General features: G+C 65.8%; 116 protein-coding genes and 1 pseudogene (2 of these 117 running past the window's edge). 50 read left to right on the forward strand and 67 right to left on the reverse strand.

What is annotated here, in order from left to right; translation table 11 throughout:
- Positions 1-1,310: the 3' end of a phosphoribosylformylglycinamidine synthase gene (purL, locus tag KW832_RS08550; protein ID WP_218299541.1), read on the forward strand. It extends 2,698 nt beyond the left edge of the window; 1,310 of the gene's 4,008 nt are visible here — the last part of the coding sequence; the start codon falls outside the window, past its left edge; the stop codon is at positions 1,308-1,310.
- A gap of 193 nt (positions 1,311-1,503) precedes the next feature.
- Here purL and KW832_RS08555 read toward each other — a convergent pair whose 3' ends face one another.
- A complete protein-coding gene (locus KW832_RS08555) occupies positions 1,504-2,187 on the reverse strand; it encodes a methyltransferase (protein ID WP_218299542.1) in 684 nt (227 codons plus the stop codon).
- A 277-nt stretch (positions 2,188-2,464) separates the two neighbouring features.
- Between KW832_RS08555 and KW832_RS08560 the strand changes: the two genes are divergently transcribed.
- The 5 genes from KW832_RS08560 (at position 2,465) to KW832_RS08580 (ending at position 7,699) form a co-directional block, all read left to right on the forward strand.
- Positions 2,465-3,451, forward strand: coding sequence for a DUF808 domain-containing protein (locus KW832_RS08560; protein ID WP_218299543.1), 987 nt, complete (start codon positions 2,465-2,467; stop codon positions 3,449-3,451).
- A 130-nt stretch (positions 3,452-3,581) separates the two neighbouring features.
- Complete coding sequence (locus tag KW832_RS08565) at positions 3,582-4,172, forward strand: OmpW family protein (protein ID WP_055393808.1); 591 nt, start codon at positions 3,582-3,584, stop codon at positions 4,170-4,172.
- Positions 4,173-4,576: 404 nt separating this feature from the next.
- Positions 4,577-5,494 (forward strand): L-histidine N(alpha)-methyltransferase, encoded by a 918-nt coding sequence (gene egtD, locus KW832_RS08570; RefSeq protein WP_218299544.1) that lies wholly within the window; start codon positions 4,577-4,579, stop codon positions 5,492-5,494.
- Positions 5,495-5,512: 18 nt separating this feature from the next.
- Entirely contained in the window at positions 5,513-6,703 is a 1,191-nt protein-coding gene (gene egtB / locus KW832_RS08575; RefSeq protein WP_370628652.1) for an ergothioneine biosynthesis protein EgtB, read from the forward strand.
- A 153-nt stretch (positions 6,704-6,856) separates the two neighbouring features.
- On the forward strand, positions 6,857-7,699 hold the full coding sequence (locus tag KW832_RS08580; protein WP_055393814.1) for an SPFH domain-containing protein: 843 nt from the start codon (positions 6,857-6,859) through the stop codon (positions 7,697-7,699).
- A 142-nt stretch (positions 7,700-7,841) separates the two neighbouring features.
- Here KW832_RS08580 and KW832_RS08585 read toward each other — a convergent pair whose 3' ends face one another.
- From KW832_RS08585 to KW832_RS08670, 18 genes and pseudogenes are all read right to left on the reverse strand, one after another.
- Positions 7,842-9,125 (reverse strand): O-acetylhomoserine aminocarboxypropyltransferase/cysteine synthase family protein, encoded by a 1,284-nt coding sequence (locus KW832_RS08585; RefSeq protein ID WP_218299546.1) that lies wholly within the window; start codon positions 9,123-9,125, stop codon positions 7,842-7,844.
- A gap of 282 nt (positions 9,126-9,407) precedes the next feature.
- Positions 9,408-10,205: a Crp/Fnr family transcriptional regulator gene (locus tag KW832_RS08590; RefSeq protein WP_142146785.1), complete on the reverse strand. Its 798-nt coding sequence runs from the start codon at positions 10,203-10,205 to the stop codon at positions 9,408-9,410.
- A 95-nt stretch (positions 10,206-10,300) separates the two neighbouring features.
- A complete protein-coding gene (locus KW832_RS08595; RefSeq protein WP_218299547.1) occupies positions 10,301-12,193 on the reverse strand; it encodes a nitric oxide reductase activation protein NorD in 1,893 nt (630 codons plus the stop codon).
- A 794-nt stretch (positions 12,194-12,987) separates the two neighbouring features.
- Positions 12,988-13,356 (reverse strand): annotated as a pseudogene (locus KW832_RS25890) (4Fe-4S binding protein); the annotation flags it as partial.
- Entirely contained in the window at positions 13,289-14,098 is an 810-nt protein-coding gene (locus KW832_RS08605; RefSeq protein ID WP_142146773.1) for a CbbQ/NirQ/NorQ/GpvN family protein, read from the reverse strand. The gene KW832_RS08605 and the pseudogene KW832_RS25890, both read right to left, overlap by 68 nt.
- A 21-nt stretch (positions 14,099-14,119) precedes the next feature.
- On the reverse strand, positions 14,120-15,556 hold the full coding sequence (locus KW832_RS08610) for a cbb3-type cytochrome c oxidase subunit I (protein WP_218299548.1): 1,437 nt from the start codon (positions 15,554-15,556) through the stop codon (positions 14,120-14,122).
- Between the two features lie 15 nt (positions 15,557-15,571).
- A complete protein-coding gene (locus tag KW832_RS08615) occupies positions 15,572-16,006 on the reverse strand; it encodes a cytochrome c (protein ID WP_142146769.1) in 435 nt (144 codons plus the stop codon).
- A 193-nt stretch (positions 16,007-16,199) separates the two neighbouring features.
- Positions 16,200-16,472, reverse strand: a complete 273-nt coding sequence (locus KW832_RS08620; protein WP_218299549.1) for a cytochrome C oxidase subunit IV family protein — start codon at positions 16,470-16,472, stop codon at positions 16,200-16,202.
- A gap of 7 nt (positions 16,473-16,479) precedes the next feature.
- A complete protein-coding gene (locus tag KW832_RS08625) occupies positions 16,480-17,082 on the reverse strand; it encodes a cytochrome c oxidase subunit 3 family protein (protein WP_255577581.1) in 603 nt (200 codons plus the stop codon).
- Complete coding sequence (locus tag KW832_RS08630; RefSeq protein ID WP_218299550.1) at positions 17,079-18,770, reverse strand: nitrite reductase; 1,692 nt, start codon at positions 18,768-18,770, stop codon at positions 17,079-17,081. Before KW832_RS08630 ends, KW832_RS08625 begins: the two co-directional genes overlap by 4 nt.
- Positions 18,763-20,079, reverse strand: a complete 1,317-nt coding sequence (gene nirJ, locus KW832_RS08635) for a heme d1 biosynthesis radical SAM protein NirJ (RefSeq protein WP_218299551.1) — start codon at positions 20,077-20,079, stop codon at positions 18,763-18,765. The genes KW832_RS08630 and nirJ overlap by 8 nt, the downstream gene beginning before the upstream one ends.
- Positions 20,066-20,563 (reverse strand): AsnC family transcriptional regulator, encoded by a 498-nt coding sequence (locus tag KW832_RS08640; RefSeq protein ID WP_218299552.1) that lies wholly within the window; start codon positions 20,561-20,563, stop codon positions 20,066-20,068. Before KW832_RS08640 ends, nirJ begins: the two co-directional genes overlap by 14 nt.
- Positions 20,544-21,032, reverse strand: coding sequence for an Lrp/AsnC family transcriptional regulator (locus KW832_RS08645; RefSeq protein WP_218299553.1), 489 nt, complete (start codon positions 21,030-21,032; stop codon positions 20,544-20,546). Before KW832_RS08645 ends, KW832_RS08640 begins: the two co-directional genes overlap by 20 nt.
- A complete protein-coding gene (locus KW832_RS08650; RefSeq protein WP_218299554.1) occupies positions 21,025-22,035 on the reverse strand; it encodes an Lrp/AsnC family transcriptional regulator in 1,011 nt (336 codons plus the stop codon). The genes KW832_RS08645 and KW832_RS08650 overlap by 8 nt, the downstream gene beginning before the upstream one ends.
- Position 22,036: 1 nt before the next feature.
- Positions 22,037-23,230, reverse strand: a complete 1,194-nt coding sequence (locus tag KW832_RS08655; protein ID WP_218299555.1) for a cytochrome D1 domain-containing protein — start codon at positions 23,228-23,230, stop codon at positions 22,037-22,039.
- A 16-nt stretch (positions 23,231-23,246) separates the two neighbouring features.
- Positions 23,247-23,576, reverse strand: coding sequence for a cytochrome c (locus tag KW832_RS08660; RefSeq protein WP_218299556.1), 330 nt, complete (start codon positions 23,574-23,576; stop codon positions 23,247-23,249).
- 10 nt (positions 23,577-23,586) lie between these two features.
- On the reverse strand, positions 23,587-23,910 hold the full coding sequence (locus KW832_RS08665) for a c-type cytochrome (protein ID WP_218299557.1): 324 nt from the start codon (positions 23,908-23,910) through the stop codon (positions 23,587-23,589).
- A gap of 159 nt (positions 23,911-24,069) precedes the next feature.
- Positions 24,070-25,794, reverse strand: a complete 1,725-nt coding sequence (locus tag KW832_RS08670) for a cytochrome D1 domain-containing protein (protein ID WP_370628653.1) — start codon at positions 25,792-25,794, stop codon at positions 24,070-24,072.
- 202 nt (positions 25,795-25,996) lie between these two features.
- Here KW832_RS08670 and cobA point away from each other — a divergent pair, with 202 nt between their 5' ends.
- Positions 25,997-26,833 carry a uroporphyrinogen-III C-methyltransferase gene (gene cobA / locus KW832_RS08675; protein ID WP_218299559.1) on the forward strand — a complete coding sequence of 279 codons (837 nt, stop codon included), beginning with the start codon at positions 25,997-25,999 and terminating at the stop codon, positions 26,831-26,833.
- 79 nt (positions 26,834-26,912) lie between these two features.
- On the opposite strand, the gene KW832_RS08680 is transcribed toward cobA, so the two are convergent.
- The 3 genes from KW832_RS08680 to KW832_RS08690 are packed head-to-tail and all read right to left on the reverse strand — an operon-like array spanning position 26,913 to position 32,728.
- On the reverse strand, positions 26,913-29,582 hold the full coding sequence (locus tag KW832_RS08680; RefSeq protein WP_370628654.1) for a cation-translocating P-type ATPase: 2,670 nt from the start codon (positions 29,580-29,582) through the stop codon (positions 26,913-26,915).
- A 4-nt stretch (positions 29,583-29,586) separates the two neighbouring features.
- Entirely contained in the window at positions 29,587-30,669 is a 1,083-nt protein-coding gene (locus tag KW832_RS08685) for a sodium:calcium antiporter (RefSeq protein WP_238385464.1), read from the reverse strand.
- Between the two features lie 55 nt (positions 30,670-30,724).
- Positions 30,725-32,728 (reverse strand): U32 family peptidase, encoded by a 2,004-nt coding sequence (locus KW832_RS08690; protein WP_218299561.1) that lies wholly within the window; start codon positions 32,726-32,728, stop codon positions 30,725-30,727.
- Between the two features lie 220 nt (positions 32,729-32,948).
- On the opposite strand from KW832_RS08690, the gene KW832_RS08695 reads away from it, so the two are divergent.
- Together KW832_RS08695 and KW832_RS08700 are read left to right on the forward strand one after the other, a co-directional pair.
- Positions 32,949-33,623, forward strand: coding sequence for a hypothetical protein (locus KW832_RS08695; protein ID WP_121419822.1), 675 nt, complete (start codon positions 32,949-32,951; stop codon positions 33,621-33,623).
- Between the two features lie 257 nt (positions 33,624-33,880).
- Complete coding sequence (locus tag KW832_RS08700) at positions 33,881-35,011, forward strand: branched-chain amino acid ABC transporter substrate-binding protein (protein WP_218299772.1); 1,131 nt, start codon at positions 33,881-33,883, stop codon at positions 35,009-35,011.
- 80 nt (positions 35,012-35,091) lie between these two features.
- Here KW832_RS08700 and KW832_RS08705 read toward each other — a convergent pair whose 3' ends face one another.
- Complete coding sequence (locus KW832_RS08705) at positions 35,092-36,096, reverse strand: GlxA family transcriptional regulator (protein WP_218299562.1); 1,005 nt, start codon at positions 36,094-36,096, stop codon at positions 35,092-35,094.
- A 101-nt stretch (positions 36,097-36,197) separates the two neighbouring features.
- On the opposite strand from KW832_RS08705, the gene KW832_RS08710 reads away from it, so the two are divergent.
- The 4 genes from KW832_RS08710 to KW832_RS08725 all read left to right on the forward strand — a co-directional run bounded on the left by KW832_RS08710 (position 36,198) and on the right by KW832_RS08725 (position 39,648).
- A complete protein-coding gene (locus KW832_RS08710) occupies positions 36,198-36,818 on the forward strand; it encodes a LysE family translocator (protein WP_121506701.1) in 621 nt (206 codons plus the stop codon).
- Positions 36,819-36,882: 64 nt separating this feature from the next.
- The gene (locus tag KW832_RS08715) at positions 36,883-37,128 is read left to right on the forward strand and encodes a hypothetical protein (RefSeq protein WP_121506700.1); all 246 of its coding nucleotides are present in this window, start codon (positions 36,883-36,885) and stop codon (positions 37,126-37,128) included.
- Between the two features lie 59 nt (positions 37,129-37,187).
- Entirely contained in the window at positions 37,188-38,579 is a 1,392-nt protein-coding gene (gene tadA / locus KW832_RS08720) for a tRNA adenosine(34) deaminase TadA (RefSeq protein WP_218299563.1), read from the forward strand.
- Positions 38,580-38,664: 85 nt separating this feature from the next.
- Entirely contained in the window at positions 38,665-39,648 is a 984-nt protein-coding gene (locus KW832_RS08725; protein WP_218299564.1) for an LD-carboxypeptidase, read from the forward strand.
- Between the two features lie 66 nt (positions 39,649-39,714).
- On the opposite strand, the gene KW832_RS08730 is transcribed toward KW832_RS08725, so the two are convergent.
- On the reverse strand, positions 39,715-40,068 hold the full coding sequence (locus KW832_RS08730) for a hypothetical protein (RefSeq protein ID WP_121419827.1): 354 nt from the start codon (positions 40,066-40,068) through the stop codon (positions 39,715-39,717).
- A 332-nt stretch (positions 40,069-40,400) separates the two neighbouring features.
- On the opposite strand from KW832_RS08730, the gene KW832_RS08735 reads away from it, so the two are divergent.
- From KW832_RS08735 to KW832_RS08745, 3 genes are all read left to right on the forward strand, one after another.
- A complete protein-coding gene (locus KW832_RS08735; RefSeq protein ID WP_199727006.1) occupies positions 40,401-41,330 on the forward strand; it encodes an adenylate/guanylate cyclase domain-containing protein in 930 nt (309 codons plus the stop codon).
- A gap of 118 nt (positions 41,331-41,448) precedes the next feature.
- The gene (locus KW832_RS08740; protein WP_218299565.1) at positions 41,449-44,013 is read left to right on the forward strand and encodes a penicillin acylase family protein; all 2,565 of its coding nucleotides are present in this window, start codon (positions 41,449-41,451) and stop codon (positions 44,011-44,013) included.
- Positions 44,014-44,036: 23 nt separating this feature from the next.
- Positions 44,037-45,044 carry an asparaginase gene (locus tag KW832_RS08745; protein ID WP_218299566.1) on the forward strand — a complete coding sequence of 336 codons (1,008 nt, stop codon included), beginning with the start codon at positions 44,037-44,039 and terminating at the stop codon, positions 45,042-45,044.
- 70 nt (positions 45,045-45,114) lie between these two features.
- Here the strand turns inward: KW832_RS08745 and KW832_RS08750 are convergent, their stop codons facing one another.
- Positions 45,115-45,741 (reverse strand): hypothetical protein, encoded by a 627-nt coding sequence (locus tag KW832_RS08750; protein WP_218299773.1) that lies wholly within the window; start codon positions 45,739-45,741, stop codon positions 45,115-45,117.
- A 195-nt stretch (positions 45,742-45,936) separates the two neighbouring features.
- Between KW832_RS08750 and KW832_RS08755 the strand changes: the two genes are divergently transcribed.
- The gene (locus KW832_RS08755) at positions 45,937-46,668 is read left to right on the forward strand and encodes a hypothetical protein (RefSeq protein ID WP_055393843.1); all 732 of its coding nucleotides are present in this window, start codon (positions 45,937-45,939) and stop codon (positions 46,666-46,668) included.
- 215 nt (positions 46,669-46,883) lie between these two features.
- Here the strand turns inward: KW832_RS08755 and KW832_RS08760 are convergent, their stop codons facing one another.
- The 5 genes from KW832_RS08760 to KW832_RS08780 form a co-directional block, all read right to left on the reverse strand.
- On the reverse strand, positions 46,884-48,158 hold the full coding sequence (locus KW832_RS08760) for an acyl-CoA dehydrogenase family protein (protein WP_055393845.1): 1,275 nt from the start codon (positions 48,156-48,158) through the stop codon (positions 46,884-46,886).
- Between the two features lie 54 nt (positions 48,159-48,212).
- On the reverse strand, positions 48,213-49,298 hold the full coding sequence (locus KW832_RS08765) for a phosphotransferase (protein WP_218299567.1): 1,086 nt from the start codon (positions 49,296-49,298) through the stop codon (positions 48,213-48,215).
- Between the two features lie 35 nt (positions 49,299-49,333).
- Positions 49,334-50,053 (reverse strand): Crp/Fnr family transcriptional regulator, encoded by a 720-nt coding sequence (locus KW832_RS08770; protein WP_055393849.1) that lies wholly within the window; start codon positions 50,051-50,053, stop codon positions 49,334-49,336.
- Between the two features lie 164 nt (positions 50,054-50,217).
- Positions 50,218-50,997 carry an oxepin-CoA hydrolase, alternative type gene (locus KW832_RS08775; RefSeq protein ID WP_055393851.1) on the reverse strand — a complete coding sequence of 260 codons (780 nt, stop codon included), beginning with the start codon at positions 50,995-50,997 and terminating at the stop codon, positions 50,218-50,220.
- 42 nt (positions 50,998-51,039) lie between these two features.
- A complete protein-coding gene (locus KW832_RS08780) occupies positions 51,040-52,563 on the reverse strand; it encodes a 3-hydroxyacyl-CoA dehydrogenase (RefSeq protein ID WP_121419833.1) in 1,524 nt (507 codons plus the stop codon).
- Between the two features lie 72 nt (positions 52,564-52,635).
- Between KW832_RS08780 and KW832_RS08785 the strand changes: the two genes are divergently transcribed.
- Entirely contained in the window at positions 52,636-54,858 is a 2,223-nt protein-coding gene (locus KW832_RS08785; protein ID WP_370628656.1) for a hypothetical protein, read from the forward strand.
- Positions 54,859-54,947: 89 nt separating this feature from the next.
- Here the strand turns inward: KW832_RS08785 and KW832_RS08790 are convergent, their stop codons facing one another.
- The 4 genes from KW832_RS08790 to thiO form a co-directional block, all read right to left on the reverse strand.
- Complete coding sequence (locus KW832_RS08790) at positions 54,948-55,871, reverse strand: thiamine phosphate synthase (RefSeq protein ID WP_218299775.1); 924 nt, start codon at positions 55,869-55,871, stop codon at positions 54,948-54,950.
- Positions 55,864-56,676 carry a thiazole synthase gene (locus tag KW832_RS08795; protein WP_218299568.1) on the reverse strand — a complete coding sequence of 271 codons (813 nt, stop codon included), beginning with the start codon at positions 56,674-56,676 and terminating at the stop codon, positions 55,864-55,866. The genes KW832_RS08790 and KW832_RS08795 overlap by 8 nt, the downstream gene beginning before the upstream one ends.
- An 84-nt stretch (positions 56,677-56,760) precedes the next feature.
- Positions 56,761-56,958, reverse strand: coding sequence for a sulfur carrier protein ThiS (gene thiS / locus KW832_RS08800; protein ID WP_055393858.1), 198 nt, complete (start codon positions 56,956-56,958; stop codon positions 56,761-56,763).
- Positions 56,955-58,085, reverse strand: a complete 1,131-nt coding sequence (gene thiO / locus KW832_RS08805; protein WP_218299569.1) for a glycine oxidase ThiO — start codon at positions 58,083-58,085, stop codon at positions 56,955-56,957. Before thiO ends, thiS begins: the two co-directional genes overlap by 4 nt.
- 287 nt (positions 58,086-58,372) lie before the next feature.
- Here thiO and thiD point away from each other — a divergent pair, with 287 nt between their 5' ends.
- Entirely contained in the window at positions 58,373-59,221 is an 849-nt protein-coding gene (thiD, locus tag KW832_RS08810) for a bifunctional hydroxymethylpyrimidine kinase/phosphomethylpyrimidine kinase (protein WP_218299570.1), read from the forward strand.
- A gap of 68 nt (positions 59,222-59,289) precedes the next feature.
- Here thiD and KW832_RS08815 read toward each other — a convergent pair whose 3' ends face one another.
- From KW832_RS08815 to KW832_RS08900, 19 genes are all read right to left on the reverse strand, one after another.
- Positions 59,290-60,570 (reverse strand): cytosine permease, encoded by a 1,281-nt coding sequence (locus tag KW832_RS08815; RefSeq protein ID WP_218299571.1) that lies wholly within the window; start codon positions 60,568-60,570, stop codon positions 59,290-59,292.
- A 286-nt stretch (positions 60,571-60,856) separates the two neighbouring features.
- Positions 60,857-61,099 (reverse strand): hypothetical protein, encoded by a 243-nt coding sequence (locus KW832_RS08820; RefSeq protein WP_218299572.1) that lies wholly within the window; start codon positions 61,097-61,099, stop codon positions 60,857-60,859.
- A complete protein-coding gene (locus KW832_RS08825) occupies positions 61,096-61,563 on the reverse strand; it encodes a hypothetical protein (RefSeq protein ID WP_218299573.1) in 468 nt (155 codons plus the stop codon). Before KW832_RS08825 ends, KW832_RS08820 begins: the two co-directional genes overlap by 4 nt.
- Before the next feature lie 10 nt (positions 61,564-61,573).
- A complete protein-coding gene (locus KW832_RS08830; RefSeq protein ID WP_218299574.1) occupies positions 61,574-62,071 on the reverse strand; it encodes a hypothetical protein in 498 nt (165 codons plus the stop codon).
- Entirely contained in the window at positions 62,068-62,274 is a 207-nt protein-coding gene (locus KW832_RS08835; protein WP_218299575.1) for a hypothetical protein, read from the reverse strand. Before KW832_RS08835 ends, KW832_RS08830 begins: the two co-directional genes overlap by 4 nt.
- On the reverse strand, positions 62,271-62,669 hold the full coding sequence (locus tag KW832_RS08840) for an ASCH domain-containing protein (RefSeq protein WP_218299576.1): 399 nt from the start codon (positions 62,667-62,669) through the stop codon (positions 62,271-62,273). Before KW832_RS08840 ends, KW832_RS08835 begins: the two co-directional genes overlap by 4 nt.
- On the reverse strand, positions 62,666-63,082 hold the full coding sequence (locus KW832_RS08845) for a hypothetical protein (protein WP_218299577.1): 417 nt from the start codon (positions 63,080-63,082) through the stop codon (positions 62,666-62,668). The genes KW832_RS08840 and KW832_RS08845 overlap by 4 nt, the downstream gene beginning before the upstream one ends.
- Positions 63,075-65,420, reverse strand: a complete 2,346-nt coding sequence (locus tag KW832_RS08850; RefSeq protein ID WP_218299578.1) for a ParB/RepB/Spo0J family partition protein — start codon at positions 65,418-65,420, stop codon at positions 63,075-63,077. The genes KW832_RS08845 and KW832_RS08850 overlap by 8 nt, the downstream gene beginning before the upstream one ends.
- Complete coding sequence (locus tag KW832_RS08855; RefSeq protein WP_255577585.1) at positions 65,410-66,537, reverse strand: RNA-directed DNA polymerase; 1,128 nt, start codon at positions 66,535-66,537, stop codon at positions 65,410-65,412. The genes KW832_RS08850 and KW832_RS08855 overlap by 11 nt, the downstream gene beginning before the upstream one ends.
- A gap of 251 nt (positions 66,538-66,788) precedes the next feature.
- Positions 66,789-67,151 carry a four helix bundle protein gene (locus tag KW832_RS08860; RefSeq protein WP_218299579.1) on the reverse strand — a complete coding sequence of 121 codons (363 nt, stop codon included), beginning with the start codon at positions 67,149-67,151 and terminating at the stop codon, positions 66,789-66,791.
- Positions 67,152-67,183: 32 nt separating this feature from the next.
- The gene (locus KW832_RS08865; RefSeq protein ID WP_218299580.1) at positions 67,184-67,576 is read right to left on the reverse strand and encodes a DUF1566 domain-containing protein; all 393 of its coding nucleotides are present in this window, start codon (positions 67,574-67,576) and stop codon (positions 67,184-67,186) included.
- Between the two features lie 32 nt (positions 67,577-67,608).
- Entirely contained in the window at positions 67,609-67,992 is a 384-nt protein-coding gene (locus KW832_RS08870; RefSeq protein ID WP_218299581.1) for a hypothetical protein, read from the reverse strand.
- A gap of 11 nt (positions 67,993-68,003) precedes the next feature.
- Entirely contained in the window at positions 68,004-68,375 is a 372-nt protein-coding gene (locus KW832_RS08875; protein ID WP_218299582.1) for a hypothetical protein, read from the reverse strand.
- Entirely contained in the window at positions 68,372-69,052 is a 681-nt protein-coding gene (locus tag KW832_RS08880; RefSeq protein ID WP_218299583.1) for a hypothetical protein, read from the reverse strand. The genes KW832_RS08875 and KW832_RS08880 overlap by 4 nt, the downstream gene beginning before the upstream one ends.
- Entirely contained in the window at positions 69,049-69,372 is a 324-nt protein-coding gene (locus KW832_RS08885; protein WP_218299584.1) for a hypothetical protein, read from the reverse strand. The genes KW832_RS08880 and KW832_RS08885 overlap by 4 nt, the downstream gene beginning before the upstream one ends.
- A gap of 12 nt (positions 69,373-69,384) precedes the next feature.
- Complete coding sequence (locus KW832_RS08890; RefSeq protein ID WP_218299585.1) at positions 69,385-69,534, reverse strand: hypothetical protein; 150 nt, start codon at positions 69,532-69,534, stop codon at positions 69,385-69,387.
- The gene (locus KW832_RS25625; protein WP_255577586.1) at positions 69,534-69,662 is read right to left on the reverse strand and encodes a hypothetical protein; all 129 of its coding nucleotides are present in this window, start codon (positions 69,660-69,662) and stop codon (positions 69,534-69,536) included. Before KW832_RS25625 ends, KW832_RS08890 begins: the two co-directional genes overlap by 1 nt.
- The gene (locus KW832_RS08895) at positions 69,659-70,222 is read right to left on the reverse strand and encodes a hypothetical protein (protein WP_218299586.1); all 564 of its coding nucleotides are present in this window, start codon (positions 70,220-70,222) and stop codon (positions 69,659-69,661) included. The genes KW832_RS25625 and KW832_RS08895 overlap by 4 nt, the downstream gene beginning before the upstream one ends.
- Complete coding sequence (locus KW832_RS08900) at positions 70,219-70,473, reverse strand: hypothetical protein (protein WP_218299587.1); 255 nt, start codon at positions 70,471-70,473, stop codon at positions 70,219-70,221. Before KW832_RS08900 ends, KW832_RS08895 begins: the two co-directional genes overlap by 4 nt.
- Before the next feature lie 324 nt (positions 70,474-70,797).
- Between KW832_RS08900 and KW832_RS08905 the strand changes: the two genes are divergently transcribed.
- Positions 70,798-71,214, forward strand: a complete 417-nt coding sequence (locus KW832_RS08905) for a hypothetical protein (RefSeq protein ID WP_218299588.1) — start codon at positions 70,798-70,800, stop codon at positions 71,212-71,214.
- Positions 71,215-71,257: 43 nt separating this feature from the next.
- On the opposite strand, the gene KW832_RS08910 is transcribed toward KW832_RS08905, so the two are convergent.
- On the reverse strand, positions 71,258-71,641 hold the full coding sequence (locus tag KW832_RS08910; RefSeq protein ID WP_218299589.1) for a helix-turn-helix transcriptional regulator: 384 nt from the start codon (positions 71,639-71,641) through the stop codon (positions 71,258-71,260).
- A 21-nt stretch (positions 71,642-71,662) separates the two neighbouring features.
- On the opposite strand from KW832_RS08910, the gene KW832_RS08915 reads away from it, so the two are divergent.
- Positions 71,663-71,944 (forward strand): helix-turn-helix domain-containing protein, encoded by a 282-nt coding sequence (locus KW832_RS08915; RefSeq protein ID WP_218299590.1) that lies wholly within the window; start codon positions 71,663-71,665, stop codon positions 71,942-71,944.
- A 272-nt stretch (positions 71,945-72,216) separates the two neighbouring features.
- Here KW832_RS08915 and KW832_RS08920 read toward each other — a convergent pair whose 3' ends face one another.
- Positions 72,217-72,438, reverse strand: a complete 222-nt coding sequence (locus tag KW832_RS08920; protein WP_218299591.1) for a hypothetical protein — start codon at positions 72,436-72,438, stop codon at positions 72,217-72,219.
- A 279-nt stretch (positions 72,439-72,717) separates the two neighbouring features.
- Between KW832_RS08920 and KW832_RS08925 the strand changes: the two genes are divergently transcribed.
- The 29 genes from KW832_RS08925 (at position 72,718) to KW832_RS09065 (ending at position 98,242) form a co-directional block, all read left to right on the forward strand.
- Positions 72,718-73,242 carry a phage regulatory CII family protein gene (locus KW832_RS08925; RefSeq protein ID WP_218299592.1) on the forward strand — a complete coding sequence of 175 codons (525 nt, stop codon included), beginning with the start codon at positions 72,718-72,720 and terminating at the stop codon, positions 73,240-73,242.
- Positions 73,239-73,535, forward strand: a complete 297-nt coding sequence (locus tag KW832_RS08930) for a hypothetical protein (protein ID WP_218299593.1) — start codon at positions 73,239-73,241, stop codon at positions 73,533-73,535. The genes KW832_RS08925 and KW832_RS08930 overlap by 4 nt, the downstream gene beginning before the upstream one ends.
- 77 nt (positions 73,536-73,612) lie before the next feature.
- Positions 73,613-76,300, forward strand: a complete 2,688-nt coding sequence (locus KW832_RS08935) for a VapE domain-containing protein (RefSeq protein WP_218299594.1) — start codon at positions 73,613-73,615, stop codon at positions 76,298-76,300.
- A 419-nt stretch (positions 76,301-76,719) separates the two neighbouring features.
- A complete protein-coding gene (locus tag KW832_RS08940; protein WP_218299595.1) occupies positions 76,720-77,049 on the forward strand; it encodes a hypothetical protein in 330 nt (109 codons plus the stop codon).
- The gene (locus KW832_RS08945) at positions 77,036-77,458 is read left to right on the forward strand and encodes a hypothetical protein (RefSeq protein ID WP_218299596.1); all 423 of its coding nucleotides are present in this window, start codon (positions 77,036-77,038) and stop codon (positions 77,456-77,458) included. The genes KW832_RS08940 and KW832_RS08945 overlap by 14 nt, the downstream gene beginning before the upstream one ends.
- A 317-nt stretch (positions 77,459-77,775) precedes the next feature.
- Positions 77,776-78,150, forward strand: a complete 375-nt coding sequence (locus tag KW832_RS08950; RefSeq protein WP_218299597.1) for an HNH endonuclease — start codon at positions 77,776-77,778, stop codon at positions 78,148-78,150.
- A gap of 143 nt (positions 78,151-78,293) precedes the next feature.
- Positions 78,294-78,857 carry a phage terminase small subunit P27 family gene (locus tag KW832_RS08955; RefSeq protein WP_218299598.1) on the forward strand — a complete coding sequence of 188 codons (564 nt, stop codon included), beginning with the start codon at positions 78,294-78,296 and terminating at the stop codon, positions 78,855-78,857.
- Positions 78,854-80,563 (forward strand): terminase large subunit, encoded by a 1,710-nt coding sequence (locus KW832_RS08960; protein ID WP_218299599.1) that lies wholly within the window; start codon positions 78,854-78,856, stop codon positions 80,561-80,563. The genes KW832_RS08955 and KW832_RS08960 overlap by 4 nt, the downstream gene beginning before the upstream one ends.
- On the forward strand, positions 80,560-81,777 hold the full coding sequence (locus tag KW832_RS08965) for a phage portal protein (protein ID WP_218299600.1): 1,218 nt from the start codon (positions 80,560-80,562) through the stop codon (positions 81,775-81,777). The genes KW832_RS08960 and KW832_RS08965 overlap by 4 nt, the downstream gene beginning before the upstream one ends.
- A complete protein-coding gene (locus tag KW832_RS08970; protein WP_218299601.1) occupies positions 81,770-82,402 on the forward strand; it encodes an HK97 family phage prohead protease in 633 nt (210 codons plus the stop codon). Before KW832_RS08965 ends, KW832_RS08970 begins: the two co-directional genes overlap by 8 nt.
- Positions 82,403-82,414: 12 nt before the next feature.
- Positions 82,415-83,770: a phage major capsid protein gene (locus KW832_RS08975; protein WP_218299602.1), complete on the forward strand. Its 1,356-nt coding sequence runs from the start codon at positions 82,415-82,417 to the stop codon at positions 83,768-83,770.
- A gap of 65 nt (positions 83,771-83,835) precedes the next feature.
- A complete protein-coding gene (locus KW832_RS08980; RefSeq protein WP_218299603.1) occupies positions 83,836-84,177 on the forward strand; it encodes a hypothetical protein in 342 nt (113 codons plus the stop codon).
- Positions 84,178-84,243: 66 nt separating this feature from the next.
- Positions 84,244-84,825 (forward strand): hypothetical protein, encoded by a 582-nt coding sequence (locus KW832_RS08985; RefSeq protein ID WP_218299604.1) that lies wholly within the window; start codon positions 84,244-84,246, stop codon positions 84,823-84,825.
- Positions 84,826-84,827: 2 nt separating this feature from the next.
- On the forward strand, positions 84,828-85,145 hold the full coding sequence (locus KW832_RS08990) for a phage head closure protein (RefSeq protein ID WP_218299605.1): 318 nt from the start codon (positions 84,828-84,830) through the stop codon (positions 85,143-85,145).
- On the forward strand, positions 85,142-85,582 hold the full coding sequence (locus KW832_RS08995; RefSeq protein ID WP_218299606.1) for an HK97-gp10 family putative phage morphogenesis protein: 441 nt from the start codon (positions 85,142-85,144) through the stop codon (positions 85,580-85,582). The genes KW832_RS08990 and KW832_RS08995 overlap by 4 nt, the downstream gene beginning before the upstream one ends.
- A complete protein-coding gene (locus KW832_RS09000; RefSeq protein WP_218299607.1) occupies positions 85,579-85,935 on the forward strand; it encodes a DUF3168 domain-containing protein in 357 nt (118 codons plus the stop codon). The genes KW832_RS08995 and KW832_RS09000 overlap by 4 nt, the downstream gene beginning before the upstream one ends.
- A 170-nt stretch (positions 85,936-86,105) precedes the next feature.
- Positions 86,106-86,768 carry a phage tail tube protein gene (locus KW832_RS09005; protein ID WP_218299608.1) on the forward strand — a complete coding sequence of 221 codons (663 nt, stop codon included), beginning with the start codon at positions 86,106-86,108 and terminating at the stop codon, positions 86,766-86,768.
- 120 nt (positions 86,769-86,888) lie between these two features.
- The gene (locus tag KW832_RS09010; RefSeq protein ID WP_218299609.1) at positions 86,889-87,383 is read left to right on the forward strand and encodes a phage tail assembly chaperone; all 495 of its coding nucleotides are present in this window, start codon (positions 86,889-86,891) and stop codon (positions 87,381-87,383) included.
- 47 nt (positions 87,384-87,430) lie between these two features.
- Positions 87,431-87,694, forward strand: a complete 264-nt coding sequence (locus tag KW832_RS09015; protein WP_255577642.1) for a DUF1799 domain-containing protein — start codon at positions 87,431-87,433, stop codon at positions 87,692-87,694.
- A gap of 47 nt (positions 87,695-87,741) precedes the next feature.
- Positions 87,742-92,298: a hypothetical protein gene (locus tag KW832_RS09020; RefSeq protein ID WP_218299610.1), complete on the forward strand. Its 4,557-nt coding sequence runs from the start codon at positions 87,742-87,744 to the stop codon at positions 92,296-92,298.
- 12 nt (positions 92,299-92,310) lie between these two features.
- Entirely contained in the window at positions 92,311-93,216 is a 906-nt protein-coding gene (locus KW832_RS09025) for a carbohydrate-binding protein (RefSeq protein WP_218299611.1), read from the forward strand.
- Positions 93,216-94,904 (forward strand): hypothetical protein, encoded by a 1,689-nt coding sequence (locus KW832_RS09030; RefSeq protein ID WP_218299612.1) that lies wholly within the window; start codon positions 93,216-93,218, stop codon positions 94,902-94,904. Before KW832_RS09025 ends, KW832_RS09030 begins: the two co-directional genes overlap by 1 nt.
- Positions 94,905-94,913: 9 nt before the next feature.
- Positions 94,914-95,420: a hypothetical protein gene (locus tag KW832_RS09035; protein WP_218299613.1), complete on the forward strand. Its 507-nt coding sequence runs from the start codon at positions 94,914-94,916 to the stop codon at positions 95,418-95,420.
- Entirely contained in the window at positions 95,417-95,899 is a 483-nt protein-coding gene (locus tag KW832_RS09040) for a hypothetical protein (protein ID WP_218299614.1), read from the forward strand. Before KW832_RS09035 ends, KW832_RS09040 begins: the two co-directional genes overlap by 4 nt.
- Positions 95,896-96,591, forward strand: a complete 696-nt coding sequence (locus KW832_RS09045; RefSeq protein ID WP_218299615.1) for a hypothetical protein — start codon at positions 95,896-95,898, stop codon at positions 96,589-96,591. The genes KW832_RS09040 and KW832_RS09045 overlap by 4 nt, the downstream gene beginning before the upstream one ends.
- Entirely contained in the window at positions 96,584-96,967 is a 384-nt protein-coding gene (locus tag KW832_RS09050) for a hypothetical protein (protein WP_255577587.1), read from the forward strand. The genes KW832_RS09045 and KW832_RS09050 overlap by 8 nt, the downstream gene beginning before the upstream one ends.
- Complete coding sequence (locus KW832_RS09055; protein ID WP_218299616.1) at positions 96,964-97,248, forward strand: hypothetical protein; 285 nt, start codon at positions 96,964-96,966, stop codon at positions 97,246-97,248. Before KW832_RS09050 ends, KW832_RS09055 begins: the two co-directional genes overlap by 4 nt.
- Positions 97,245-97,703 (forward strand): D-Ala-D-Ala carboxypeptidase family metallohydrolase, encoded by a 459-nt coding sequence (locus KW832_RS09060; protein WP_218299617.1) that lies wholly within the window; start codon positions 97,245-97,247, stop codon positions 97,701-97,703. Before KW832_RS09055 ends, KW832_RS09060 begins: the two co-directional genes overlap by 4 nt.
- Positions 97,700-98,242 carry a hypothetical protein gene (locus tag KW832_RS09065; protein WP_218299618.1) on the forward strand — a complete coding sequence of 181 codons (543 nt, stop codon included), beginning with the start codon at positions 97,700-97,702 and terminating at the stop codon, positions 98,240-98,242. The genes KW832_RS09060 and KW832_RS09065 overlap by 4 nt, the downstream gene beginning before the upstream one ends.
- 188 nt (positions 98,243-98,430) lie before the next feature.
- On the opposite strand, the gene KW832_RS09070 is transcribed toward KW832_RS09065, so the two are convergent.
- The 12 genes from KW832_RS09070 to mnmC form a co-directional block, all read right to left on the reverse strand.
- The gene (locus tag KW832_RS09070; RefSeq protein ID WP_218299619.1) at positions 98,431-100,050 is read right to left on the reverse strand and encodes a recombinase family protein; all 1,620 of its coding nucleotides are present in this window, start codon (positions 100,048-100,050) and stop codon (positions 98,431-98,433) included.
- A gap of 168 nt (positions 100,051-100,218) precedes the next feature.
- A complete protein-coding gene (locus KW832_RS25895) occupies positions 100,219-101,100 on the reverse strand; it encodes a helix-turn-helix domain-containing protein (RefSeq protein WP_218299620.1) in 882 nt (293 codons plus the stop codon).
- A gap of 12 nt (positions 101,101-101,112) precedes the next feature.
- A complete protein-coding gene (locus tag KW832_RS09080; protein WP_176885704.1) occupies positions 101,113-101,472 on the reverse strand; it encodes a nuclear transport factor 2 family protein in 360 nt (119 codons plus the stop codon).
- A 129-nt stretch (positions 101,473-101,601) separates the two neighbouring features.
- Entirely contained in the window at positions 101,602-102,657 is a 1,056-nt protein-coding gene (locus KW832_RS09085; protein ID WP_218299621.1) for an NAD(P)/FAD-dependent oxidoreductase, read from the reverse strand.
- A gap of 124 nt (positions 102,658-102,781) precedes the next feature.
- Positions 102,782-103,111, reverse strand: a complete 330-nt coding sequence (gene fdxA, locus KW832_RS09090) for a ferredoxin FdxA (protein ID WP_055393870.1) — start codon at positions 103,109-103,111, stop codon at positions 102,782-102,784.
- Between the two features lie 114 nt (positions 103,112-103,225).
- Positions 103,226-104,590 carry a sulfate adenylyltransferase subunit 1 gene (locus KW832_RS09095; protein WP_055393872.1) on the reverse strand — a complete coding sequence of 455 codons (1,365 nt, stop codon included), beginning with the start codon at positions 104,588-104,590 and terminating at the stop codon, positions 103,226-103,228.
- On the reverse strand, positions 104,590-105,558 hold the full coding sequence (cysD, locus tag KW832_RS09100; protein ID WP_121419839.1) for a sulfate adenylyltransferase subunit CysD: 969 nt from the start codon (positions 105,556-105,558) through the stop codon (positions 104,590-104,592). Before cysD ends, KW832_RS09095 begins: the two co-directional genes overlap by 1 nt.
- A gap of 19 nt (positions 105,559-105,577) precedes the next feature.
- Positions 105,578-106,201: a phosphoadenosine phosphosulfate reductase family protein gene (locus KW832_RS09105; protein WP_121506681.1), complete on the reverse strand. Its 624-nt coding sequence runs from the start codon at positions 106,199-106,201 to the stop codon at positions 105,578-105,580.
- 25 nt (positions 106,202-106,226) lie between these two features.
- A complete protein-coding gene (locus KW832_RS09110; RefSeq protein ID WP_370460173.1) occupies positions 106,227-106,622 on the reverse strand; it encodes a DUF934 domain-containing protein in 396 nt (131 codons plus the stop codon).
- Between the two features lie 192 nt (positions 106,623-106,814).
- Entirely contained in the window at positions 106,815-108,599 is a 1,785-nt protein-coding gene (locus KW832_RS09115) for a nitrite/sulfite reductase (protein ID WP_218299622.1), read from the reverse strand.
- 29 nt (positions 108,600-108,628) lie between these two features.
- Positions 108,629-109,432 (reverse strand): sulfite exporter TauE/SafE family protein, encoded by an 804-nt coding sequence (locus tag KW832_RS09120; RefSeq protein WP_055393880.1) that lies wholly within the window; start codon positions 109,430-109,432, stop codon positions 108,629-108,631.
- 113 nt (positions 109,433-109,545) lie between these two features.
- Positions 109,546-110,376: the 3' end of an FAD-dependent 5-carboxymethylaminomethyl-2-thiouridine(34) oxidoreductase MnmC gene (gene mnmC / locus KW832_RS09125; RefSeq protein ID WP_218299623.1), read on the reverse strand. It continues 1,140 nt past the right edge of the window; the window shows 831 of its 1,971 coding nt (coding positions 1,141-1,971); its start codon lies off the right edge, out of view; the stop codon is at positions 109,546-109,548.

Raw genomic sequence — 110,376 nt, forward strand, 5'->3', positions numbered from 1 at the left:
TGGCGGCCGCCGCCGAAATGGCGTTTGCGGGCCATGTGGGCGTGGCGCTGAACGTGGATTTGCTGGTCACTGAAGGCGACGGCATCAGCGACAGCCGCATGGACACGGGCGATGCCAAGAACTGGGCAGGCCAGGTGGGGGCTCGCCGCGAAGAGCTCACGCTGAAAGCCCTGTTCAACGAGGAACTGGGTGTGTTGCTGCAGGTGCGTACTGCCGAGCGCAACGACGTGATGCAGACCTTGCGCGAGCATGGCCTGTCCAAGTTCAGCCACTTCGTCGGCAAAACGCGTCCAGCATCGTCCGAGATCGACGCAGGCAAGGGCGAACTGCAGGTCTGGCGCGATGCCAAGGCCGTATTCAGTGCGCCGCTGGCCGACCTGCACCAGGTGTGGGACGCTGTGAGCTGGAAGATTTGCCAGCAGCGCGACAACCCCGCCAATGCCGATGCCGAACACGCCGCAGCGGGCGAGCCCACCGACCCCGGCATGCACGTGCACCTCACGTTCGACGCCACTGACAACGTGGCTGCGCCATACCTGAACCTCGCCAAACCCAAGGTCGCCATCCTGCGCGAGCAGGGTGTGAACTCGCACATCGAGATGGCCTACACGTTCACGGAAGCAGGCTTTGAGGCCTACGACGTGCACATGACCGACCTGCAGACTGGCCGCGTCAAGCTCGAAGACTTCAAGGGTGTGGTTGCCTGCGGCGGCTTCAGCTATGGCGACACGCTGGGTGCGGGCATTGGCTGGGCTCGGTCCATCACCTTCAACCCTGTGCTGGCGGCGCAGTTCCAGGGCTTCTTCGGTCGCACCGACACGTTCGGCCTGGGCGTGTGCAACGGCTGCCAGATGTTTGCCGAGCTGGCCGACATCATCCCCGGCGCACAAGACTGGCCGCGCTTCACCACCAACCAGAGCGAGCGTTTCGAAGCCCGCCTCTCGCTGGTGGAAGTGCTGGAGTCCCCCAGCCTGTTCCTGCAGGGCATGGCTGGCAGCCGCCTGCCGATTGCCGTGGCGCATGGCGAGGGTTATGCCAACTTCAAGTACCGGGGCAACGCCGACAAGGCCATTGCCGCCATGCGCTACGTGGACAACCACGGGCACGCGACGGAGCAGTACCCCTTCAACCCCAATGGCAGCGCAGGCGGCCTGACGGCGGTGACCACGGCCGACGGCCGCTTCACGGCCATGATGCCGCACCCCGAGCGCGTGTTCCGCAACGTGCAGATGAGCTGGACGAGTGAAGACAAGGCGCAGTACAGCGGCTGGATGCGCATTTGGCGCAACGCGCGCAAGTGGGTAGGCTGATCCGGCGCTGATCATCTGCACCGCTGCGGCGGTTGTTGCCAAAAGGCTGGCCCCTCATGGGGTCGGCCTTTTTTCGTGGAGCCAACCCTTGAGGAAGGTGGGCGGTGCGGGTGAAAGGCGGCAAGCCAAGGGCTGCTCCGCAACGAGGGCCTGGGCCCCCCTCGGGTGAGGGTGCTCCCGGCGGCTCAGGGGCTCATCCCATCTTGCGTTGGTAGATCAGCAGGCGGCCCTTGTAGGCCGGGCGGTCTTCCAGGGCCGGGTGGTCGAGGCGCTCCTCCACCACCTCAAACCGGTGCACTGCCATCTGTTTGTGGAAGGTAGAGCGGTTGCCCCGGTTCGGGTCCACGATCCAGATCTGCGCGCCTTGGCCGGCGTGGCGGTCCAGAAACCTGGCCAGCGAGGCGCGGGCGTCGCGTTCATACAGCACATCGCTGCCCATGATGAGATCGAACTGACCTTGTACCGCGCCTGTTCCCGCGGCGGCGTCCGCGCCCCACTGGCCCGTGCGGTATTTGAGGGGCGGCAGGCCGTTGAGCCGCAGGTTTTCCAGCAGAAACGTTGGTGCCAGCGGGTGGCAGTCGCTGGCGGTCACATCCATGCCGCGCCGGTGGCACACCAGGCTTGCCAGGCCCAGGCCACAGCCAATCTCCAGCACGCGCTCGCCGGTTAGCAAAGGGCGGCTGGCCATGCGTTGTGCCAGCTGTGCCCCCGATGGCCAAAGCAGGCCGAACAGGGGCCACGCGGCCGACGATATGCCCAGCGCCTCGGCGGCTCCCAGTGGATCAGAGAACTGTTGCTTGTCGAGCAATGATCGAATGATCAGGTCGGCTGCGCCAGTGATGGCGATGTCTTCGTGTTTGGTGAGGTAGCCGGGCATGGCTTGGGCATGAAGCCCGAATGAGAGCACATGCTCCAGGACCCCAGAGGTGATGGGTGAGGGCGCGAGTATGCGCTTTGTGCGGAGGCGGCATTCGCGCCGCCCATCGCTGGGCGGAGCAAGGGGCGGCACGCCAGGGGGAAACAGGTCGCACAAGGGCCGCCCAGACCGAGGGGTCTGTGCCGCGCGGCGCCGTTGGCCTGGGCGTTGCTATAGTCCGGCGCACGCATGGCGGCATGCCCGCCGATTTTGTACAGACTTATTTCAAGGATTCCCCATGGCCACTGGCAGCCTGCTTGCCCTGTTGGACGATATCGCCACCATCCTCGACGACGTGGCCCTCATGACCAAGGTGGCGGCCAAGAAGAGCGCTGCCATGGCCGATGACGTGTCGGTCATGACCAAGGTGGCCGCGCAGAAGACGGCGGGTGTGCTGGGGGATGACCTGGCACTCAATGCCCAGCAGGTCACCGGGGTGCGGGCCGAGCGCGAAATCCCTGTGGTCTGGGCCGTGGCCAAGGGTTCGATGATCAACAAGGTCATCCTGGTGCCTGCCGCGCTGCTGATCAGCGCGTTTGCGCCCTGGGCGGTCACGCCTTTGTTGATGGTGGGGGGCGCATTTTTGTGTTTTGAGGGCTTTGAAAAAGTGGCTCACAAGCTGTTGCATGCCCAGCACCAGGATGAGGCCGAGCACGAAAGCCATGCCAAGGCCAATGCGAACCCCGCGGTGGACCTGGTAGCCTTTGAAAAGGACAAGATCAAGGGCGCGGTGCGCACCGACTTCATCCTGTCGGCCGAAATCATTGCGATCACGCTGGGCACCGTGGCCAGTGCACCGTTTACGCAGCAGGTGGCCGTGCTGTCGGGCATCGCCATCATCATGACCATCGGTGTGTATGGCCTGGTGGCGGGCATCGTCAAGCTCGATGACCTGGGCCTGTGGCTCAACAACAAGGCCAGCAGCGTGGCCCGTGCCGTGGGGGCAGGCATCCTGCGCGCTGCTCCCTGGCTCATGAAGGGCCTGTCCATTGCTGGCACGGCGGCGATGTTTCTGGTGGGCGGCGGTATCCTGGTGCATGGCGTTCCGGTGCTGCACCATGCTGTAGAGGGCGCAGCTGCCGCAGCAGGCCAATGGCCGACGGGCGGGTTGTGGAAGGTGGTGGTGGAGAATCTGCTCAACGCGGTCGTGGGCATCGTGGCCGGGGGTCTGGTGCTGGCCGGTGTCACGCTGGTGCAGCGCCTGCGCGGCAAGTCCACAGCGTGAGAATGGGTATGTCTTGATCTAGGTCTAAGGGTTAGTACGGGGGTCTTGAGATAGGGCAAGGTCGGCGGGTGGATGCAGCGGTTCAATACATGCACGGGGGTCGTCCCCGTCCAACCGATGCGAAATCACCATGAAAAAAACTCTGCTGGCTGTAGCCGCTCTGTGTGTTCTGTCTTCTGGCGCTGCGCTGGCGCAACAAGCAGAAGGCCCCTGGATGGTCCGCGCGCGCGTTGTCAACCTTGACAGCGCCAACAAGGACAGCACACCGCTGGGCCTGACGGTCAACGACAAGACCATCCCTGAAGTAGACATCACCTACTTCTTCAACAAGAACATCGCCGCTGAGCTGATCCTCACCGTCCCCCAGAAGCACACCCTGCGTGCGGGCGGCGCTGCCATCGGCACGCTCAAGCACCTGCCTCCCACGCTCACTGTGCAATACCACTTTGACGTAGCCGGCTTTAAGCCCTACGTGGGTGCGGGCCTGAACTACACGCGCTTCTCCGGCGTGCACCTGCCCGCTGGTGTGGACATTGACCGCAACAGCTTTGGCCCCGCCTTGCAAGCCGGCGTGGACATTCCGCTGTCCAAGAACCTGTACCTGAATTTCGACGTGAAGAAGGTCTACATCAAGACCGACGTGAGCGCAGGCGGTGCCAAGCTGGGCACCTTCAAGGTGGACCCCGTTCTGGTGGGCGTGGGTCTGGGCTGGCGCTTCTAGTGTGGTGTTGCAGGCTTGACGGCACATTTAAAACCGAAGGATTTTTGGTCAGGGCAAGGCGCAAACCACAGCGATACCCGTAGGTATCGCGAGGATTTGCAACGCAGCCCTGGCCGAAAAGACGCGGTTTTAAGTGCCGGATAGCGTGCAACACCACACGAGGGAGGCTGGGGTCAAGGTTGGCCCTGCATTCCTGGCAGCAAGAGTTCTCCAAGGTTAAAAGGGCTGGCGCCTGCGCCAGCCTTTTTTTTGGGGGGTGCGGAAATGGCCTACACACAGCTGCAGGCGAGGCGACGCACAATGGCGTGAGGGAGCGTGTGGGGCGTGCCGCCGTGTATGCGCCCCAGGTGCCTCTGCTTTTTGACCACCCGGCGGCGCTGCCGCACCCAACGTCTCACTGACCCATGCTCCTGCCTCGCTACTCCGACATCACGCACGGGCTGACCCAGCGGCCCGCACGCATCTCCCCCAAGTATTTTTACGACCAGCACGGCTCGCAGCTGTTTGAGGCCATCACGCGCCTGCCGGAGTACTACCCCACGCGCACCGAGATGGCACTGATGCAGACGCATGCGGACAGCATTGCAGGCATGGTGGGCCCGGGGCGTACCCTCATCGAACTGGGCGCAGGCAACTGCCAGAAGGCCCGCACCCTGTGCCGCCTGGTGCAGCCGGCGTGTTTTGTGGGTGTGGACATTTCAGCGGATTTTCTGGAACAGGCGGTGCAGGGGCTGCGCGACGATTTCCCCGCGCTGGATGCCCGCGCACTGGCGGGCGACATGACCCTGGGGGTGGCACTGCCGGACGACATTCCCCGCACCGGCCGGCTGGTGTTCTACCCGGGCTCTTCCATCGGCAACTTCGATCCCCCGCATGCCCTGGAACTGCTGGGCCACATGCGCGAGCTTGTGGATGACGATGGCGGCCTGCTCATCGGCATCGATCTGCCCAAGGACGTGGCCGTGCTGGAGGCGGCCTACGACGATGCGGCGGGCGTGACGGCCGAGTTCAATCGCAACGTGCTGCGCCACGTGAACCGCCTGATCGGCAGCGACTTTGATGTGGGGCAGTGGCAGCACCGTGCGTTCTTTAACCCCGAGGCGTCGCGCATTGAAATGCACCTGGAGGCGACATCCGATACCGAGGTGTGCTGGCCCGGCGGCGGCCGCAGGTTTGAGCAGGGCGAGCGCATTCACACCGAGAACAGCTACAAATACCCCTTGCCCGTGTTCACCGACATGCTGGCCCGCGCTGGTTTTGCACAGGCCCAGGCGTGGACGGACGAGCGCGGCTGGTTTGCGGTGGTGCACGCGCGTCCCTGATCAGTGGCTGCAATGACCATGGCATCCAACACACTGCAGTCCCGCTACACCGCCGTGCGCGGTCGCTCGGTGGCATTGGCGGCGCCCCTGTCGCCCGAGGACTGCAGCGCGCAGTCCATGCCGGACGCCAGCCCCACCAAATGGCACCTGGCGCACACCACCTGGTTTTTTGAAACCTTCGTGCTCGAAGCGCACGAACCCGGGTTTGCGCCGTTTGCGCCCGCGTTCCGGGTGCTTTTCAACTCTTACTACAACGGTGTGGGGGCCAAGCACCCGCGCCCGCAGAGGGGGCTGCTTACGCGCCCCGCGCTCCATGAGGTGCTGGCCTACCGGGCCGATGTGGATGCCCGCATGGCGCGCCTGTTGTCTACCGTGGCGCACGATGCCGCTTTGTGCGCATTGATCGAACTGGGCTTGCAGCACGAGCAGCAGCACCAGGAGTTGATGCTCACCGACATACAGCACCTGCTGTCGTGCAACCCGCTGTTCCCTGTTTATGCGGCGGCTTGCGATGTGGTGCCACCGCCCGTGGCTGCAACTTTGACGTGGCATTCTTTCGACGGAGGGCTCATCGAAATCGGCCATAAAGGCGAAGGCTTTGCGTTTGACAACGAAGGCCCACGCCATCGCACGTACCTGCACCCTTACGCACTGGCCTCGCGCCTTGTTACCCAGGCTGAATTTGCGGCCTTTGTGGGGGGCGGGGGCTACCAGAACCCCATGCTCTGGCTGGCGGAAGGTTGGGATTGGCGGGCAGCACAGGGTCTGAATCACCCGCTGTATTGGCACCGCGTGGAAGGCGAGTGGTACCGCTTCACGTTGGCCGGCCTGCAGCCGCTGGAGGGCGACCAACCGGTGGTGCATCTGTCGTACTACGAGGCTGATGCCTACGCGCGCTGGGCGGGAGCCCGCCTGCCGACCGAGGCCGAATGGGAGCACGCTGCGGCGCAGGATGCCGACCCCATGGTGCAGCTTTTTGGCGTCGCCTGGCAATGGACACAGTCGAGCTACGCCCCGTACCCCCGCTTTCAGGTGGCGGCAGGTGCCGTGGGCGAATACAACGGCAAGTTCATGGTGAATCAGTACGTGCTGCGGGGCTCGTCCTGCGCTACGCCACCGGGGCATGAGCGGCTGACCTACCGCAACTTCTTCCCGGCCACCGCGCGCTGGCAGTTCACGGGCATCCGGCTGGCGCGCGACCTGGGTTGATACGGGGCTCTGCCGTCCCGAAGGCTGCTGTAGACAGCGGCGAACGACGCGTTTTTGGTGGGGTAGGGCTCTCCTACAATCGCGCTCGCTCGCCCTGCCGGCGCAGCCACGGCGCGCCGTGCCTACCAACCCCTTTTGACCCGTGAGACTCCCATGACCGCTTTGCGAACCTTGTCCCTGTTGTGCCTGAGCGTTGCACTGGGCGCGTGCAGCCAGATCGATACCGGCAATGTGGGTGTGGAGCGCACGCTGGGCAAGGTGGGGCAGGAGGCCCTGCCGCCGGGGCTTTACTTCACGCTGTTCAAGACGGTGGATGAATTCACGGCTAAAGAGGTGAGCTTTTCGCTGGAGAACCTCACCCCCAAGAGCCGTGACAACCTGACCATGCAGGACGTGGACATCGACATCTATTTCAAGACCACGCCGGCCTCCATCCCTACGCTGTTCGTCAAATACCAGGGCGATGTGGTGCAGCACAGACAAGTGGTCAAAGACGGCACGGCGGACCTGCTGGTGGCCTACAGCCGCGTGCAGCGCGAAGCCCGTGAAGCCATCTACAAGGCCATTGCCCAGATGGATGCGACCACCATGCACACCAAGCGCGCAGAGCTGGCAGAAAGCGTGCGCACCACCTTGCAGGCCGAGCTGGACGCCACGGACAAAGGCGCCTTCACTGTCACCGCCGTGAATGTTCGCAACATGCTGACGGACAAGGCCATCGAATCCGCCATCCGCCAGCGCGCCGAGACAGACCAGGCGATCGAGAAAAAGCGCAAGGAGATCGACTTGGCCAAGGCCGAGGCAGAGCGCCTGATCGTGCAGGCCGAAGGCGAGGCAAGGGCCAACCAGATCATCAGCGCATCGCTCACGCCCGCGCTCAAGGAAATCCGGCTGGCCGAGATCCAGCGCGACACCGCCCTGGCCATTGCCAGCAAGCAGGGCAACACGGTGCTGATGGGCGGCGGTGCTGCACCACTGGTCAGCGTGGGCCGGTGAATCAGGGGGGGCAAGCGGTGCTACTGTGGGTTGATTTGCTATTAAAATTATAGCTATTAGCGCTTGCCAGTCAAGCGCTGGAGGCCAACAACACTTGAAATTCTGAGTGACCATGCGCCCACAGCGCATGGCCACCCGCGCATCACACCTTGTCGAGCGCCTGAGCCAGGTCGGCCTGCAGGTCATCGATGTGCTCGATGCCCACCGACAAGCGCACCATGCCCTCGCTCACGCCGGCCTTGGCCAGCTCCTCGGGGTTGAGCTGGCGGTGGGTGGTCGATGCGGGGTGCGTGGCGAGGGACTTCGCATCGCCGATGTTGACCAGGCGTGTGAAGAGTTGCAGCGCATCCAGAAAACGTGCACCGGCCGCACGTGGGTCGGCGTCGCTGTTCTTCACGCCAAAGCTCAGGATGCCCGAGGCTTTGCCGCCTGACTGGCGCTGCACCAGCGCGTGGTCCGGGTGGTCGAGCAGACCGGCGTAGCGCACCCATTCCACCTTGGGATGGCTTTGCAGATACTTGGCAATGGCCAGCGTGTTGTCGCAGATGCGGTCCATGCGCAGCGCCAGGGTTTCGATGCCTTGCAGGATCAGGAAGGCATTGAGCGGCGCCAGCGCCGCGCCGGTATTGCGCAGCGGCACCACGCGCGCACGGCCGATGAAGGCAGCCGGGCCCAGGGCCTCGGTGTAGACCACGCCGTGGTAGCTCACATCGGGCTCGTTCAGGCGCGGGAAGCGGGCCTTGTGCTCGGCCCACGGGAACTTGCCGCTGTCCACAATCGCGCCGCCCACGCTGTTGCCGTGGCCGCCCAGGTACTTGGTGAGCGAGTGCACCACGATGTCGGCGCCATGCTCGATGGGGCGCAGCAGGTAGGGGCTGGGCACCGTGTTGTCTACGATCAGCGGCACGCCGTGGTCGTGCGCCACCTTGGCCAGCGCGGCGATGTCGGTCACATTGCCCAGCGGGTTGCCGATGGACTCGATGAAGATGGCCTTGGTGCGCGCATCGATGTGCTGCGCAAAGCTGGCCGGGTCACGCGGGTCGGCAAAGCGCGTGGTGATGCCTTGCTGCGGCAGCGTGTGGGCAAACAGGTTGTAGGTTCCGCCGTAGAGCGTGCTGGCCGACACGATGTTGTCGCCCGCCTCGGCAATGGTCTGGATGGCATACGTGATGGCCGCCATGCCCGAGGCCACGGCCAGTGCGGCAATGCCGCCTTCCAGTGCCGCGACGCGCTTTTCGAGCACGTCGGTGGTGGGGTTCATGATGCGGGTGTAGATGTTGCCCGGCACCTTCAGATCGAACAGGTCGGCGCCATGCTGGGCGCTGTCAAACGCGTAGGCCACCGTCTGGTAGATGGGCACGGCCACGGCCTTGGTGGTGGGGTCGGGTGCGTAGCCTGCGTGCACGGCCAGGGTTTCGATCTTCATGGTGCAAGGTCCTTCTGAACGGTTGGATGGGACGGGCGGCTGCGCCGCCGCGGGGCCATTCTTGCATCGCTGGGCGTTGCGGCCTTCGAATCGTTGGTGATGAGCTTATGGCGTCGACAACGGCCCGTTGAAAAACGCTCGCGTGCAGCCTTCGACATGCTCAGCGCAGGCTAGTCGATGTGCCGCGCCAAGCGTGGGCAGGTTCCGCCCGAACGGTGGAGAAAGGTGCAAAAAAAAGTCGGCTCAACCCGTGCGGCCAGGCAGGGCCGTCTCGGGCCCGGCTCAGGCAGGCAGCGCCACGGCGGCCTGGGCCGACATGCACCGGCGCGAGCAGGGCTCGGGCCAGGTGTGTGCGGCCAGGCGTGCCGCGTCGGGGATGTGGATGTCGCGCTTGTCCATGCGGATGAGCCCAGCGTCCTCCAGTTCGTGCAGCACGCGCGAGAAGTACTCCGGCGTGAGCGACAGGCGCGAAGCCATGGTGGCCTTGCTCACTGGCAGCGTCACATTCAGGCCGCCGGGCCCCTGCGGCTGGCCGTGGCCCGCGCAGGCCAGCGCGATGCCCGCGGCGTCGCTCGACTCCTCCGGCAGTTCGTGCAGCAGGTAGCTGATCACGCGCTGCATGCCGCTGTGCAGCGTGTAGGTCTGCACGTCATGCACCAGCCCGTGCAGCCGCCGCGAGATGCCAGCCAGCATGCGCATCGCAAAGCGCGGGTCGGCCTCGATCTCGCGTTCCACCGTGCCCTTGTCCACGCTCAGCAGCAAGGTCTCGGCCAGCGCCTGGGCGTTGATGATGTAGGGCTTGCCGGTGAACATCAGCGCCTCGGCAAAGCTGCTGCCAGGGCCTACCAGTTCGATCACCTTCTCCTGTCCGGCGGGCGACAGGGCGAAGAGCTTGACCTGGCCCAACACCGTGACGTGAAACTCCTCGCACGGCGTGCCCACGCGGAAGATGCTGTCCCCGCGCGCAAACCGGCGCAGGCGGCAGCCGCTGGCCAGGCGCGCCAGGTCTTGGGGGGTGGATTCCTGGAACAGCGGCAGGGCCGAGAGGTAGCGGGGAATATCGAACAGCCGGATGTCCATGGCGCGGGCTCGTAGGTCGTGATGTGGGATGCGCCATTAAACAAGGATGCGGCATGAATCTTCATGACCTTGGTCAAAGGTCATGGTGCACTGCGTCATTGCTGGCGCGTGAGCTGGCTGTACACCGCCGCCAGCCGCTGCGCCAGATCGCGCGGGCGGTGCACCAGGGCGTAGCCCTGCTGGCCGAACAGGTAGGGCAGGTAGTCGTGGCCGGCGTCGTCGATGGTCACGGCAAAGGGCGTGAGGCCCTGCGCACGCGCTTCCTGCACCGCGTGGCGCGTGTCCTCCAGCCCATAGCGGCCTTCGTACACGTCCAGGTCGTTGGGCTTGCCGTCGGTCAGAAGCAGCAGAAGGCGCTGGCGCTCGGGCCGCGCGGCCAGGCGCGCCGTGGCGTGCCGGATGGCTGCTCCCATGCGCGTGTAGTAGCCCGGCTTGATGGCGCCCACGCGTGCACGGGCCGCGCCCGTCCAGGCTTCGTCAAAGCCCTTGAGATGCTGGATGCGCACGTTCTGGCGCCGCACCGAGCTGAAGCCCAGCATCTCGAAGGTGTCGCCACCGGCCGCCAGCGCCTCCCCAAAGACATACAGCGCGTCGCGGATCACGTCCACCACGCGCATGGGGCGGCCCGCACCGGCCACGTGCGCGTCGGTGGAAAGCGACAGGTCCGCCAGCAGCAGCGTGGCCAGGCTGCGCTCGGCCCGCACGCGGCGCTGCCACACGGCGGGCGACTCGCTGCGCCAGGCGGCTGCGTCCGCTGCATGGCGCACCCAGGCATCCACATCCAGCTCGTCGCCATCGGCCTGGGCGTGGGCGCGCAAGGGGGCTGCGCGCAGCACCTCCAGGCGGCGGCGCACCTGCCGCACGGTGGTGCGCAGCTGCGCGTTGGGCGTGAACGGTGTGGTCTCGCGCGCCACCCGGCATTGCACGGCGCAGTGCGCGGGGCGCAGCACGCCAGCTTTCCAGTCCCACTCGGGGAGGTGTTCCCCGGGGCCCAGCACCACGTCGTCGGCCGCCGCGCTGGGCAGGTCCAGGTCGAAGCGCACGCGCGCGGCCAGGCGGTTGGCGTTGTCTGGGTCTTCGGCGATGGAGAGCACGTCCATGTCGCGCGCGGCTTCCAGCGCGTTGCCGTCGTCGCTGTCGTCGTCGGCCCGCTGCACCTTGGTGAACTCACCCCACGAGAGAATGGACTCTGCGCGGAAGAACAGCATCAGCGGCGCTGCATGGCGTTCATCGCGCACGCGCTCGGCCTTGCGGCGCGTGCGGTCTTCCGGCGCGGGTGGGACGGCATCGTTGACGGATCGGTCGCCCGGGGATCGCGCCTGGCGGCGCGGCGCATCGGCGGTGCTGATATCGCAGCCCTCCAGCCACAGCCAGACGGGGGCTACGTTGGCGGGCGTGAGACCCTTCGGCCATGCGACGTTTTTCGGGAAGCCATGGTCCCACTCGCCCCGCAGGGCGCGCTGCACCAAGGCCTCGGCTTCGGCAGCAGTGCCGCGCAGGGTGCCGGGCGACGGCCGTAGCGTGAGCTGCGCCTGCCGCAACTGCGCGTAAGTGATGGCCAGGCCGGGGAAGGTGTCCAGCGTGGCCCGCGCTGCCGCCACGTTGTGGCTCAGCCAGCTGTCGCCGTGGTGTGCGGCGACGGTGCCCCATTGCGAGGCCAAAGCGGCCAGCCAGAGGTAGAGCGATCGGTTCAGCGCCCTGTCTGCAAACACCGCCACCGTGGGCGGCAGGGCCAGCAGGTCGCCATGCAACTCCGGCAGGGCCGCGCGCGTGCCGCTGCCCGCCACGCGCTGCGCCCAGCCGCGCGGCCCGCCGTGGCTGCGCGCCGCGGCGGGGCCGATGCGCATGCCTGCCGGGCCGCCCCCGCAGCGCAGCAGCAGGCCCAGCGGCTTGCGCATCTCGTCGAGCGACACGGCGGCCGCGGCGTGGCCAGGCTCGGCCCAGCGGGTGACGAGGCGGTGCCATTGCTGGCCGATCCACTCTTCCATGTCAGTGCTCCGCGGCGTTGGCCGCATGGGGTGCCGCAGGCGTGGCGCAAGGGGGCACGCCCGCGTTGCGGGGGGGCACGTGAGGGCGCGGCCAGGGCCGCGCCGCGCCGGGTCTGCAGCGATTCGCGCAGGGCATCGACGCCGATGCTCCATTGCAGCAGGGGCTCGCGCTGCTGCGCGGCCTGCGATGCCTCGCAGGACTGCACGCACAGCCCGCACTGCACGCACGAAAACTTGCGCCGCTTGAACTGGCGCGGCGGCAGATGCATGGGGCAGGCGCGGTCGCAGGCATTGCCGTGGGGCGCATCGCAACTGCGGCAGTGCGCGGGGGTGGCTGGCTCCAGCCCCGTGGCCGCAGGCTTGGGGCGGGCCGCTGCCTGGCGCCCGGCATCGCGTGCAAAGCCCACCACCCGGCCGTGCGGGTTGGCCATCCACACCAGGCTTTGAAAGAGTCCCACGGCGCAGCCAAAGCGGCAAAACAGGTGCCGCGCCAGCAGAAATTCCGCGCTGAAGACGGCGGTGCCTGCGACGAGGAAACGCAACTGCCCCGGGGTGGACGTGCCCGTCACCAGCCGGCCCCACACATCGGCAGGTGGCAGCAGGTAGGTGAGCAGGGTGATGGCCCACACAAAGCCCATCAGCACGGAGAGCAGCACGAACACCGGCCACCAGCCGTGGCGCGGCGTGAGGCCCTGGCGCGGCGTGGGCTTGCGGTCCCACAGCGACAGACGGCCGCAGGCTTTTTGCAGCACGTGGTTGAGCAACTCCACCAGCGAGAAATGCGGGCACAGCCAGCCGCAGTAGAGGCGCCCATAGCGCCACGCCACGGCCAGAAAGGCGCCGACGAGGGCGATGGCCGGGAGCAGGGCGCGCACAAAGATCCGCCAGGTCATCTCGCCCGGGCCGATCAGCCCCTGGCGGAAGTCGTCGATCCCCAGGCTCCAGCGCTGGCCCAGCACCCACAGCTGGACCTCGGTGATGTCAAAGCGCAGCAGGTTGAGCGCGGGTGCCAGCAGGAACAGCGCGAAGAAGGCGATCTGGAACGTGCGGCGCTGGCGTTGCATGGAGCGTGGGCATGAGGCAGTGGCTGGTCGGTCAGCCGAGGAGTGCTTGCACGACCTCACCCAGCGCCACGGCGGTATCGGCGTCGTCCGTGAGCGCATCCACGATGGCCGCGTGGCACGCGGCCCGCAGCGGAACGCCTGAGACGGCCAGCCGTGCGGCCATCACCAGCAGCCGGGTGCTGGCGGTTTCTTCCAGGTCCTGGTCGGTCAACTGGCGCAGGGCGGTGCCCAGGCGCACCAGCGTGGTTGCCAGCTGGGGGCTTGCGCCCGCTTCGGTGCGCAGGATGGCTTCCTCGACCGCCGGGGCCGGGTATCCCAGGGTCAGCGCGATGAAGCGCTGGCGGGTGCTGGGCTTGAGGCTCTTGAGCAGGCTTTGGTAGCCCGGGTTGTACGAGATCACCAGCATGAACTCGGGCGGTGCGGCCAGTTGTTCGCCAGTGCGCTCGATGGGCAGCACGCGCCGGTCGTCCGCCAGCGGATGTAGCACCACGGTGGTGTCCTTGCGGGCCTCCACCACCTCGTCCAGGTAGCAGATCGCCCCCTGGCGCACGGCGCGAGCCAGCGGGCCGTCGGCCCACACGGTGCCCTCTGCGCCCAGCAGGTGGCGGCCCACCAGGTCGGCGGCGGCCAGGTCGTCATGGCAGCTCACCGTGATGAGGGGCCGCCCCAGGCGGGCGGCCATGTGTTCCACAAAGCGCGTCTTGCCGCAGCCCGTGGGGCCCTTGATGAGCAGCGGCAGGCGCTGGCGCCAGGCATGCTCGAACAGCGCGGCCTCGCCGCCCTGCTCGGCGTAGAAGGGCAGGGCGGCTGCCGCGATGCGGTGCAGTTCACTGTGGTCCATGGCGGCGTTCCTTGCGCGGCCTCAGGCAGTGCCCAGGGCCGAGCGGCGCGGGGAATCCACGCGGCCTTCTTCGGTGACGGGGTCGCCGCCAATGAAGAAGCTGGCGAAGTACAGCAGTTGCCCCAGTAGGAAAATCACGCCGCCCGCAACGCGCACCCAGTAAAAGATGGCCAGCTGGTCCTGCGTGGCCATGAAGCCCATGGCGTTGGTCTCAGGAATGCGCTGCAGCCACACCTGCAAAATGCCCGCGCCGGTGAGTGCCAGCACCATCACGGCCATGCCGATGCTCATGATCCAGAAGCTCCACATCTCCGCCGCCTGGGCCCGCGGGCTGTTGGCAATGCGCCCGCGCAGCGTGGGCATGGCGTAGCTGATGAGCGTGATGACCACGAGCACATACGCGCCATAGAAGGCCAGGTGGCCGTGGGCGGCGGTGATTTGCGAGCCGTGGGTGTAGTAGTTCACGGCGCTCAGCGTGTGGATGAAGCCCCACAGCCCAGCGCCCAGGAAACCCAGCACGGCGGTGCCCACGGCCCACAGCACGGCGGCCTGGTTGGGGTGGTCGCGGCGGCGGCGTTGCACCATGTTGAAGGCGAACACGGTCATCATGAAGAAGGGGATGGGTTCCATGGCGCTGAAGATGCTGCCGATCCAGTGCCAGTAGCCGGGCAGGCCGATGAAGTAGAAGTGGTGGCCGGTGCCCAGGATGCCGGTCATCAGCGCGAAGGCGATGATCACGTAGAGCCATTTGTCGATCACTTCACGGTCCACGCCGGTTGTCTTGACCAGCACGTAGGCCAGCAGCGCGCCCAGGATCAGCTCCCACACGCCTTCCACCCACAGGTGGACCACGAACCACCAGTACATCTTGTCGCGCACCAGGTTGTGCGGGTTCACGAAGCTGAACAGGAACATCAGCGCCAGGCCCCACAGGCCCATCAGCAGCACCAGGGAAATGGCAGTCTTGCGGCCCTTGAGCACCGTCATGCTGATGTTGTAGAGAAAGCCCAGGGCCACAACCACGATGCCCACCTTGGTGGGCAGCGGCTGCTCCAGGAACTCGCGGCCCATGGTCTGCAGCAGGTCGTTGCCCGTCAGCTCCGCCAGCTTGGCGTAGGGCACCGTGAGGTAGCCCACGATGGTGAGCGCGCCCGCCACGAGGAAGACCCAGAACAGCACCTTGGCCAGCAGCGGCGAGTGCAGTTCGGTCTCGGATTCCTCGGGCACCATGTAGTAGGCCGCGCCCATGAAGCCGAACAGCAGCCACACGATGAGCAGGTTGGTGTGCACCATCCGCGCCACGTTGAACGGGATGTAGGGGAAGAACAGGTCGCCCACCACGTATTGCAGCCCCAGCGTGATGCCGAAGATGATCTGCCCGGCGAACAGTGCCATGGCCGTGATGAAGTAGAGCTTAGAGACCGATTGGCTCTGGTATTTGAGTGTTGGAATGTGCATGGTGTCGGTCCCTCTTCAGCCTTCGATGTTGGGTGGCCAGTTCTCGGTGTTGATCTCGCCGGTCCACTTCAGGAACTCGACGAGCTCATCGAGCTGCTGGTCGGTGAGGTTGAACTGCGGCATCTGGCGGCGGTGTGCCACGCCGGTGGGCTGGACCTTCATCCACACCTTGATGAAGTCGCCGCCCCGGCGCTTGTAGACGTTGCCCAGCTCGGGGGCGAAGTACGCGCCCTCGCCCAGCAGGGTGTGGCAACCGATGCAGTTGCGGGTCTCCCAGATCTTCTTGCCTGCCACCACGGCCGGGGTGATGGCCTGGGCGTTGGAGCGTTCGGGGATGCGGCGCTCGCTGTCGAACACAATGGCGGCAAACAGCAGGGCGAAGAACACCGTGCCCCCGTAGAACATGTTGCGGGCCATCTGTTTGGTGAACCCGCTGTGTGATTGGCTCATTCGAAGCCCTCCTTGAAATGGACGGCTATATCCTCCCAATTTGCTCGGCTTTTTTCCTTGAACCGGTTCAAGGAATGCGCAGCTGCCCCCGGCTTTGCTGTGCGGAGTTTTTGAGCAAAAATGGCCCCCAGCGCTTGTGTGGCAAGCGCGGGAAGCTATTGATTTGATAGTGGATGGCGAAGGTGGCGGCGGGCTATCGCGGCCAGAGCGTCGCCGCCAGCACCAGCAGCACCACGGCGGCCAGCCAGCCCAGCAACAGGCGGCGCCACAGCGCGGGGGCGTGGCGCAGCTCCATGTAGTCCAGGATGATGAGGCAGCCTTTGGCCGCCGCCAGGGCCAGCACCAGCACGGCCGCGCCGGTGCCCAGGCCCTGCGCCCCGGCGCGCTCGCCCAGCCAGGTGGTGAGGGCCGTGGCGGCCAGCAGGGCCAGCCAAAGGGCGTCGATGCGGTGGAACAAGCGGGTCATGGCCGCCTTAGCGCAGTACGTAGACCAGCGGAAAAAGCACCATCCACAGCAGGTCCACCATGTGCCAGAAGACCGCGCCGGTCTCCAGCGCGTGGCAACCGTGCGGCCCGTAGGCGCCGCGCCGCGTGGGCCCCCACAGCACCGCAAAGATGATGCAGCCCACGGCCGCATGCAGAAAGTGAAATCCCGTGAGCATCACGTACAGCAGGTAGAACGTGTTCTCGGCCACATCGATGCCCTCGCGCCACTTGTGCGCGTACTCCACGCTCTTGAGCAGCAGAAAGCCGCAGCCGCAGCCGAGCGCGCCCAGCAGCCAGCGCGCGCCCTGGGCAGAGCAGCCGTTGCGCACGGCCTGCACACTGCGCGCCGCACACCAGCTGGCGGACACCAGCAGCACGGTGTTGGCCGCGCCGGTGGACAGGTCCAGCGTGGTCTGGCCGGCCGCGAACAGGCCCGGTTCGCGCAGCCGCGCAAAGGCAAAGGCGGCAAACAGGATGCCGAAGGTGAGCAGTTCGGCCAGCACCAGCAGCCACACCACCAGGTCGCCCACCAGGCGCGGCGATGTCGGCGGGTGGGCCGCCTGCGCCGGGGGCATCGCACTGCTGCTCAATGCGATGTTCCTTCCGATCGCGTGATCTTGTTCCACACGTTGTACTTGCCCACGGGCTTGCTCATGGGCAGGCGCTTGACCTCCTTGAACGTGGCGGCGTCGTACACGACGAGGGCGCCCTGCATCTCCCACACGCTGGCCAGCGCCAGGCGGCCGTCGCGGGTGAACTCGATGTGCGCCAGGGTCTTGCCGGGCTCGCGCACCGTGGCCACCGGCTTAAGCGTGGCCTTGTCCATGATGGTGAGCGTGTCCTTGGCGCTGGTGCTCATCATCGAATCCGTCCAGGCATAGGGCGTGTTCTTATGGCTGCGCATGAAGAAGCCCGGCCCCGGCGTAGGGATGCTGGCCACCGGCTTCCAGGTCTTCATGTCGATCACGTCGATGCTGCCGCCCTGCAGGTTGGGCGAGGCCAGCACTGTAGTGCCCTGCCAGGCGAAGGTGATGCCCGAGCCCAGGTGGGGCATGCCGGCAATCGGCAGGTCGGCGATCTTGCGGCGCACGTCCAGGTTCACCACCTGGGCGGTGGCGAGGGCGGCAGCGGCCTTGCCGTCCGGGGCAGCCGTCTTGGGGCGCGTGGCGCCCAGCACATGGCGGTAGCTCTGGTCGAAGAAGAAGTCGTCCAGCGGCTCATCCAGCGGCGTGCGGCGCACGCCCAGGTAGCCGGGCTTGGCGATGGCCTCGCCCATCTTGTAGTCGTGCACCAAGCCGTCGTGGATGGGGGCGGCGGCTGGGTCGTACGAGATCTCCCAGATCTCCGGGATGTCCTTGAGCGCCACCACGAAGCTCTTGCGCGGCGCGGCGTCGTACACGGCCGAGACGCGCGAGCTGCCCTTGCCGTCCAGCGTGCGCGCGTCGTAGGTGCGCACCAACTGCAGCTCGCTGTCAAACAGAGCCAGCGTGTGGGGCAGGTAATTGGCGGCGATCACCCAGCGCCCATCGCCGCTCACGGCCACGTTGCGCATGTTCAGCCCGGCGCGCACCTCGGCCACAACGCGCAGCCGGTACAGGTCGTACTTGGTGATCCAGCCATCGCGCGAGCCGAAGTACACGTAGCGCCCGTCCGGCGAGAACTTGGGCCCGCCATGCAGGGCGAACCGGCTGGCAAAGCGGGTGATGACTTCCAGGCGGTCGCCATCGAGCAGGCTCACATGATGGTCGCCGCCTTCCACCACCACGAAGAGGTTCATCGGGTCCGCTTGCCACAGCGGCGTGGCGGGCTCGCCCGCTGGCGCGGGATGGAATTCGCGCGAGGCCCGAATGTTGTCCTCCGTCCAGCGCGGCGCGGGCACCATGGGCGTGCGGATGAACGCGCCCAGGGCCTGGATTTCTGCGGACGAGAGCGTCCCGGAAAAGCCGGGCATCTGCGTGGCCGTGCGGCCCTGGGCGATGACGCGCAAGGCCTCGGCGGCGGGCAGGCGCGCCAGGCTTTCGGGGAGCAGGGCCGGGCCCATGGCGCCAGTGCGCTGGGTTCCGTGGCAGCTGGCGCAGTGGGTGGCGAAGAGGCTGGCGGCGCTGGAGGCTGAGCTGCTGTTGATGCTGGCGTTGGCGGCTGTAGTGCTGGGGCTGGTTTGCTGGGCCATGGCCAGGTCCCAGCCCATCCAGCACAGGCCAGCCACCAGGGTGGCACGGACGGCGTCGGCCAGCCAGGCGCGCCAGCGGCGCTGGTGCGAGGCAGGGGTGTCAGGCATGGATTTGCTCCCGGATGGGGATGGTGATGCGTTGGCGCGGGCCGTGCGTGGCGCCCCCCGCAGGGGCTGCTGCGCCAATCTCTTCGTCTTCCAGGTAGCAGCCCGGGTCCTCGGCCCAGGCGTTGCCGGTGAGTTGCTGGGCGCGCACCCGGGTATTGCCGCCGCACAGCGGCAGGTAGCGGCATTGGGCACAGCGGCCTTCCACCGGGCGGGGTTGCTGCTTGAGCCCCGCCATCAGCGGATCGGAGGTGTCGCTCCAGATCGCCGAGAAGGGCCGCTCGCGCACGTTGCCCAGCGTGTGGTGCCACCACATGGTGTCGGGGTGCACCTGGCCCAGGTTGTCGATGTTGGCCACGTTCAGGCCGCTGGCGTTGCCGCCCCAGGCGGCCAGGCGCTCCGCCAGCGCGGGCGCCCATTGCGGGAGGTTCGCCTGCACCCATGTCAGCAAAAAGGGGCCGTCCGCATCGTTGTTGCCCGTCACGTATTCCTCTGGCAGTCCCGCCCGCGCGGCGTCCCAGGCGCGCTCGAACAGCATGGTGAGCGCCGCGCGCGTGGCCTGGAACTGTGCGTCCCTGCCGCGGTGGATGTTGCCCCGGCCCGCGTAGTTGAGGTGCGAGAAGTAGAACTTGTCGATGCGCTCCTCGCGCATCAGCGCCAGCAGCGCGGGCAGGTCGTGCGCGTTCATCGCCGTCATGGTGAAGCGCATGCCCACCTTCACGCCACGGTCGCGCAACAGCTTCAGTGCATTCAGGCTCAGGTCGAACGCGCCCTGCATGCGCCGGAAGCGGTCGTGGGTATCGCGTAGCCCATCCAGGCTGATGCCCACGTAGTTGAAACCCAGGGCGGCGATGCGGTCGGCCAGCGGCGCATCGATGAGCGTGCCGTTGGTCGACAGGCCCGTGTAGAAGCCCATGTCCCGTGCACGCGCGGCAATGTCGAAGAGGTCCGGCCGCATCAGCGGCTCGCCGCCCGAGAGGATGAGCACCGGCACGCCGTACGCGCGCAGGTCGTCCATCACCGTGAACACCTCCTCGCGCGTCAGCTCGCCCGCGTAGTCGTGGTCGGCCGAGAGGGCGTAGCAGTGCTTGCAGGTGAGGTTGCAGCGGCGGATCAGGTTCCAGATCACCACAAGGCCCACCCCCGCCGGGCTTCGCCCAGCCTCCGCAGGAGGGCGATGCCGGCCGCCGCCCGGCAAAGCCGGTTCGGTAGTGTCCTGGCCCGGCGGTTGCCGCCTCCGGGAAGGCATCCGGTATTCGCCGGTCTGTTCGGCTTGCGCGAGTTCGCGCATGTATTGGCTAATCCTGAACATCGTGGGGGCCTTTCAGACGGAATCCCGTCTTCTTGAGGATGGCCGTGGAGTAAAGAATGTCGTGAGCGCGGCACGCCGGGCCCAGCAGCGCGGCCACCACATCGGCCTGGCGCTGCACCTCGCCCTGCGAACGGCCGTGCAGCATGGCGAACAGGTTGTAGGGCCACTCGGGCAGGTGGCGTGTGCGGCGGTAGCAGTGGCTCACACCCGTAAGCTGGGCCACCTGGCGCGCTAGCGCGTCCACCTGGTCGTCCGCCACGTCCCACACGCTCATGCCGTTGGCGGTGAAGCCCAGGCGGTAGTGGTTGGGCACCGCGCCAATACGGCGCACCAGGCCCTCGTCCAGCATGGCCGCAAGCCGGGTGCGCACGCGCTCGCCGTCCACCCCCAGCATGGCGCCCACGGCTTCGTAGGGGCGGGCCACCAGCGGCAGGCCGCTTTGCACGGCGGCGATGAGTGCGCGGTCAAAGGCGTCCAGCGCCATTGCGGTCTCCTTCGGCGGGCAGCAGCGGCAGGCGCAGCTCCACGCGGTATTCATGCTCTTTGGGAAACTGGAACACCGTCAGGCCCGTGGCTTGCTCGATGCGTTGCGCGGCGCAGGCCACGCCCTCGGCCGATTCGGCGGCCAGCACGAACCACATGTTCAGCTGCGGGTGGTCGCGGCGGTAGTTGTGGGCTACCTCGGGCAGGGCGTTCACCAGCGCGGTCACTTCATCGAAGCGTTCCGGGGGCACGGCCAGCGCCGCCAGCATGAACTGCCCACCGGCGCGTTCGATCTGGAACAGCGGGCCAAAGCGGGTGAGCACCCCGCTGGCCAGCAGCTGGCGCAGGCATTCAATGACGTAGTCCTCGCTCCATCCCATGGCTTGCCCGACGGCGGCGAAGGGCCGGTCCACCAGCGGCAAGCCGCCGTGCAGGTAGTCCACCAGTTGCAGCTGATCGTGGCTAAGCATGGCGGGGGGCCTCCTGGGGTGTGGGCTGCGCAGCAGCAAAGCGGCGCGGGCTGCGTTGCGTGAAGCGGCGCAGCGAGAACAGCACCTCGCGCCGGTGCCGCGCCACACCCGCCTGCTGCGCGGCCTGCTCGACCAATGCGAGCACCTCGCTGCGTTCCTGCCCGTGCACCATGCAGTACAGGTTGTAGCCCCAGCGCCCGGCCCGCGCGCGGCGGTAGGCCAGGGTGACGCCGGGCTGGCAGGCCATGCGCTCGCCGCAGGCGTCTACCTCGTCGTCCGGTACGTCGAATACGGTCATGGCGTTGGCGGTGTAGCCCACCTCGTGGTGGCGCACCACCATGCCAAAGCGGCTCAGGGTCCCTTGCGCCAGCCAGCGCGAGAGGGTGCCCAGCACCTCGTCTGTACATTGGCCGAGCGCCCGGGCCCAGGCGTCAAAAGGCCGCTCCACCAGGGGAAGGCCGTGCTCCGCCAGGGCGGCCAATGCGGCCTCTTGCGCCGCCACGGGCGCGGCGGCGGTGCGGGTCATGCCGCCTGCAGCGGCGCTGCGCAGCGCCAGGTCGAACCCCAGATCGATGCGGTAGGGCCGCAGCATGGGCAGGCGCAGCACGGCAATGCCCGTGTCGTGCTCGATCTGCGCCAGCATCTGCTCCAGCGCGGCCGCCGTGGCGGCGGTGGCAACGAACCACAGGTTCAGCGCGTTCTCGCGTTCGTAGTTGTGGCTCACGCCCGGGTGGCGCGAAACGGCCGCGGCCACGGCCTCCAGCTGCTGGGGCGGCACCGCCATCGCGGCCAGCAGCCCGGCTCCGCCCGCGCCGGGCGCAAATACGCCGCCGATGCGGCCCAGCACGCCCGCCGCCTGCAGGCGCTCGCAGGCGGCAATCACCTCGGTTGCCGGGCGGCCCAGGGCCTGCCCCAGCACGTCGAAAGGCATGGGGCACAACGGAAAGCCGCGCTGCCAAGCGTTGAGCAACGGCAGGTCGTGGGCGTGGTCGTGCTGCGCCATCCTAGAACCCCATGCGCTGTGCCCGCGCGGTGAAGAAAATGCCGCTGGGCGCCCGGGCGGGCAACGATGCCTGGGCGGCCAGCGTGGCGGTGTCCAGCACCACCACCTTGTCGTCGTCGCGGCAGCTGATCCACACCGATTCGCCGCGCGGCGTGAACTCCATGTGCATCACGGCCTTGCCCGGCTGCAGCGTTGCGGCCACGCGCTGGGCCACCGTGTCGATGACCTGTACGCGGTGGTAGTCGGGTACGGCAAAGTTCACCCATACCTGGCGGCCATCGGGCCGCGCCATCACGAACACGGGCTGGCCCGCCACCGGGATGCGGCCGACCTCTTCCCACGTCGTGGTGTCCACCACCAGCACCTCGTGGCGGCCGATGGCGGGCAGGTAGGTATGGCGCCCGGCAACAGCCCAGCCGCGCAAGTGGGGCATCTTGAACACGGGCAGAGGCTGTTGGCCACGCCCGTAGCCGGCCAGGATGCGCCGGGCCACGGGCTGGTCGGCCCAGGTGTCCACCAGGGCCAGGCCGTCTTCGCCAAACAGCCCGGCGATGTAGTGGCGGCCGTTGGGCGTGACCAGCGCGTCATAGGGCTGGCGGCCAATGCCGTCGATGCGCGTCACGCGCGGCCGGGTGGGGTCCGTGCAGTCGGCAATGCAGATCGCGTCGGCATCGAACAGGCTGTAGATGAAGCGCCGTCCGGCCAGGTCGGCCAGGCCCACCACGCGCGAGCGCTGGCCGTCGGCCGTGAGGGCTGGGATATCGGCCCGCAGCGTCAGCGTCTCGGCGTCGAACACCTTCACGCCGCCGGGCGTGTAGTTCTGCGCCGCCACCAGCGTGCCGTCGGCGCTGATGGCGCCCCCAATCGAGTTGCCCGCCTGCTGCTCGCGTGCAGTGATGCGCCGCGTCAGCAGGTCGATGCGCGTGAGCGCGCCATCGCGGCCGAACACATAGGCATGGCGGCCATCGCGCGAGAAGACCAGCGAGGCGTGCGACAGGTCGCCCAGGCCGTCGACGCGGGCCAGGACCGACCGGTGCGTGGTGTTCACCAGCAGCACGGAGCCCGTGGCGCGCTCGACGACCAAGCCCAGGTCGCCCGTGCCCATGCGTGCGGGCTCTTGCTGCTGCAACGTGGCGCAGCCGCTGGCCAGCAGCGGAAGTGCCGCCAGGCTGAGGAGAAGTGGGCGTCGTTTCATGGGGCGGGCGCTCCGGTTAGGGGGGGAAGCCCGAGGCCAGCTGCTCGGCGATCCACAGGGCTTCGGCTTCGGTGACAAAGGTGCGCCAGGGCGGCATGGGCGTGCCCGGGCGGCCGTGAAAAATGGTGGCAGCCATGGAAGGGACGGGTTTGTCCGCCAGGGCCGCAGCGGTGAGGGGCGGTCCCAGCCCGCCGGTGAGGTGCATGCCATGGCACGAGCCGCAGTCCTGCCGCACCATGCGCACCAGCTCGCGCTGGCGCTCTGGCGGTGCCGCAGGAGCCTGCGCCATGGCCCCGGCACAGGCCAGGGCGCACAAAGCGGTCAGGGCGGCGGCGCGCAGCGGCATGGCGTGGCGCTCAGGTCCCGAGAATCAACTCGACGGCCGCCTTCAGGTCGGCATCGCCGATCTTCTCCGGCCCGTTGGGCGACATCGGAATCGGCCCGAACACGCCGGAGCCGCCCTTGCGCACCTTGTCAACCAGCTGCGCGGTCGCGTCCTTGCCCTTGTACTTGGCCGCAATGTCCTTGAACGACGGCCCGACTAGCTTCTTGTCCTTGGAATGGCAGGCCATGCACCCGGCCTTGTTCATGGCTTCTTCGGGGGAGGCCGCACTGCCTGCAGTGCTGCAAAGCGCCAGCGCCGCAGCAATGGCCAAGTGCCATGTAAGATGGTTTTTCATCGTTCGCTCCTGTAATGTGGATGGATTGCCCCGCCGCTCAGTACCGTCTCCGATCTGCGCGCCCGCGCGCTCCCAGGCCAGCGCCGCCGGGATCTGGCTTCGCCAGGCCCCTGGCGGCGTCCCCTTGGGGGGAAGGCGCCGCAGGCGACTCAGGGGGCATCAATAGATGTCGTGCTGGGTGTTGTAGACGTTGAAGTGGCCCGTGGGCGTGATTAGGCGCGGGTCCTTGATCACGGCCTTGAGCTTGAGCGTCTTGTCGTCCACGATCACCAGCGCGCTTTCCTTGTTCTTTGCGCTCCACACGGCAAACCACACCTCGTCCCCAGCCTTGTTGAATTCAGGCTGCACCACGCGTTTGGCGCCGTCGTCCTTCAGCCCGGCCCACTCCGCCACGGGCAGGGTCACAAAGCCCTTGTCGAGGTTCTGGATGTCGAAGACCACGACAGACTGCGAGATCTTGGGGTCGGGGTTGAGCGGTGCGTCCGAGTACAGATGCGTGCTCTTGGGGTGGCTCTTGATGAACAGCGCGCCGCCCCCGGGGCCGGTGAGCTTGGCCACTTCCTTGAAGGCGTACTGCTTGTGCTTCTTGGGGTCGGTGCCGATCAGCGAGATGGTGTCGTCGCCTAGGTGGCCGGTGGCCCAGACGGGGCCGAACTTGGGATGCAGCAGGTTGGCGCCACGGCCGGGGTGGGGGATCTTGCCCACTTCGGTGATGGCCGCGAGCTTGCCGTCCTTGGCGTCGATGGCGGCGATCTTGTTGCTGTTGTTGGCGGCCACCATGAAGTAGCGCTTGCTCGAATCCCAGCCCCCGTCGTGCAGGAAGGGCGCGGAGCCGATCTCGGTGACCTTGAGCGCGTCAATGTTGGAGTAATCCACCATCAATGTCTTGCCGGTCTCCTTCACGTTGACCACGAATTCGGGCTTGAAGTGCGATGCCACGATGGAGGCAACGCGCGGTTCGGGGTGGTATTCCTGCGTGCCCACCACCATGCCCCGGGTGCTCACGATCTTCTTGGGTTCCAGCGTGTCGCCGTCCATGATGGTGTACTGCGGCGGCCAGTAGCTGCCCGCGATGGCTAGCTTGTCTTCGTAGCCCTTGAATTTGGAGGTGTCCACCGAGCGGGCTTCCAGACCCACGCGCACTTCGGCGACGTTGTCGGGTTTTTCCATCCACAGGTCGATCATGTTGATCTTGGCGTCGCGGCCGATCACGAACAGGTAGCGACCGGAAGCCGACGTGCGCGAGATGTGCACCGCGTAGCCGGTCTTCACGATGTTGATGATCTGCTTGGTGTCGCCGTCGATCAACGCTACTTCGCCGGTGTCGCGCAGCGTGGTCGAGAAGATGTTCTCGATGTTGTAGTTGTTGAGCTTCTTCTTGGGCCGGTCCTTGGGCTCGACGATGACCTTCCAGGTCTTCTTCATGTCGGCCATGCCGAACTCGGGCGGTGTTGGCGGCTCGTGCTGGATGTAGCGCGCCATCAGGTCAACTTCCTGCTCGTTCATCTCGCCCGACGTGAGCCAGTTGGGCATGCCTGCGGGTGAGCCATACGAGATGAACACCTTCAGGTAGTCCGTGCCCTTGGCGGTGGTGAGGTCAGGGGTGAGCGGCTTGCCGGTGGCGCCCTTGCGCAGCACGCCGTGGCAGCCCGCGCAGCGCTCGAAGTAGGTCTGGCGGGCCTTCTCGAACTCGGCGGCCGTCATGGGCGGCGCCTTGGGGTTGGTGCTCTGGTGCATGGGCTCGTTCACCAGGGGGGAGCCGCCAGCCTGATAGTTCATTTCGGGTTGCGAGACTCCCTTGCCTGCCTGTGCCATCGCCGTGGCCGCAGCCATTGCGAGGGCTGCCAGGGCCAGGTGCTGGACGGTCTTGATTGCTTTCATCATCGGTCCTCTGCGTCATGGGCAGCGAATGGTTGGCGGTGGATGCGTCTGCGCCCTTCCGACCCGTGCAACGGCTGCCCTTCGTTGCTTGCGGGTGAGGCAATGGTCCTGCGGGCGGCGTGCGCTGTCCTTGAACTGGTTCAAGGACGCGGTGTCCGCCCTGTTTCACCATGGCCCCACCCACAGATACCAGAGAGCCGTAGACATGAGCTTCATGGACGATCCCCATTGGCTGAAGAAGCCCGCGCACGGCGGAGTACAGAGCGATAGCCACCCGGTGCCCCCGGGATGCGTGACCCTGGTCGGTGCCGGCCCAGGCGACCCCGACCTGCTGACGGTGAAGGCCGCGCGTGTGTTGCGGCAGGCGAGCCTGGTGCTGTACGACCATCTGGTCGGCGAGGGGGTGCTGGCCCTGGTGCCCGCCAACGCCGAGCGCGTCTATGTGGGCAAGGAGTCTTCACGCCACACATTGCCGCAGGAGGACATCATCGAACTGATGTGCCGGCTGGCACGCAGCGGCCGACCCCTGGTGCGCCTGAAGGGAGGCGACTGCTACATCTTCGGTCGCGGCGGTGAAGAAGCGCTGGGCCTTGCCCGCGCGGGCATCCCCTTCGAGGTAGTGCCGGGCATCACGGCGGCGCAGGCCGCAGGGGCTTGCGCAGGCATTCCACTCACGCACCGCGACCATGCGGGCACGCTGGTGCTGGCCACCGGCCACCTGCGCGGCGACAACGACACGGCGCTGGACTGGCCGCTGCTCGCACGTCCGCGCCAGACCGTCGTGTTCTACATGGGCGTGGCCACGCTGGCCACCATCTGTGCTCAGTTGGTGGCGCACGGCCTGCCGCCGACCACGCCCGCAGCTATCGTCGAGCGCGCGTCCCTGCCGCATCAGCGCTGCCTCACCGGCTCCCTTGCCTCGTTGCCAAGTCTGGCGGCCAGCCAGGGCGTGAGGGCGCCTGCGCTGATCATCGTGGGTGAGGTGGTGGCGCTGCAGCCTGCGCTGGCTCAGGGCCTGGCGCAGGCTTCAGCGCACCAGTGAGCCAGGGCGCCGTGATGAACGGGCATGGGCGCAAGGCGCGTTGAACCGGGCCTGAAGCCGCCCGGGTGTGGAGCGCTGCTCAGGCGTCGAGAGCCGCGTCAGAAGCTGTCAAAGCGGGGCGCCCGCGCCGCCAGGCCTTTTCCAGCTCCACCACAATCAGCACCACCAGTGCCGCTCCGATGCACAGGCCCAATTCGCCTGCCGTCAGCGGCTCGGTCTTGAATATGGGGTTGAGCCAGGGCACATAAATCGTGGCCATCTGCAGTGCAAAGGTGAGCAGCACGGCGCCCAGCAGCGGGCGGTTGCTCAGCAGGCCTAGGCGCCATATGGGTTCGGATTCGGAGCGGATGGCGATCACGTGCGCCATTTGCGCCAGCGTGAGCACGGTGAACACCATGGTCTGCCAGTGCGCGTGGCCGGTGTGCAGGGCCCAGGCCTGCACCGCCAGGCACAGCCCACCAATGAGCAGGCCCACGCCCAATATGTGCTGCCACATACCGTGGGCAAACAGGCTTTCGCGCGGCGCTCGGGGCGGGCGCTGCATGATGCCGCGCTCGGCCGGTTCGGCCGCCAGCGCCAGGCCGGGCAGGCCGTCGGTCACCAGGTTGACCCACAGGATGTGGATGGGCAGCAGCGGAATGGGCAGCAGCAACAGCGGCGCGAGGAAGATGGTCCAGATCTCGCCCGAGTTGCCCGTCATCGCGTAGCGCACAAACTTGCGGATGTTGTCGTAGATGCGGCGGCCCTCACGCACCGCCGCGACGATGGTGGCGAAGTTGTCGTCCAGCAGCACCAGGCTTGACGCCTCGCGCGCCACGTCGGTACCGCCCTGGCCCATGGCCACGCCGATGTCGGCACGCTTGAGCGCCGGGGCATCGTTCACGCCGTCGCCCGTCATGGCCACAAAGTGGCCCTGGGCCTGCAGCGCCTCGACGATGCGGATCTTCTGCGCCGGGTCCACGCGGGCGTAGACCTGCACTTGTTCCACGCGGGCGCGCAGGGCGGCATCGTCCAGTGTTGCGAGGTCTGCGCCGGTGAGCGCAGGGGCATCGCTACTCTTCACAATGCCCAGCCGGTGCGCGATGGCGCGCGCGGTGGCGGGGTGGTCGCCCGTGATCATGACCGGAGTGATGCCCGCGCTGATGCAGTCGCGCACTGCAGCCTGGGCCTCGGCGCGGGGTGGGTCGATGAGGGCGATCAGGCCCAGCAGCTCCAGCTGGTTTTCGACCGCGTCGATGTCGTTGGTGTCGGGCAGGCGGGCGTGGCTGCGGCGGGCCAGGGCCAGCACCCGCAGGCCCTGGGCGGCGAGCTGCTGGGCAGTGTCGAGGACCTTGGCGATGTCCAGTGCGGCAGCGCCTTCGGGCGTCCAGTGGGCGGTGCATCGTGGCAAGACTGATTCCGGCGCGCCCTTGGTGTAGGCCACAAAGCCATCGGCAGCGCGGTGGAAGGTGGTCATGCGCTTGCGGTCCGAGTCAAAGGGCTGCTCTTGCACGCGGGGGCTGCTCACATCTAGCTGGGCCTTGTCCAGTCCGCCCGCATGGGCGGCCAGCACCAGCGCGGTTTCGGTGGGGTCGCCCTGCCAGCGGGTGCCGAACTGGCCCTCTTCGTTCTGCGCCTGGAGCGTGGCGTCGTTGCACAGCGCTGCGGCGCGCAGGGCCTCGGCATGGGCGGGGCCGGGCAGGGGGTCACCGGGCACCCAGCGCACACCGTGGGCCATCAGCAGCTCGGCGTGCATGCGGTTTTGCGTGAGGGTGCCGGTCTTGTCCGAGCAGATGGTGGTGACCGAGCCCAGGGTCTCCACCGAAGGCAGGCGCCGCACCAGCGCATGCACGGCCACCATGCGGCGTGCGCCCAGGGCCAGGAGCACGGTGACCACCGCAGGCAGTGCCTCGGGGATGGCGGCCACGGCCAGACTGATGGCGGTGAGGGCCATGAGCAGCGGCGCCTCGCCGCGCAGCACGCCGACCACAAAGATCACCGCGCAGATGCCCAGCACCGCGATCGCCAAGCGCTTGCCAAAGGCCGCCAGGCGCAGTTGCAGCGGCGTGCTGCGGTCGCCGGTGTCGAGCAGCGTGGCCACCTTGCCCAGCTCGGTGTGCATGCCGGTGGCCACCACCAGGCCGCGTGCCCGGCCATGCGTGGCCGTGGTGCCCTTGAAGGCCATGTTGGTGCGGTCGCCCAGCGCGCCCACATCCTCGGCGGCCAGGGCCTCCGTCTGCTTGGCTACGGTGACGGACTCGCCCGTGAGGGCCGATTCATCCACCTGCAGCTGCGCAATCTCGATCAGCCGCAGGTCGGCCGGAATCTGGTTGCCCGCCTCCAGCAGCACGATGTCACCCGGCACCAGCGCCGTGGCGGGCACCACTTGCACGGCTCCGCTGCGCAGCACCGTGGCGTGCGCCGCCGCCAGCTGGCGCAGCGCGGCCATGGCCTGGTCGGCGCGCCATGCCTGAACAAAGCCGATGACGGCATTGAGCACCACGATCACCAGGATGACCAACGTGTCGGTGACCTCCCCCACCAGGCCCGAGATGACGGCCGCACCCAGCAACACCAGCACCATGAAGTCCTTGAACTGGTCGGCCAGCAGATGCCACCAGGGGCGGTCTTGCCCCGCCGCCAGCTCATTGGCGCCGTGGGTGGCGCTGCGGCGCAGGGCTTCGTCGGGGTGCAGGCCCGCGTCAGGGTCAACGGCGTGCTCGCGTGCCACGTCTATGGCATCGCGCAGATGAGGATGGGGGTGTTTCACGGCATCAGTTTCCATACAGAAAGACCACGTAGGTGTTGACCAGGTACACCGCCGCCATGCCGATGCTGACCATGCCCACCGCGCGCAGCACACGGCTGCGCGGGCGAAAGAACAGGCCCACCACCGCCAGCCCGGTCATGACTACGGCCGATGCGGCGGTGATGGCATGCACGGGCGACACATGGGCCAGCAGATCGCCGGGGCGGTAGAACAGATCATCTATGCCCACGATGGCCACGTTGAACAGGTTGCTGCCCAGCAGGTTGCCAATGGCCATGTCGAGCGCACCCAGCCGCAGGGCGGACAACGTGACCGCCAGCTCGGGCAGGGTTGTGACCAGGGCCACAAACAGGCTGCCCACAAAGCTGCGGTTCCAGCCCATGGTGGTGGCCAGGTTGACCGCCACAAAGGGCAGCCACATGCCGGCCCCCACCACGATGGCAGCCGCCATCGCAAAGCGGGTGGCCGCTTGTCGAAGGCTGGGCAGCGTAGGTGCTGCGTTGTTGGTGGGCGGCACTGTGTCGGCCGGTGGCGCAGCGGGGTGGCTCCGTTCATACGCAAAGACGGTGCGCATCGCCACCAGATACAGCAGCAGGATCACGGGAGTGAGCAGGCCCACGCTGCGCTGGGAGGCAGTGCCAGCGCCGGTGGAAGCACTGGCAGTAGCCCCCAGTTGGCCCATCAGCAGCCCCAGCAGCAAAAAGCCCAGCAGCACCACGCCAAAAGCGCCTGCCAGCACGTGGCCGTGGGCGGCCCGGGTCCATACCGGTGCTGGCCGGTACAGCAGGTCGATCACCACCAGAAACACCAGGTTGAGCACGCAGCTGCCCAGTGCGTTGCCCACAGCCAGGTTGGGGGTGTTTGCGATGGTGACGCTGGTGATGCCGGTGGCCAGCTCTGGAAGCGAAGTCACGCTGGCCACCAGCGTGAGACCGATCCAGCTGCCCGACAAGCCTGTGCGCTGGGCAATGGCATCACCGTAGCGCGACAGCTGGTAGCCCGCCGCGCCAATCAGCCCCGCGCAGACTGCGAACTGCAGCCACACCAGCAGCGTGGCCGTCATGGTGCTGGCCCGCAGGGCGGGCATGAAAACGGGTCAGTGTGCATGGGGCATTGCTGTTGAGCCGCCACATGCAGGTGCATCAATGTGCTTTGTGCGGCCGGGCTTTGTAGAAGGTCAGTGGGATCTCGTTGGCCTGGTTCAGCACCTGGCGCTTGATTTTGCCCACCACGTGCATTTCACAGGGCTTGCAGTCAAAGCGCAAGGTCAGCTTCTCCTTGCCGTTGATCAACATCAAGGGTTCGGCCTTGATGGTGCCCTGCACGCCCGTCACGCCCTTGGCCTGCTTGGGGCACAGGCTCATGCTGAAGCGCACGCAGTGCTTGGTGATCATGAGGCTCACCTCGCCTTCCTCTTCGTGCGCCTCGTAGGCCGCGTCGATCACCTTCACGCCGTGGCGCACGTAGAAGTCGTGGGCCTTGTGGTTGAACACATTGCCCAGAAACGACAGCGTGTCTTCGGGGTAGGGCGCAGGCGGCTCCACCGGTGTGGCGCGCGGCAGGCGGGCAAAGTTGCGGGCCCGGTTGGCCTCCAGGTCGGCCACGGCATCGCGGCGCAGCGCGTTGAGCACCGAGGCGGGCACAAACCACGGCTGCGAGAGCTGCAGCGCAATGTCATGCACGGCAAAGACCGTCGCACCAAAACGGCCGAGCTGTTCACGTAGGCTGGCCTCAGCCTTGGTGGCATCGGTGGCGCTCTGGTGTGGCTGCTGCACTTCGGCACAGCCCACGTTGCCATCCTCGTCGGTAAGCAGCAGGCTGAACCCGGTGGGCGTTTCGCTCAGGTTCGCCCACAGGCCGATGCGGCGGTCGCTGGACTTTTTCTCCAGCGTGCGCACCCAGTCCATGTCGCGGTTGCGGTTGACCTCGGTGCCCTTGCGCAGGTCCTTGAAGCCGTCCATGGGGTCCTTGGGGTACACCCGCCACTGGCCGACGCTGCGGGCCGACACGGGCTCGGCCACGTTGATGGCCATGCCCACCAGCTCCTTGTGCAGGTCGTAGTAGCACAGGCCATCGCCGTTGTGCAGCACCGTGCTGGGGTCGCTGACCTCCAGCTCCACGAAGTCGGGGCCTACCTTCGTCACCCAGCCGATGGCCTGGCCCGGGTTCTTGGGGGTGTCGAATGCGCCGATGTCTTCCTTGCGGCCGGTGACGAAGTAGTCGGTGAACTCGCGGTTGAAGTTCTGCAGCGGGTCGGGCGTGAAGGTGAAGGTGGTGCGCCCGCTGGACGAGCGCGACAGCGGTCGGCCTTGGGCCTCGCACTCTTCGATGATCTCGTCGAGCAAGGTGCGGTAGTGGGCGGTGATGTTCTTCACGTAGCCCATGTCCTTGTAGCGCCCTTCGATCTTGAAGCTGCGCACTCCGGCGTCGATGAGCGCGCGCAGGTTGTCGCTCTGGTTGTTGTCCTTCATGGAGAGCACGTGCTTGTCGTGCGCAATGAAGCGGCCCTGCGCATCCGTCACCTGGTAGGGCAGGCGGCAGGCCTGGCTGCAGTCACCGCGGTTGGCGCTGCGGCCGGTCTGCGCATGGCTGATGTTGCACTGGCCGCTGTAGGCCACACACAGCGCGCCGTGAATGAAGAACTCGATGTTGGCGCGCCCCGGCGCATCCACGGGCCCCAGCGCCTTGTGCACCGCGGCGATCTGCTGCACCGTGAGCTCACGCGCCAGAACGATCTGCGAGAGGCCTGCGTCCTGCAGAAAGCGTGCTTTCTCGGGCGTGCGGATGTCGGTCTGGGTGCTGGCGTGAAGTTGGATGGGGGGCAGGTCGATTTCGAGCAGGCCCATGTCCTGGATGATCAATGCGTCAGCGCCCGCCTCGTACACCTGCCAGGCCATCTGGCGCGCGGCTTCGAGCTCGTCGTCGCGCAGGATAGTGTTGAGCGTGATGAAGATGCGGCTGTTGAAGCGGTGCGCATGCTTCACCAGGCGTTCGATGTCGCGGATGTCGTTGCCCGCACTGGCCCGCGCGCCAAAGGCTGGGCCGCCGATGTAGACGGCATCGGCGCCGTGGTTGATGGCTTCGATGCCGATGTCTGCGTCGCGCGCGGGCGAAAGCAGTTCGAGCTGGTGGGGCAGGAGAGACATGGGGCGTGATTATTTCAGTTTCGCGGTGCCGTGGAGCTTCCGTCGGGTATCGGGCACTGCACTTTTGGTAACCATGTGACGATGCATTGTGCGGTGGGGGTCTGGTACAACGGGCGCAGCGTGCAAGCCTCGGCGGCCACCCCATGGTCTCTGTGAACCGCGTTCTTGCGAGGCCGTCGGCATCGTCGGCCACCCCGTAAAACCCAGTGAAAGGACTCTGATGAGCACCTCCCGCGTGAAGAAGCCCACCCAGCTGACACTGGCGATCAATGACCTCGACTTTTGCTACCTGCCGCCTCGGCTCAGCTTGTCTCCCATGCGGCACAACGACTTGGTCTGCACGGTGGATTGTTCGTGGTTCTTTTCCGAAGGTGCCAACCACATGGTGTTTGCACTGGACTGCACCGGCGGGCAGGGCAGCTACAACCCCCACTGCGGGCCGATCTACCGCCATGGCCAGAACCTTTGGTCCGAGGCCCGGGGCTTCATCATCTTTGCGGACGGCATGGTGATGGCCGAGCGATGGAACGGCACGGCCATGCCGGGGCTGGTGACGGTTACCAACACCTCGGGGGCGATCTTCAACCCGGCGGTGCACCCCGTCTTCACGCTTCACGTCCGGGCCGGCTACAGGATGGGTGGGTTTGCCGACCGGATGCGCATCACCATCCACCAGGGTATCGCGGCCGATGGCCCGGTTTTGTTCGAAGGCGAGGTGACCGGGGCCGGGTGGGGCTGGGACTGGACGGGGTCGCACAAAGTGGCCATTGCCGGTATTGGTCCGCACTTCGTGACCCCCAATGACACGGGCTGCGTGGAAGAGCGCGTACCCCGCGACGCACCGAACGCCATCCTTCCGTTTACCAACTTCAAGTTGCGGATGGTGAAAGGTTGAGCGCTTGCCAACGGGCGCGCTGCCGCTCAAAGGGCAGCTTCATAGGGTGACTTCGGCGAATCATCTTGCGCCATTAGCCGTTTTAATGGCCCAGCAAATTACTAAGCTTGCATAGCAATTGGCGACGGCAAGGGAGGATGGTGGCTAGGATGCGGTGCGTTTTGCCCCGAAATGGTGCGCAAAAGTTGCGACTATATTTTTTGGAGATTTCTACCGTGTTCCGAGCTTTCACCCGCCTGCGTCCGTCGTCTTTTCCCGTGTCCGTTGTGCAGCTGGCTGCCGTGGGTGTGTGTGTTGCCGCCGCCACTGCAGCCACCGCACAGGATGTGCAAACCGTCAAGATCGCCCACGCTGGCCCAGTGTCGGGCGGCATTGCCCACATCGGCAAGGACACTGAAAACGGCGTGCGCTTGGCGATTGACGACCTGAACGCCCAGAACCTCGTGATCGGTGGCAAGAAGATCAAGTTTGAAATTGCGGCCGAAGACGACGCGGGCGACCCGCGCCAGGCCACCGCCGTGGCGCAGAAGCTGTGCGACCAGAAGGTGGCGGGCGTGGTGGGCCACCTGCAGTCGGGCACGTCCATCCCCGCATCGGCCATCTATGCCAAGTGCGACCTGCCGCACATCACGGCATCGGCCTCCAATCCTGACCTGACCAAACCCGGCCACAAGACCACCTTCCGCCTGATCGCCAACGACAACGCGCTGGGCGCGGCGCTGGCCCTGTTTGGTGCCGACCATCAGAAGCTCAAGAGTGTGGCCATCATCGACGACCGCACGGCCTACGGCCAGGGCGTGGCCTCGGTCTTCAAGGCCACGGCGCAACAAAAGGGCCTGAAGGTGGTGGCCGAGGAATTCACCAACGACAAGGCCACCGACTTCATGGCCATCCTCACTGCCATCAAGAACAAGAAGCCCGATGCGATCTTCTACGGCGGCCTGGACGCGCAGGCCGGCCCCATGCTGCGCCAGATGGAGCAGCTGGGCCTGGGTAATGTGAAGTTCTTCGGCGGCGACGCGCTGTGCACCGAAAAGCTGCCCGAGCTGTCGGGCAAGACCCCCGCGCTGAAGAACGTGACCTGCGCCACGGGCGGTGCGTCGGTGGACAAGATGCAGGGCGGCGCCGACTGGAAGAAGCGCTACGACGCCAAGTTCCCCGGCCAGTTCCAGATTTACAGCCCCTATGCCTATGACGCCGCCATGGTGCTGGCCGACGCCATGAAGCGCGCCAATTCGGTGGACCCGAAGGTGTTTACCCCCTTCCTGGCCAAGACCGAATACAAGGGCGTGACCGCCAACATCGCCTTCACCGCCAAGGGCGAGCTGACGACGCCCGCCGTGACGCTCTACACCTTCAAGGACGGCAGCCGCGTGGCGCTGAACTGAGGGGTCGCCCGCGCATGGATCGGTGCCGGTGGACTCGGGCACCCGATGGCCCTGCCTGCAGAGTGGAAGCGGAGCTTCAGTCAGTCCCTCGGACCGCCCGCGCGGGCCGCTCCGGGGCTGGTGCCGTAGTGCCGCCGGAACAGTCGTGCCAGGCTGCTGGCGTTGCCCAGACCCACCTCGTCAGCGATGGCGGAGAGGCTGTGGTGTGAATGGGTTACGCGCCAGTGGGCGTGTTCCATGCGCATCGCTGTCCAGTGGTTGTGAGCGCTGTGGCCGAAGCGCTCGGCGAACAACCGATCCAGCTGTCGGCGGCCAATGCCGATGCGCTCGGCGATGCTGGCCACGGTAAGGCCGTCGGCCATGGAGGTGCGCATCAGCGCGACCGCACGCACCAGGTGGCGGCCCAGGTCCGGCCCGCCGCCTTCCATCGATTGCAGGTGGTGCCCTTGGTGGCGTGGTTCGTCCACCAGCATGTCGGCCAAGCCCTTGAAGGCGCGCTCCCGGCCGCAGTGGCGTGACAGCAACTCCACCGCCATGTCGATGGCCGCGGTGCCGCCCGCGCAGGTGATGCGGTCGCGGTCAAAGCAATAGATCTGCTCGCTGGCCACCGCGATGCGTGGGAAGGCATGGCGGAACTCGGCCACATGGCGCCAATGCAGCGCCACGCGGCGGCCTTTGAGCAGACCCGCCTCGGCGAGCAAAAAGCTGGCGTTGTCGATCGCCACGAGGGGCAGGCCCCGCGCTGCAGCCTGTCGCAGCACGGGCCCATGGGTGTGCACATGTCCCAGCGACGCTTGCACCGTGCGGCTGCCAAACACCACCAGATAGTCGAATGCCGCCAGGTCCACGGAGTCAGGCGTGGCCTCCATCGTCACCTGCACCCCGCTGCTGGACACCACGGGCGCGCTGTCGACGCCCATCAGCGTCCAGGCGCAGTAGCGCTGGCGGCTGCGGTCCGCTTCGTCGGCCGAAAAGCGCAGCTTGTCCAGAAACGCGCCAAACGGCAGCAGCGCGAAGTCGGGTAGCGGCATCAAGAGCAGGCGTACGTCGGGGCGCTGGAGAGGGCGGTCGTTGGCGGTACTCATAAGGTATCCATTTTGGTATCAAAAATAGCCAGATTGGATTGCATACCACGGACAGGAGGTGCCTAGACTCCAGACCATGCTTTTCCAAGAAGGGTGCTGCGATGGAACTGAAAATATGGCTCGTCTACCTGTTGGCGGTCATCGGGCTGTCCTTGACCCCGGGGCCCAACAGCCTGCTGGTGCTGGCCCATGGCGCGCTGCATGGGCGCGTGCGCACGCTGTGGACCATTGCGGGCGGGGCGGTGGGCTTTGTGAGCCTGATCGGGCTGTCCATGCTGGGCATCGGCGCGCTGCTGCAGTCGTCGGCCCACGCGCTCACGGTGATGAAATGGGTGGGCGGGGCGTATCTGGTGTGGCTGGGCATCCAGCTGTGGCGGGCGCCAGCCATGCAGGTGCAGGCCTTGCCCCGTGCTGCGGGACCGGCATCGGTGACGGGCGGCAGGATGTTTCGCCAAGGGCTGCTGGCAGCCATTTCTAACCCCAAGGTGCTGCTGTTCTATGGTGCCTTCCTGCCGCAGTTCATCGCGCCGGGGCGCGACCTGTGGGTGCAGTTCGTGATCATGGCGGGCACCTTCGCGGCGGTCGAATGCCTGGTTGAATTCGGCCTGGCGAGCCTGGCGCACCGCATCCGGCCCTGGTTGCAGCGCACGGGCCGCAAGTTCAACCGTGCCTGCGGCGGGTTGTTCGGCCTGATGGGGGCGGCGCTGCCCATGACGCACTGACTGAAGGCAGGGAAGGCCTTGCCCGGTTTACAGTGCAGTCCTGCACAGCATAGGGAGCACAGGCATGCGGGGATTGTTTGGTTTGGTGGGGCTGGTTGTGGTGCTGGCCATCGTGGGCCTGTTGGCCAAGAAGCAGTTGTCGGCCACGCGCGCCCCGGTGCCCGCGCTGCAGACGGCGCCCGGGGCCGACCCTGCGTCGGCACCGCCTGTCACCGTGCGCGACCAGAGTCAGCAGATCCAGCAGCAGGTCAAGCAACAGGTGGAAGGCCTGATGCAGCAAGCCCGGCCCATGCCCGACGAAGAAAAATAAGCAAAATTGGCCCCTGGCGCTTGTATGTCAAGCGCTAGTAGCTATCATTTTAATAGCAAATGACCCTTGACCAAGATTTGCACTGGATGCGCCTGGCCCTGGCCGAGGCGCAGGCAGCCGCGCAAGCGGGTGAGGTGCCTGTGGGCGCCATCGTGGTCAAGGACGGCCAGGTCATCGCCACGGGCCGCAATGCCCCCGTGGAGGGCCACGACCCCACGGCCCACGCCGAGATCGTGGCCCTGCGCGCGGCGGCGCAGCGGCTGAGAAACTACCGGCTCGACGGCTGCAGCCTCTACGTCACGCTGGAGCCTTGTGCCATGTGCAGCGGCGCCATGCTGCATGCGCGGCTGGCGCGGGTGGTGTACGGCGCGGCAGATCCCAAAACGGGCGCGGCAGGCTCGGTGTTCAACCTGTTCGGCCATGCCGAGATCAACCACCAGACCCAGGTGCTGGGCGGGGTGCTGGCCGAAGAATGTGGCGGTCTGCTCAGCGGCTTTTTCCGCCAGCGCCGCCATCAGCAACGCACCGAGGCACTGGCCCGCCATCCGTTGCGGGACGACGCTTTGCGCACGCCCGATGCGGCGTTTGCCAACGTGCCCGGCTACCCCTGGGCGCCTCACTACATCAGCGACCTGCCCAGCCTGGCGGGCCTGCGTTTGCACACCCTCGACGAAGGTCCTCACGACGCGCAGCGTACCTGGCTGTGCCTGCATGGCAACCCGGCCTGGAGCTACCTGTACCGGCGCATGCTGCCCACCTTTTTGGCTGCAGGCGACCGCGTGGTGGCGCCCGACCTGATCGGCTTTGGCAAAAGCGACAAGCCCAAGAAAGAGGGCGTGCACCAGTTCGACTGGCACCGCCAGATGCTGCTGGAACTGATCGAGCGGTTGGACCTGCGCAAGGTGGTGCTGGTGGTGCAAGACTGGGGAGGCATCCTGGGGCTGACGCTGCCCATGACCATGCCGGATCGTTTTGACGGCCTGCTGGTGATGAACACCCTGCTGGCCACGGGCGATTCGCCACTGCCTGCCGGATTTGTCGACTGGCGTGCCATGTGCCGCGACAAGCCGCTGTATGGAGTAGGGCGCCTGCTGGCGCGTGGCAACCCGCATCTGACGGCGGCGGAGTGCGCTGCCTACGATGCGCCGTTCCCGGACAAAGGCTACCGCGCCGCGTTGCGGGCCTTTCCAGAACGCGTGCCCGCTGCTGCGGGTGACCCGGGCGCCGCCGTGTCGCGCGCGGCCCGCGATTTTTGGCAGCACCAGTGGCAGGGCCGCAGCCTGATGGTGGTGGGTGCGCAGGACCCGGTGCTGGGCCTGCCCACCATGCGGGCGCTGCAGCAGTGCATCCAAGGCTGCCCCGAGCCTATCGTGCTGCCCCAGGCCGGCCACTTTGTGCAGGAGCATGGCGAGGCCATTGCCGCACAGGCTGTGGAATACTTCGCGCACTGACTTGTCCGCTGGCGCCGCCTGACTGCATGTGGCGCCCGGCATTCCCCCTGTTTACGGAGCAGGCCCCTCGGCGGGTCTGAGCGCTTTGCACGACCACCATCACGACCCTTCCCATTGCGACCACGACCACGGTCCCAAACACATCTATATCTATTCGCCCTCCAGCGCCGTGCGCGACAAGGCCGCCTTCAAGCGCGGCATTGCCCGGCTCAAGGCCCTAGGCCATGAGGTCGAGGTGGATGAGGACGCGCTGGCCACCCACACCCGCTTTGCGGGCGACGACGCCACCCGGCTGGCTGCCATCCACCGCGCTGCGGCCAGCGGCGCCGATGTGGCGCTGATCTCGCGCGGGGGCTACGGCCTGTCGCGCATCCTGCCGGGCATCCGCTACAAGGCGGTGGCCAAGGCGATTGAAAAGGGCATGCACTTTGTGGGCGTGAGCGATTTCACCGCCTTCCAGCTGGCCGTGTTGGCCAAGACGGGGGCCACCACCTGGGCGGGGCCATCGCTGGGGGCTGACTTTGGTGTGGTGGGCGAGCCCGACGACATCATGGAAGCCTGCTTTGACGACCTGCTGACCGGCCACGGCGAAGGCACAGGCTGGCGCATGCACAAAGAGCAGCTAAACGCCGCCACGGGCAAGCCTGCCGTGCCCAATGTCTATGTGAAAAGCGCCACGCTGTGGGGTGGCAACCTGGCGGTGCTGGCATCGCTTGTGGGCACGCCGTATTTCCCGCAGGTCAAGGGCGGCGTGCTGTTCATCGAAGACGTGCACGAGCACCCCTACCGCATCGAACGCATGCTGACCCAGCTGCTGCACGCCGGTGTGCTGGCCCAGCAGAAGGCTGTGGTGCTGGGGCAGTTCACCAACTTCAAGCTGGCACCGCATGACAAGGGCTACAAGCTGCAGTCGGTGGTGGACTGGCTGCGCACCCAGATCAAGGCGCCGGTGCTGACCAACCTGCCGTTCGGGCATGTTGAAACGAAGGTGCTGCTGCCCGTGGGCGCGACGGTGTCGCTGTCGGTGGAAGAGCGCGATGCGCTGATCTACTGGGGGCACCAGCACTGACGCGGTGAGGCCTTCACCCGCATGACACCGCCACAACGGCGGTTTGCCACGCGCGTGTGGTGCGCGTCAGGAGGGGGTGTGAGGGGCGGCCTGTGCTGGGCGCAGGGCGCGTGGGAGCTGCCCCTGGAACAGCTGGGTGACCTGGTCGATCACGCCCCGGGCACCGTGCTCACCCTGCAGCGGCACCAGTGTGCTGAAGAGGTCGGTGCGCAGGTACCACAGCGCCTCGATGTCGCCGGCATAACGCAGCCGCATGTTCATGCGCGCCACGTCGGAGCCGGTCATGCCGACCAGGCTCTGCAGCATGGCCCGGCGCACTTCTTCCAGCCCCTGGTTGCGCACCCATGCCGTGGACGACGGCTTGTCACGGCCCAGCAGGTCGTGAAGGTTGTTGCGGAGAGTCGGCTTGTTCCAGCGCATGGCGGGGTGAGGGCGGGCTTTTTGTAACAGGGACGGCCAAAGTAAGCGGGAGCGAGGTGCAGCGCAAGGGGCGTGCTCCTGTTTTTGCATAAAGACAACAACTTGCCCCGGCTTGTTGCGAATTTTTACGTGTTGGCGGATTTTCAGGCGACCGGGGTTGCGCCTCCCTTTCGCGACGCTGACGATGTGCGGAGTCGTTGTGGTGAACGTTGCAATCGCGCCTTTCGCTGCGGCTGCGGCCTCAGGCAACACTTGTTGGCGCTTTGAAGGGTGCGCAGCCAGGGCGCTTGCACTAAACTGATTCACATGATGTTACCAACGGGCCCGCGTTCATGAGTGTGTTGTCGACGATGGTCTTTGCGGACATCTCAGGCAGCACTGCCTTGTATGAAGCGCTGGGCAACGAACGCGCTACCGAGGCCGTGACGCAGGTCACCCAGTGGATTGGTGACACCATCGAGGCCCACGGCGGCCGGGTGGTCAAGAAGCTCGGGGATGGGGTGCTGGGGGTCTTTGGCGATGCCTCCAGTGCGGTGTCTGCTATGGCCACCATGCTGCGCCAGCACAAGGTCCGCCTGGACCGCTGGCCCCACCCCTTGCGCATGGAGATCCGCGTGGGCGTGGCCAGCGGCGAAGTGGTGGATGTGGATGGCGATTGTTATGGCGATGCCGTCAACGTGGCTTCCCGGCTGTGCGAACGGGCCGGGCCCGCTGAAATCTGGGCTACCGAAACCACCGTGCTGCTTGCGGGCACGGCGCCCGATGTCTGGTACCGCAAGCTGGGCATGATGGACATTCGGGGCAAGGCCGAGTTGCTCATGCTCTACCACGTCGAATGGCGTGAGGACGAAGCGCCCGATTCCCTCACCATGCAGGCGGCACTGGTCAGCAACTTTGCACCGGTCGATTCCATCCTGGGGCAGATCCAGTTCTCCTGGCATGGGGTGGACCGCACCTTCACCTCGTCGGATGCCCCTGTCATGGTGGGGCGGGCCGAGCATGCCCAGCTGCGCATCAACGACCCGCGCGTGTCGCGCCTGCATGCGCGCATCGACTGGCGCAACAGCGGGTTCGTGCTGACCGACATGAGCAGCTTTGGAACCTGGGTGCGGTTCGAGGGCAGCGACTCGCCCGTGCGCTTGCGGCGCGATGCCTGCATCCTGCATGGCGCGGGGCACATTGCGCTGGGCGTTTCGTTCAACGAGCCCAGTGCGCCGGTCATGAGCTTTCATGTGGCGGGCGGCAGTGTGCATTTGAGCTGACACGCGCAGAGCTGGCGGCTCCTTCTGCATTGCGGTGTGGCCGCAGCGCGGGCGCGGAGCCACCATGGCTTTGCGTGCACAACATCAACAACAAGACCAACGGCAGGAGACAAGAAACATGGCATGGATGAAGCGGACAGCCCTCGGGCTGGTGGCAGTGGCGCTGCTGGCAGGCGCGGCCGCGGCGGTGTATGTGCAGCGCAGCTTTGCACAACTCGATGGTTCCCTGGCTGTGGCGGGGCTCAGCGAAGCAGTACAGGTGCGGCGCGATGGCGCCGATGTCACCCACATCCAGGCTCAGACCCCGCAGGATGCCTGGTTTGCAATGGGCTATGTACATGCGCAGGAACGCACCTGGCAGTTGGAATTCAACCGCCGGGTCATGCACGGCCAGCTGTCCGAGGTTTTTGGCCCTGCCACGGTCGAGACCGACAAGCTCATGCGCAGCCTGGACATCATGGGTGTGGCCCGGCGGCAGTACGCTGGGCTGCCGCTGTATGCCCAGGAGGCCTTGCAGGCCTACAGCAAGGGCATCCATGCCTTCCACCAGAAACGTCCCCAGGCCTTGCCACCGGAGTTTCTGGTGCTGGGCGTGCAACCCGGAGGCGCCGCAGGCGCGGTGTGGGAGCCCGAGGACAGCGTGGGCTGGGCGCTGATGATGGCGCTGGACCTGGGTGGCAATTGGGGCACCGAGTTCGCACGCCTGTCGGTGGCGCGCACGCTGGACACCGACCGGCTGTGGCAACTGATGCCACCCTATCCGGGGGAGCCGCCCGCTGCGTCCGCAGACCTGGCGGCGCTGTATCGCCAGCTGGGGGTTTATCGTGCACCTGCCGCCGGTGCTGCAGCGGCTGCTGTGGCGCCAGCCAACCGCGAAGGTCCGTTGTCCCGGCAGATCAGCGCTGGCATGCTGGCCTGGGCCGACGAACTGACCCGCAACGCAGGCACCAACGAGGGCAAGGGTAGCAACAACTGGGTGATTGCGGGCACCCGCACCGTGAGCGGCAAGCCGCTGCTGGCCAACGACCCGCACCTGGGCCTGTCGGCCCCCGCCATCTGGTACTTTGCGAGCCTGCAGGCCCCTGCGGGCAAGGCGTCTGACGGCACACCCTTGGGCCCCATTGATGCCGTAGGCGCCACATTGCCGGGCCTGCCCTTTGTGGTGCTGGGCCGTACCGACAAGGTCGCCTGGGGCTTCACCAACACCGGCCCCGATGTGCAGGACTTGTATCTGGAGCAGATCAACCCCACCGATGCCACGCAGTACCGCACGCCCGACGGATGGGCCCAGTTCACCGTGCGCAACGAAAGCATTCGCGTCAAGGGCGAGGCCGACCTGTTGCTGCAGCTGCGCAGCACGCGCCATGGCCCCGTGCTGAGCGACGTTCAGAAGTCGCACGCCGAGGTGCTGGACCTGGGCAAATATGTGATCGCGCTGCGCTGGAGCGCGCTGGACGATGACAACCAGACCGTGCTGGCGGGCTTCAAGACCAACCAGTCCAAGAGCGTGGATGAGCTCTTTGCGGGGCTGGCGCACTACCACTCGCCGATGCAAAGCGTGGTGGCTGCGGACGACCAGGGCAACATCCGCTTCAAGGCCGCAGGCCGTGTGCCGCTGCGCGATGCCGCCAACGACATTCGGGGCGTGGCGCCTTCGCCGGGCTGGGACGCGCGCTACGACTGGAAGGGCTGGCTGCCGTATGAGCAAACCCCGCAGGATGACGGTGTCAGCGGAGGGGCGGGCGTCCAGGGCGCCCGGGGCTGGATCGCCACGGCCAACCAGCGCGTGACGGCGCCAGGCTACCCCCACTTTCTGACGCAGGACTGGGCCTTGCCCTACCGCTACGAACGCATTGCGCAGCTCATCGAGGCCACGCCCAAGCACGACGCGGCCAGCATGCAGGCCATCCACCGCGACGTGACCTCGCTCGCCACGCGGCGCCTCCTGCCGCACCTGCAGCAGGCGCAGTCCACGCACCCGCTGGCCGCCGCTGCGCAGAAAGAGCTGCAGGGCTTTGACGGCGTGATGGACGCGGGCCGCGCCGCGCCGCTGATCTTTGTGGCCTGGACGGACGAACTGGCGCGCGGCCTCATCATTCCGCGCATTGGCGAAGACCGGTTCACCGCTACGTATGGCAAGCGCGACTACCGCGCGGCCATTGAAGGCATTCTGGAGCGCAACGACACCTGGTGGTGCCAACCCGCATCGTGTGCCGAGCAATCTGCCGCTGCCCTGGGCCGCGCGCTCGACCGCCTGCAGGCTGCGTATGGCGCGGACCCGGCCCAGTGGCGCTGGGGCGCGGCGCACCCGGCGCTCAGCGCGCACCGGCCCTTCGGCAACGTGCCCGCACTCGCGCGTTTCTTCGATGTGAGCGTGCCCTCGCACGGGGATTCGTACACCGTGAACGTGGGCCAGTACAACGCGGGCGAAGCCTCTGGCCCGTACGTGAACCGCCACGCCGCCTCGCTGCGCGCGGTGTACGACCTGGCCGATCTGGAACAGTCACGCTTCATCTACCAAACCGGCCAGAGCGGGCTGGTGTTCTCGCCGCGCTACCGCGACATGAGCACCACCTGGGCCGAGACCGGCTATCGCGCGCTGCAGCGACAGCCCGCGCGCTGGATGCATGAGCTCACACTCACGCCTTCCACTGCCGCCAGCACCGCCGCTGCTGCGCAGTGATGCAGGCTGCAAGAAAGCACACCATGGGTTTTGTACCGTTGATCGAAGTCAACCGCGGCGGACTGGTCGAGTGCCAGCACTGGGGCGCAGTGGCCGTGGCCGACCGCGACGGCAGGGTATCGGCCCAGGTGGGTGACCCGTACACCGTCACTTTCACCCGCTCCACCATCAAGGCGTTCCAGGCGCTGCCTTTCATGCAGTCGGGCGGAGCCCGCGCGCTGGGCTGGGGGCAGGGCGAGCTGGCGCTGCTGTGCGCCAGCCACAACGGCGAGCCCATGCATGTGGCGCAGGCCGAGCGCATGCTGGCCAGCGTGGGCAAGGACTACCACGCGCTGCGTTGCGGGTGCCACCGGCCGCTGTTTGCCGAGCTGGGGCTCGCCTCGCTGCCACAAGGTTTTGTGCCAGACGAACGCCACAACAACTGCAGCGGCAAACACGCGGGCTTCGTCGCGCACTGCGTGCAACAAGGCTTGCCGCTGGACGATCACCTCGACCCAGCGCATCCGCTGCAGGTGGCCATTCGCGACCACGTTGCGCAAGCGGTGGGGCTGGCACCAGAACAGCTGGCCATGGGCATTGACGGCTGCTCGGCGCCCAACTACGCCATGCCGCTGGCCAGCCTGGCCCGGGGCTACGCTCGCTTGGCCGGTGGTGCACCGGACACGGACCTGGACCAGAGCCTTACCGAACTGGCCGATGCCATGGTCGCCCGGCCCGAGCTGGGCTCGGGCACCGGCCGGCACGACCTGGACTTTATACGGGCCGGGCAGGGCGACTGGGTATCCAAGACCGGCGCCGACGGCGTGCAGGTGGTGGGCAGCCGTAGCCGGGGCGAGGCCTTCGCGCTCAAGGTCATGGACGGCAACATGGTGGCGCAGGTGGCCGCCGCAGTGGAGGTCATGGACCAGCTCGGCTGGCTCGACGCCCGGCAGCGCGAGGCACTGGCGCCGCGCCGGTCGGGCCGAATCCTCAATGCCCGGGGCCTGGAGGTCGGCGGGCGCAGGGCCGTGTTCCAGCTGCGGCCTGTCTGAACCGGGCCGCCTGACGCCGCGCGGCGGCAGGCCGGATTCGAAAAAACAAGTAAAAAATGGCCCTAGCGCTTTATGGGTAAGAGCTTGCAGCTATAAAAAAAGTAGCAAATGGCTCTGTGTCCGGCAGCACATACACCACGCCGCGTGCCTGGCCGAACACAGGCGCGATGAACTGGTTGTAGAACGCCTCGGGTGCGTTCACGCAGCCGTAGCTGATGCGTTTGTCGCTCACGCCCCGGCTTGCCAGGCGTTGCTGGCGGCGCTCAGCGGCATGAACGCTGCGCACGCGGTGCAGCGAGACGGCGGATTCATAGTCGATCCACACAATGTCGTCGCCGCGCAGGTTTCGCCCGGGTTCTGTCACGAACCGGCCAGCGGGCGTGGTGCGCTCCTCCGGGCCGATCTGTGACAGTGGCCGCTGCCCAATGTCCGGCGCAGACCGGTCGCCCAGCGCTGCGCCCAGCAGCACCGGAGCACTGCTCAGCCACTGCCCCTGGGCCGAGAACACATGGATGCAGGCGGCGGGCTTGTCGATCACGGCAAAAGGCAGGCCCTGGTGGTCGCCGGTTTCGGTGGCCCAGCGCACCAGCTGGCGGGCCGTGGCCGAGGTGTCCCTGGGCAATTCCGCTGCGGCCGCAGGCAAGGTCCCCAGTACACCCGCAGCAGCCATGGCGGTCAGGGCAAAACGGCGGTTCATAGTCAAAAGTGGCATATCGTTCATCCAAGCGCCGTACCAGGCCCCCACCTGCCGAAACTGGCGCGCCCCAGGCCAGTCCACCGGGTGCGTCCCCCTCAGGGGGAAGGCGCCGCAGGCGACTCAGGGGGAATTTCAATTTTCGCCCAATAATGCCTGTACCCGCGACTCTTGCGAAGCCTTGCGCTTCGGCCTCTCATGTTTGACCGCCTCCGCAAAGCATTCGGTACTTCCGGCTCCCCGGGTTCGGACCTGGGCCGGCCTGCCACCAACCGGGACGTGGCCCGCTGGGCTGCGAAGCAGCAGCTGGCCATCGTTGCACATTCCACCGAGGGACATTTCGATCTGGGCGGTGACATCCACGGCCACCCGTGGCGGCTGGAATGCGGCGCACCCACACGCGACTATGTGACGGGCCTGGAGCTGCGCGGGCGCGCCGACGTGGGCGCCGACCCCGATGCCGCCGTGATGGTGATCAACCGTCCCTTGCAGGAAATTCTGGAAGGCACGGCCTACACCGCCATCACCGATACGCTGCAGACCGCGGTGAGCAGCAGCCTGCCCGAAGAAATGCGCTGGTTGTCCATGTACGAGGAAATGGCCTGGCCCGGCCTGCCCGTGTCATTCCGCGAGCATTTCGCGGTGGTGGCAGAGCGCATTGAGCTGGCCCAGCGCTGGATCCATGCGCCCGTGGTCTCGCAGCTGCTCAATGCCGTGGAGGGGGAAGGGGGCTCCGAACGGGCGAAATCGCCCATGGTGCTGATGCTGGCGCGTGGCAAGGTCTACCTGCGCATGGAACACACGCAGCGCAGCCTGGCCGAGATAGCGCATGCCAAGCAACTGCTGCTGGTGGCCGGGCAGGCGGCCCTGCAGAACCTGCCGCCCATGTCGGTGGCGGGGCCGGACGACGTGCCCAACATCACCCGGTAGCGTTCCAGCCAGCGCCTGCGCCAAAGAAAACGCACAACGGAGCCTGTGGCCCCGTTGTGTGTTCTGCAATATGTTCCCGCAGGCTATGACGCTGGCACGCTGCAAGCCAATGCCCTGCGCAAGGGTCGCCCAGCCGCGTTGGGTGCGGTTCCCTCCCGCGCGTAGTGCGAGAGAGGAGGGGGAAAGGCCCAAGGGGCCTCTGGGGTGATTTCCAGTCAGCTTCCACGGGTGACGGGCACGGCCGCATCACGGCCGTAGGTGCCGTACTTGCCCAGCTCCCACTTGGCAATGGCGTTGCGATGCACCTCGTCCGGGCCGTCTGCAAAGCGCAGCGTGCGTGCACCGGCGTAGGCATAGGCCAGCGGGAAGTCATCGCTCATGCCGCCGCCGCCATGCACCTGCATGGCCCAGTCAATCACCTGGCAGGCCATGCTGGGTGCCACGACCTTGATCATGGCGATCTCGGTCTTGGCGACCTTGTTGCCAGCCACATCCATCAGCCAGGCGGCCTTGAGCGTGAGCAAGCGCGCCATGTCGATCTTGCAACGCGCTTCGGCAATGCGCTCTTGTGTCACGGTCTGCTGGGCCACGGTTTTGCCAAACGCCACGCGCGACGAAGCACGCTTGCACATCAGCTCCAGCGCGCGCTCGGCCAGGCCGATCAGGCGCATGCAGTGGTGGATGCGCCCGGGGCCGAGGCGGCCTTGAGCGATCTCGAAGCCACGGCCTTCCCCCAGCAGGATGTTGGAGACGGGCACGCGCACGTTCTCGAACGTCATCTCGACGTGGCCGTGGGGCGCATCGTCATAGCCCAGCACGTTCAGCGGGCGGACGATGGTGATGCCCTTGGCATCGGCGGGTACCAGCACCATGCTCTGCTGCGAATGGCGGGGTGCGTCGGGGTCTGTCTTGCCCATGGTGATGAACACCGCGCAGCGCGGGTCGGCCGCGCCGGAGATCCACCATTTGCGGCCATTGATCACGTACTCGTCGCCCTGGCGCTCGATGCGTGTCTCGATGTTGGTGGCGTCGCTCGATGCCACGTCGGGCTCCGTCATCGCAAAGGCCGAGCGGATCTTGCCGTCGAGCAGCGGCTTGAGCCAGCGGGCCTTGTTGGCATCGTCGCCGTAGCGGGCAATGGTTTCCATGTTGCCGGTGTCGGGTGCCGAGCAGTTGAACACCTCGCTGGCCCATGGCACGCGGCCCATGATTTCGGCCAGCGGTGCGTATTCCTGGTTGGTCAGGCCCGCGCCTTCGTAGCCCGAGGCGGCGGCGCTATCGACCGGCAGAAACAGGTTCCACAACCCGGCAGCCTGCGCCTTGGGCTTGAGGTTCTCGATGGTGTTCAGCGCGCTCCAGCGCTTGCCTGCGGCTGTGTTGGCGGCCAGTTCGTCTTTGTAGGCAGACTCGTTCGGATAGATGTGGTCATCCATGAACTGGAGCAGCTTGGCCTGCAGTTCCTTGGTTTTGGGCGAGTAGTCAAAGTCCATGGGTTTCTTCTCCGTTGGTAATCGAGGGGCGGCGCTTGTACTTGCGTCGTGTGTTTAGCCGCGCTGGGCAAACGACCAGGCCAGTTGGGCCATGGGCCGCGCGGTGTCGCCCGATGCCTTGGCCTGCGCGCTGGAGGCCGTGCCAGCCTCCACCCGCTTGGCAATGCCTTGCAGGATGGCCGCGATGCGGAACATGTTGTAGGCGAGGTAGAAGTTCCAGTCGGCACGCAGTGCCTCGGGCGTTGTGATGCCGGTGCGCTCGCAGTACAGGCGGATATAGGTGTCTTCGTCGGGGATGCCCAGCGCGGCCAGGTCCAGCCCTGCGATGCCGCGCCCGAGCGAGGCGGGGATGTGCCAGCTCATGCAGTGGTAGCTGAAGTCCGCCAGCGGATGGCCCAGCGTGGACAACTCCCAGTCGAGCACGGCAATCACGCGCGGCTCGGTGGGATGGAACATCAGGTTGTCCAGGCGGTAGTCGCCGTGCACGATGGACACATGGCCCTCGTCCCGCGCGCTGGCGGGCATGTTGGCGGGCAACCACTCCATGAGGTGGTCCATCTCTTCGATGGGCTGCGTGATAGACGCCACGTATTGCTTGCTCCAACGGCCGATCTGGCGGTCAAAGTAGTTGCCGGGCTTGCCATAGCTGGCCAGGCCCCGGTCTGCAAATTTCACCGTGTGCAGTGCGGCAATCACGCGGTTCATCTCGTTGTAGATGTCGCCGCGCTCGGCTGGCGTCATGTCGGGCAGAGATTGATCCCACAGCACGCGGCCCTGCATGCACTCCATCACGTAGAAGGCGCGGCCGATGACGGATTCGTCCTCGCACAGCACAAACATGCGGGGCACGGGAACGTCGGTGCCATACAGGCCGCTCATCACCGCAAACTCTCGCTCGATGGCGTGGGCAGAAGGCAGCAGTTTGGCCACGGGGCCAGGCTTGGCCCGCATCACGTAGCTGGCACCGGGCGTTATGAGCTTGTAGGTGGGGTTGGACTGCCCCCCTTTGAACATTTCCACGGTCAGGGGGCCTACGAAGCCTTCCATGTTCCGTGCAAGCCACGCGGTCAGCGCTTCGGTATCAAAGGCGTGCTGATCGGAAACAGGACGGGTGCCGACGAAATGGTCAAAGTTGCTCATGGAGGAATGGGGGAGAGGTTCGGTCAGTCAACGAGTCAGTTGTCGGTTTCAGCAATGCGCATCAGGGCTTCGCGGTCACGCACCACCAGTCCGCCCGGCTCGATGCGAATGGCGTCCTCGCGCTCCATGGCCTTGAGTTCCTGGTTCACGCGTTGGCGCGATGCGCCCAAGAGCTGCGCCAGTTCTTCCTGCGCCAGTTGCAGGCTGATGCGCATCTCGCTGCCGTCCGACAGGCTGGGCACGCCGTAGCTGCGCACCAGATGCACAAGCTGCTTGGCCAGGCGCGAGCGCAAGGGCAGGGTGTTGAGGTCTTCCACCAGCCCGAACAGCTGGCGAATGCGCCGCGCATGCAGTCGCAGCATGGCTTCGTACAGCTCGGTGTGCACCGCCAGAATCTTGCGGAAATCGGCCTTGGCCACACACAGGATCGTGGTGTCGCCATGCGCGTAGGCGTCGTGTGTGCGCCGGTCCCCGTCGAAGATCGCCACGTCGCCGAACCAGATGCCCGGCTCCACATAGGTCAGCGTGATCTGCTTGCCCGAGATGGAGGTCGAGCTCACCCGCACCGCACCGCGCGCGCAGGCAATCCACTCCTCGGGCGGATCTCCGCGTGCGGCAATGAGGCCGCCGTCCTTGAAGCGTTTGACGTATGCACATCTGAGGATGTCGTGGCGTAGAGAAGGTGAGAGAGATGAAAACCAGCGACCTGAGTTGATCGCTTCACGTTCTTCGATAGTAAGAATCGGGTCGTCCATGGCCTGTCTTTTGGGTGACTAGAAACAGACCCATTGTCGCGTCAGGGACCTTCGTGCTGCGTCAGGGTTGTCACCTGCGTGTCTGCACGGTGGCCACCAAAAAGAAAACCCCCGGGCGCTGGAGTGCAGCGGGCCGGGGGCGGTCGGGTGGGTGTGTGCAGGTGCTATTCGTAGCGGGGCACGCGTTTCTCTAGGAAGGCAGAAATACCGGCCCCGCCGTTCGCATGGTGCAGGTTCTTCACGAAATGGTCGCGCTCATGGGCGAGGTGGTGTGTGAGCTGGGCATGGGGCGCTTCGTTGAGCAGCTCCTTGATGCTCGCGAGGGCATTGGGTGCGCGCGCGTTGAGCTGCTCGGCCAGTGCCAGGGCGGTCTCCAGCGCGCTGCCGGTTTCTGCAATGCGGTTGACCACCCCGAGAGCGTGCAGGCGTTCTGCGCTGATGCGGTCACCACACATGAGGATCTCGGTTGCCACCTGGCGGGGCAGGGCGTGCGACAGGCTCCAGCTGGCGCCGCCATCGGGCGACAGGGCCACATTGCTGTAGGCCATCACAAACACGGCGTTGCGGGCCGCCACGATGAAGTCGCAGGCCAATGCCAATGAAAAGCCCGCACCGGCCGCCGCGCCTTCCACGGCTGCAATCACAGGCTTGGGGTAGGTGCGGATGGTCTCGATCCAGTTGTGCAGGCCTTCAATGCTCTGTGCCTGTACCTCGGGGGCTTCCTGGCGGTTGGCCAGCAGGCGCTGCAGGTTGCCGCCCGAGCAGAACATGCCATCGGCCCCCGTGATGACCACGCTGCGAATGTCAGGGCTGCTTTCGGCCACACCCAGCGCCTCCACGCCCGCTGCGTACATCACCGGGTCGATGGCGTTGCGCCGCTCAGGGTTGCGAAGGGTCAGGATCAGGGTCTGGCCCTGGCTGGTGCTCTGGAGTTCTGCGGGCATGGTGGCCTTGGTTGGGGAGCGGCTCTTGCTCTGTTCGCGCGATCAGGCTTCTTCGACGTGGGTCAGGCTCAGGCCGATGGCGCCGCGCCTGCGCAGCCAGGGGCTGGGGCGGTAGCGGGTGTCGCCATAGACCGTTTGCATGTTGAACAGCACTTCCAGGATGTTGGTCGGCCCCCAGCGGTCGCCCATGGCCAGGGGGCCCAGGGGGTAACCCAGGCCCAGTGTCACAGCGGTTTCCAGATCCTTGGGGGAGCAGATGCCTTGCTGGCAGATGTCGCTGGCGATGTTGACGATGGTAGCCACCACACGCTGCGTGACAAAGCCGCCGCTGTCGCGGATCACGCTCACGGCCTTGCCGTCGCGGGCAAACAGCGCATGCGCTGCGTTGCGGATGTCCACGCGGGTGGCGGGGTTGGTGGCCAACACGCGGCGCTTGGTAGCGGCGTCGTCGATCAGCATGTCGATGCCGATGGTGCGCGCCGGGTCCAGGCGCTCCACGACCGCCACGGTGGTGATGTCAAACCCCAGCGGCGCGACCAGCGTGATGGCCTGGGGCGAGGGCGACTGGCCGGTTTCGATGGTGGCGCCCAGGTCCTTGAGCAGCTGGTACAGCTCCGCGCGGCGCGCGGCACGGGGCGAGACCCACACGGGGGGAATCTCTGCCACCACGGGCGGCGGCGCCTCTGCCGGTATCTGCGCCACGCCGTCCACGTAGCGGTAAAAGCCTTCGCCCACCTTCTTGCCCACCACGCCGCCTGCCAGGCGCTGCGCGGTGATCACACTGGGGCGAAAGCGCGGCTCGTCGTAGTACTGGCGGTAGATGGATTCCATCACCGGGTGGGAGACGTCCAGCGCCGTCAGGTCCATCAATTCAAAGGGGCCGAGCTTGAAGCCGACCTGGTCGCGCAGGATGCGGTCGATGGTGGCGAAGTCGGCCACGCCTTCGCCCACGATGCGCAGGGCCTCTGTGCCAAAGCCGCGCCCGGCGTGGTTCACGATGAAGCCGGGGGTGTCTTGTGCCTGAACGGGGGTGTGTCCCATTTCCCTCGCATACGTGGCCAGGGCGGTGCACACGGCTGCATCCGTCTTTAGCCCGGCAATCACTTCCACCACCTTCATGAGCGGCACGGGGTTGAAGAAGTGGAAACCTGCCAGGCGCTCGGGCCGCTGCAGGCCCGCGCCGATGGCGGTGACCGAGAGGGATGAGGTATTGGTGGCCAGCACCGCATCCGGGCGCACCACGGCTTCCAGTTCGGCGAACAGCGTCTTTTTCACATCCAGCCGCTCCACGATGGCTTCTACCACCAGGTCGCAGCCTGCCAGGTCGGCCACGACCTTGACGGGGTGCAGCCGCGCGGTCAGGTCACCGGCCTGCGCGGCATCGATGCGACCCTTGGCCACCAGTTTGTTCCATTGCTCCTGGAGCGCCGCCTTGGCCGCATCGGCGGCGCCGGGGTTGGCATCAAGCAGAAAAACCTGGCTGCCAGCCTGTGCGGCGATTTGTGCAATGCCCCGACCCATGGCGCCGGTGCCCACGATAGCGATGTTGGGAAACTGAATTTTCATAGCGCCATTATGGCTCTGGCGTTGCGCGGGACTTATGTGCAAGAATGGGTTGCACCAAAAACAGAACATATTGTGAAAATCCGTAACGCCATTTTGGGGACCAGTCTGTGGGCGGTCGCTGCAGGCGCCTCGGCACTGTCCTTGGGCGGCAGCAGGGGCGTGGTGGTGTTGGGTGCCCCGGTAGATCTTTCCTTCGATATCCAGCCCGACCCAGGCACCGATCTGGCCTCTTCCTGCGTGACGGCCAAGCTGGTGGCCGGCGATACGGTGATTGGTGATGCCAAGGTGCGGGTAGTGCCATTGCCCGACATGCGGGGGCGGTCCCCGGCCGTGCGGGTGCAGGCCGCCATCGCGGTGGACGAACCGGTATTGATGGTCACCTTGTCGGCGGGGTGCACAGGCAAGGTCACGCGCACCTACACATTTTTTGCCGAGCTTCCATCCACGGTGGCACGGTCCGCATCGCCGGTCGACGTCTCGCGGCTACCTTCCCTCGCGGCCGGTGGGGTTGAAGCACACCGTCCGGCCCAGGGTGCAGCAGGGCAGCGCGCTGCAGGGGCTGCCACTGCGCCTGTGGCGCCTTCTCCGTTGGCATCCGTGCCCTTGTCTTCCGAAAACCGGCCCGAGCCCGTACCCAGCACCCCGTCGGTGGCCAAGCCCGCCGCGCGGACGGCCCCGGTCCGGCCCCCAGAGCGCCCGGTGGCGCGCCCCCAGGCCAGCGCTGAAAAAAACAAGCTGCCTACAGCCCCCAAGCCTGCTGACCGGGCTCGCTTGGTCGTCGAGCCACTCGACCTCTGGGTAGACCGTCCGCTGGCACTGCGCACCTCGCCTGAACTGCTGGTCATGCCATCAGACCAGCCCTCGGCCCAGCGTGCCCAGGCGGCAGCGCTCTGGAAAGCGATGAATGCCCAGCCCGAGGATGTCAACCAGGAGGCTGACCGGCTCAAGGCCCTGGAATCCGACGTTGCTGCCCTGCGGGCGCAGGCCGCCCGCGACCGGGCCAGCGCAGCGCAATTGCAGCAACAGCTGGAGCAGGCAGAGAGCGAGAGATTTCCTGCCACGGTGGTCTACGCGCTGGGCGGGTTGCTGCTGCTGGCACTGTTGCTCGCTGTGTGGGCCTGGGGGCGGATGCGCAGCGCCTCCGAAAAGGCGGTGCGCGCATGGCGCGATTCGGTGGCTGCGCTGGGTGGCCGAGATGCCGTGGTCGAGCATGGGGCTGCGCTGGGCCTGCCCCCCGACCCCAGCGATCACTGGCTGCCGTCCGATGAGTCCGCCGAAGCCCGGGAACCTTCCCCGGGCTCAGCTGCTGCCCCGCTGGTACCTCCTTTTGTGGCCACGGCCCCTTTGCCCAGTGCCCCGGTCCCCCTGAAGGCGACCGTTCCCCCGCCAGCACCTGCTGCTGTAGTCACGCAGCAACCCGCGCTGCACATCGTCAGCCCGGAAGAGCTTTTCGACATCCAGCAACAGGCCGAGTTTTTTATCTCGGTGGGGGAACACCAGCAGGCCATCGAAGTGCTGAAAACGCACATCGCTGAGCGCGGTGCCACTTCGCCGCTGGCGTATCTGGAGCTTTTGCGGCTGTACCACACGCTGAGCCGGGTGGAGGAGTTCACGCAACTGCGTACGCAGTTCATGCAATCGTTCAACGCACAGGTGCCGGAATTTGCCAGCTTCCACCGCACGGGCCGCATGCTGTACCACTACACCGATGCGCTCGCTGACATCGAGGCTGAATGGACGTCTCCGTCGGTGCTTCAGCTGCTGGAAAAGCTGCTGTTCCGGCAGAACGGTGTCGGTTCGGTCGAGCCCTTTGACCTTGCGGCTTACGACGACCTGCTGCTGTTGCTCTCCATTGCGCAGACCACGCCCGCAAGTGCCCGAGGGGAGCCTGCGCCCCGCAAGCGCACCACACCGCTCGCCGCACCTCGGGACGAAACCCAGGTGCAGCAAGCGCCAGCCCCGAAGGTGCCTGCGACAACGGCGGCATTACCGCAGGACTCGCGCGCGGCCAGCCTGGAGTTCGACTTTGACGGGATGCCTCCCGCTACAGGGCGGCCAGCTCAGGCATCGGGTGTCGCAGCGCCCTCCGCACTGGATGGCGACACGCGCGGTGCGCCGCTGGATCTGGACCTCGACCTTGATCTGTCAGAGCCGCCCCACCTCACCCTGAGCGATCTGCCGGCCGTGCCGGTGACCGCGCCCCCGGCCGCGGGTCAGGCCGTCGGTTTTGGCATGGACAACGACCTGGTCGAACTGCGGCTGGAACTGGAGCAGAAGAAAGGCGACCGCAAATAGGCCGACAGGCCGACAGGCCGACAGGCCGACAGGCCGACAGGCCGACAGGCCGACAGGCCGACAGGCCGACAGGCCAATGGATCATCCCTTCAGCGGATCGCGCGCTGGCTGTTTTGTTCCATCAGGCGCATCAAGTGCGTGGCGGTGGCTTCAGGGTCTGGGGCATTGACAAGGGCCCGCACCACCGCAATCGACCCCACGCCCGTGGCCTGCACCGGCGCAAACTGCTCGGCGCCGATGCCGCCAATGGCCACCTGGGGGTAGTGGCGCAGCAGGCGCGCATACACACCCAACCGGCCCACACCCTGCGGGGCCGTGGCCATCTTCTTGAGGGTGGTCGGGAATACGGCGCCCATGGCGATGTAGCTGGGGCCTATTGCATCTGCACGCACCATTTCTGCGTAGCCATGGGTGCTGACACCCAGGCGCAGGCCCGAAGCGCGCAGTGCTTGGAGTTCGTCGGGGGCCAGGGCATCCAGATCTTCCTGGCCGAGGTGAATGCCATAGGCACCCGCCTGGATGGCCGTGCGCCAATGGTCGTTGATGAACAGCAGCGCACCCGTGCCCTGCACGGCCTGTACGGCGGCGTGCACTTCCCGTTCAATGGCGGCAGCGTTGTCCGACTTGAAGCGAAGCTGCACGGTGGGCACGCCCGCACGCGCCATGCGGCCTACCCAGTCGGCGTCGGGCAACACGGCGTACAGGCCCAGGTGCTCAGGGCATGGGGCGAACGCTTGGGCACGTGGCACGGGTTGCAGGCCAAAATCCTCTGGCGCGTCGGGCCATTGCTCAGGCTGGAAGGTGCCGGTGCGCAGACTCTGTGCCAGCCAGGCCTGGGCCAGGCACTCCGCGTCGTGGGCAATAAAGCCCAGCGTGCTGCAGGCCTGCAGGGCTGCCAGGTAGGCGGCTTCCTGCCGCGTGGGTTTCGGGGCGGGCTCGGCGCCAAAGCCCGCGAAGGTGGCGGCGTGGTGCGCAAGAATGGCCTGCACCATGGCGCTGGTGTCGTCACGCATGTTGTTCATGGTGCCAGAAGGGGGTGCCGAGCACGGGCGTACTGGGCTGGGCCGCATCCTGCGCTGCCATGGCACCTGCCTGGCGCGCGGCGCGCCCGGCATTCACAGCATCGGCGAAGGCGCCGGCCATGGCCACGGGGTCTTGCGCCAGGGCCACGGCGGTGTTCAGGAGCACGCCGTCATAGCCCCATTCCATCACCTGGCAGGCATGCGACGGCAGGCCCAGGCCCGCATCCACCAGCATGGGCACGTTGAGGCGCTCGCGCAGCATCTGCAGTGCATAGGGGTTCACGGGGCCGCGCCCGGTGCCGATGGGCGCCGCCCAGGGCATCACGGCCTGACAGCCAACATCCACGAGGCGCTGACACAGCACCAGGTCTTCCGTGCAGTAGGGCAGCACCTGAAAGCCTTCCTTGATGAGGTGTTCGGCCACGCCCACCAGGTTCAGGGTGTCGGGCTGCAGCGTGTAGTCGTCGCCAATCAGCTCCAGTTTGATCCAGGGGGTGTTGAACACCTCGCGCGCCATCTGTGCCGTGGTGATGGCCTCTTGCGCGCTGTGGCAGCCTGCCGTGTTGGGCAGCACAGGCACGTTGAGCTTGCGCAGCAGCTCCCAGAAGCTGCTGCCGCTTTCGGCCGGGTTGCTGCCCTGGCGGCGCAGCGATGCGGTGACCATGGCAGGCTTGGCGCGCAGCACGGCGGCTTCGAGCACTGCGGGGGATGGGTAGCGCGAGGTGCCCAGCAGCAGGCGGCTGGCGAACTGCTGGCCGTAGAGCACCAGGGGGTCTTGGGGCGTTGAAGTGGTCATGGTGTTTACTATGCTTTTGATAGCTGCTAGCGCTTATTTATCATGCGCTAGGTGCCAATTTGGCTTCAATTTTCAGGCGGCGGATCAGCCCCCCGTCACGGGCGAGATGATTTCCACGCGGTCGCCGGGCTGCAGGGCCTGCGCGGCGTAGCGGGTGTTGGGCACAAAGGTGGTGTTCACGGCCACGGCAAAAGGCGGGCGGGCCGCGATGGCGGCCACGGCGTCGGCCACGGTAGCGCCCTCGGGCAGTTCGTGCGGGATCTGGTTGATGGAAATGTTCATGCGAAAGCGGCGGCCGCGCTGGGTGGGGGCAGGGGGGCGGGCTCCAGGTCCAGCGCGAGGTCAAATCGTTGCGAAAGCTGCGATTGTCCTGCGTTCAGCACTTCCAGCGTCACATCCAGCATCGCGGGCGCGATCATGAAGCCGTGGCGGTACAGGCCGTTGATTTCCAGCACGCCCTTGCGCGGCTGGCGGATGGCGGGCAGGTTGTCGGGCAGCGTGGGGCGGCACTGCGTGGCCAATTCCAGGATGCGGCCCTCTGCAAAGCCGGGGTGCACGGCGTAGGCGGCGGAGAGCAGCTCCAGTGTGGAGCGCACGCTGGCGGGCGAGAGGTCGTCCGATTCGATTTCGGTGGCGCCGATGACGAACAGATGGTCTTCTTTGGGCGCAATGTAGATGGGGTAGCGCGGGTGCACCAGCCGCGTTGGGCGCTGCAGCCTGACATCCGGCGCGTGGATGCGAACCACCTCGCCGCGCACGCCGCGCAGTGCACTCCACTGGCCCTTGGCGCCCAAGCCACGGCAGTCCAGCACCCAGTCGGGTTGGCCAGGGGCGCCGGGTGCAAAGGCCTCGGGCGACTGGGGGCTGTGCCAGTGCGTGCGCACCGACAGCCGCTGCATTTCCACCACCAGGGCGGCCAGCAGCTGCCGGTTGTCGAGCTGGCCTTCGCCGGGCAGGTACAGGCCCTGCGCAAAACGCTGCGCGAGGGTGGGCTCCGCCTGGGCCAGCGCGGCGCCGTCCAGCTTTTGCAGGGCGGGCAGCTCTGGCACCTGGTGCTGGTTGGCCTCCAGCTGGCGCGTGAGCCGCTGGGCTTCGGCCGCGTCCTGCCGGTGCCACACGATGAGCGTGCCGGCCTGTTGGAAGAACACGGGCTCGGCCAACGCCGCCAGCAGCTGCGGCCAGCGGGTGAGGGCGTGGTGGCCCATGCGCACCACGCCGGGCTCGGTGATGGCCGATTCGGCCAGCGGCGCCAGCATGGCCGCGGCCACGGTCGCGGCCGAATGTTCGGCGGCCGGGCTGCCCGCGTCGTAGATGTCCACACGGTGACCCTGGCGGGCCAGCTCCACCGCAAGCAGGCGGCCCATGAGGCCCGCGCCCAGAATCGCAAAAGAAGAGGGTTGAAGTGGCATAGGTCCGTCGGTGTGTCCGTGTTGGCTGGCAACCATGGACAAAACGGGGGCAGCGCCGCTCTTGGAAACTCCCCACGCCAGCATGACCTGGATCGGGTAGCGGGGCCACGTTGCAGGCAGTGCCATGCAGCGCTGCGTGCGAGCCCCAGGGTATTTCTCAGTCGCACACCGAAGAACCTGTTCAGGTTCTGAACGGAGGGACACCCCTGTTTCGTCCGGAAAAAATCAATTACAGCACAACCCTTGGCCGCTCTTTTTGCGCTAACGCATAGGCCATAATTTTTGCCATGACTTCATTGACCCCACCGACCTCCGCAGCGCGCCGCTATGTGCGCGTGCTTTCCATTGCCGGTTCTGACAGCGGCGGCGGGGCGGGCATCCAGGCCGACCTCAAGACCTTCAGCGCCCTGGGCTGCTACGGCATGACAGCGATCACGGCCATCACGGCGCAGAACACCTGCGGCGTGACGGGCATCCACGGCATTCCACCAGAGATGCTCAAGGCCCAGATCGACGCCGTGGTGCAGGACATTGGCGTGGATGCGGTCAAGATCGGCATGCTGCATTCGCCCGAGGTGGTGCGTGTGGTGGCCGATGCCATCCGCACCTACCAGCTGCCGCACGTCGTGCTCGACCCCGTGATGGTGGCCACCAGTGGCGACCGGCTCATCGCTTCAGAAACCGTGAGCGTGCTGGTGCAGGAGCTGTTTCCGCTGGCCGAGGTGATCACCCCCAACCTGGACGAGGCCGGCTGGCTGCTGGGGCGCAGCATCAAGGGCGTGGAAACGCTGGACGAAGCCGCGCAGGCACTGTGCGCTCTGGGTGCACGTGCGGCGCTGCTCAAGGGCGGCCACCTGCCTGGAGACTGGGTGGTGGACGTTCTGGCCACCCGCAGCGGTGTGCGGCAGCGGCTGGAGTCTGCACGCATTGCCACGCCCAACGGGCACGGCACGGGCTGCACCCTGTCGTCGGCCATTGCGGCACACCTGGCGCAGGGCCTGCCCTTGCAGCAGGCGGTGGAGCGCGCGCGTGCCTACATTCTGGGCGCCATCGCCGCAGGGGCTGATGTGACCACCGGCTGCGGCCACGGCCCGCTCAACCACGGCTATGCGCCTGTGGCGCAGTTGGTGCTGTAGAAATTTAAGAGTTTTTGGCCGCTAGCGCTTATCTGGTAAGCGCTAGCAGCTCACAATTCGATAGCTATTCAACGGCCCCGTGGCCGTGTGGCCCAGGCCAGCAAAAAGCTGAACGCCAATGCCGGCAGCGCCGAGCCCGCACCCGGCAGCACCTTGGGAGCCAGGTGGTAGACGGCAATCCCCACCAGCCAGATCGCCACGGGCACCGCATTCACCTTGCGCGCCGCTGCCAGCAATGCAGGTGCATCGGTGCCAAACGCCAGCCGCCCCAGGATCACCCCAAACAGCGGCACAAATACGGAGCTGAGCAGCAGCAGGAAGGGCTCCAGGCTGTGCATGGGCAAGACCAGCGCAAGGCCTGTGCATACCGCCGCCATGGCCAGGCCCCACTTGCGCACGCCCCAGCGCGGCAGCAGGCTGTGGGCCGACACCGCACCCGAATAGGTGTCGCCATAGGCGTTATCCACCTCGTCAATCAGGATCAGTGACAGCGCAATCAGCCCGCCCTGGGCCAGCAGCAGCGCCTGCACCAGATCCTTGCTGGGCAAGGTCAGCGCCACCAGCACACCCAGCGAGTAGCACCACATGTTGGCCAGCGCATAGCCCAGCCAGGTGCCACGCAATGCCGAGCCACCGTTCTTGCCGTGGCGCGCATAGTCGGCCACCAGTGGCAGCCACGAAATGGGCATGGCGATCACCAGATCCAGCGCAGGGAACACGCCCATGCCGCCCGCGCCCTGGCGGTTCCACAGCGCATCAAACCCCTGGGCCTGCGCCAGCGACAAAAACTGCCACGACAGCCACAGCAGCGACAGCACCACCAGCGGCAGCGCCACGCGCGCAATCACCTTGCGCACCAGCTGCACCATCGATCCGCTGATGAGCAGCATCACCACGCCGCCCCACAGCAGCGTTGCAAGCACCGGCCAGTGCGCACCGGCCATGCTGCCCGACTGCTGACCGATGGCCACGGTGGCATCGCGCATCACCACCAGCTCGAACGTGCCCCAGCCCACCAGCTGCACGATGTTCAGGATGATGGGCAGGCTGGCAAACGTACGGCCATACACGGCGTGCATCAGCCCCGCACTGGCCAGGCCGCTGTCGCAACCGAGCTTGGCCACCCAGCCCAGCAGGCCCGCGCCCACGATGGAACCGGCGACGATGGCGATGAGGGCTTCTTTGGTGCCCAAAGCGGGCATCAGGTACGCACCCACCTGCATGACCAGCAAGCCCACGCCCAGGCTGAACCAGAGCGAGGCGTGGTCATGCCACTGGAAGACGCGGCGGTCGGGGGAGACGGGGGCCAGCGCTTCGTTGTGGGAAGGCGCGGCGGGCGATGAGGACATGGATGGCTCCGTGGCAATACAGAGCAGGGGCGGCCCGCCAGTGCGCCCCAAAGTCTTTCCATTCAGGGCTGGGCCAAAGCGGACGTGCTTCCCTGCGCGAGGATGATCTCGGGCCTGCAAAGTAAAACGATGCAGGCGCTCAGGTTCAGAGGGTGTGTTCTCAGCCCCGTGCTGTTGCCAGCACAGGACACCCCTAGCGGTGCACCACCAGGTGGTGCGGACGGGATTCTACGGGCACAAACAAAAAAGCCCGCACTGGGCGGGCTGGCTCGGGGTGAGTGCATGGCTAAGCGATGGGTTTACTCAGAACCCGCAGGAAGCCCTTACCCTTGAGGAAGTTGCGGTAGCTGTTGACCGAGACGGCCTCCGCTTCCTTGGCCACGTCGGTGCCAGCGGCCAGCACCTGGCCGTTGTCGTCAATGATGGCCAGGCGGGCGGGCTTGCCGTTGACCAGCACTGTGAGGCCTTCATGGCCTACCGCACTGATCACAATGCCCTGGATGGATGTGTGTGGAAGGTCGCCGATCATTCTGCAGCCTTCGGGATCAGCCCCAGCGCATCCCGCGCCTCATACGTGGCCACCTTCTTGCGCAGGGCCTGCAGTTCGCGGGCGTAGCCCACGCTATCGGGGGTTGTGAGGCTCAGCAGTGAGTTCTGCACCGCGTGCTCGATGACCTCCAGGCTGTCGCTCAGGTCGCGCTTGGTTTGCGCTTGTTCGCTGGCAGTCTCGGCAGCTTGCAGGAGGCGCTTGTACTGGCTTTGGGCGGTACGGACTATGCCCAGCAGCTCCCGGCTGAGTGCGCCCGCGTAGGAGTCGGCAGAGGGCGGCGGCGTTCGTGCAGGGCGCACGCTTGCTTGCATCCAGTAGTTGCCCATGGCGAGGGGCTGGCGGGGCGTGGTGTCGATGGTGACCACCACGCCGCAGCGCTGGGCCTCGGTGACCAGGTTGAGCGCTGCGCAGTGGATGGCGGTGAGGGCGGTTTGTGTGGTCATGGTTGATCCTTCATGCGGCCATCAGGGCTAGGTCGGTTTCTGAGATGCGGACCACGTTGCCGCCGCTGCTGCTGGTGCGGGCCATGGTTTGCTGGACGATGCGGTGCAGCTCGCCAGCGCTGAGCTGCTGGAGCTGGTACTCGTGCAGATCCACAGCTGCGGCCAGGGCGTCGAGTTCCTGGAAGTAGAGGGCAGTCTGCCGCCATGCACCTGAGGTGAGGGCGCGGGCCTCTATGGCGCTGCAGGCCTGCAGGGCGCTGGCGATGTGGTCTGACAGGCCGCGCACGATGCCGCTGTGCTCTATGGCTTCGGCGATGACCATGCTGGACTGCAGCACCTCGAACTGCAGCTGTGTGGCCACGCCTTCGCGCACGGCCTTGAGGCAGGCGCGCATGGGCACCATGATGCTGGCCAGCTCTTCGGGCGTGTGCTTCGTGGCACGCATCAGGGCTGTGACGAAGGGGGGGCGCATTTCGCGGCGCTGGCGGGGTTTGCGGCCGTGGGTCATGGGCGGGCCCCCAGTCTGCTGGCCGTGATGGTGGTTGGCGTGGGCGTAGACACCACGCGCACGAACACAGGGCGGGGCCCGTTGAGCATGAGCACGTTGCCTGGTGCCACATAGGTGGGCATGCCCGTTGTGATCCGGTGAGAGATTGCGCGGCGGCGCTGCATGGCCTGGGCGCGTTTGGCGATTCGTCGGCCGCTGGTCATACCAACACTCCTTGGGGCAACTTGAAGTAGCCCAGCGCGCCCTTGCAAGGCTGGAAGGGCATGGGCTCGGCGCCCTGCAGGACGTGGCCGAAGGGGCCGGTGAAGAAGGGCGATTCGTGCGCACGTGTGCACGCCACCAGGCGGGCCTTGCCTACGATGCCGCCGCGTGGCAGATCCTCGGGCTTGGGCAGTGCGTCAACGATGTGGCGCAGGCTTGGGTGGCTGAGCAGGAAGGCCACGCAGTCGTCGTAGTCGTCGCGCGTCATGCCTTGGCTGGCATGGATGGCCACGGGGCCGCGCCAGAGCGTCTCCCACGTGCGGTTTTCCACGGGCTTGTAGCCCATGGTGATGAGCCATGGCCAGGGCTGGCGGATGCTGAGGGCTTTGCTGATCATTGCAGTGCCTCCCGACGCTTTTGCCCTTCAAGGCGCACTGCATCGATCATGTCGAAAGCGATCTCTGCAAACAGCTTTGCTTGGTCTCGGCCGCCGATATCGCCCTTCGTGCTTTGAATCATCGTTCCGATCAAGGCCAGCGCCCTATCGTGGTCCTGGTGATCTGTAAGCGCTGGCGTTGACTCAACTTGCTCAATCAGTGCCCAGAACACTGAATCGAACAACTCGAAAATGGCTTTATCACCAATGCCTGGGACCGTGTACCTGAGCAATTCAGCCGGTGACCTACCATCCAGGCGAGACGCGTCGGCAATATGCATCAAGCCCTTAACTTTGGAATCCCGCAAAGCCTTTTTCGTGCGGTCGGAGCAGTGCTTCAGGGTTTCGATTGGGAAGCGCTCGGTGTTAGGCATTGGCCACCTCCAGCTCGGTCACATGGAAGGTCACCACCCAGGGCACTGAGCGCTTTTCGCGGGGGATTGATACCTCCCACACCTGCGGATTGATGCTGCGCACGATGTGGCCCACTTTGCCCACGTGCGGGGCCTGTTTTGGGCCGCGTGCGTTGGGCAGGATCTTCACTTTGACATCAGGCGCAAGCTCGCCCCCTTCCACTGTTGCCCCTGTCTCTGCGCCTGCACCGGCCTTGCCACTGAGCGCAACGGCGGAGTCGGTCGCCATGGATGTGCGCGAGGCCTTGAGCTTGGGCCACGCGGCCGACGGGTCTACCGGCGCGGCGCTGTTGCTGGGCGCAGCGTCACCCGCGACACCGCCCGCAGGAGCGGGGGCGCCTTCGTTGCCTTGCGCCGCAGGCGCCTGGATCTGGCTCCCTTCGGCCTCGGCCAGCGCAGCGGCGATTTGGGCGGTAGCCTCGGCCTTCGTGGTCTTGGGCGCGGTAGCGCGGGCTTGCGCAGCGGGGGTGTTTTTGCCCTTGGCCCCTTTGGTCTTGTCTCCCGCGCGCGTAGTAGTAGCTTGCGCAGCGGGGTTAGGGGTAGAAGCGGTTTTCGGGGCTGCAGCTTTGACGGGTTTGGCCTGGGCTTTGGCGGCGGCGCGCAGGTTGGCAATGGCTTCGGCCAGTTCTTCCTTTTCGCGGGCGACGGCCTGGGCTTCTACATCGTGTGCATCAATGCACAGGGCGCGGGCTGCGGCTGTCACCAGGGGCGTGCCGTCGTCATGACCGTATCGGTAGGCGTTCTCGGTGATCACCCAGGCCAGCATGTGGTTGCGCACCTCTCCGTCAGTGGCGCGGTCAATGCGGGCCGTGGCGCGCGCCTCGGTGTCCTGGTAGTTTTCGTCTTCGACGGTCTCCAGCGAGAACACCGTGTGCAGATCGTCCTGGTCCAGATCCTTGATCTTGAGTTTGAGCCACTCGCGCAGCAGCTCAGCGTCGGCCAGCACCTTGGCGGGCTGGGGCGATTTAAGGGCGGCTTGGGTCAACGCGCTTTGCAGTGCGGTGGCGGCGGCGCGGGCTTGGCGGTGGGCGGACTGCTGCTTGAGCTGGCTGATGCGCTCTTCCAGGTTGATCTGCTTTACCGTGGTCTTGAGCACGCCGCGCTGCACCAGCACTGCCTCGGCCTCTTCGGTGGGCACGGCCTCGATCAGCTCCTTGGTGGTGGGGTGCTCGATGAGCACGGGCTGCGGGCCTTTGTCGCCCAGCAGTTCGCGCAGCGTTGCGCGGTCTTTCTCGTGGGTGACATCGTGCCGAATGCTGTCCAGCCTGCTGTAGCCGTCAAGCGTATTGCCGTGGCCGTCCCACGATTGCAGCTTGACGATGCCCTTGGCTTCCTTGCCTTCGATAACGCGCATGCCTTTGGCCTCGGCCTGGGCGCGCAGGGCGGTGCTGTGGGCGGCTTCCTTGCCGTGGTAGCAGGCGGGGTCGGTGCACAGGTCTGGGCTGTTCACATCAGCGAACAGATCGGGGTTGGCGCCGGTGCGCTTGGGGCAATCCTTGCAGCTACCAGCTGCGGGCGCCAGCTCGATGGCGGTGATGTTGAAGGGGGCGCTGTCCAGCCGCAGCATGACGTTTTGCTGCAGCCAGCCCTCAAACTCGCGCACGCCTATGGCGGGGTCGCCCCGGTAGTTCTTGCGCGATGCTTCGGCCAGCGCTTTGGCCTGCAGCTTGGCGTCTGGGATGCGGGCAATGCGCAGGGCGCGGCTGGCGTCGATCAAGCCTTCGCGCAATGCCTTGGTGGCCTCGGGGGACAGGTCCAGCAGCTTGAGGCGGGCGTACACGTAGCTTTTGCCCTTGCTCTTGCTGTCGCCCTTGCCGATCTTTTCGGCCACCTGTTCCACGGTGAGGTGGCTGTGCTCCATCAGGGCGCGGTAGCCCTCGGCCTCCTCCAGCTCGCTCATGTCCACGCGCTGCAGGTTTTCGATGAGCTGGATCTCCAGCGCCTGGTCATCTGTCAGCTCCCGGATCATGGCGGGCACTTCGGCCACCTTGGCGAGGCGGCAGGCGCGCAGGCGGCGTGCACCGGCCACCAGTTCGTAGGCGGGCAGGGGGGCGCCCTGGCGGCGAAAGCCGAAGGTCTCGGCCAGGCGGCTACCTGGCAGCGGCCGCAGCAGGATGGGCTGGTGCACGCCGCTGGCCTTGATGCTGTCTGCCAGCTCTTGCAGCTTGGTACCGTCGAAGGTCTTGCGCGGGTTGGTGAGGCTCTCCTCGATGAGGGCTACCTCCACCATGCGCATCTGCGGGCCTGCGCCTGGGGTGGGCAGAGCCTGTGTAACGGTGTCGTGTGCTTCAGTTGCCATGGTGGGCTTCCTTCGTGTGGGTGCGAAATGCTTGGGTAAGGTGAAGGCCTTCCACCGCGTGCCCGCGCTTGAGCAGGGCGCGGCAGAGGGCGGCGCGTTCTTTGTGGCTGTGGGTGGCCTGGCGCACCAGGCCGAGGTAGCTGTTGCCTGCGGCGTAGGTGTCGGCTGGCGGCATCTGTTCGATGCGCTGCAGGGCGGTGGCCAGGGTGCGCGGGCGGGTGGTGCGGCGCCAGGGCTTGATGACGTGGCCCACGAAGTCGATGCCGCGATCTGCGGGCTGCAGGATGGTCTTGCGCGGGTTCATTGCCAGGTGCAGGCCTGTCAGTTTGTCGGAGATGGCTGCATGGGCTGCGTTGAGCCATTGCGGGCTGCTGTGCAGCAGGATGAAGTCATCCACATAGCGCACGTAGTGGGGTGCGCGCAGACGGTGCTTGGCGAACTGGTCCAGATCGTCCAGCAGCACGTTGGCAAAGAACTGGCTCGACAGATTGCCGATAGGCAGGCCGTGGTCAGCGGGTGCGTTGAACAGGCTCTTGTAGGCGGGCACGCGGGCCAGTTCGCGGGCGGTGCCGTGCACCTCTACATTGCCGCGTGGGTCGTGCATCAGGATGACTTCGGCCAGCGACATCCACCAGGGTTCGTGCACCTGGCGCTGCAGCTGGGCCAGCAGCACGGCTTTGTCGATGCTGACGAAGAAGTTGGCCAGGTCGCACTTGAGGTAGTAGGCGCGGCGGCTCCAATTGGCTGTGGCGCTGCGCACCTGGGCCTCAAGCCTGCGGGCTCCGTAGGCCGTGCCACGGCCGGGGATGCAGGCGCAGCTGTCGGCCGTGAAGCGGGCATGAAAGCGCGGGGCGATGTGGTTGTAGAGCAGGTGGTGCACGATGCGGTCTGCAAACCGTGCCGCCCACACTTCGCGCGGCTTGGGCCGGGTGATGACAAAGCAGATAGAGCGGCCTGGCTGCCAGGTGCCGCTGGCCAGTTCTTCGTGCAGCTGCAGCAGGTTGTGCTCGGCCTGGGCCTCGAAGGCCTGCGCGCTGGCGCTGTTGCGCTTGTGGCGGCGGCAGTCGAGCCAGGCCTGCACCAGCAAGCCGAACAGGTGCGGATCTGCGGACGGCAACAGCCGAGCCTTCGTAGCTCTTGTGGTTGTTGTTCTGGTTGCCGTTGTTGAAGTTGCAATTCCAGGCGTAGGAGGCGCAACCGTCGCGCTATGTAGGCCACCCTGCCGAAGGCCTGAGCCGATCAGCAAGGCGGCTGCACCGGACGCACCGCGCGCTGGCGCGGCCGTATCCGTGGTGTGCCTGTCGGTGGGCTTGTGGCCCAGCGGCGCGACCAGATTCACTGTGCGCACGGGCATGAGGGCCTTGACCGTCATACTACTGGCGCCCTGTTCTTGGCGGACTTGAGCCACCCACCGGCCTGCGCGCCGATAGCGCCCAGCAGCTGCACAGCCTGCGCCCAGAGCTTGGGCGAGACGTGGCGCGCATCAAAGCTGACACGCAGCAAGACCTCTACCGTGCGCTGGCGGGTGAGCAGCTCGCGCAGGTGTTGCGCACGGTGCTCGCGTGAGGCGTTGGCAAGCGCCATCAGCTCCAGGATGTCAAGGCAGTGCTGGGCGATCTTCTCGCCCACGGTGCGCTTGACGCCGCGTGGCATCTGCTCTTGCACGCGGTGGGCCAGCGTGAGCAGCTGCAGGCCGGTGCGGTAGATGGGCAATTGGGTGTGCAGGGCCATGGTGGGTGGCTCAAATCAAAGGGTTGAAGGACTTAAGGAATCAATCTGCGGACGGCAACAGCCGAGCCTCCGTAGCTCTTGCGGTCGTAGTACTGGTCGCCGTCGTAGAAGTAGCAATCCCAGGCGTAGGAGGCGTCTTCTTCGTGCTCCTTGTTGGACCAGCACCAGGTCTTGGGCAGCGCATCGCGGCAGTTGGCGAAGAGCAGGGCCTGCTCTTGCGGGCTGGGCAGGTCGCCGCCCACGCTGGTGGCCCAGGCCTTGGCGTCGTCCCAGTTCTTGCGCACATCGGGGCGCGTTGGCAGCAGGATGAGGTGGTGCAGCACTTGGCCGGTTTTGTCCAGCACAGCGCCGGAGTAGCGTTCGCCTGGTGCCAGTTCGATGGCGATTGCAGCCAGCTGGATGTGGTTGTTGGTGGTGGTGTTCATGGTTGACTCAAAAAGAAAAAGGACCGAAGGACTCAAGCACTCAGGGGAATGCTGCGGACGGCAACAGCCGAGCCTTCGCAGCTCTTGCGGAGGTCGTCCTGGTAGCCGTCGTTGAAGTCGCAATGCCAGGCGTAGGAGGCGCCTTCGGTCTCTTGCAGCCAGTGCCAGCTCGGGCGCAGCTGGGTCTTGAGGTTGGAGAACAGCAGGGCGGCAATGGGGCGGGTGGGCAGCGCTGCGCCCAGGGCTTCTGCCCATGCCACGGCCTGCGGGTGGTTGAGGTCGCTGCCTTGGTCGGGCAGCAGCACTTCGGCGTAATGCTTGCCGTCTGCATGGGTGGTGATGCCTGCGAAGGTGCCGCCCTCCAGGGGCTGGCCCATGGCGGGCAGGTCGGCAAAGCGGATGGTGGAAAGGGACATGGAAAGCACTCCTATCGTTTGGAGGGGTTGGGGAAACTGGACAAGCTGGGCAGGCTGAAGGCGTCAGCGCTGCCGGGGCGGTGGGGGTTGGTGCGCAGCTCAGGGCAGGTGTACGGATCGCCGCGCATGGTGCTGTTGCGCACGGGGGTGCAGGTGGTGGCTGCCTCCAGGCGCTCGCTCTTGCGGCGGGCCAGCAGCTCGGCCTGGCTGGGCACTGGGCTGATCAGCGGCTTGCCGTGCGCCGATGTGGTGGTGGTGCCGATGGCCTGCAGGCCCGCCTGGCGCAGTGGCTCGGGCTTGCGGCGCAGGATGTGCACGCTGGTTTCGTTGGGCTTGGCCAGCGTGATGCTGTCGGTGCCACGGGTGGGGCGGGTGCGGCTCATGCTGGCACCTCCACGCGCACACCTGGCACGCCCCATTCCTTTGCCGCCCAGCCGCCCAGCACGAGCTGCTGCAGGTGGCGCATGTCGTGGCTGTTGTTGATGACCAGGTTGGGCGTGAAGGCCTCGCCAGTCACCTCGCTGACGTGCGCTGTGGCGCCCACCTCGCAGCCAGGGCGCTTGATTTGCCAGATCTGGCCGCCCAGTGCGCGGACAAGGCGGGCTTCGTCTTCAAAGCGCACGTCGGTGATGACGATGAGGCGGTCGCGCATGGCCTGGTGGCGCCAGTGGATGTGCTGGGCGGCCTTGCTGACCCAGTAGCCAGGCTGGGCGGCACGGCGGTATCCCGTGCCCCACCATTGCATGATCTGGCGCGGGCTGCGGGGTGCGTCCATGTCCAGCTGGCCGTCGTTGAAGAGCTGGTGCTGGATGAGCATGCGGCCCACAAAGCCGGTGTCCAGGCAGCGGGCCAGCGCCAGGGCGCTGATGGGATGCTCCTTGGTTTCACGGCGGGTGAGGCACACGTGCTCGATGCAGAAGGCTTCGACAATCTCACCGCGCAGGGCATCGGCAAAAGCCAGCTTGTGGGCGCCGCAGTGGGTGGTGAGCAGATCGGCCACGGTGTCTTTGCCGCTGCCCATGGGGCCTGTGAGGCCGATAACGTGGGTGTGGTGGGTCATTCGAGGTCTGCGCGCTTGGCGCTGGTTTGGGGTGGGTTGATCAGGTCGGCATCGCACTCCAGGCGCTTGGCCTTGAAGCGGGGGTTGATGGCCTGCAGGTCTGCCTGCTGGCCCTGCATGCGGCTGGCCAAGGAGCGCGCTGCCACGCAGCTAGCGGTGCCCTTGTCGGGGTAGTGGTGGGTGATGCACACGGTTTGGCCGGTGGCGCGGTCTTCGATCTCCAGCTCCACCACGGGCAGGCCATGGCGGGTGTAGCGGCAGGTGCTGCTGGTTACTAGGCCGCGTACTTGCAGCGTGATGGCGCTGGTTTGCGTGGGCATGGCGGGCCTCTATCAGCGGGGCAGGTGCAGGTACACCGAGGCAAAGACCGTGGCGAACACGGCCACGCGCAGGGCGCCCATGCCGATGCGGGCGGCAATGCGCAGGCCCTGGTGCCGGGTGCGACGGGTGCGCAGGCGGATGAGCTGGATGGGGGCGCTCATTACAGCGGCCTCGCGGTGATGCGGGTGGCGCCGGGGAAGCGGTCCATGGCGTCGATGACGGCCGCACAGGTGCTGGGGAACAGGCCCGCGTACGTGAGGGCGCCCACGGTGATGGTGCAGGGGATCATTTGTTGTCCCTTCCAAAATCAAAACCGATGGAGTTGAAGCGGGGCCAGTCGGCCATTGCTTTGGCGAGGCCTGGTCTGGTCACGCCACCCAAAGCGGACAAGCCAGCCAGCCCGGAAAACACACCTGTGGCTTTCATGTCCCGCACAAGGTCTTTGATGTACTTGTCAAAGGCCATGCGCTCGATTGCTTGCTTGGCTTCGGCGCTGTAGCGCTCGCAGGCTTTGCCCAGGCGCATGCGGATTTGCCTGCTCTCCGCAAACTGCTGGCCCAGTGCATAGCCAGTGGAGAGCGCAACGGTCTCGGCCACGCGTTGGCGGGCGGCGGTGCACATGGCGTCCAGGTCAAACGCGGGGGCGGGCGCTGGTGCTGGTTCGGCCTCTTCGCGCAGCACAAGGTCGAAGTGCGACACCTCATGCAGCATGGCGTCGCTGTCGATGAGGCGTTCTATGGTGACCACCGGCAGCTTTTCGGGCTGCATGTTGATCTGAACGGCGGTGATCAGCGGTTGGTCGATGCCCAGTGCCTTGAGCAGCGCCTGGTTGGTGGCGACCTTGCTCATGCTGCACCGCCGTTGCCATCAACCCGCGCCAGAAAGCCGAAGTCGTCCACCACGTAGTGGATACCCTGATCTTTCTTTATCCAGGCTTCGCCGTCCTCGTCAATGCGCGTCTCATTTATCGACCAAGTGCCGATGGGCACCGGGGGGAACTTGGCCGCGAACTGGCGAATGAAAAACTGTTTCACCCTGCCGCATTGGCTCTCCAGCGCCAGCATGGTGGGCGCGCTGATGTTTAAGTAAGGGTCCCGCATGGGCAGATTGCCCGGCGGTAGGGTTGTGCACACGTGTGCACTGGGGGTGGGGTGGGGTTGCATTGCTGCCCTCGTTTTGAGTGAACGACGGGCGCATGATGCATCAGTGCATCATTAAGTGTCAATGCATTGGTGCATCAATTTCAAAAAATACATGTAATAGTCGTTGGAGGGACTGAACAGGGAGGGGCTATGGCATTGGTGAAGTGTGTTGAGTGCGGCCATGCAGTGAGCACGGGGGCGACGGCTTGCCCGGGCTGCGGGGCGGTCAGCTTTGCGCCCGCTACCTCTGCTGCGGCCCGGGCTGAGACCAAGAGCCAAGCTGTGCTGATCGTGGGCGGGATAGCCCTTGCATTGATCATCGCCCTGCTCGTGTTTGGCAAGTCCGATCGGGAGCGAGAGGCTGAAGAGCGTGCTGCCGTTGAGGCGGCGCTTTCCCCTCAGCAGCGTGCGGCGATGGCTGCTGAAAAGGCCAAAAAAGAGCAGGAGTTCCAGTTTGCGGTGCTGGCCGTCAAAGCGCTCAAGGCGACGATGAAGAACCCGGCCTCATTCGAGCTGGTGTCCGCAGTGCTGGTGGACAACGGTGGGCCACTGTGCGTTGAGTACCGGGGCACCAACAGCTTCAATGCTGTGACCACAGAGCATGCCGTCATTAAGCGTGACTACAAGCTGGGCAAGTGGAATGCAGATTGCGCGGGTAAGTCGGTGACCAACATGATGTCAATCCGGCACGCGCTTTAGCCAGCGCTGCCGCGTCCCTGGTGGTGGGGGCGGCTTGGTGGGCTCAGTGCCCGTTGGCGATTTTTGGATGGCCGTTGTCACCGGCTGGTTCATTAAGCGCAGAGCTAGTCGCTACTAACACGTCTTTTTTGTACTCGGGCATCTGCTGCATGGCCAGCATGACGACGCGGACCTTGCGGTCTTCGTCAAAGGGTGTCTCCCCGATCAGCTGGGAGACGGTCAGCCCAAAGTAGTGCGCCAGCGTCTGCAGGTGCATGAAGTCGAGCGAGTCGGTCTCGCCTTTCAAAAAACGGTTGAGCGTGGTCTGCGACATGTTGCAGTCGATGGCCAGTTGCCGCTCGCTGCGTATGTCGTTTTCCTTCATCAGTTTTCTGATGATCTCGCGCGTCTGTTCATGCATGCACGCATTTTCAGGAAAGGCTTGCATGTAGCGATGCGTTGATGCATCATGTGTGATAATGCACTGATGCATCATTTTGCTATGTGGCCACAAATCATTCGACTACTCAAAGCGCAAGGTTTCAGCCAGCGAAAGCTGGCCGAAAAGGCGGGTGTGGATCAATCGACCATCTGCCGAATTGCTGATGGCAGCCTGCCCGAGCCGCGCTACAGCGCGGCGGTCGCCTTGATCGATCTGGCGGGCGGCGCTGATCGCCTGGCTACAGAGCACGGCATTCACGTGGCCCGGCCTGCTGGCGCCCCGAATGCTGGGGAGGTGGCCCATGCGTAGCGCGCTCCCCGGGCCATCTGCCCGCGCCATGGCATCCATTGGCAGGATGCGCGCGGCCCGCGCGGTGGCGGGGCACTGGCCTGCGACGGTCAGTGAGCTTCGGCAGGGTGCGGCGGCTGGGCTCGTGCCCGCGCGCTCTGGAGAAAAGCCATCCGCACGTTTACGAGAACGCGCCAGGCTTGCGGAGATCCGCTTGTTCAAAGCCGCCTGTATTGCTACCCGCGCGCGGGCGTATGGCGCCGAGCCCACTGGGATCGACGCTCTTGGTATGCCTACTTTTCCTGAGGGATCAAGCCCTGAAGAAGCTCGATCGCCCGACGAACGGAGCGCTGGTGAAGGTCTGCCACCGTCACCGTGGTCATCTCGTCCTGGATCGGCAGAGAGATGTTGAAGTTGATCTGCGCCGTCTGGAATGTGAACTCGCGCTTGACGTGCGCCATGCCGTTGTCGAACGACACATCGAACGGTGCCTTTTTTGGTGCCTCGGTTGCCATGTCTGCCCCTTCTGGTGTTGGTTGTGTAGGAGCTTCCATCGTATGCCAGGAGCGGGCGGGCACCCGTTTTTGCACCCACCACGCCCCAGGCCGCGCTGCCGGGGAGCCTCCTTACCCCACACACATGGTGTGCCGCGCGCGGGCAGGTGCGCGGCGCTTTGTGCGGCTGCGTGGTGGTGTGCGTTCTTTTCCCTCTGTTGTTTTCCCTCATGGCTGCAGTGTCTGCATTGCAGGCCCTGCGCGCCAGCCTGATCCGTTTGCAATTTCAAGGTGTTCCCGATGACCTGTCGCTACTCTGAAACCGACTGGCGTGATGTGCTCTACAACAGCGTGCGGGCATGCCCCGGCAATGTGGTGGACGCTGCGGCCTTCCTGACCAAGCGGCGCGGCCGCAGCATGCATGCCGAGACCTTGCGCGCAAAGCTGCGGGGCGTGGATGGGGATTCGATCAGCCTGGAGATTGCCGAGCTGCTGACGGAGTGGATGCAGGAGCTGCATCGGCCTGATGCCCTGGATTGGCTGCATGCCTTCAATGCCCGGTTTGGTCTGGCGGTTGCGGTGGTGGCTGATGGCGAAGGGGCTAGCCCGCAGGATGCGGTGCAGCAGCTGCAGCACAAGTTACTGCAAAACAATGTGTCGGGCGGGCGCCTGGCTGAGCTGGGCCTGCGCAGCATTGCCGATGGCAAGGTGGACGGCCAGGAGGCCGATGCGCTGATTGCCCAGGCGATGAGCGAGGTGCGCGAGCTGCTGGATCTGGCCGAGGCTGTGCGTGTGGCCTCTGCAGCCAAAGGTGGTGCAGCATGAGGCCCGCCGGTGAAGTGCGCGTGGCGCTGTTCGATGCCTGCTGCGAGCTGGCGACGCCTGACCGGGGGCCTACGCTGCGGGAGATGGCGGCGGTGGCGTGCGTGGGCCTGAAGGCTGCCACGCACACCGTAAAGCACATGAGCCGCGCCGGGCAGGTGCGCATTGCGCGCCAGCGACGGGTGGACTACCGAAACCGCCCGGTGGCCGAGTATGTGCCTGCCGCCCTGGTGCGTGATGACCAGGATGATGGGTTTGTGGACTTGAGCAGCGTGCTGCGGGTATGGGGCGGCTGACACCTCATGACTTTGCAACAAGATGCCGCCGGTGGTGGAGACGCCGGGTTTTGTAGTGCGTGCCTGGTGGTGGCTGCATGAGCCGGGAGCCATTGCCGCCTATCAAGTGGGCCGAGCTTGCGGACGCGCTGCAGCGCACAGCACTCTCTTTGCTGGAGGAGTGGCTTCCGCACGGCAAGTACAACCCGCAGAGCAAGGAATACACCTGCGGGTCTTTGTCTGGCGACAGCGGTAGCAGCCTGTCCATCAATGTCGAGAGTGGGCTGTGGAAGGATTTCTCCACCGGGGAAAGCGGGCGCGATCTGCTTGACCTGTATGCAGCTATTCACGACCTATCGAAGGGTAAGGCTGCTGTTCAGGTGGCGCGGGAGTATGGCCTGGAGAGTGTGGCCGGGCTGGTGATGGCACCTGCAGGCGGTGCTGCACCTGCCCCTAAGCCACCACGGCCCGCGCCAGAACCCAAGCCGGTGAAGGAGTCGGAGAAGTGGGAGACCATCAAGCCCGCACCCGCGCACCATTTGCCGCCCACCTTTGTGCACTATGCAAAGGAGCGTAGCAAGGACCGCATTGACCACACGGCGCGCTACCAGGTGGGTGATGACCTGTATGGGTTTGTGGTGCGCTTCATCGACAGCGCGGGCGACAAGGTAACGATTCCGTATACGTACGCGCGTAGCCTGATGGATGGCACCGAGACCTGGAAGTGGCGGTTTTGGGCGGACCCTCGGCCGCTGTATTTCCCGGGCGGCCAGTTGCCCAATGGGCGCACCGTGGTGCTGGTGGAGGGGGAGCGCAAGGCGGATTGCCTGCAGGCCCTGCTCGATGCGATTGCGCCCGGTGTGTACTGCGTGGCCAGCTGGCCGGGCGGGTCGAACGCATGGCAAAAGGCTATGTGGGAGTGGCTGGCCGGGTGCACTGTGATCATGTGGCCCGACTGCGATTCTCTGCGCGAGAAGCCGCCCCGCGATGAGCTGAAGGCTTGCACCACCGATGAGGAGCGCGAGGCCTTGAAGCTGCGCCAGCCGTACATGGCCTTTGATGCGCAGCCGGGCATGAAGGCGATGCTGGGCATTGGTGCGCTGCTGCGGGATACGCACGGCTGCACGGTGCAGCTGCTGCCCGTGGACAAGCCTGGTGTGAAGCCCTCGGGCTGGGATTGCCGGGACGCCATCGAGACGGACGGCTGGGACGGTGAGCGCGTGCTTGCATACTTTGGCACGGCCAGGGCTTTGCTGGCCGATGTGTCGGCACCTGCGCCTGCAGCTGCTGGTGGCGCGCCGCCAAAAAATCGCGAACCCTCGGCTAGCGCCAGTCCGGCCCCAGGTGGGGGCGGTGGTGATGATGGCGACGATGACCCGTTCGGCATCCTGCTGGACGATGAGGTGGCACGCCTGCGCCTGCGTGGCCGGTGGCTGCTGCGGCCGCGCCGGGGCCTGCTGATCGAGGCCCTGCGCTGTGCACCAGGCCTGGCCGGTTGCGTGGCTTATGACGAACTGCGGGAGCGGCCGATTGCGGTGAAGGCTTTCCCCTGGCGCGAGGCGCCTGGGCCATTGGTGGATGCCGATGTGCTGCGGCTGGCGAACTTTGTGGAGACCTACTACGGCACGGGCGAGGCCAGCGCGCAGACCTGCGAACAGGCCGTGAACGTGGCGGCGGATGAGAACCGCATTCACCCATTCCGCGACTGGCTGCGGGCCCAGGTGTGGGACCAGAAGCCACGGCTTGAGAAGTGGCTGATTCACGTGCTGGGGATGAAGCCCGCAGAGATGAAGCCCAAGCTGCTGCGCTATCTGCAGCTGGTGTCCAAGTTCATTGTGATGGGGCATGTGGCACGGGTGATGACGCCGGGCTGCAAGTTCGACTACTCGGTGGTTCTGGAAGGCAAAGGCGGCATTGGCAAGTCATCGTTGGTGCGCACGCTGGTGGGCAAGGAGTTCTTCTCGGACACTCACTTCGATATCGGCAGCGGCAAGGACGGCATGGAGCAGCTCAGCGGCATCGTGGCCTATGAGCTGTCGGAGATGACGGCCTTCAGGCGTGCCGACAGCGAGGCGGTGAAGGCGTTCTTTTCGAGCGAGACGGACCGCTACCGGGGCGCCTATGGCCGCTATGTGCAGGAGCACCCGCGCCAGTGCGTGATCTGGTGCACCACGAACAAGCGTCAGTACCTTTTCGACATCACGGGCAACCGGCGCTTTTGGCCGGTGCTGGTGGGCGGCCGCACGAATCTGGAGTGGCTGCAGAAGTTCAGGGGGCAGCTCTTTGCCGAGGCGCTTGCTCTGATCGAAGCCGGGGAGCGGTATCACCCCGACCCGGAGGAGGAGCGCGTCTATTTCAAGCCTGAGCAGGACAAGCGTCTGGTGGAAACCAGCGTGCAGGGGCGGCTGTGGTCGCTGTTGACGCGCGAAGGGATCACCAACACGGACGGCAAGGCCACTCAGGGCCTGAGTGTGCTCACGCAGTTCGTGACCATACCGGACCTGGTGCAGGCCTTGGGCGCTGACCCGGGCAAGTCCAGCAACATGCTTGACGGCGCTGTGCGGGACTGGCTGTTTGAAAACGGATGGGAGCCGACCCGAGAAGGGGGCGGCCAGCGCAGGCGGGGCTTCAAGCAGCCAGCTGCGTGGCCTCCGCCGTTTGAGCCGGATGAGGAACAGGACGGTGATGACCTGGCGCAGGGCGCAGGTACTGATACCGGACCACAAGATGCCACGGGCGCCGCTGCAGCGCCTTGGGCAGGGGACGACGACTATGCACCTCTGTAGGCAGGGATCGGCGCGCACAGCGCCGGAAAAGCCGCAGGTGCTTGAAACGCGCCATGGCGCAACGCTGTCTGGAGGCGCGATTCGCGGCCAGCGTTGCGGTGTGGTGGCGGGGATGTCGTTGCGCGTAGGCGGGTGGCCCATGACATAGCCCTGACCTGTTCAGGCGCCTGGCGCTGGTGCATGCGTGTGCGTGCCGTCCAGCCGTCCAGGGTTTGCCATGGAGTGCGCGGCGGTGGGCCATTGGGCCATTTCACCAGTCGAAGCCGCTGCATTGTCTGAATGAATCGTGAGCGCCCTTGATGTGGGCGCAGGCGGATGGGTGCGCATGTGCTCGTGCCCGCGCGTGCGGACTTCCGCTTATGTGTGTGAGGTCTATAGAAAAGGTGGACGGGTGGACGGCCCGGAAAGGAGCGGCAGTTATGTCAGAGCAGCAAACGCAGGACGGCATGAAGGCGCTGGTGGATCAGCGGCTGCAGGTGATCAAGTCCAGCATGCCCAATGTGAGGCAGTCCATTGAAGACAAGGTGGCGCAGATCGGACCCGAGGCATATGCGCTGGTGCGCCGGGGTTTGCGGGGCGAGCCGGGTTGCTTCTACGCGCTGGAGGCGGGGCATGTGGTGGGCACGCCGTTTGGTCGCAGTGACCCGCGCATGCAGCACCTGGCGCAGTTTCTGGTGCGGTTCGGTTGTGCATACGTGTGCATTTTTCCGATGACGGACGATGAGGCGCGGACCTATGGCACGGCTTAAGCACATTCAGCGGCGGCTGGAGAACTGGGCCATCTGGTCATCGCGCGGTGCCAGCGGCGGGCGTGGCTTTGCAACGCGGTCGGTGCTGGCCAGTGAGGTGTGGTCTCGTGGGTCATACAACCATGTGGCCATCCCGGTGGAGGATGAGGAGGCGGCGCTGACAGATGAGGCGGTGCGTGCGCTGAAGCTGGGCAAGGGCCATCTGTTTGTGACGCTGGAGTGCATCTACCTGAAAGATCTGGGTATCAGGGAGACGGCGCAGCGAATGCAGCGCGATCCATCCACTATCAAGGCGCAGCTTGAGCGGGCAGACCATGCCATTGCCGCCTGGCTTGAGGCGCGGGCTGAGGAGCATGAGCGGAGGCGGATTGCAGCGCAGGCCTCCGATGCAAAGGCTAGGGCGCCATAGCCAAAAGGGAGTTCTGCTCCTTAGACCTTTTGGGTACATTTCAGGCACTGTGTGTGTATTGCGCCTCCACCCGCAATGCATCAAGTGGGAACCCCGGCAAGTGTTGAGCTTGTCGGGGTTTTTCTTTGGTCAATCCGAATGCGCCCGAAGCGAACTGGAAAGCCCTGCACCTCGGCGACCGTCGGCAAGCCTGCGAAGGTAGATCGCGAGATCCTCTGGAGGCACCCGCCTGGTCATGTGTAGGCTCGAACTGAGGGGTAGACAGCCGCAGTTCCCAGGCTGGCAGCCAGGTGGAAGCCCTGCAACAACACGTTCCCATGCCAATTGCCGCCCCGCGCCCCTGCAGTCATCCCGGCTGCGGGGTGTTGGTGCGTGACGGCACCAGCCGCTGCCCCAGGCATCCGAAGAAGGCCTGGGCCACACCTGCCAAGGAGACCAAGCGGATCACGGGGCGCAGGCTGCAGGCCATGCGTGCTGATCTGTTCAGGCGCAAGCCGCTGTGCGAACCATGCCAAGAGGCTGGGCGCGTGACGCTCGCAACCATCCGTGATCACCGCATCCCATTGGCCGAAGGTGGTGCAGATGACCCGACCAATGAGCAATCGATTTGTGATGACTGTCACACGGTGAAGACCAAGGCCGAGTCGGCGCGCGGTGTGCGCCGCGCCTGGGGCAACTACCGCGAGGGCTGACCCCGGCCCCGCGCGGTCGGCCAGGGGGAGGGGGGTGTCCAAACTTCCCAGCCCTCAACCTGGAAACCGACCGGTTCCCCAAATTTTTGCGTGCGCAGGTTTTGGGAGGGGGGGTACCCCGCCTGGGGCAATAGGAGGTTGATATGTCTGGTTCACGTGGCCCGCTGCCGAAGCCTGCGGCCCTGAGATTGCTGGAGGGCAACGCTGGAAAGCGTGCACTGGACTTGGCTGCAGGGGTGAATCCCCGCATCGAGATCCCCAGCCCGCCCAAGCATCTGGGCATCGAAGCGAAGAAGGAGTGGAAGCGCATCACGCCGCTGCTGGAGGAGCTGGGCCTGATCAGCGGCTTGGACCGTGCGGCGCTGGCGCTGTACTGCCAGGCTGCAGGACGGCTGGCCGAACTGGAGATGGCCTTCAACGGCAAGGTGCAGGCGAAAGTGAACGGCGGCATGGACTATGCCGATGCCGTGTATGAGGCCAGCTATGCCACCACCCCCAGCGGCTACGCCCAGCAGAGCGTGATTGTGCAGCTGATCGGTAAGCACCGCGAGCAGCTCAACCGCTACCTCATGCACTTTGGCCTGAGCCCTGCGGCCCGTGGCCGTGTGCAGGCCAGCAACTACGTGCAGCCCACTCTGCCCGGCATTGACCCCAAACCAGAAACGAAGCCCCAGGGCTTCGCCATGTTCACCAACCCGAACCGATGAACGAATACGTCGAGCGCGCGCACCAGTACATGCGCGATGTTCTCGGCGGCACGATCCCCACCTGCAAATGGGTCCGCCTGGCTGTGCAACGCCAGGTGGATGACCTGGCGCGCGAGCCCAGTGAAGACTGGCCCTGGGTGTTCGATGCCGAGCGGGCATCGCGCCCGTGCGCCTTCATCGAGCTGCTGCCCCACATCAAGGGCAAGTGGGCGCGCGAAGGCAAGCGGCTGGAACTGGAACCGTGGCAGTGCTTCATCCTCACCACCGTTTTCGGGTGGGTGCACCGCGAGACGCGGCTGCGCCGCTTCCTGGAGGCGTACGAGGAGGAGGCCCGCAAGAATGGCAAAAGTGCCAAGGGCTCCGGCCTGCTGCTCTTTATGCTGTCCGCAGACGGTGAGCACGGCGCCGAGTGCTACACGGCGGCCACCACCCGCGACCAGGCGCGCATCGTGTTCGATGACGCCAAAGCCATGGCCGAGCGCTCGCCCGGCCTGCGCACCCACCTGGGCGTGGCCATCATGCAGCACAGCCTGACGGTGGCCCACACCAGCAGCAAGGCCGCGCCGCTGGCCGCTGAAGGCAGCACGCTGGACGGCCTGAACGTGCACTTCGCGCTGCTCGATGAGCTGCACGCGCACAAGACGCGGGCGGTATATGACGTGATCGACAGCGCGCGCGGCGCGCGTGAGCAGTCGCTGCTGTGGACCATCACCACCGCAGGCACCGACCGCAGCGGCATCTGCTACGAACGGCGCACGCACGTCACCAAGATATTGGACCGAGTGGTCCAGGACGAACGGGTGTTCGGCATCATCTACACGTTGGACGATGGCGATGACCACTTCGACCCGAGCGTGTGGATCAAGGCCAACCCGAACCTGGGCAAGTCGGTGCAGCTCGATGAGCTGCAGGCGCAGGCCAGCAAGGCCATGGCCATGCCCAGCGCGCTGTCCAACTTCCTGACCAAACGCCTCAATGTGTGGGTCAGCGGCGAAAGCCCGTGGATGGACATGCGGGCATGGGAGAAGTGCGCCGCACCAGACCTGAGCATTGCCGCCATCCCGGACGGCTCCAAGGTCTACATGGGCCTGGACCTCGCGCAGAAGAAGGACTTTGCCGCGCTCACACTCGCGTGGCAGTCCGAAGTGCGGCGGCCCGGCCCAGATGGTGTGCATGTCCCCGTAACCGTGTGGAACGTGTGCACACGTCTGTACTTGAACGAACTGGCGGTGCAGGAAAGCGGAAACGCCCATCTGGCTGGCTGGGCGCGCCAAGGCTACGTGGTGGTGACGGACGGCGCGCTCACCGACTTCGATTGCATCGCCGATGACATGCGCATGTACTGCCGCCGATTCGACGTGCAGGAGATCGCGTTCGACCCGGCGCTGTCCATGTATTTCGTGGGCAAGTTGATCGAGGAAGGACTGCCGCTGGTCGAGATCGCGCAGCGCGCCATGTTCTTTACCCCGGCACTGATCCAGGTGGAGAACCTGGTGCTGGAGGGCCAGCTGCAGCATGAAGGCAACCCAGTGGTGGCCTGGATGGTCAGCAACTTGGTGGTCAAGAAGTCGAAGTTCAACGAGCTAATGCAGCCCACCAAAGAACGCGACGAAAACAAGATCGACGGCGTGCTGTCGATGCTGATGGCCCTGGGGCGGGCATTGGGCACGGTGCAAACCGAAAAATCATTCTGGGAAACAACGTGAACATCCTCACCCGTCTATTCAGCCGAAAAAGCTATTCGGTCACAGACCTGGCGCAGGAGTTTGGCCTGTCAGCGCCTGTGAAATCCGGAGTGCGCGTCGGGCGCCTGCAGGCCCTGCAGGTGGCCACCGTGTTCGGTTGCCTGCGCGTGCTGGGCGAGGGGGTAGCTCAGGTGCCGCTGAAGCTCATGCTGGGTGAAGGCCGGGACAAGCGCACTGCGGTGGACCACCCACTGCACGAGCTGCTGCACGTTAAGCCAAACGACTGGATGAGCAGCTTTGAACTTCGCGAGACCATGACATGGCACGCCGCATTGTGTGGTGCTGCCAAGGTATTTGTGGTGCGCGACTCCCTCGGAGCGCCTATCGAACTGATTCCGTTGGAGCCTGGATCGGTAACAACCAAGCAACAAAGCGACTACCGCCTGGTGCACCAGGTCACCTCTCCCAAAGGGGGGCAAAAGGAGTTTCCGCAAGAAGCCATCTGGATGCTTCGGGGCCCGAGCTGGAACGGGTACGAAGGTTTGGACGTGATGAGGATTGCGCGGGAGGCTATCGGTCTGAGCATCGCGGCCGAAGACCACCACAGCCGCATGCACCGTAACTCGGTGGCGCCATCTGGCTTGTACAGCGTGGACGGCGCTCTGGGGGCGGATCAGTACAAGGCCCTGCGTGCCTGGCTCGAAAAAGAGTACGGCGGTATGGAGAACACCGGCCGTCCGATGATCCTGGACCGCAATGCCAAGTTCACCCCCTATGCCTTCAAAGGCGTGGACATGCAGCACCTTGAGACCCGCAAGCACCAGATTGAGGAGGTGTGCAGGTACTTTCGCGTGATGCCAATCATGATCGGCTACAGCGACAAGGCAGCGACCTATGCCAGTGCGGAGCAGATGTTCCTGGCCCACCTAGTGCACACGCTCATGCCCTGGTACGGGCGCTTTGAGCAGTCCATTACAGCCAACCTGCTCACCGCCAAAGACCGTAAGGCGGGCTACTACCCCAAGTTCACCGAGCGCGGCCTGCTACGCGGCGCGATGAAGGATGAGGCGGAGTACCTCAGCAAGCTGGTCGAGCGTGGCGTTCTCACGCGAAACGAGGCCCGCGAGTTGATGGACCGCAATCCCATCGCGGGACTAGATGAGCCTCTGACCCCCATCAACCTGACTGCCGACCTGAACCCGGCCCCTGACCCGAAGGAAAAACACCATGCGTGACTATCTCGACATGCCGTTCAAGATCAAGGCCGTCTCTGAAGACGGCCTTTTTTCTGGGTACGGTTCTGTATTCGGCGTGGTGGACAGCTACAAGGAAGTCGTCGCGCCCGGCGCTTTTGCTGAATCGCTCGCCAGCCGTATGCCGTCCCTGCTGTGGCAGCACCGCAGTGGCGAGCCCATCGGTGTGTATTCGGCGGTAAAGGAAGACAGCGTAGGCCTGCATGTGGAAGGCAAGCTGGCGCTGAAAACCGCGCGCGGGGCTGAAGCCTACGAGCTGCTGAAGATGGGCGCTGTGAGCGGCTTGTCCATCGGGTTCATCAGCCGCGAAGACAGCTATGACAAGGTGAGCGGCATTCGCACGCTCAAGAAGCTGGACCTGTGGGAAGTATCCCTGGTCACCTTCCCCGCCAATGACGCTGCCCGCGTCTCAGGCGTCAAGTCGATTGACGCCATCACCTCCCTTTCCGATGCCGAAGCCTACTTGCGCGATGCAGGCGGGCTCAGCAAGCGTGAAGCCTGTGCCCTCGTGGCCCGGGTGAAGTCCCTGCAAGGTCGGAGTGATTCCGATGAGCTGGGCGAACTGGCCGCGCTGATCAAGCGCAACACCTCTCTGCTCAACCACTGAAAGAAACACACCATGCAGAAATCTCGCAAACTCCTGACTATCGGCCTGCTCGCTGCAGTCGCCGTTATGGCCATTGCCACTGTGGCTGGTCACCCCATCATCCCGACCGAGGCACTTGCTGCTCTGGGCGCACTTCCATTCGCCATGACCGGTGAGTTGGACAGCAAGGGCCTGAAAGAGTTGCTGGAAAAGCAGGGCCAAGCCTTTGATGAGTTCAAAAGAACCAACGATGAACTGATCAAGGCAAAGGCCGATGGCAAAGCCGTAGCCGATCTGGAAGCGAAACTCGCAAAGCTCAACACTGCTTTCGATGATGCCCAGGCCCAGCTCAAGGCCCTCGAAAAGCGACAAGGCCGGCCTGGCACTGGTGGCGATGCGGACCCGGCTAAGGCAGAGCACAAAGCTGCGTTCGGTAGCTTTCTGCGCAAGGGCGATGACGGCAACCTGGCCGAGCTGCAAAAGAAGGCCTACAACATCACCACCGATGCTGATGGTGGCTTTGCCGTCCCCGAGGAGCTGGATCGCGACATCCTTAGCCTGATGGTGGACGTGTCTCCTATCCGTGAAATTGCCAACGTGAAGACTGTAGGCACCAGCGACTACAAGAAGTTGGTCAACACACGCGGCACAGCCTCTGGCTGGGTGGACGAAGACGACGCCCGTACCGCTACTTCTGGCGCTAGCCTGGCACAGGTCACACCCTTCATGGGCGAGATCTACGCCTACCCCCAGGCCACCCAGCAGATGCTGGACGATGTGTTCTTCGATGCTGAGCAGTTCATCGTGGACGAGTGTTACACCGAGTTCGCTCAAAAAGAAGGTGCGGCCTTTGTCACCGGCGATGGCACGAAGAAGCCCAAGGGCTTCCTGGCCTACGCCACTGCAGCAACAGCAGACGGTGCGCGCGCCTTTGGCACGCTGGAACATGTGGCCACTGGCGTGGCGGGCGACTGGGCAGCGGCAAGCAAGTCGGATGTGTTGATCACCGTGGTGCACAAGCTCAAAGCGGGCATGCGCGCCAATGCGCGCTGGGTGATGAACAAGAACATCATGGCGGAAGTGCGGACCTTCAAGGATATGGAAGGCAACTACATCTGGCGCCCGGGTCTGGAAGCTGGTCAACCCGCCACCCTGCTGGGGTACGGCATTACCGAAGCCGAAGACATGCCCGCCAAGGCCGCAAATAGCCTGAGCATCGCCTTTGGCGACTTCAAGCGCGGATACACCATCGTGGACCGCATCGGCACCCGCATCCTGCGCGACCCCTACACGAACAAGCCCTATGTCGGCTTCTACGTGACGAAGCGCGTGGGCGGCATGGTGGTGGATAGCCAGGCCATCAAGGTCCTGAAGTTCGCGGCTGCCTGATGCCCGAACGGCGGGGTGGGCTTTTGCCTGCCCCGCGTTCACCCACTTCCATTTGAAAGACTGCCATGAAGCTGAAAGTAAACAAGCAGTTTGATTTCGCGCATCGCGGCTGCGAAGTCAAAACCTACCCCAAGGGGGAGGAAATCGACACCGACACTGCCGACCCTGAACTGGTGCGTGTCGCTACCGAAGAAGGCTGGATCGGCAAGCCCAACAAGGTGAGTCGCGAAGCCCAAGAAAAGGCCGAGCGCGAAGCCCAGGAGGCTGCGGACAAGGCGGCGCGCGAGGCCCAAGAACAGGCAGAGCGTGAGGCAGCCGAAGCTGCGGCAAAAGCTCTGGCAGAGCAGGGCGCTGCCGGTAACGGATCGGGCCCCGGCACAGGCCCCGCAGACACCACGAAACCCTGATCTCCCTTCGCCTTGCGCCTGCCACCCTCACGGGTGGGCGGGCGCAAGCCAAAGGCGGAACACACCATGCCCACCATCAAAATCATTGACGCCACGGTAGAGCCGCTCACGCTGGCCGAAGCCAAGGCGCACCTGCGCGAGACGCAGACCGAGACGCACAACGACTTGTTGATCTCCGCCCTGATCACGGTGGCGCGCCAGGCGGCCGAGGATCGGCTGCAGCGCACGCTCCTCACCACCACCTGGCAGCGCACGCTGGACCGCTTCCCGGCCTGCGGTGGCCATGTGGAGCTGTACATGCCGCGCGTGATCGCAGTGACCCAGGTGAAATACGTGGCACCCGATGGCGCAAACCCCACGCTGGACCCTGCGGCCTATGAGCTGGAGCCCACGGCAGAGCCTGGCCTGCTGCTGCCCGCCCATGGCACCAGCTGGCCCGCCACCCGTGTGCGGCCCGGTGCGGTTCAGATCCAGTACACGGCAGGTTATGGCGCCACCGCCGACAAGATCCCGAAGCCCATCGTGCAGTGGATCAAGCTGGCCCTCACCGACCTCTACGAAAACCGCGGCCGCAGTGCCGAGCGGCCCGCACTGCCGCAAGACTTTGCGGACGGCCTGCTGGATACCTACAAGATCTGGAGCGTGTAGCCATGGACCCGGGCAAGCTCAAACACCTCTGCAGCCTGCAGGCCCCCAGCAGCGTGCAAGACGCCGCTGGCCAGCCCATTCCAGGCTGGGCAGAGGTCACCACGTTCTGGGCAGACATCCGGGGCGGGGCAGGGCTGGAGACGATCAAGGCCGGTGCCGTCACCTCGGTGCGGCAGGTCTCCATCCGCACGCGCTACCGCACCGACATTACCGGCGCCATGCGAGTGGTCAGCGGCGGGGTGGTCTACGCCATCCAGGCCGTGCTGCCTGACCTGGTGGGCAGGCAGCACACCGACCTGGTCTGTGAGGTGTTGGCATGAGCCGCGCCAGCATGTCCGCCAGCTACGACTTTTCCAAGCTGGATGCCAGCCTGGACAAGATCACCAAGGTGGCTGAAGAAAGCACGCGCCCGGCCGCGCAGGCGGGCATTCAGGTGTTCTACGACGAAGCCCGCGCGCGCTGCCCGGTGTCTGACCAGGCACACGGGCGCAAGGGCGGGCAGCAGTTTCAACCCGGCAATCTGCGGGACTCGATCTACCAGGCGTATGCAGACGACGAAAGCACGCCCGGCCGTTCGGTGTACCGCACCAGCTGGAACAAGGCAAAGGCGTTCTACGGCACGTTTGTGGAAAACGGCACCAGCAAGATGGCGGCCCAGCCCTTCCTGCGCCCTGCGTATGACGCCGTGCGCAACAAGGCCGCCCAGGCCGCCCGGCGCCGCATGCTGGCCGATGTGAAGAAAGCACTGAAGTCATGAGCGCCGAAACCATCCTTCCTGTCGCGCTGGGCGCCCTGGTGTCCGGCCGCGTGCACCCCGACGTGGCGCCCGAGGGCTCACCGCTGCCGCGCATCGTGTACCAGCAGGTCGGGGGCGTCAGCACGGTGTATGCCGAAGGCGCCTTGCCCACCACAGAGAACGGCCGCTACCAGCTGGCCTGCTGGGCAGAGACGCGCCTGCAGGCCCTGGCCCTGGCCCAGCAGGTGGAGGAGATCCTGGTGGCGCACCCGGTGCTGCAGGTAAAGCCCATCGGCGCGCGCACAGCGGCGCACGAACCCGACAACGGCCTGCGCGGCTACCGGCAGGACTTCAGCATCTGGAGCCCGCGCTAGCCGCAGCGCCACCGCTGTGCACACGTGTGCACAGCCACTGACCGACCACGGCCGCAAGGCCACCCCGTAAAGCCCTGCAGGCATCAGCCCGCAGGGCTTTTTTCTTGCCCGCGAGGGCGTTTCCATTGCCCACCTCGCGTGGGTTTTTTCACTTCTGAAAGGCCCCAACCATGGCTCGTACCCCTTCCGGCACCATCAGTGCCGTCGCCACCGAATTTGCTGCCAGCAAAGTCGTCACGGGAATCTCCAATGCGGCAGAAGCCGTTGTCCAGTGTGTAGCCCACAGCTGCAACCCCAACGACATCGTCGTGATCCAGTCCGGCTGGGCGCGCATCAGCCGCCGCGCCTTCCGCGTCAAGTCGGCGCCCACGGTGGACACCCTGGTGCTTGAACAGGCAGACACCACCAGCCTCACCCTGTACCCGGCAGGTGGCGGCGCGGGCAGCCTGGTCAAGGTCAACACCTGGGTGCAGCTCACCAGCACCCTCAACCCCACCAGCTCCGGTGGCGAGGCCAAAAAGGTCACCTACAAGTTCCAGGAGTCCGACCAGGAGTTCTCGATCAACGACGGCTTCAGCGCCGTGGACCGTGGCTTCGACATGGACGCCGACGCGATCACTACGCCCGGCTACCTGGCCCTGCGCAAGCTGACCGAAGTGCAGATCGACACCGTGATGCGCAAGGTGGCCAAGAGCGGCGCCACCAGCTACCTGCCCTGCACCGTGAACCTGAACGAAGAAGAAATCGAGACCGACGGCCAGATCGTGGTCTGCAAGGTGGCCGTTTCCGGCAACGCCCGCAGCACGCGCTACGCCACCCCCGCCGTCGTCTGACCCCCGGGCTACCCGCCCACACCGAGCACCGACTCTGCCCCGTTCGCCCTTTCGCTGGGGGCGGCGGGGTGGGGCACGGGCTTTTTTCATCCACCCAGCGAGAGAAAGAACCTAATCACCATGTCTACCGACAACACCGCAAAAAGCAAGCCCGTCACCATGCTGACCAGCCTGCGCGACCAGGCCGCCAAGTTCCCTGTGCACCTGGAGCTGCAGCGCCTGGATGGCGAGATGGTGCGCGTCACCATCACCTGCAAGGCCCACGGCAAGCGCGCCTGGAGCCGTCTGCGCAGCCAGCATGTTGACGCCATCCTGGCCGCAGAAAAGGCCATGGCCGAAGCCGAGCAGGCCAACCTGGCGCTCGGTGCTGATGCGTCAGCTGCCAAGCCCTCTGCCCCCCGCCTGGAAGACCTGGTGGACCGTGGCATCACACGCGACGCCGAGTTCTTCGCAGGCATCGTGGACTCGTGGACCCTTCCCGAACCCTGCGATGCCGAGGGCCTGGAGAACCTGGAAGACAACTTTGGCGGTGCGCTGAGCCAGCTGCTGGTTGCCTATGAACGCGCGGTGTACCACGGCCAGTTGGGAAACTCCGGGCCATCGCGCGCGCGCTGATCGAACCGCCGATCACAGAGGCCGAAGCCCGCGAGGCGGGCTTCGAGCTGGAGGACTACGACACGGCAACGCTCGATGTCTGGCCCGAAAACGAGCGCGCATGGCTCTTCTACTGCGGCATTGGTAGCCGCTGGGCCTATGGCCCATCTGGCAGGCCGCTGGGCTTTCGCTGGGAGGCCCTGTACCCCTTGCTGGACCGAGAGGCCCCAGACCCCGAGGACTGGGAAGACCTGCGCTACCAGCTGGAGGTGATGGAGGCCGCAGCCCTGGCGGCCTACACCGAATTTTTCCCACCCCCCAAAAGACGCTAGTGCACACGTGTGCGCTGGCGTCTTTTTCTTTTTGACGCAGGCCCGCCGTGTCCAACGAAGACCTCAATCAGGAAATCAAGTTTGTCGCGGATGCCTCGGGCGTCAAGTCCGGCGTCAGCGAGATCAAGCGCGAGCTGGGCTCCATTGGCCCCGCCGCCGACAAGGCGGGCGCTGCGGGCGCTGCTGGCCTGAACAAGATTGGCGCCGGTGGCGAGGCCGCCGCCCGCAAGATGGACTCGGTGACCAAGAACATGGTCGCCAGCCTGCAGCGCCAGATTGCCGCGTTCGAAGCTGGCGGCACCGCTACGCGGGAATACCAGGAGTCCATTGCCCGCATGCGCGGCGCAGACCTGGGCGCCCTCAAGCCCTACCTGGACCAGCTTGATGCTGCAAAGCGCAAGGCAAACGACGCAGCAGATGCCACGAAGTCATTGGGCGCTGCCGCCACCCTGGCACGCGGCGCCATCGCATCGGCCCTGGCCGGGCTCACCGTGGGCTCGGTTGCGGGCTTTGTGCGCAGCGTGAACGATGGCGTGGACGCGCTCAACGACATCAAGGACGCCACTGGCTCCTCTATCGAGAACATCAGCGCGCTGGAAGACGTGGCCCTGCGCGCTGGCGCCAGCATGGACGTGGTCAGCAGCGCCATGATCAAGTTCAACCAGGTGCTGGCCGATGCCAAGCCTGGCAGTGCGCAAGAGCTGGCCTTGAAAGCCATCGGCCTGAGCGCTGAAGAACTGCGCAGGCTCGACCCTGCCGAGGCTCTGCGCCAGACGGCAGTGGCCCTGTCGCAGTATGCCGACGACGGCAACAAGGCCCGCCTGGTACAGGAGCTTTTCGGCAAGTCCATCAAGGAAGCCGCGCCATTCCTGAACGACCTGGCCGAGAAGGGGCGGCTGGTGGCCACCGTGTCGGCCGAACAAGCGGCCGAGGCCGAGAAGTTCAACAAGCAGCTGGCCGAGATGTCGAAGAACGCCACCGACGTGGCGCGCAGCTTGGTCGGCCCCATGGTCACCTCCATCAATGAGGTGATCAAGAAGTTCAAGGAAGGGCGCGCCGCAGGCCAGGGCTTCATGGCCATTGGCTGGCAGAACTACAAAGACGGCGTCCGCGAATTTTGGACGGGCGAGAAGCCCAGCACGGGCGGCGCCACGGGCAGCTGGGGCGAGCCTGAGCAAACCGAGAAGCCCAGTGTGGGCAACGTGCCCGACCCGGCCGCCATGAAGGCCCAGGCCGATGCCGCCAGAAAGGCCTCGGAACAAGTCCGCAAGGAGCTGTCCGAACAAGCCAAGCTCATGGCCGAGCTGTCGGGCCTGACCGGCTCGTTTGCCGAAGACTGGGCACGGCTCACCGCCGTGTTCACCGACAAGACCGGCGTGGTGAATGTGGAGGCGCTCACCGCTGCCCAGGCGGAGCTGCTCAAAAAGCAGCCCTTCATGGCCGCCACAGCCAAGGCAGAGGCCGATGCGCGCAGGGCCTTGATTGCGGTGTACCAGGAACAGGTGGCGATTCAGGAAGAACTGAACGCCGCCTACGTGGCAGACAGCCGGGCCCGTGAGGCAGGGCGCGCTGCAGTCAGCGACTATGCGCGCGGCATTCAGGAGTCTGCCGATGCGCTGGAGTTCGAGCTGTCGCTCATGGGGCAGACCGAAGAGGCCCGGCGCACCGCCATCGAGCACTACCGCATCGAGCTGGATCTGAAAAAGCAGATCGAGGCCATCGACCGCAACACCGGCTTTAACGAAGCCGAGCGTGAGGAAGAACGCGCCCGTGCCCGTGCTGCTGCCGCCACGGCCCGCCTGACGGCCAGCACTCGCGTGGCCATGGACGAAAGCCGCCGCATGGCGGAGTCCATCCAGGGCAGCCTGACCGATGCACTGATGCGCGGCTTTGAAAGCGGCAAGGACTTTGCAGCCAACTTCCGCGACACGCTCTTGAACATGTTCAAGACGCTGGTGCTGCGGCCGGTGATCAGCTTCATCGTCAACCCAATCTCCAGCGCCGTCTCCAGCGTGATCGGCGGCGTGGTGAACAACGGCCTGTCCATGCTGGGCTTGGGCAACAACTTGTTTGGCGGTGGTGGCTCCATCCTGGGCAACATCGGTAGCGCCGTGGGCAGCTGGTTGGGCCTGGGGGGCGCGGCTACAGGTTTGGGCCTGAGCGCAGGCGTAGGTGGCAGCATCATCGGCGCAGGCATCGGCAGTGGCTTGGGGATTGGGGCCGGGGCCGCAGCTACCGGCACCGGCTTGGGCCTCACCCTGGGCGGTACGGGCCTGGGCATCGGCGCAGGCAGCGCCGGTGCAAGCACTATCGGTGCAGGCATCGGCAGCTCGCTGGGGGGCGGCGCCGCCGCAGGGGGCGGCATCTCCGGCGCCCTTGCTGCTGTACCTGCCTGGGGTTGGGCACTCGCTGCGGTGGCCGTGCTTGCTTCGCTGGCTGACAGCGGTGAAACCCGAGTGGGTGGCCAGTTCGGCGTGGCCTACGACGGCGAGGTTGACAACAACAGGCGTGGCGAGACCTACACATATGAGGGCCAGCAGTACGACCGCGACTTTAGTGGCGGTGCGCGCAACCCATTGATTGACGGGCAAGCCTACCGCCTGGAAGGCGACCCTGTAGAGAATGAGCAGCTGATCCGTGATGCTGTGGCAGGAACGGCCAGGGGCATTAACGAAACACTCAAGGCCCTGGGCAGCGCCGTCACCGTCACGGGGTTCTCCGCAGGGCTGGAGACCTCGGGCAAGGGCCGGGGCGGTGTGTTTGCCGGTGGCACCTTGTCCAACGGTGTGGCCTTCGGCGAAAGCGGGCAGGGCGATAACTACGCGGGCACGCTGTACGAGTTGACCAGTACAAACAGCCCGGACTACGAAACGGCCCTGAAGAACTTCACGCTGGATCTGAAGCAGTCCACCATCCAGGCGCTGCAGGCTGCCACAGACATCCCGGAATCGGTCAAGAAAATGATCGAAGACGTGGACGCAGAGGCCCTGAGCGACGAAGCTGCCAATGCGCTGCTGAGTGCTATCAACACCCAGATTGCTGGGGTTACGGCCTTTCGGGATGCGCTGGGCAACATGGGCCTGGAAGACCTGGCGGGCATTGCTTACGACGTGGCCGTGGCTGTGGCCGAGGCCTCGGGCGGGTTTGAGGCGCTGGGCTCCAACATGACCAGCTTCTGGCAGAACTACTTCACGCCAGAAGAACGCGAGGCCGCCATGCGCGACCGCGTGACCGAGGCGCTTGCCGAGGTGGGGCTGGAGATGCCCGCAACCCGCGAGGAGTTCCGCGCCCTTGTGCTGGAGCTGCTGGCCATGGGCGAGGAGGGCGCCGCTGCGGCCGCTGTGCTGCTGAGCGTGAACGACGAATTCGCAGCGCTCACCGAAGGCGCAGCCTCAGCCGCTGAAGCCCTGGGCATCACGGCGGGCGGTCTGGCCGGGATCATGGGCGATGCGGTGCGCAACTCATCGAGCCGGGGCGAAGCCGAAGAAAAGGCCAGCCAGGGTTTTGAAGAGGCGTTCTACGGCGGCGTGCTGGACACCATGACATCGGCCCTCTCCGAAGGGCTCATGTCTGCCGTGCTGGGGCCGCTGCTCAATGGCCTGGTGGGTGGTGCCATTGCGTCGGGCACCTCGCTGGCCATTGGTGGCGCAGCGGGTGGCGGTGCTGTGGCTGCGGGCGGTGCGGTGGCCGGTGGTGCTGTGGCAGCTGGGGGTGCTGCCGCTGGGGGGGCGGTGGCCTCGGGCGGTGCGCAGGCTGGCGCAGCGATGGCGGCTGGCGGTGAAGCCGCTGGCGGCCGTATCACTGACTTCATCACGTCCGCACGCGAATACATCAGTCAGTTCATGGCCGTGCTGGGTGACCCGGGTGTGCAAGGTGCCATTGGTGAGTTTGCGGGGATGTTCGGCAATATCACCGGCGACTTGTACGAAGGCATGAACACCTTCTTCATCAACAGCAAGTCGATGCCTGCCGTGAGTGGCGGATTGTCGAGCGCCATGGGGGGCGTGGCCGATGCCATGAAGGATCTGACCGACGCGCTGATCGACGAAGTGCGCCGCCTGCGCGGGCTGATGCAAGAGGATTCGCCCGTGCTGCAGGACGTGCTGATGTCCCAGTTTGCCACCGCCACGGCCCAGGCCCGCGCGGGGGACAAGGATGCCCTGGCCAAGCTGCCGCAGCTGTCCCAAGCCATTGAGGCAGCGGCGCAGATCACGGCTACCAGTGCAGTGGACCTAGCCCGCCTGCGTGGCTGGCTGGCGGGCAGCCTGGAGGAGACGCTCAAGGCACGCGGCGTGACGGTGCCCAAGCTGGCCGTGGGCACCAACTACGTGCCGCAGGACATGCTGGCCTACATCCACAAGGGTGAGGCCGTGGTGCCCGAGCGCTACAACCCCGCCGCCGGTATGCAAGTGCCCATGCTGCAGGTGATGCAAGGGCCCCACCAGGGCCAGGAGCAAAGCCTGCTTGAGGAGGTGCGCAGCCTGCGCAGCGAGGTGGTGCAGCTGCGCGAGCAACTGGACGACGCCGCGCTGGATGCGCAGCGGCTGCGCATGGACCAGGCACTCACGGCCGGACGCATCGAGCAGCTGATAGCGATGAAATAGCAAGGGAGAGATATGGCTGATGGCATCTTGATCATGAAGCCCATGGAGGTGACCGAAACGCACCTGGTTTCGTCCACCGTGCCAGAGGCGGATGAGGCGGTCTACAACCCGGCCACGGCCTACGCGCTGAAGGCGCTGGTGATGTGGAAACACTCGGTGTACGAAAACACCCTGGCCGACAACACGGGCAACGCGCCAGACCTGCACCCCGACATGTGGGTGCGCGTGCGGGCCACTAACCGGTGGCGGCTGTTCGATGGCTCCAACAGCAGCCGCACGCAGCAAGCCAACAGCATCAGCTACGTGTTTGCGCCGGGCATGGCGGTGCGCATGGTGGCAGCGCTGAACGTGGTGTCTTGCTCGGGCGTACGGGTGCGGCTGATCGACCCTGTGCGCGGCACCGTGTACGACGTGACCAAGTCCCCGGGCCGCCGCCCCATCCGCTCAGACCCTTGGGAGTGGTGCTTTGGCGTGTGGTCCCAAGGCCTGGGGCTGTCGCTGTTTGAGAACCTGCCCGCCTACCCGCTGGCGCAGCTGCATGTGGACTTCACCGGCGGTCCAAGCCTTGCGGTGGGCTTGCTGATGTACGGCCAGCCGCGCCGCTTTGGGCTGGGCGTGTTGCGCGGCGGCAAGGTGGGGCGGCGCATCTACAGCCGCCGCGAGTTCAACGACTTTGGCGACGTGGAGCTGGTAAAGCGCCCATCGGCCAAAGAAAGCTCGCAGGAGGTGCTGATCCTCAACACCGAGCTGGACGGGGTGCTGGAGTACCTCGACTCGATTGACGCGTCCATCTGCCTGTTTGTGGCCGGGCGCTCCCACTCGGCGAACGTTGTGTATGGCGTGTTTACCAGCGCCGGGGTGCTGCAGTCGCACCGCGACCACTCACTGCTGCAAATTGAAATGCTAGGAGCAACCTGATGTCTTTTCCGAACCTTACCCCCTGGCCTGCGGCGGTCACGTCCGACGACGAACCCGACGTTTTCAGTGCCAAGATGTACGCCCGCATTGCGGCCGAGGCGCAGAACGTTGATGAGCTGAACGCTGCCGGTGCCTACATCGACGCCCAGGTCGCCCTGGTGGACGCCGACCGCATTGCCGCCCAGGAGGCCGTGGGCGATGCTGAGCAGCAGGTGGCGCTGGCCACTGAGCAGGCCGAGATTGCAGGCTTCACGGCCCACTACGTGGGGCAATGGGCGAGCCTTGTTGGCGCGCTGAACATGCCTGCTGTGGTGAAGCATGGCGGCCTGTTCTGGCTGCTTGTCAACAACCTGGCCAACGTCACCACGTCAGAGCCCGGCATGACCAACGACTGGACGCGCATCCCCGGCGTGACCGAAGTGGCCACACCGATCAACGCCGCGCCCGCGCAAGGCGCTGTCAATGTGGGCGCCACCACCGCCATCGTGCTGTCGGCCAATGCCTTTGGCACCATCTACACGGCAGACACGCACACGGCCAGCCAGTGGCAGATGCACACCTCCAATGCGTTTGCCTTCCCGGCTTACGACAGCGGCGAAATCGCGGCCGGCACATCGCACACCCTGGCGCTGGGCGTGGCGGCCGTCAGCACGCTGTACTTTTGGCGCGTGCGCTACAAGAGCAGTCGGGGCACATGGTCCGCATGGTCGCGGTCTACCAGCTTCACGACTGCGGCCGCGTTTAACAGCTACGTGCCAATTCCTACGGCCACGCCTGCCATCGGGTCTGCGCTGGAGGGGGGGTACTACGGGGGCATGGTGTGGCATCAGATTGCGACCTGCAATACCGCGCTGACCCTGGGAACTGGCACCCGCACGATGACCATCTCGGTCAATATGCACGTCACGCCGCTGGTGTATGCCGGGCAGGTGGTTGAGGTGCGCAGCCTTGTGGACCCAACCTATAAGTTTTTCGGCACCGTTACCGGCGCTTCGGGCACCACGCTCACGATCAACTGCACCGCCTTTGGCGGCACGGGGTCTGGGGCGAACTGGTCGGTAAACGTGCGCTATCGCGTCATCGTCTCGCCCAAAGCCTCGGGCGAGACGAACAGCAAGGCGTGGAAGAATGCCAACACCCCCGGGCCCACCGGCACGCACACGCTGGTGGAGGGCTGGCGTGCGACCACTGCAATGACCGCTGCGGGCGATGCCACGGTATACCCCCTGGCGCACTGGGCGCGGGGGCTAAACATCGGCGGCTACACGGACTGGTATTTGCCAGCGCGCGATGAATTCGAAGTGATGTGGGGCAACCTCAAGCCAGCCGGGTTAGTCAACAACTCTTCCGCACGACCAGCAGCGGTGCGCAACTACCAGAACCTGGGCGCGTACGCGGACTTGACCACAGCCAATGGCGCAAATCGAAACTCGGACCCCATCCGCGATCCCTATGCAGCGGGTGTGCCCGCCGTCACTTCGCTGACGCCCTGGTTGTCCGGGGGCAGTGAGGCGTTCCAGTTCGGCGTATCTGGGGGCGTGGGCTACTTCACCTCCACCGAGTACATCGACGCTGCGGCGGTGTATGTCGAGACGAACAGTGCCTACGTCGGCCAGCAGACGTATGCAAGTAAGTCCACCGCCGGTTCTAGCAACTACGCCCGCGCCATCCGCCGCAGCATGATCTAAGAGGCCCCCATGCAGTACATCAAATACACACATGTGGACGCCTTGACCGGCGTGCCCGTGACGGCCGCCCCCGCCGCCAATGGCCCCGCCATGCCCGCCGTGGAGGGCCTGGAATATGTGTGGGCGCGCGAAAGCGCCTACCCCACGGACAAGCCCGAAATGTTTGGCACCTGCCCTGATGGCGTGGCCACCGACTTGCCTGGCGTGCTGGCCGTGTTGACGCAGGAAGACTGGGAAGCGCTGCAGGCCGATGAAATGCTGGCACGCAATCCGGTGCCTGCATCGGTCACCATGCGGCAGGCGCGGCTGGCGCTGCTGTCAGCGGGCAAGCTCGATGACGTGGCGCCCACCATCGCGGCCATTGCAGACAGCACGCAGCGGCGCAAGGCAGAGATCGAGTGGGAGTTCTCCAACGAAGTGCAGCGCCACCACGGCTTTGTGACGGTGCTTGCGCCTGCGCTGGGCCTGACCGATGCGGAGATTGACGACCTGTTCCGCTTGGCGGTGACGCTGTGAAGGCCGCGTTCTACAAAGGCCGCAAGCGCCTGTTCAACCGCATCACCTCCTGGTGGTTGCGCGGGCCGTACAGCCACTGTGAGCTGGTGCTTGGGTTTGATACCAGCGGCCTTGCCATCTGCGCCAGCAGCTCTTTCATGGACGGCGGCGTGCGCGTGAAGCACATGGCCCTGGTGCCCGCGCACTGGGATGTGATCGAGCTGCAGGGCACCCCCGACAACGCCTGGCTGTGGCTGCAGCAGCACCGTGGCCAGCCGTATGACCTGCTGGGCCTGGCGGGCTTTGTGGCCCGCCGCCTTGGGCACAGCAAGGCCAGGTGGCTCTGCAGCGAGGCCGTGGCCGCCATGCTGGGCATGCCCGACGCCTGGCGGTTTGACCCCTGCAGCCTGTGGGCCGCACTCACCAGGCTGCCGCCCAGCGGCACCACCCCAGACCAACCCGCCTCGGCGGGTTTTTTTATGCGCAAGGGAAACCCATGAACTACATCAAGCACCTGCAGGCGGCCGGTGTTCCGGCCCACTACCATGCCGCCGCCGTCAATGCCCTGCAGGGCGCGCGTGAGCGTGCCCAGGGCCTCACCTGGGCCAAGTGGAAGGTGCGGCTGTTCAAGCCCGGCAAGATCGCCCGCCTGCTGGCCTGGCACCACGAACGTCTGGTGGACGTGCGGCCTGATCTGGCGGACTGGGACATTGCCCCCATGGTCAACATCACGGCGCACGGCGACAACGTGCCCTGGCCTGGTGGCCGCCCGGCGCCCGGCGCATGGAGCAACCCCGACCCCACCTCTGCAGAGCACCAGGCCGCAGTGGCTGCCAACTACTGGTGCAAGGGCACCCACCCGCGTTCGCCCGAATCCCGCAAGGCCTGGTACCACCGCAACGCGGGCGAGTACCGCGCCTGGCGCCTGGGCTTGCCTGTGGACCTGGCTGCAGGCGTGCAGGTGTGGCGAGGCGATGGCGTGGCGGTGTACCGCTGCGGCGATGCCTGGCAGCTTGTGGCCACGCAGCAGCTGGCAGGCAAGCTGCACCTGCGCATCCGCGTGGGCTATGAGGTCAGCAATGTGTGGCACGAGCCCACCGGGCAACAGGCGTGGTACCCCATTGCGGGCCATGACCTGCGGGCGCCGGTGACCTGGTCGGTGCTGCCGGGATGGGGGGCGCCGGATGCCTGAACCCACTTCTACATCAGGCGTCAGCCTGGCTGCGTTGTCGATTGCCCTGCTGGGCCCCATGGCCGGGCCGTATGTGCTGATCGTCTTTGCCTCGCTGTCGGGGGCGCTGTGGCCCCTTAGTGCTGCCGACACGTTGAGCCGTTCTGCCGGTGGCTGGTTGCTTTTGCGGTGCACCTTGACTGCCGTGGTGCTTACCTCCGCGCTGTCTCAGGTGCTGCAAAGCCGCTGGCAGATCCCCGTCAATGAGGCCTGGGCTCCCGTGGCGTTCGCTATCGGCGCCTTGGGCAATGGATGGCGGCCGGTCTTTGACGCCGTCAGCGCTGCCCTGCAGGCCCTCGCGGGCCGCTTGGGCGGCAATCAGGAGCCCAAGCCATGAACGCACTACTGATCGCTCACGAGCTGGCCTGTGCGCTGCTCTTTTTCACCGTCTTCTGCCGCATGCAGCGGACTACCAGCGAGACGCGTGCCGGTATCCGGTTCGCGTTCCTCACGCTCGGCACCGTGGCGGGCCTGGGCGTGCCCTGGCCTTTCATCGGTTGGCGTCTGGAGTGGTTCGGCGTGGTCCTGGCGCTCGCAATTGTCCAGGTGCAGCTGGTGACATCGCATTACTGGTCGGGCGGCACGCCCTGGCAATTCAACAAGGAAGGCACCCCATGAAACTCACCCCGCACTTCACGCTGTCTGAACTGACAGCCAGCAACAAGGCGCGCCAGCTCGGGCTGGACAACACGCCCCCGCCCGAGATCGTGCCGCGCCTGGTGCTCACTGCCGAGATGCTGGAACGCATCCGTAGCACGCTGAACGCGCCCATCACCGTGACCAGCGGCTACCGTGGCCGCCAGCTCAATACGGCCGTGGGCGGTGTCACCAGCAGCGACCACACCCAGGGCCACGCGGCCGACATCGTGGCGCCAGGCTACGGCACCCCCACCCAGATCGCCCGCACCCTGGCCCCGCTGGTGTCGGTGCTGGGCATTGGCCAGCTGATCCTGGAGGGCGTGAAGGGCAAGCAGTGGGTGCACGTCAGCACCCGCATACCCGACAAGCCTGCCAACCGGGTGATCACGATCACCGACAAGGGCGCCCAGCTGGGCATTCAGGAGTTGCCATGATCCCCGGCCTTTACACCTACGCCGCCACAGCCCTGGTGGCCGCTGCCATCGCCGCCACCGGCGCCTGGCGCGTGCAGGAATGGCGCTGGGGCGCCAAAGAAGCGCAGCGGATGGAGATCGAGCGCCAGGCCGAAGAGGCCCGGCAAACCGATGCTAGGCAGCAGCGCCAGTTCAACGACACCGCCAGCGGCCGCCACGCGGCCACGGTGGCCACCCTATCCAACAAGCTGGGAGACGCCCGTGCGCAAATCGCTACCCTGTCTGCTGATCGCCAGTGCCTTGACGCTCGCACTGTCGGCATGCTCAACAACCTCGGCGCCGCAAGTTCGCTCGGGTTACGAACCCCTGCCAGCCAACCTGCGGGCGCGGCCGCAGCCGTTGCCGCCCCTGAAACTGACCATACCCCTAGCACCGGCTACGCCAGTGAGCGGGATACCGCAGAGTGGATAGCCATCTGTAAAACACAGCACGATGCGCTGGCCAGCCAGGTCAACCAGATCCTGGACATCGAGGAGCGCCGCCAGCAGGGGGCGCAGTGATGGCCGCCGTGCACACGCATGCACCCCACCAGGGCGCCCGCCCTGGCCCCGGCCGCAGGGCCATCAAACAATTTAATGAGCGCCTTCGGCGAGACCAGCGCGAGCTGGAGAGGGAGCTGCGGGAACGGGTGGGGCGGGGGTGCTATCCGGTGCGGGATGAGGGGGCGCTGCCGCGCATTGATTGACGCCTATTCGATTGCAGTTTCGCCTTCCATCACCTCGCCAGCCAGCCAGGCACCGGTCGCATCCACGCTCAGTAGACGGCTGTGCCCGCCCTTAGCCACCAGTAGCACGTCGATAACCCCGCGCGGGTTGTCGCGCTGGGCACCCTTGTGGTACACGGTGATGCGTTCAAAAGTATCAGCCACCAGCTGGCGGGCCTGCAGGCGGGCGTCCATGTCCAGCTCCAAAACGCCTTTAGCCAGCGACTGCCAAACCTGTTCCACCCCCTCTATGTCAGCGCGCGCCGATTCGGCGAGGTCGCGCTCTGCTGCGGCCGCGCGGTCTTGCCAGGCGGCGCGCTCTGCTTCCAGCTCGCGGGCTCGTTTCAGGAACGTGGCGGGGGCCTGGCCAGCGTCGGCCTGCAGCAGAGCATCGGTCAGTCGCGTGAGCTGGTTTTCAATCTCCAGCAGCCTGGCGTGTGCGGCAGCCAAGTCGGCGCGTGGAGCTGCAGTGCGGTCGCCACGACTCAGGGCCTGCAGGTTCACCAGGTCAGAGCAATAGCCCATGATGGCGCGCTCAATGGGCACCACCGAGCAAGACCCCGCCACGCTGCAGCGCTCGCCATGGTTCACGCGTGTGCACTGCAGCCGCCGGTTGCAGTCGAGGATAGTGCCGTCCGCCTTGCGCTTGTTGGCCATGGTCTGCGCCTTCATCGGCGCACCGCAGTAGCCGCACACCGTGATGCTCATGCCGGTGATCATTGACGGGATATCCCCCTTCACTCGCCTGCGGCCGCGCTGGCCTAAGGCCTGTAGCACCTGGGCTTGCTCTTCGCGGCTGATGACCGGCGGGTAGTAGTTGGCCAGCACGTAAGTTTCACCGTCCAGCTCCACGTGCTTGTCGCCCACCAGGGCAGGGTGGGGCAGCAGGCGCACCAGGTGGCCTGATGAAGGCACCTTACCGCTGATGGTGAGGCCTTCTTCGTGCAGTCGTTTGGCGATAGTGCCCGAGCCCAGGCCGCGCAGGAACATGGCCACGGCAGCGCGCAGAGCGGCCACGCGCTCGGGGATGGCTTGCCACTGCCCGTCCACCACGCGCAGCCAGCTGGGGGCCTGCCCGTATCGCACCAAGCCACGGAAGGCTCCCGACTGCCACCCGAGGCACTGGCGCCGGATGGCATCGCGTACGCGCTTGCTTTTTGTGTCGCTCTCCTCGTGCGCACGGATCATCACCAATAGGCTGTACACCAGATCCATGGGGTTGGCCTTCAGGCGCTCCCGGCTGTACACCTTGTTATCGCTGGCCGTCACCACGGTGATGCCAGCGTTGATGATGGAGGCGAGCTGTGCCTGCGCCTGGATGGGCTCAGCGCGGGACAGGCGGTCCAGGCCCTCCACCACCAGCACCGAGCCGGTGGGCACGTGGCCAGACTCCACGGCCGCCAGGAACACACCCAGCGCGCCGCGCTTGACGTGCGTCTGGTGGTAGGCCGACAGGCCCTCATCGCGCATGCTCAGTTCGGCATCGAGCTGCAGGCCATGCTCTTTGGCCCACGCTTCGGCGTAGGCTGTTTGGCGTTCGGTGCTGTATCCCTCTGCCTGCTTGGCGTCAGAAAACCGCAGGTAGCTGTAAACCCGTTCCCGCATGTGATCGCCTCCCCGATTCATGATGGAGGCGCGAGTTTACTTAAAGTGGCTTGAGGCTGATCTCAATCAGGTTCAAAGGGACTCTCTCAGTCGGTTCCGGCAGGCCGGTCTCGACACCCCTAGCGATGGCGCCCCCGAAGGAGCGCGGTTGCCATTGTAGAGGGTGGGTCAGCGCCCGGCGTGGATGATGGGGATGGCGTAGTACATCACGGAGTCAGCGGACGTCGGGTGGTATTGCGAGCCGTAGATTTCCAGATCCGGCCCCAGGCTGTGCGACTGGCTGGCCGACAGCAGCCAGCTGGCGTAGATGTAGTTCACCGTCGCATCGACGTTCTGGGCAGGACCCCTGTGGGTGAAGCGTGCATAGGTGGACGCGGGGATTTCCATGGCCACCATGCCCGGTGGCAGCGCACCGGGGTCCCTCACTTCGATGCAGGCCAGGTAGCGCAGCTCTTCCGTGTGCGGCCCCGCCGGGGCCACGACGCCATAACAGACCCCGGGCACGGTGTTCGCAATCTCGCCCAACCGGGGCAGAAACTTCGCCCACAGGGGCGGCAGTTTCTGGCCCAGGTTGTTTTTTTCGGAATCGATGCCGTAGTAGTCGGTGGGCAGCCCGACCAATTGCATGGCGGGCTGCTGCTGGATGTCGGGTTCCAGCGAGATGTTGTGGTGAATGTGTGCGAGGTAGCTTTCGTCAAACCGGATCTTGCGCACGAACAGCGAGCGGTTGCCCATCTTGCGGTACTGCGACGGTGTGAGCCGAAAGCAATCACGGAACGCTCGCGTGAAACTCTCCTGTGTCTCGTACCCCGACGCCAGCGCAATGTCGAGCACGCTCAGCCGCGTGTTGGTCAACTGCTCCAGCGCCCGCGAGAACCGGCGCGAGCGGATGTAGGTCTTCAAGGTTTCGTTGGTCAGCGCCTTGAAGATCCGCTGGAAGTGCCACTGGCTCATCCCCGCAGCCCGTGCCACCTCGGAAAGCTGGATATCGGATTCGAGATGGGCCTCGATGAAATCGATGCCCTCCTGGATTTGCCGGAGATAAAGCACGGTGGCGTCCGTTCAAGGGGTTTCAAAGAAACCGGTCATCGCAACCAGCCGGTTCTGGTCGTTGTACCGGCCGTAGCTCACGCCTTCCCCGATCACCTGCCCGCTGCCATCCACCATGTTCCATTTGGCGATGCTCTGCTGGTTGTGGCTGGCGAAATAGTGGGTCACAAAATGCCCGCCGGGGACCTGACTGTGAAAGTTGTCCATGTAGGCCGTCAATTGGTCCCAGCCCTGGGCGGTGGCCAGCGGGTCGTTGTAGGTGCAGGCGGGGTCGAGGGACTGGGAAAACAGGGCTTCCCTGTCTGCAGCCGAGTCGGTTTTCCACGACGCGGTGTAGGTGTCCCAGATGGATTGAAGGGGTTGTTGGCTCATGGTGTGCTCCTGATGGGCGGTGAATGGAGACGCCATCGTGCCGGGCGCTTGAGCGCCTTTTTGACATTTTGTGCTTATTTGTGGGCGCGTCGTTTGGGCACGAAACGACGGTGCCCCGACTCGCCTGGACTACGTGCTGGCGGAAGGCACAGACGCCGGAGCCACACCCAGCAGCTGGTGCAGCCTTGGGCTCGTGGTGGTGTACTGCAGCGCCACCTTGTCGCCCTTGAGCGCCTCGGCGGCGCCAAAGGCGGCTAGCGTGGCTTCGTGGAAGCCGCACAGGATGAGCTTGCGTTTGCCGGGGTAGGTGTTGATGTCGCCCACGGCGTAGATTCCGGGCACGCTGGTGCGGAAGGCCTCGGTGTCCACCACCAGCTGTTTGCGGTCCATGGCCAGGCCCCAGTCGGCGATGGGGCCGAGGCGGGGCGAGATGCCGAGCACGGCCACCAGCAGGTCGATTGCCAGGGCGCGGGTGCTGCCATCGGCGTCCACGACCTGCAAGGCGGTCAGCTGGTCGCCAGCGGTTTCAATGCCGGTGATCTGCGCAGACTCGACATGGATGCGGCCCGCATCGCGCAGTTGCTGCAGGCGCTGCAGCAGAGCATCCGGGGCGTGAAACACATCGCGGCGGTGCAGCAGGCTGACGCGTGCGGCCTGGCCTTGTTCGGCCAGTTCCACGGCGCGGGCTACCGCGGGCTCGTCGCCGCCGTGCACGACCACATGGCGCCCAGCCACACCCACGCTGGCGGGCAGGTTCTGGTAGTGGACCTGGGTGCCCACAAAGCGCTCGATGCCGTCCACCTTGAGCGTGCGTGGCACAAAGGCGCCCACACCGGCAGCAATGAACACCGTCCGGGCCAGCAGTTGTGCGCCCTGGGAGGTTTGGACCAGCAGGCGCCCATCGGCCTGCGCGGTGAGCGCCGACACCAGCGTGTTCAGGTGCCACTGGGTCTTGAACGGCGCGATCTGCTCAAGCAGCAGGCCAGCCAGCTCGCGCCCGGTGCACACGGGGATGCCGGGGATGTCGTAGATGGGTTTGTCGCCGTACAGCTCGACGCACTGGCCGCCCGCATGGGGCAGGGCGTCGATGACATGGGCGGTGATGCCTTGCAGGCCCAGCTGGAAGACCTGGAACAGGCCCACGGGACCCGCGCCGATGACGACAGCGTCGGTTTCTTGAATCATGCTCAAGCCACGCGCGCAGCGCCCGAAACTGGCGCTGCCAAAGACCTGTGCCACCGTGGAACTGGCTTTGCCAGGCCACTGGTGGCGTCCCCCTTGGGGGATGGCGCGAAGCGACTCAGGGGGGTCACTTGACCAGTTCGTTGACCTTGCCCGGCTTGCCGTTCCATTCGTCGGCGTCGGGCAGCGCCGGCTTGCGCTTGGTGATGCTCTTCCAGCCGTCGGCAAAGGCCAAGTCGGCGTTGAGCTTGATGAAAGCAATCTGGTCGGCCGGCAGATCTTCTTCGGCAAAGATGGCGTTGGCCGGGCATTCGGGGATGCAGACGGCGCAGTCGATGCATTCATCGGGGTCGATGACAAGCATGTTCGGGCCTTCGCGGAAGCAGTCCACGGGGCACACGTCCACACAATCGGTGTACTTGCACTTGATGCAGTTTTCGGAGACGACGTGGGTCATGACAGGAGTTGTGTGGGTCGGTGAAAACCCTCAATTTTAGAAGCTTTCACCGACCTTTGGTTACAGGGCCCCTCACCCCGATGGGGTGACTGGGGTTACGGGCGCTGATCTAGATCAGTTGACCAGCACGGCACCGGCCGTTTTGTGGCTCGCGGTGTCCACCAGGATCAGCGATCCGAGCACCCGGGCTTTGCCAAAGGGGGCGGCCGGAATCGCCTCTTGCAGCAGCAGGTCGACATGGCCGATGGCATTGGGGTCCAGCTGGGTGGCGGCTTCTTCGGCCAGCGTGTTGATGTTGAGCTTGTGCACCACGGCCTTGACCTTGGCCTTGACCCAGCGGTGGCCGTGCAGCGCCCAGTACACGCGGCCTGCGACCAGGGGCTCGTCGTCCATCCAGGCCACCGTGGTGCGCAGCTCGCGGCTGGCGGGCCACGCAGGCACGCTGGCGGGCGTGTCGAAGTCGTCTTCGGCGGGGGTGGCGACGGCAGGCGCCGCCAGAATCCAGTCGCCCCGCGAGACATCCACCTCGCGGTCCAGAATGATGCCGGCGCTGGTGCCTGCGGGCACGTCCTTGGGGCGACGGGCATGGTCCAGCACTTGCGCCACGGTCGCCAGCTGGCCGCTGGGGAAGATCTGTACAGCGGTACCGGGCGCAAAGCTGCCCGCAGCCACGCGGCCCCAGAACACACGGCGGCCTTGCGAGGTGTCGGAGGACGACGAGAATTTCTCGACCCACTGCACCGGGAAGGCCGGTGCCAGCGCTGAGTCTGCGGGGGTGTTGGGCAGTGCTTCCAGCACTTGCAGCAGCGTGGGGCCGTCATAACCGCACCAGCCCGCATGGGCGTCCACCACGTTCCAGCCCTTGAGGGCCGACACCGGCACCATGGCGCGCACGGTGATGCCTGCCGCTTGGGCAAAGGATTGCAACGCGCCCTGGATGTGCTGCCACGCCAGCGCGGGGTCTTCCACCGCGTCGAGCTTGTTGACGGCAAACACCAGCGAGTGCACGCGCAGCAGGTGGGCCAGCAGGCTGTGGCGGCGGGTTTGCGGCAGCAGGGCCAGGCCGGGGTTCTTCCAGTCGAGCTTGGTGGCATCGACCAGCACCACGGCGGCGTCGGCGCTGCTGGCGGCGGTGACCATGTTGCGGGTGTATTGCTCGTGGCCGGGTGCATCGCCAATGATGAACTTGCGCTCTTCGGTGGCGAAGTAGCGGTAGGCCACGTCGATGGTGATGCCCTGTTCGCGCTCGGCGCTCAGGCCGTCGGTCAGCAGGGCCAGGTCGGTCTCACCCTGGCGCTGAACGCCAGCCAGGTGGTCCTGCAGCACGGCCTTGCTGTCCACCAGCAGACGGCCGATCAGCGTGCTCTTGCCGTCGTCGACGCTGCCGCAGGTGATGAACTTGAGCGCGGAAATGTGGTCATTTTTTCCTGTAGCGCTTGTAGGGATTGCGCTGGAAGCTATCGAATTCATAGTGGTCATCAGAAGTACCCGTCTTTCTTGCGCTTTTCCATCGAGGCATCGCTGGTCTTGTCGTCCATGCGGGTGGCACCGCGCTCGCTCACGTCGGCGGCCAGGGTCTCGATGACGATCTCGGCCGGGGTGGCGGCGGTGCTCTCCACCGGTGCGGTGCAGGTGATGTCGCCCACGGTGCGAAAGCGCACGTCGCGTGTCTCGACCACGTCGCCTTCACGCGGCGGTGTCAGCTCGGTCACGGGCATCAGCAGGCCCTTGCGGTCCACCACCTGGCGCTTGTGCGTGTAGTAGATGCTGGGCAGGCCGATCTGTTCGCGGTCGATGTACTGCCACACATCGAGCTCGGTCCAGTTGCTGATGGGGAACACGCGGAAGTGTTCGCCGGGCTGCAGGCGGGTGTTGAACAGGGTCCACAGCTCAGGCCGCTGGGCCTTGGGCTGCCATTGGCCAAAACTGTCGCGGTGGCTGAAGATGCGCTCTTTGGCGCGTGCCTTTTCTTCATCGCGGCGGGCGCCGCCGATCAGGGCGTCAAAGCGGAATTCCTCGATCGCTTCGAGCAGCGTGACGGACTGGTGCACGTTGCGCGATTCGCCGGGGTGGGCCAGTCGCACGGTGCCGCGTGCCATGGAGTCTTCGACATTGCGCACGATGAGTTCAGCACCGAGTTCCTTGGCGCGGAAGTCGCGAAAATCCGTCACTTCGGGGAAGTTGTGGCCCGTGTCGATCATGAGCAGCGGGTAGGGAATGCCGCCGCCGCTGGCCTTGGTGCCAAAGGCCTTTTCGGCGCACTTGAGCATGACCAGCGAATCCTTGCCGCCCGAAAACAGCAAGGCAGGGCGTTCAAAGGCGGCAGCCACTTCGCGCAGGATGAAGATGGTTTCTTCTTCCAGGGCGTCGAGGTGCGAGTTGTTCAGGTGGTAGCTCATATCGTTGGTTTTCTTCTCAAGCAGCGCGGTATCGGTCCGGGTGTTCATGGTCGGTGCTGCAGTGGAGTCAGTGGGCCAGATGCAAACCGCACTCGCGGTTGTCTTCGCCCTTGGTGGGGTCCACGTAGTCAAAGTTGTTGGGCAGGCCGTGCTTCACGCAGTATTCGTGCAGCTCCTTGGACGACCAGTGCAGCAGCGGCGCGACCTTGATCAGGCCGTCAGGGTTGATGCTGACCGGGTCCATCTGTGCACGCACGGCGGTGTCGGTGGCGCGCAGTGCGGTAAACCACACCTTGGGGGCCGTTTCGCGCAGGGCGCGGGCAAAGGGCTCCAGCTTCACTTCTTCGGTAAAGGCTGCGTGGCGTGGGTCGTCCAGCGCGGGGGTGGCGCCTTCCACGGCTTCACGGTGCGCGCGTGAGCGGCGTGGCAGGTAGATCTGCAGCTTCAGGCCCAGTTGCTTTGTCACCTCGTCGGCAAAGCGGTAGGTGGCTTCGGTGTTGTAACCGTTGTCCATCCACACCACGGGCACGTCAGGGTTGACTTGCGTGACCATGTGCAGGATCACTGCCTCAAAGGGGCGGAAGTTGGTGGTGACGATGGCGGGCTGGCCCAGCCCCAGCGCCCAGGCCACCAGGTCTGGTGCGTTGCGGCCGAGGTCGGCGTTGATGCGTGCGAGATCGATTTGGCTCATGGTGCAGGGCTTGTGGGTTGGGTTCTCAGGCGGCGGCGCGGTGGGCAAACAGTGGCTGGGGATTGACGGCGTCGCCCTGGTAGAAGCCTGGGAACAGTTCAAACTGGCGCTGGGCATCGGCGGCATCCACCCCCTCGGCCAGCACCGCGCTGCTAAAGCCCGTGCGCTGCATCTGCACCAGTTGGTCGATCAGCACATCACCCGTGGCGCGGATTTCGCCAGCAAAGCCACGGCGGCGGCGCAGCAAAAAGGCCTGGCTGAACGCACGGCCATCGGTGAAGTTGGGGAAGTGCAGGTCCACGCGTTCCACGCCTTCCAGCGGCAGGGCTGTGGCGTCGGCATCGTTGGCCAACGCCACCACGCGGGCGTCGCCTTCCGCCGGGGGCTGGTGTTCGTGGGATGCAAGAAGTGTCAGGTTCATCATCGTTCGGATTTCGGTGGCACGGCGGCTTCAGAGGCTGGGAGTTTTTTTCGAGTGCCCGAAAGGTGCGTCAAAACGCCGCTGATCGAGGCGCAAAGCACGGCCATAGCTCGGGCTATGGCGCGCATTTGCAACGACGAGCAGCGGTGTTTTGGCGTGCAAGGCGGGCATAGGAAAAAGACTCTCAGCCTCTTAGGCTGTGGCCAGGGTTTCGTCTTTGTGGCGGGCAAGCTTGGCGGCTTCCTTGAACGGGTCCAGGCCGGTGCGGCGCACGGTGTTCTGGAAGGTCTCGCCGCTTTCACGCAGGTCGCGGTAGGTGCTGAGTACAGCCTCGATCACGTCGGGCACTTCGGCCGCAGAGAACGAGGGGCCGATCACCTTGCCCGCCACGGCAGCGCCCGACAGGTCGGAACCATCGGAGCCGCCCAGCGTGACCTGGTACCACTCCTTGCCGTCCTTATCCACGCCCAGGATGCCGATGTGGCCGCTGTGGTGGTGGCCGCAGCTGTTGATGCAGCCGCTGATGTGCAGGTCGATCTCGCCGATGTCGTCCAGCTCGTCCAGGTCCTGGTAGCGCTGGGTGATGGCCTCGGCAATCGGCAGCGAGCGGGCGTTGGCCAGCGCGCAGAAGTCGCCGCCGGGGCAGGCGATCATGTCGGTGAGCAACTGCACGTTAGCGCTGGCCAGGCCCAGGGCCTTGGCTTCTTGCCACAGGTCAAACAGGCGGCTGGCGTGCACCCAGGGCAGCAGCACGTTCTGGTCGTGCGTCACGCGGGCTTCTCCGGCGGAGTATTTGTCCACCAGGTCAGCCAGGGCGATCAGTTGTTCGCTGGTCGCATCACCCGGCGACTGGCCGGGGCGCTTGAACGACAGTGTGACGGCGCGCAGTTGCGGGTTTTGGTGCGGGTGCACATTGCGCTGCAGCCAGCGGCCGAACATCACGTGCTCTGCCGCCAGGGCGTCCAGCGATGCCTGCAGTGCTGCGGGGGGCACATCGGCAATGTTGGCCAGCTTCGGCGTCACAAAGCAGGCGGCCACGCGGTCAAACTCAGCCTGCGGAATGGTGTGGGGGCCACCGTCGATCTCGACGATCTGGCGGTACTCTTCTTCCACATCGTCGATGTACTGCTGGCCTTCGGCCTTGACCAAAATCTTGATGCGGGCCTTGTACTTGTTGTCGCGGCGGCCGTGCTCGTTGTACACGCGCACGATGGCCTCGATGTAATTCATGATCTGGTTCCAGGGCAGGAACTCGCGGATCACGGTGCCAATCACCGGCGTGCGACCCATGCCACCGCCCACAAACACCTTGAAGCCGATCTCGCCCTGCTCATTCTTGAGCAGGTGCAGGCCCACGTCGTGCCAGCCCGTTGCGGCGCGGTCGTCCTTGGCCCCGCTGATGGCGATCTTGAACTTGCGCGGTAAAAAAGCGAACTCGGGGTGCAGCGTGGTCCACTGGCGGATGATTTCCGCATAGGGGCGCGGGTCCACGATCTCGTCCACGGCAATGCCGGCCAGGGCATCGGTGGTGGTGTTGCGGATGCAGTTGCCGCTGGTCTGGATGCCGTGCATGTCCACAGTGGCCAGCAGGTCCATCACATCCGCACTTTTGGACAGCGGAATCCAGTTGAACTGCACATTGGTGCGGGTGGTGAAGTGGGCGCAGTTCTTGGGCAGGAAGGTGGTGCCCAGCTTGCCCTGGCCTTCCATGGCGGCCTTGAAGACGGCCGCTTCGGGTTCGTCGTATTCGCGGGCGATCTGGGCCAGCACGCGCAGCTGGCGGCTGGCGATTTCACCGTAAGGCACAGCTACGCGCAGCATGGGGGCGTAGCGCTGCACATACCAGCCGTTTTGCAGGCGCAGTGGGCGGAAGTTGTCTTCGGGCAGCTTGCCGTTCTGCCAGCGCGTGAGCTGGTCACGGAATTGCCGTGCCCGCTGTTGCACAAATTGTCGGTCGAATTCTGTGTATTGGTACATCGTGGTCAGTGCAGTTCAGTGCGTGCAACTCAAATCAAGATCAGTTTGAAGCCCGCCCAGGCGAGCAACAGCGAGAGGATGGAGCGAATCAGGCGCTCAGGCGTGCGGGTCACCAGGCGCGAACCCAGCCAGATGCCCGGCAGTGAGCCAGCCAGCAATTGTGCAAGCAAAGGCCAGTCCACCGAGCCCAGCGAGGCGTGTCCGAGGCCCGCCACCAGAGTCAGGGGCACGGCGTACGCAATGTCTGCACCAATGATGCGCGGCAGGGGCAGCATGGGGTAGACCAGCAGCAACACCGTGACGCCAATGGCGCCCGCGCCCACCGAGGTAAAGGTGACCAGCGTACCGATGACGGCACCCATCAGCACGGGCAGGCTCCAGTGGCGAGGGCGTGTGGGGTCGCCCGTGTGGCTCTTGCGGGCTGCGGCTTCGGCCGCTTGGCGCTGGGCAGAAAACGCCACCACCTTATAGAGCGTGGCCGCTGCCGTCAGCAGCAGGGCAAAACCCAGGGTGGTGGTCATCACACGCTGCGCGGTGCTGCTGGCCGGGCCCATCACCTTGAGCGCCCACAGCGCCAGCAACGCGGCCGGAATGCTGCCTGCGCAAAGCTGGCCCACCACTTTCCAGGGCACCAGGCGCTGTCGGGCCAGGCTGACGGTGCCGCCCATCTTGGTGAAGGCCGCGAACAGCAGGTCGGTGCCCACGGCCATGTGGGGCTTGATGCCAAAGAAGAAAATCAGGATCGGCGTCATCAGCGAGCCACCGCCCACGCCGGTCAGGCCCACAATCAGCCCGACCGCAAAGCCCGCAAAAACAAACGCCAATTCATGCATGGGTGCGAATGTAGGGGAGAGGCTTATGGAAGCAAACTATTGTTTCGCTCTGCTGATATGTCAATTTGCTTATAAGCAAGTGTGGGCGCGGTTTTTTAACGCGTTTTCAGCGTTTACAGGCGCTCGGTGCCCAGCGCCCTGGCCAGCTTGGCGTCCAGCGGCAGGGGTTCGCCTTGCAGGCGGGCTGCCAGCAGCTCGCCACAGAGCAGCGCCAGCGTCAGCCCCCGCGCGCCCATGGCGGTGTTGACCCACAGGCCCGGAAGGTCCGTGGCGTCCACAGGGCCGACGATGGGCAGGCGATCCGGTGCGGTGCAGCGCACGGCGGCCCAGGTTTTCAGGGCAGGCGGCGCTGCTGGCCCCCCTTCGGGTTCTGACGCTGCGGTGGGGGGAGCGAGCGACGCTTGGTGGAACGCGGGCGCCAATTGCGGTGCTATTGCGGGCAGCAGTGCCTGCAACTTGCCCCAGTTGGTGGCATGGGCTGCCTGAACGTCGGCGGCGCTGGGCGGCAGGGCCTGCACATCCCGCTCAAACGTGGAGCCCATTACCCAACCCCAGCCCTGGCGGCCACCCGCATCGCCGCCGAGCGGAAAGCGGGGCACCAGGTTGCCGTTGCCGTTGGCCGGAAACGGCAGCAGCGGCGCCGCAGGGTCTGCATGGTCCCCCCACGACACCTGCCCCCGAACCGGCTGCAAAGGCCAGCGGTGGTTGAGCAGCTCCAGGCTGCCAGCGCCCGCCGCAATGACCACCGTGGCTGCCTCGGCCAGCACCTGGCCCTGGGCGTCCAGCGCCTGCCAGACCGTGGTGGCCGGGTGGTCATCGGCGGCGGGGGGCTCGGCACGTCGTAGCTGTACCACCTGACAGTCGCCTTGCCAGCGTATGCCGGGCTGCGCCAGCAAGGCTGTGGCCAGGCGGGCAGGGCGCACCCAGCCTGCCTGGTGGTGCCA

It is taken from the genome of Acidovorax sp. sif0632 (assembly GCF_019218805.1).
Lineage (GTDB): Bacteria > Pseudomonadota > Gammaproteobacteria > Burkholderiales > Burkholderiaceae_C > Acidovorax > Acidovorax facilis.

Bases quoted from the DNA above. Each gene is read 5' to 3' on its own strand.
- KW832_RS08555 (WP_218299542.1), bottom strand. From the start codon at position 2,187: ATGCCCGGCTACCTCACCAAACACGAAGACATCGCCATCACTGGCGCA.
- KW832_RS08560 (WP_218299543.1), top strand. From the start codon at position 2,465: ATGGCCACTGGCAGCCTGCTTGCCCTGTTGGACGATATCGCCACCATC.
- KW832_RS08565 (WP_055393808.1), top strand. From the start codon at position 3,582: ATGAAAAAAACTCTGCTGGCTGTAGCCGCTCTGTGTGTTCTGTCTTCT.
- egtD (WP_218299544.1), top strand. From the start codon at position 4,577: ATGCTCCTGCCTCGCTACTCCGACATCACGCACGGGCTGACCCAGCGG.
- egtB (WP_370628652.1), top strand. From the start codon at position 5,513: ATGGCATCCAACACACTGCAGTCCCGCTACACCGCCGTGCGCGGTCGC.
- KW832_RS08580 (WP_055393814.1), top strand. From the start codon at position 6,857: ATGACCGCTTTGCGAACCTTGTCCCTGTTGTGCCTGAGCGTTGCACTG.
- KW832_RS08585 (WP_218299546.1), bottom strand. From the start codon at position 9,125: ATGAAGATCGAAACCCTGGCCGTGCACGCAGGCTACGCACCCGACCCC.
- KW832_RS08590 (WP_142146785.1), bottom strand. From the start codon at position 10,205: ATGGACATCCGGCTGTTCGATATTCCCCGCTACCTCTCGGCCCTGCCG.
- KW832_RS08595 (WP_218299547.1), bottom strand. From the start codon at position 12,193: ATGGAAGAGTGGATCGGCCAGCAATGGCACCGCCTCGTCACCCGCTGG.
- KW832_RS08605 (WP_142146773.1), bottom strand. From the start codon at position 14,098: ATGGACCACAGTGAACTGCACCGCATCGCGGCAGCCGCCCTGCCCTTC.
- KW832_RS08610 (WP_218299548.1), bottom strand. From the start codon at position 15,556: ATGCACATTCCAACACTCAAATACCAGAGCCAATCGGTCTCTAAGCTC.
- KW832_RS08615 (WP_142146769.1), bottom strand. From the start codon at position 16,006: ATGAGCCAATCACACAGCGGGTTCACCAAACAGATGGCCCGCAACATG.
- KW832_RS08620 (WP_218299549.1), bottom strand. From the start codon at position 16,472: ATGACCCGCTTGTTCCACCGCATCGACGCCCTTTGGCTGGCCCTGCTG.
- KW832_RS08630 (WP_218299550.1), bottom strand. From the start codon at position 18,770: ATGCCTGACACCCCTGCCTCGCACCAGCGCCGCTGGCGCGCCTGGCTG.
- nirJ (WP_218299551.1), bottom strand. From the start codon at position 20,079: ATGTTCAGGATTAGCCAATACATGCGCGAACTCGCGCAAGCCGAACAG.
- KW832_RS08640 (WP_218299552.1), bottom strand. From the start codon at position 20,563: ATGGCGCTGGACGCCTTTGACCGCGCACTCATCGCCGCCGTGCAAAGC.
- KW832_RS08645 (WP_218299553.1), bottom strand. From the start codon at position 21,032: ATGCTTAGCCACGATCAGCTGCAACTGGTGGACTACCTGCACGGCGGC.
- KW832_RS08650 (WP_218299554.1), bottom strand. From the start codon at position 22,035: ATGGCGCAGCACGACCACGCCCACGACCTGCCGTTGCTCAACGCTTGG.
- KW832_RS08655 (WP_218299555.1), bottom strand. From the start codon at position 23,230: ATGAAACGACGCCCACTTCTCCTCAGCCTGGCGGCACTTCCGCTGCTG.
- KW832_RS08660 (WP_218299556.1), bottom strand. From the start codon at position 23,576: ATGCCGCTGCGCGCCGCCGCCCTGACCGCTTTGTGCGCCCTGGCCTGT.
- KW832_RS08665 (WP_218299557.1), bottom strand. From the start codon at position 23,910: ATGAAAAACCATCTTACATGGCACTTGGCCATTGCTGCGGCGCTGGCG.
- KW832_RS08670 (WP_370628653.1), bottom strand. From the start codon at position 25,794: ATGATGAAAGCAATCAAGACCGTCCAGCACCTGGCCCTGGCAGCCCTC.
- cobA (WP_218299559.1), top strand. From the start codon at position 25,997: ATGAGCTTCATGGACGATCCCCATTGGCTGAAGAAGCCCGCGCACGGC.
- KW832_RS08685 (WP_238385464.1), bottom strand. From the start codon at position 30,669: ATGCCCGCCCTGCGGGCCAGCACCATGACGGCCACGCTGCTGGTGTGG.
- KW832_RS08690 (WP_218299561.1), bottom strand. From the start codon at position 32,728: ATGTCTCTCCTGCCCCACCAGCTCGAACTGCTTTCGCCCGCGCGCGAC.
- KW832_RS08695 (WP_121419822.1), top strand. From the start codon at position 32,949: ATGAGCACCTCCCGCGTGAAGAAGCCCACCCAGCTGACACTGGCGATC.
- KW832_RS08705 (WP_218299562.1), bottom strand. From the start codon at position 36,096: ATGAGTACCGCCAACGACCGCCCTCTCCAGCGCCCCGACGTACGCCTG.
- KW832_RS08710 (WP_121506701.1), top strand. From the start codon at position 36,198: ATGGAACTGAAAATATGGCTCGTCTACCTGTTGGCGGTCATCGGGCTG.
- KW832_RS08715 (WP_121506700.1), top strand. From the start codon at position 36,883: ATGCGGGGATTGTTTGGTTTGGTGGGGCTGGTTGTGGTGCTGGCCATC.
- tadA (WP_218299563.1), top strand. From the start codon at position 37,188: ATGACCCTTGACCAAGATTTGCACTGGATGCGCCTGGCCCTGGCCGAG.
- KW832_RS08730 (WP_121419827.1), bottom strand. From the start codon at position 40,068: ATGCGCTGGAACAAGCCGACTCTCCGCAACAACCTTCACGACCTGCTG.
- KW832_RS08735 (WP_199727006.1), top strand. From the start codon at position 40,401: ATGAGTGTGTTGTCGACGATGGTCTTTGCGGACATCTCAGGCAGCACT.
- KW832_RS08740 (WP_218299565.1), top strand. From the start codon at position 41,449: ATGGCATGGATGAAGCGGACAGCCCTCGGGCTGGTGGCAGTGGCGCTG.
- KW832_RS08745 (WP_218299566.1), top strand. From the start codon at position 44,037: ATGGGTTTTGTACCGTTGATCGAAGTCAACCGCGGCGGACTGGTCGAG.
- KW832_RS08750 (WP_218299773.1), bottom strand. From the start codon at position 45,741: ATGAACCGCCGTTTTGCCCTGACCGCCATGGCTGCTGCGGGTGTACTG.
- KW832_RS08755 (WP_055393843.1), top strand. From the start codon at position 45,937: ATGTTTGACCGCCTCCGCAAAGCATTCGGTACTTCCGGCTCCCCGGGT.
- KW832_RS08760 (WP_055393845.1), bottom strand. From the start codon at position 48,158: ATGGACTTTGACTACTCGCCCAAAACCAAGGAACTGCAGGCCAAGCTG.
- KW832_RS08765 (WP_218299567.1), bottom strand. From the start codon at position 49,298: ATGAGCAACTTTGACCATTTCGTCGGCACCCGTCCTGTTTCCGATCAG.
- KW832_RS08770 (WP_055393849.1), bottom strand. From the start codon at position 50,053: ATGGACGACCCGATTCTTACTATCGAAGAACGTGAAGCGATCAACTCA.
- KW832_RS08775 (WP_055393851.1), bottom strand. From the start codon at position 50,997: ATGCCCGCAGAACTCCAGAGCACCAGCCAGGGCCAGACCCTGATCCTG.
- KW832_RS08780 (WP_121419833.1), bottom strand. From the start codon at position 52,563: ATGAAAATTCAGTTTCCCAACATCGCTATCGTGGGCACCGGCGCCATG.
- KW832_RS08790 (WP_218299775.1), bottom strand. From the start codon at position 55,871: ATGCGTGACGACACCAGCGCCATGGTGCAGGCCATTCTTGCGCACCAC.
- KW832_RS08795 (WP_218299568.1), bottom strand. From the start codon at position 56,676: ATGACCACTTCAACGCCCCAAGACCCCCTGGTGCTCTACGGCCAGCAG.
- thiS (WP_055393858.1), bottom strand. From the start codon at position 56,958: ATGAACATTTCCATCAACCAGATCCCGCACGAACTGCCCGAGGGCGCT.
- thiO (WP_218299569.1), bottom strand. From the start codon at position 58,085: ATGCCACTTCAACCCTCTTCTTTTGCGATTCTGGGCGCGGGCCTCATG.
- thiD (WP_218299570.1), top strand. From the start codon at position 58,373: ATGACTTCATTGACCCCACCGACCTCCGCAGCGCGCCGCTATGTGCGC.
- KW832_RS08815 (WP_218299571.1), bottom strand. From the start codon at position 60,570: ATGTCCTCATCGCCCGCCGCGCCTTCCCACAACGAAGCGCTGGCCCCC.
- KW832_RS08820 (WP_218299572.1), bottom strand. From the start codon at position 61,099: ATGATCGGCGACCTTCCACACACATCCATCCAGGGCATTGTGATCAGT.
- KW832_RS08825 (WP_218299573.1), bottom strand. From the start codon at position 61,563: ATGACCACACAAACCGCCCTCACCGCCATCCACTGCGCAGCGCTCAAC.
- KW832_RS08830 (WP_218299574.1), bottom strand. From the start codon at position 62,071: ATGACCCACGGCCGCAAACCCCGCCAGCGCCGCGAAATGCGCCCCCCC.
- KW832_RS08835 (WP_218299575.1), bottom strand. From the start codon at position 62,274: ATGACCAGCGGCCGACGAATCGCCAAACGCGCCCAGGCCATGCAGCGC.
- KW832_RS08840 (WP_218299576.1), bottom strand. From the start codon at position 62,669: ATGATCAGCAAAGCCCTCAGCATCCGCCAGCCCTGGCCATGGCTCATC.
- KW832_RS08845 (WP_218299577.1), bottom strand. From the start codon at position 63,082: ATGCCTAACACCGAGCGCTTCCCAATCGAAACCCTGAAGCACTGCTCC.
- KW832_RS08850 (WP_218299578.1), bottom strand. From the start codon at position 65,420: ATGGCAACTGAAGCACACGACACCGTTACACAGGCTCTGCCCACCCCA.
- KW832_RS08860 (WP_218299579.1), bottom strand. From the start codon at position 67,151: ATGGCCCTGCACACCCAATTGCCCATCTACCGCACCGGCCTGCAGCTG.
- KW832_RS08865 (WP_218299580.1), bottom strand. From the start codon at position 67,576: ATGAACACCACCACCAACAACCACATCCAGCTGGCTGCAATCGCCATC.
- KW832_RS08870 (WP_218299581.1), bottom strand. From the start codon at position 67,992: ATGTCCCTTTCCACCATCCGCTTTGCCGACCTGCCCGCCATGGGCCAG.
- KW832_RS08875 (WP_218299582.1), bottom strand. From the start codon at position 68,375: ATGAGCCGCACCCGCCCCACCCGTGGCACCGACAGCATCACGCTGGCC.
- KW832_RS08880 (WP_218299583.1), bottom strand. From the start codon at position 69,052: ATGACCCACCACACCCACGTTATCGGCCTCACAGGCCCCATGGGCAGC.
- KW832_RS08885 (WP_218299584.1), bottom strand. From the start codon at position 69,372: ATGCCCACGCAAACCAGCGCCATCACGCTGCAAGTACGCGGCCTAGTA.
- KW832_RS08890 (WP_218299585.1), bottom strand. From the start codon at position 69,534: ATGAGCGCCCCCATCCAGCTCATCCGCCTGCGCACCCGTCGCACCCGG.
- KW832_RS25625 (WP_255577586.1), bottom strand. From the start codon at position 69,662: ATGATCCCCTGCACCATCACCGTGGGCGCCCTCACGTACGCGGGCCTG.
- KW832_RS08895 (WP_218299586.1), bottom strand. From the start codon at position 70,222: ATGAGCAAGGTCGCCACCAACCAGGCGCTGCTCAAGGCACTGGGCATC.
- KW832_RS08900 (WP_218299587.1), bottom strand. From the start codon at position 70,473: ATGCGGGACCCTTACTTAAACATCAGCGCGCCCACCATGCTGGCGCTG.
- KW832_RS08910 (WP_218299589.1), bottom strand. From the start codon at position 71,641: ATGCAAGCCTTTCCTGAAAATGCGTGCATGCATGAACAGACGCGCGAG.
- KW832_RS08915 (WP_218299590.1), top strand. From the start codon at position 71,663: ATGTGTGATAATGCACTGATGCATCATTTTGCTATGTGGCCACAAATC.
- KW832_RS08920 (WP_218299591.1), bottom strand. From the start codon at position 72,438: ATGGCAACCGAGGCACCAAAAAAGGCACCGTTCGATGTGTCGTTCGAC.
- KW832_RS08925 (WP_218299592.1), top strand. From the start codon at position 72,718: ATGACCTGTCGCTACTCTGAAACCGACTGGCGTGATGTGCTCTACAAC.
- KW832_RS08930 (WP_218299593.1), top strand. From the start codon at position 73,239: ATGAGGCCCGCCGGTGAAGTGCGCGTGGCGCTGTTCGATGCCTGCTGC.
- KW832_RS08935 (WP_218299594.1), top strand. From the start codon at position 73,613: ATGAGCCGGGAGCCATTGCCGCCTATCAAGTGGGCCGAGCTTGCGGAC.
- KW832_RS08940 (WP_218299595.1), top strand. From the start codon at position 76,720: ATGTCAGAGCAGCAAACGCAGGACGGCATGAAGGCGCTGGTGGATCAG.
- KW832_RS08945 (WP_218299596.1), top strand. From the start codon at position 77,036: ATGGCACGGCTTAAGCACATTCAGCGGCGGCTGGAGAACTGGGCCATC.
- KW832_RS08950 (WP_218299597.1), top strand. From the start codon at position 77,776: ATGCCAATTGCCGCCCCGCGCCCCTGCAGTCATCCCGGCTGCGGGGTG.
- KW832_RS08955 (WP_218299598.1), top strand. From the start codon at position 78,294: ATGTCTGGTTCACGTGGCCCGCTGCCGAAGCCTGCGGCCCTGAGATTG.
- KW832_RS08960 (WP_218299599.1), top strand. From the start codon at position 78,854: ATGAACGAATACGTCGAGCGCGCGCACCAGTACATGCGCGATGTTCTC.
- KW832_RS08970 (WP_218299601.1), top strand. From the start codon at position 81,770: ATGCGTGACTATCTCGACATGCCGTTCAAGATCAAGGCCGTCTCTGAA.
- KW832_RS08975 (WP_218299602.1), top strand. From the start codon at position 82,415: ATGCAGAAATCTCGCAAACTCCTGACTATCGGCCTGCTCGCTGCAGTC.
- KW832_RS08980 (WP_218299603.1), top strand. From the start codon at position 83,836: ATGAAGCTGAAAGTAAACAAGCAGTTTGATTTCGCGCATCGCGGCTGC.
- KW832_RS08985 (WP_218299604.1), top strand. From the start codon at position 84,244: ATGCCCACCATCAAAATCATTGACGCCACGGTAGAGCCGCTCACGCTG.
- KW832_RS08990 (WP_218299605.1), top strand. From the start codon at position 84,828: ATGGACCCGGGCAAGCTCAAACACCTCTGCAGCCTGCAGGCCCCCAGC.
- KW832_RS08995 (WP_218299606.1), top strand. From the start codon at position 85,142: ATGAGCCGCGCCAGCATGTCCGCCAGCTACGACTTTTCCAAGCTGGAT.
- KW832_RS09000 (WP_218299607.1), top strand. From the start codon at position 85,579: ATGAGCGCCGAAACCATCCTTCCTGTCGCGCTGGGCGCCCTGGTGTCC.
- KW832_RS09005 (WP_218299608.1), top strand. From the start codon at position 86,106: ATGGCTCGTACCCCTTCCGGCACCATCAGTGCCGTCGCCACCGAATTT.
- KW832_RS09010 (WP_218299609.1), top strand. From the start codon at position 86,889: ATGTCTACCGACAACACCGCAAAAAGCAAGCCCGTCACCATGCTGACC.
- KW832_RS09025 (WP_218299611.1), top strand. From the start codon at position 92,311: ATGGCTGATGGCATCTTGATCATGAAGCCCATGGAGGTGACCGAAACG.
- KW832_RS09030 (WP_218299612.1), top strand. From the start codon at position 93,216: ATGTCTTTTCCGAACCTTACCCCCTGGCCTGCGGCGGTCACGTCCGAC.
- KW832_RS09035 (WP_218299613.1), top strand. From the start codon at position 94,914: ATGCAGTACATCAAATACACACATGTGGACGCCTTGACCGGCGTGCCC.
- KW832_RS09045 (WP_218299615.1), top strand. From the start codon at position 95,896: ATGAACTACATCAAGCACCTGCAGGCGGCCGGTGTTCCGGCCCACTAC.
- KW832_RS09050 (WP_255577587.1), top strand. From the start codon at position 96,584: ATGCCTGAACCCACTTCTACATCAGGCGTCAGCCTGGCTGCGTTGTCG.
- KW832_RS09055 (WP_218299616.1), top strand. From the start codon at position 96,964: ATGAACGCACTACTGATCGCTCACGAGCTGGCCTGTGCGCTGCTCTTT.
- KW832_RS09060 (WP_218299617.1), top strand. From the start codon at position 97,245: ATGAAACTCACCCCGCACTTCACGCTGTCTGAACTGACAGCCAGCAAC.
- KW832_RS09065 (WP_218299618.1), top strand. From the start codon at position 97,700: ATGATCCCCGGCCTTTACACCTACGCCGCCACAGCCCTGGTGGCCGCT.
- KW832_RS09070 (WP_218299619.1), bottom strand. From the start codon at position 100,050: ATGCGGGAACGGGTTTACAGCTACCTGCGGTTTTCTGACGCCAAGCAG.
- KW832_RS09080 (WP_176885704.1), bottom strand. From the start codon at position 101,472: ATGAGCCAACAACCCCTTCAATCCATCTGGGACACCTACACCGCGTCG.
- KW832_RS09085 (WP_218299621.1), bottom strand. From the start codon at position 102,657: ATGATTCAAGAAACCGACGCTGTCGTCATCGGCGCGGGTCCCGTGGGC.
- fdxA (WP_055393870.1), bottom strand. From the start codon at position 103,111: ATGACCCACGTCGTCTCCGAAAACTGCATCAAGTGCAAGTACACCGAT.
- KW832_RS09095 (WP_055393872.1), bottom strand. From the start codon at position 104,590: ATGACCACTATGAATTCGATAGCTTCCAGCGCAATCCCTACAAGCGCT.
- cysD (WP_121419839.1), bottom strand. From the start codon at position 105,558: ATGAACACCCGGACCGATACCGCGCTGCTTGAGAAGAAAACCAACGAT.
- KW832_RS09105 (WP_121506681.1), bottom strand. From the start codon at position 106,201: ATGAGCCAAATCGATCTCGCACGCATCAACGCCGACCTCGGCCGCAAC.
- KW832_RS09110 (WP_370460173.1), bottom strand. From the start codon at position 106,622: ATGAACCTGACACTTCTTGCATCCCACGAACACCAGCCCCCGGCGGAA.
- KW832_RS09115 (WP_218299622.1), bottom strand. From the start codon at position 108,599: ATGTACCAATACACAGAATTCGACCGACAATTTGTGCAACAGCGGGCA.
- KW832_RS09120 (WP_055393880.1), bottom strand. From the start codon at position 109,432: ATGCATGAATTGGCGTTTGTTTTTGCGGGCTTTGCGGTCGGGCTGATT.